The sequence below is a fragment of the Bradyrhizobium glycinis genome, from assembly GCF_016031655.1.
Classification (GTDB): domain Bacteria; phylum Pseudomonadota; class Alphaproteobacteria; order Rhizobiales; family Xanthobacteraceae; genus Bradyrhizobium; species Bradyrhizobium glycinis.
In genome coordinates this window covers 1-87,460 of sequence record NZ_JACCHQ010000030.1, presented here as the reverse complement: position 1 = coordinate 87,460, position 87,460 = coordinate 1, and the positions used below count along the sequence as shown (strand labels likewise).

Below are 87,460 nucleotides of genomic sequence, written 5' to 3'. Positions count from 1 at the left end.
TGTCATGGCTCGGCAATCCATGCTTAAGCACCAGCACGTCCTGCCAAAGATAAGCCTTCAGCCGCGCAAACAGCGCCATGTCGGTGCAACTCGTCGCTCCGCACAACGTGGCCATCAGGGCGATGAACAAGAGCTCCGTCAGATCGTGCAGCGCATTGTCCGCACGTGGGTCGGGCAGGTCTTCGAAGCACTCCGAAAATCGATCCATGGGTCGCTCCTTCCAACTCCAGGAGCCACCTTCAGAATCGATTTCTCTCCAAATCGCAATGCCTTAGGATCACATGCGATTCCCCTGCCCCTCCAGGGGAGGGTAAGCGAAGAATCCTCACGCCGCCGCCACGGTCAGATTCGCGCCGTCCACCTGCACCACCTTCACCCGCGTGCCCGCGGGTGTATCGGGACCCGCCACGCGCCACACCGTGTCGCCGATGCGCACGGTGCCGGTGCCGTCGATGATCGGCTTCTCCAGCGTGAATTCACGACCGAGCAAGGCTTCGCTGCGCTTGTTGAGGAACGGGCTGGCGCTGGCATTCGGCATCGGCTTGGCGAGACGGCGCCAGACCGGCACGGCCGCGGCGGCAAAGATCGCGAACATCACGAGCTGGATCTGCCAGGAGATCGCAGCCACGAACGAGATCAGGCCGACCAGCAGCGCAGCGAGCCCGAGCCAGAACAGGAAGATGCCCGGCGCCAGCACCTCCAGCACCATCAGGATGAAACCGAGGATCAGCCAATTCCAGTTGCCGAGCGATACGAACATGTCGGTCATGACACGACCTCTGTGAGACAGCCCCGTTACTGTGGCGGCACCGCGGGCGGCGTCGGGCCCGACGACGGGACCGATCCGCCGCGGCGCGCAGCAGCGGCTGCGGATGCGGCACTCTCGCCGAACGTCGCCTTGGCGATCTCGCCGATGCCGGCGAGCGAGCCGAGCATGCTCACGGCTTCCACCGGCAGCATGATGATCTTCTGGTTCGGAGCATCGGCGAACTGGCCGAATGCCTTGATATATTTGTCGGCGATGAAATAGTTCAACGCGGCGACATCGCCCTTGGAGATGGCCTCCGACACGGCTTGAGTCGCCTTGGCTTCGGCTTCGGCGAGACGCTCGCGCGCCTCGGCGTCGCGGAAGGCGGCCTCGCGGCGGCCTTCGGCCTGGAGGATCTGGCCCTGCTTGGCGCCCTCGGCGCGCAGAATCTCGGACTGGCGCTGGCCTTCGGCCGCGAGGATGTCGGCGCGCTTGACGCGCTCGGCCTTCATCTGCCGGCCCATGGCCTCGACCAGGTCGGCGGGCGGCACGATGTCCTTGATCTCGATGCGGTTGACCTTGACGCCCCAGGGCGAGACCGCGGCGTCGACCACGCGGAGCAGACGCTCGTTGATCTCGTCGCGGTGCGACAGCACTTGATCGAGGTCCATCGAGCCCATCACCGAGCGGATGTTGGTCATGGTCAGCACCGTGATCGCCTGGTTCAGGTTGGCAACCTCGTAGCTCGCCTTGGCGGCATCGAACACCTGGAAGAAGGCAACGCCGTCGACCGTCACGGTGGCGTTGTCCTTGGTGATCACCTCCTGCTCGGGAATGTCGATCACCTGCTCCATCATGTTGATCTTGCGTCCGACACGATCGAAATAGGGCACGATCAGGTTGAGCCCGGGGCTCAGCGTCTGGGTGTATTTGCCGAACCGCTCGATGGTCCAGTCATAGCCCTGCGGCACCGTCTTCACGCCGGCGACCAGCGTGACGATGACAAGCAACACCAGAACAATCGCGAAAATGTCGAAGCCGCTCATATCTCCTCCAAGGCGGGCAAAAGGCCCTTTCCGGCGCTGTCATTTGGTCTGGATCGATAGCCTACCGGTTCAGCGGTCACGCGTAACGTCGGCATCGGGCCAAATCCGCACAAGGCGTACAGAAAGGATGGCGGCCATTATGTATTTGGAAGGACGCTCTTGAAAGGATGCCGGCGCAGACCTAGCGGCAAAGGTTAAGATTTGCCGACAGGCGTAACGTCAGATCCAGCCCTGGAGCTCGCGCAGCACCAGGGTGCGGATCACGTCCATGCCCGGTCCGCTGTCGTTGAGGCAGGGAATCGCGGAAAACTGCTCGCCGCCATTGTGCTTGAAGATCTCGGCGTTCTCCTGCGCGATCTCCTCCAGCGTCTCCAGGCAGTCGGCGGAAAAGCCCGGCGTCACCACCGCGATGCGGCGCACGCCTTCCTTGCCAAGCCGCTCCATGGTCTTGTCGGTATAGGGCTGCAGCCACTCGTCGTTGCCGAAGCGCGACTGGAAGGTCAGCAGCAGCTTGGTCTCGTCCATGCCGAGCCGGCGGCGCAGCGCCTCCGTCGTCGCGATGCAGTGCTGCTGATAGGGATCGCCCTTGTCGACGTAGGCTTTCGGCATGCCGTGGAAGGACGCCACGATCAGCTCCGGCTCGAAGGACAGCGTCGCCAGGTGCGCCTCGATCGAAGTTGCGAGCGCCTCGATATAGGCCGCGTCCTCGTAATAAGGCGGCGTCACCCGCAGCGTCGGCTGGTTGCGCAGCTGCGCGAGCACGCGGAAGACCTCGTCGCAGACGGTCGCCGAGGTCGAGGCCGAATATTGCGGATAGAGCGGCACGGCCAGGATGCGCTCGCAGCCCTTCGCGATCAGCGCCTCGATGCCCGACTTGATCGACGGATTGCCGTAGCGCATCGCCCAATCGACGACGACATTGTCGCGGTCCGACAAAGCGGTGGCGAGCTTGTCGCGTTGCGAGCGCGTGATGGTCTTCAGCGGCGACTCGTTCCGCTCGTTGTTCCAGATCTTCTGGTAGTCGAGCGCCTTGGTGCGTGGACGGCTGCGCAGGATGATTCCGTTCAGCACCAGCTTCCAGATCAGGCCCTGGTCCTCGATGACGCGGGCGTCGCTGAGGAACTCCTTGAGGTAGATCCGCACGCCTGGAGCATCGGCCGTATCGGGCGTTCCGAGATTGATCAGGAGCACGCCGACACGCGGCAGGGCGGTTTGGGTGGCCGGTTTCGCGGTCTCGAGGGGGACGACGCTGTTCATGACTGGTTGGGTCGCGCGTTGGTCCGAACTTGTCAAGATGAGCCGGGGTTCGCTAGGGTCGCACCAAGGGGGAGGCCGATGACGCTTGCGGAATGGTGTGTATTCGGGGCGCTGTTGCTCTATCTGTCAACGATCGCCGCGGTCAAATGGATCAAGTTTCGCCGCTTCGACAATTCCCGGCCGCGCGACCCCGCCTTCTACGAGGACGCCCTCTCGCAACGCGCGCTCGGCGCGCACCAGAACGGCATCGAGACCTTTCCGTTCTTCGCTTTCGCGGTGCTGCTCGCCGAATACAGGGACTCGCCGCAGCGCCTGATCGACGAGCTGGCGGCGCTGTTCCTGATCGTGCGGATCGCCTATGTGCTGACTTATCTCGGCAACCGCCCGACGCTGCGCTCGATCCTCTGGAGCATCGGCTTTGCGATCAATCTCGGGATCTTCTTCATGCCGGCGTTGAAGCGGTTTCTGCCGGTGTGACCTTCTTCCTTCTCCCCTTGTGGGAGAAGGTGGCGCGAAGCGCCGGATGAGGGGTATTTCCTCAAACTCGGCTCAGCGTTCGCGGAGACATACCCCTCACCCGTCTCGCCGCTCTGCGGCGAGCCACCCTCTCCCACAAGGGGAGAGGGGAAGAGCACTCAAAAACACGTCGTCCGTTCGGCGGCGATGTAGCCGAACAGGAGGCCGACGCCGAACAGCAGAACCAGACCCGCGGCGCCGAACTCGATGCCGCGCATGAACAGCGCGCCACCGCCGTCGCGGCCGGCGCTGAGGCGGGCGGCGATATCCTTGGCGGAGACGGCGATGACAGCGATGGCCGCCACCGTGATCGCGGTGCCCAATCCCATCAGGAAGGTCGCGGCGATGCCGGCCCAGAACAGGCCCTGCGCCAGCGCGAACACCAGGACCAGGATCGCGCCCGAGCAGGGGCGGATGCCGACAGTCAGGATCGCAGCGAAGCCGCGCCACCAGCCGCCGGGGCCGGCGAGCTCGCTGGGCGTGGGTCCGTGGGAATGGCCGCAATGCTGGTCATGAACGTGATCGTGCCCGTGATGATGGTGAGCGTGGCCGTGGCCATGGTGATGATCATGGCGGTGATCGTGGTGATGATGATCGTGCGCATCATGATGGTGGTGATCATGGTCGTGCGGCACGCCCGCCATCGCCGGCACCGGCTGGGCAGCCTGAAGTGCGCCGATGAAGGTGCGGCCCTTGACCCAGGTAAGGCGCAGGCCGAACAGCGCGATCAGGGCGTAGCTCGCGATCTCGATCACCCCTTCGGCTTTGCACATCGTCTTGGCCGTCGCATTCAGCACCCAGGCCGAGATACCGACGATGAGGATCGCGACCAGCGACTGCATCAGGGCCGAGGCAAAGGACAGCGCGATGCCGCGCCGCGCCGTCTCGCGGTTCGCGACCAGATAGGAGGCGATCACCGCCTTGCCGTGGCCGGGACCGGCGGCGTGGAAGATGCCATAGGCGAACGAGATGAAGAGCAGCGTCCACACCGCCGAGCCGTCGGATTTTGCGGCGCGGATGGTTGCCGACATCTGGCGATAGAATTCCGACTGCTTGGCCAGGAGCCAGCCGATGAGGCCGCTCGCTTCAGGCTTGGCCGCCTGCGCCGGTCGCGGTGCGCCGAACGGGTTTTGCGCGAGAAGATCATGAAGCGCGGCGTCAGTCACAGCCATGACCAGCAGCACGGCAGCAGAGGCGAGCAGCCCGCGCGCGAGCGGAGAGAGTTGCGGCTTCAAGGGCAATCCACCGTGATCTTGTTGGCGAACATCATGCCGAAATTCGAGTTCTCGCCGTTCAGGAAGGTCTGCTCGTTCAGCTTCTGGGCGCTCGCGGTGCCGTCGTTCGGCCGCTCCAGCCTCATCTGGCACCCCGCGGGCGCACCGACCAGCTTGACCGGACTGTCCTTGGCCATCTGGAAGTCGATGAAGAAGGAGCGGTCGAACACTTCGAGCACCAGCTGCTTGGGCTTGACCGCGTTCTTCAGCGGCAAGGTGAAGTGCAGGGTCAGCACCGTGTCCTTGTAGTCGAGGAAATAGTCGACCGGCTCCTGGAATCGCTCCTTCTTGCCGTCGGCCTTGGCGAAGGTGAAGTAGGCGTATTCCTTCAGCGACTCGACGTTGGTCTGCGCCAGCGGCTTGAGCTCCTCGCTCGTGTAGGCGCCCTTGGTCTTGCTCTCGAGCCCCTGCACCGCATAGGCCGAGAACATGTCGTCGAAGGTCCAGGCATGGCGCACGCCGGTGATGCTGCCGTCGGCCGCGTAGAGCAATTCGCTGGTCGCGGTGATCCAAACATGCGGATGCGCGCTCGCCGCACCTGATACGAGCGTCATCGCGGCGGCAAGCAGGCATCCGAACAGGGCGCGCATGCTCATGAGGCCGCCTCGGCGTCTTCGAGCAGGCCGCGGCGGCGGAGCAGCGCGTCCGGCTCTGGCGGCCGGCCGCGGAACGCCTCGTAGGCGGCTTCCGGATCGACCGATCCGCCTGACGAATAGATGTCGTCGTGCAGACGCTTGGCCACCGAAGGATCGAAGATGTCGCCGGCCTCCTCGAACGCGCCGAAGGCGTCGGCGTCCATCACCTCCGACCACATGTAGCTGTAATAGCCGGCGGCGTAATGGTCGCCGGTGAAGATGTGGCCGAACTGCGTCGGACGATGACGCAGCGCGATCTCCTCGGGCATGCCGATCTTCTCCAGCTCGCGTCGCTCGAAGGCGCGGACATCCTGCGCGGCGGCTGCCGGCTGGGTGTGGAATTCCAGGTCAATGAGCGCCGAGGAGACGAACTCGACCGTGGCAAAGCCCTGGTTGAATTTTCGCGCGGCGAGGAAGCGTTGCAGCAGGTCGTCCGGCAGCGGCTCGCCGGTCTGGTAGTGGCGGGCGAACTTCTGCAGCACCTCGGGCCGCTCCTGCCAGTGCTCGTAGAGTTGCGACGGCAGCTCGACGAAGTCGGTGAACACGGAGGTGCCCGACAGTGAGGGATAGGTCACGTTGGAGAGCATGCCGTGCAGGCCGTGGCCGAATTCGTGGAACAGGGTGCGGGCATCGTCGGGCGACAGCAGCGACGGCTCGCCGCCGGCACCCTTGGCGAAATTGCAGATGTTGAGAACCAGCGGCGCGATGTCGCCGTCGAGCTTCTGCTGGTCGCGCAGCGAGGTCATCCAGGCGCCGGAGCGCTTCGACGGCCGGGCGAAGTAGTCGCCATAGAACAGCGCCTTGTGCTTGCCGCCCCTGTCCTTCATCTCCCAGACCCGGACGTCGGGATGCCAGACCGGAACGTCCTTGCGCTCCTCGAAGGTGACGCCGAACAGGCGCGTGGCGCAGTCGAAGGCGGCGGCGATCATGTTGTCGAGGCCGAGATACGGCTTGATCGCGGAATCGTCGAAATTGGCGCGCTGCAGACGCAGCTTCTCGGCGTAGAAGCGCCAGTCCCAGGGGGCGAGCTTGAAATTGCCGCCCTCTTCCGTGATCAGCGCCTGCATCTCGTCTCGGTCGGCCAGCGCCCGGGCCCGAGCGGGCTTCCAGACCCGCTCGAGCAGGCTGCGCACCGCGTCCGGCGTCTTGGCCATGGAATCTTCGAGCCGGTAGGCGGCGTAGGTCGGATAGCCCAGGAGCCTAGCGCTCTCCTCGCGCAGCTTCAGGATCTCGACAATCGTCACGTTGTTGTCGTTGGCGTTGCCGTTGTCGCCGCGCGCGATGAAGGCCTTGTAGACCTTCTCGCGGAGGTCACGCCGGGCGGAGCTTTTCAGGAACGTCTCGACCGAGGAGCGCGACAGCGTGACGATGGCCTTGCCTGCCATGCCGCGCTCTTCTGCTGCAGCCTTGGCGCTGGCGATGAAGCTCTCCGGCAGGCCGTCGCGGTCGGCCTCCCCGAGCTCCAGGAACCAGTCCTGCTCGTCGCCGAGCAGATGGTGGCTGAAGCTGGTGCCGAGCTGGGCCAGCCTCTCGTTGATTTCGGCCATCCGCGTCTTGGCCTCTTCAGAGAGGCCGGCGCCGGCGCGATGGAAGCGGGTGTAGGTGCGCTCTAAGAGGCGGAGCTGCTCGGGCGTGAGACCGAGACCTGCGCGGTTCTCGTGCAGATGGGCGATGCGGCCGAACAGCACGGCGTTCATCATGATCGGATTCCAGTGCCGCGCCATCCGCAAGGAGACCTCCTTGTCGATCTCCAAGATGGCCGGGTTGGAATGCGCCGAGACGAGGTCGTAGAAGACCGCCGCTACCTTGCTCAAGAGCTTGCCCGAGCGCTCCAGCGCCGTGATGGTGTTGGCGAAGTCGGGCGCCGCCGGATCGTTGGTGATCGCTGCGATCTCGGCGGCGTGGTCGGCGAAGGCCTGCTCGAAGGCTGGCAGGAAGTGCTCCGGCTTGATCTCGTCGAAAGGCGGGGTCGCGAACGGCGTCACCCAGGCCTTCAGCAGCGGATTGGTCTCGGCGTCCGTCATTTGGCGGGGTTCTGACATCACAAGTCCCGAATTTCGTGGCTCGATTGTTGCGGCCAGCTATAGCACGCGTGGGGCTTTTTTGGGCCGTTTGCCCTTGCCCCCGGCCGCCTTTTCGGGGAGATTGCGGCCCTCGAAGCCAGGATCCCCTGAAGCCATGAACGCGCCTTCTTCATCGTCCCGCCAGATCGTCTGGCCCAGCGTCATCACAGTCATCAGCGCCGCCATCCTGATCGGCGCTGAGGTGTTCGGCGCGGCCTTTGCCGGCGGCTGGGCGCTCGCGATCCTGTTCGGGCTCGGCGACCAGGGCGCCCATATCCTGCAGGCCGTGCTGTTCGCACTCGGCGTGCTCGTCATGACCGCCTTCATCCGCGGCGCTCAGCGCATCGAGCCCTTCACCAAGCGCGGCTGACGCTGCTCGCGCGTGGGCAACACGCGCAGCGCGGCGAAAACTTAACGCGCGTTCATCTTCCGCGTCGCTCGCGCAACAGCGCGCAAGCAGATGTTAGGCAATTCTGTCCGCAGCCTAAAAAAATTCTTGCGAAGCAGAGTCAAAACGCTTATGTGCGGACTTGCCCAATTTCGCACGTGCCTGTGGTCGTGTGTCAGTCGGTAGGTATCCGGACAAGAGGCCGGACAGCCGCCAAGGGGTGAAGAAGCCGAGGGGCTCTTCGGAAGTGCGGAAGTCGGAAGACCGAGGTCGCAAGACCAGAAGGTCGGACGACGAAGCAAACCCGAAGCGCCCAGCATCTCTCTCAAAGAGATGCCATGTCGAAGGTGACTTCGCTCTTTGCAACCGTGACTGGCAGCCGGAGGCGAACCGGCGCACCCCGCTCTCAACGGGGGACGCGACTTAAAGCAACGACGGATCGGGCTTTTTTGGTCTCTACCGGCAGTCCAACGCCGGCGCGGGCTACTGAAAAGGCTTGTCCTTCATTGCCAGGTGAGCGGGCGGGAAACTCTCCCAACCAATCCACGGCAGCACAGTCTGGTTTGAGTTTTTTGGCCTCAGCGCGCCTCCATCGCGCGATGCGGCTGAAGCACTCTCATCAGACGTCACGTTGATACGGATCCCGTCGCTGGGACCGCCGGAGAGTGCCATGACCGAACGTATCCAGGAATTCCTGCGCAACCGCCGCAAGGATGGCCTCGACACCGAGCCGTGCCTCGTCGTCGACCTCGAGGTCGTGCGCGACAACTACCAGAGCTTCGCCAAGGCGCTGCCCGACAGCCGCGTGTTCTATGCCGTCAAGGCGAACCCGGCGCCGGAAGTGCTGTCCCTGCTGGCCTCCATGGGCTCCTGCTTCGACACCGCCACGGTCGCCGAGATCGAGATGGCGCTGGCTGCGGGTGCGACGCCTGACCGCATCTCGTTCGGCAACACGATCAAGAAGGAGCGCGACATCGCGCGCGCCTTCGCGCTCGGCATTCGCCTGTTCGCGGTCGATTGCGCCGCCGAGGTCGAGAAGGTCGCCCGTGCCGCGCCGGCTGCGAAGGTGTTCTGCCGCATCCTTTATGACTGCGCCGGCGCCGAGTGGCCGCTGTCGCGCAAGTTCGGCTGCGACCCGGAAATGGCGGTCGAGGTGCTCGACCTCGCCAAGCGCCAGGGCCTGGAGCCGTGCGGCATCTCCTTCCATGTCGGCTCGCAGCAGCGCAAGGTGAAGGCGTGGGACCGTGCGCTGGCGATGGCCTCGCAGGTGTTCCGCGACTGCGCCGAGCGCGGCATCAACCTGACCATGGTCAACATGGGCGGCGGCTTCCCGACCAAGTACCTGAAGGACGTGCCGCCGGTCGTCACCTACGGCCGGTCGATCTTCCGCGCGCTGCGCAAGCACTTCGGCAACCAGATTCCGGAGACCATCATCGAGCCGGGCCGCGGTATGGTGGGCAACGCCGGCATCATCGAATCCGAGGTCGTGCTCATCTCGAAGAAGAGCGACGAGGACGAAGTGCGCTGGGTGTACCTGGACATCGGCAAGTTCGGCGGTCTCGCCGAGACCATGGACGAGTCGATCCGCTACGCCATCCGCACCCGTCACGACGGCGCGGACATGACCCCGTGCGTACTCGCTGGGCCCACCTGCGACAGCGCTGACGTGCTGTACGAGAAGAACCCGTATCCGCTTCCCGTCACGCTTGAGATCGGCGACAAGGTGCTGATCGAGGGCACCGGGGCCTATACGTCAACCTACTCGTCGGTGGCCTTCAACGGCATCCCACCGCTGAAGACGTATCATATCTGATTTGCCACATCAGATCCGCCTCTCATTTCCAGAGGCCTGACGAAACCGGGAGCCGGTCCGCCGGCTCCTCATCCAAACATCTCGATTTCTGATGACGTCTTGGACAGGCGTGCTGCGCGGACGCCGGTTCAAGCGGGGACTGACGTGCCATGACCGCTCCTCGGAAGCCGCAAGTTGCCCTCACCTCGAAAGCCGCTCCGTTCGTGATCCGTGCGGAACGTGCTGGAGACGTCGCGGTGCGCGAAGCGCTGCTCGATGCCTGCTTTGGCGAGACCCGCCATGGCCGCACCTGCCAGCGCCTGCGCGACGGACGCGCGCCCGCTGCAGGCCTTGCCCTGTCGGCGATGCGCGACGGCAAGCTCGTGGGAACCGTGCGGCTGTGGCATGTCAGCGCCGGAGGCAGGCCCGCTCTGGTCCTTGGACCGCTGGCGGTCGACCCTGCCTGCCGCGAGCTCGGGATCGGCGCCGCGCTGATGCGTCAAGCGCTGGCTGCCGCCCGGGCGCGCGGGCACGACGCCGTCGTCCTGCTCGGCGATGCCCCCTATTACGCCCGTTTCGGCTTCTCGACTGAGAAGACCGCGGAGCTGTCGCTGCCGGGCCCGTTCGAGCGCGACCGCCTGCTGGCCATCGAGTTCACCGACGGCGCGCTCGATGGCGCCGCCGGGATGATCGTCCCAACCGGCCCGGCCCTGCCCAAACGGAGGTCGGTTCGCGCGCCTGAGGCGCACGCGGCCTGACGGATCGCTGGCGTAGCGAAGATCGCATCGAGCGGCAACGTCTGGCGGCGCCTGCGCCAAGCCCGTTCCTTTGGGGTTGCGCAGGCGCCGGAAACGCCCTTTAACCCCGCGAAACACCCCTTCAGTCGAGGCCCAGACCGATGTCCCGTCGCCTGATCTCCACCGGCTCTCCGCTCGAGAAGACCGTCGGCTACAGCCGTGCCGTGATCGACGGCGAGTTCGCCTTCGTCGCGGGAACCACCGGCTATGACTACACCACGATGACGATGCCGGCCGATGTCACGAGCCAGTCACGCAACTGCTTCAAGACCATCGCAGCCGCTCTGCAGGAGGGCGGATTCGAGATGGCCGATATCGTCCGTGCGACCTATTACGTGACCGACGCCAGCTACATCGATGCCCACTTCGCCGTCTGCGGCGAGGTCCTCGGCGACATCAGGCCGGCGGCGACGCTGCTGGTCGTCAGCGCCCTCGCCAGGCCCGAGATGAAGGTCGAGATCGAAGTCACCGCCAAGCGCCGCAGCATCTGACAAGCGCCGCAGCGCCTGATCCATCCCTCACTGCCAGCACTTTCCGGAGAAACCATCCATGAGCCCTCCCTCGCAGATCTACGCGAAGATCACCGGCCCCATCGTCATGGTCGGCTTCGGCTCCATCGGCAAGGGCACGCTGCCCCTGATCGAGCGGCATCTCGACTACGACAAGTCGCGCATCACCGTGCTCGATCCCAAGGACGAGGGCCGCAAGGCGCTTTGCGAGAAGCACAATGTCCGCTTCATCCAGAAGGGCCTGACCAAGGACAATTACCGCGAGGTGCTGACGCCGCTGCTCACCGAGGGCGGCGGCCAGGGCTTTTGCGTCAATCTCTCGGTCGATACCGGCTCGACCGACATCATGGAGCTCTGCAACGAGCTCGGCGCGCTCTATATCGACACCGTCAACGAGCCTTGGCTCGGCTTCTATTTCGATTCCTCGAAGGGCCCGGAAGCGCGCTCCAACTACGCGTTGCGCGAAGTGACGCTGGCCGCCAAGAAGGCGCGGCCCAAGGGCTCAATGACGGCGGTCTCCTGCTGCGGCGCCAATCCCGGCATGGTCTCCTTCTTCGTCAAGCAGGCGCTGCTCAATGTCGCCGCCGATCTGAAGCTCAATGCCCCCAGGCCGAAGACCAAGGCCGAATGGGCAGACCTGATGCGGCAGGCCGGCATCAAGGGCATCCACATCGCCGAACGCGACACCCAGCGCTCAAAGAAGCCGAAGGAGCCGGATGTCTTCGTCAACACCTGGTCGGTGGAAGGCTTCCTGTCGGAAGGCATGCAGCCGTCCGAGCTCGGCTGGGGCACCCATGAGAAATGGATGCCCGAGAATGCGCATACCCATGAAGCCGGCTGCGGCGCTGCGATCTATCTGATGCAGCCCGGCGCCAACACGCGCGTGCGCACCTGGTGCCCGACCCGCGGCGCACAATACGGCTTCCTGGTCACCCACAACGAGTCGATCTCGATCGCCGATTACTTCACCGTGCGCGACGCCTCGGGCAAGGCGATCTACCGGCCGACCTGCCACTATGCCTATCATCCGGCGGACGACGCCGTGCTGTCGCTGCATGAAATGTTCGGCCGCGCCGGGAAGATGCAGGAGAAGCACCACATCCTCGACGAGAACGAGATCGTCGACGGCATCGACGAGCTCGGCGTGCTGCTGTTCGGCCATGACAAGAACGCCTATTGGTACGGCTCGCAGCTCTCGATCGAAGAGACCCGCGAGCTCGCGCCCTACCAGAACGCCACCGGCCTGCAGGTGACCTCCGCCGTGCTCGGCGGCATGGTCTGGGCGCTGGAGAACCCAAACGAGGGCATCGTCGAAGCCGACGAGATGGATTTCGAGCGCCTGCTCGAAATCCAGCTGCCCTATCTCGGCCCGGTGAAGGGTTTTTACACCGACTGGACCCCGCTGACGGATCGTCCGGGGCTGTTCCCGGAGGATATCGACACCAGCGATCCCTGGCAGTTCAAGAATATCCTGGTGCGGTGAGGGCAGGCTCTCTCCACCCGTCATTCCGGGGCGACGCGCAGCGTCGAGCCCGGAATCCATCGGGCGGCAATACGTGCGGATGGATGGATTCTCAGGTGCGCAATTGCGCACCATAGCTCGCGCTGCGCGCGCCCCGGAATGACGAAGCGACCTACTTCTTCTCGATCGGCGGGGCGATCTTCTCCGCCGGGGCGGGCGGCAGCGCGGGCTTGCCCGCGCCTGCCGCGCCCTGCGTCTGCGGCTCCGGCCGTGCAGGCTCGGGGGCTGGCGTCGTGGGCCGGTCGCCGCCGGGCTTGGCCTCCGCGGGCACCTTGCTCTGTTCGTCGGACGGGGTGCCCTGGAGCGGGGGTGTCGCCTGCGCGAGCTGCATCCGGCTTTCGGCGCGGATTTGCGCCAGCGACATCACCGACACCACAACGCCTGCTGCGAAAATCGCAGCGCCGATTGTCAGGTGGAGCTTCAGTCTACGCTTGTCATCTCGGCCGAGCATGTCGATCACCGCCTTTGTCCACGGGACCAACGAAGCTGGGGCGCGCCGGTTCCGGAACCGAAACGGCGGGAACCACTCGGGCACGCGCCAAAACGCCGCGCTACTCCGTCGTGCTGACTTCCCAGGTCGCATGCCGCACGCCCGGCAGATGTTGCAGATCGGTCGCGACCGCGTTCAGCTCGTTCGGGTCGACCGCACTCGCAACCAGCTTGGCGGCGATCTCCAGAATGTCCTCGCTGACCTCGGCGACTTCGATATCGGCCACCGCATATTTCGCCGCCTCGAGCTTGTCGACGAGGCGGTCGCGCATGTCGGGCAATCCGTCGGCCGCAACCGCGAGCTTGAAGTAGTAGGTCGCCTCCAGCGCCTTCTCATTCAGCGGGATGCGGTTGATGGCGTTGACCAGCGGGCGCAGCATGGTGTTGCCGGCGATGACGAACACGGTCAGCGCGGCCGCCTGCGCGACCATGTCGGCGCCGGCGCAGGAGCCGACCGCAGCCGAGGCCCACAGTGTCGCCGCGGTGTTGAGGCCGCGCACGTCCATGCCCTGTTTCATGATGACGCCAGCGCCGAGGAAGCCGATGCCGGAGACGACGTAGGAAATCACCCGCACCGCGCCATCGGCCTCGGTCAGGTGCATGGCGAGATCGACGAAGGCGGCCGCGCCCACCGCGACCAGCACATTAGTGCGCAGGCCCGCGGTGCGCTGGCGGTATTGTCGTTCGGCGCCAATCAGTGTGCCCAGCACGAAGGCCGTGATCAGGCTGACCAGGGTGTCGCCAAAGTCGGCAAGCTGGAAGGTCGTCAGAAATCGCATGGTTCCCTATACGGCGGGAACCATGACAGATTAAAGCTCGAGCAGACCGCCGTCCCCATTTTCGTCGGCAAACGCCAGTAGCGTGCCTTTGGCGTTCCAGGCGAGCGCGGCCACCGGCGGCGTGCCATTGCGGCGGACCAGGATCTCCGCGCCGTCTTCCAAACGCACCATCAGCACGGTGCCATCGCTGTAACCGGCGGCCAGGATGTCGTTCTTGGGATGACAGGCGACCACGGAGACGCGCGCCTGCAGCGGGGCGAGCATCGCGGGCTCCTTGCCCATCGGACCATCCTTGCTGCCGAACGGCCAGATGATCACCGTGTCGGCGCCCGAGGTCGCCAGCCCCTTGCCGCCGGCACTCCACGACATCGAGCGGACGCGGCCGGGATAGCCGGTCATGCGCATGTGCCTATTGTCGGCGAGCCGCCAGCCGTGCAGCGCCGGCTCGTGCATCGCGGTGACCAGGAATTTGTTGTCGGGGCTGAAGGTGACCGCGTGATGCGAGCCGGCCCAGGGCAGGAATTCGGCCGATCCCGCCATGTTCGGAAACCACAGCGTCACGCCGTTGTAATGCGCGATTGCGAGCCGCAGGCCCTTCGGCGCGAAGGCAAGGCCGCCGACGGTCGAGGGCACGTCGATCGACTTCTCCTCGGCCTTGCCGCTCTTGACTGTCGCGGCCTTGCCGGCCGACCAGGCGAAGGCACCGTCGGCGTGCAGCGCCACCGCGTCGATCCAGCGCCGCTTGGGATCGGTGGCGAGCAGCGTCACCTCGCCCTTGGCATCGAGCGAGACGACCTTGCCGTCGTCGCCGCCCATGACGAGGCGCTTGCCGTCAGAGGCGGTCGAGAGAATGCCGCCGCTATGCACGACAACCGTGGTGATCTCGCAATTGGCATCGACGAATGCGACGTTCTCCTCGCCGCCGACGAAGGCGGCGCGATCCCTCAGGAAATGCACCGAGGTCACGGCCATGCCGAGCGTAATGGGCTTGACGCGGTCGGTGACGGAGACGATCGAAGCGGACTCGGGCGCCGGCGTAAACTCTTTCATCACGAGACGATGCAGCTCTCAAAACCCTTGCGGATCGCCTCTTCGGGCAATTCGCGGCCGATGAAGACGAGGCGGCTCTCGCGCGGCTCGCCCTCCTTCCACTTCCGCTGGTGGTTGCCCTCCAGCATCATGTGGACACCCTGGAAGACGTAGCGGTCGTCGTCGTCGTGGAAGGCGAGGATGCCCTTGGAGCGCAGGATCTTGCCGCCCTCGACCTGCACCAGGTTCTGCAGCCAGGGCATGAACACGTTGGGATCGAGCGGCTTGTCGGTCTTGAGCGAGAGCGACTGCATCTCCTCGTCGTGATAATGCTTCAGGCCGTGACCGTGATCATCGTGGTGATGGTGATCGTGGCCGTGATGGTGATGATCATGGTCGTGGTCATGATCGTCGGCCTCCAAAAAAGCAGGCTCGATGTCGAGGATGCGGTCGAGGTCGAACGCGCCGCGGTCGAGCACGTCGGCCAGCGCCACCGCGCAGCGCTCGGTGCGATGGAGCTTCGCATACGGATTGATGCCGCGAATGCGGGCCTCGACCTCGGCGAGCTCGCCCTTGTTGACGAGGTCGGTCTTGTTCAGAACGATGACGTCGGCAAAGGCGATCTGGTTCTTGGCCTCAGGCGCATCCTTCAAACGGTCGGACAGCCATTTGGCGTCGGCGACCGTCACGACCGCATCGAGCCGGGCGTTTTTCTGCACGTCCTCGTCGACGAAGAAGGTCTGGGCGACGGGCGCGGGATCGGCAAGACCGGTGGTCTCGACGATGATGGCGTCGAACTTGCCCTTGCGCTTCATCAGGCCGTCCATGATGCGGACGAGGTCGCCCCGCACGGTGCAGCAGATGCAGCCGTTGTTCATCTCGAACACTTCCTCATCGGCGCCGATGATGAGGTCGTTGTCGATGCCGATCTCGCCGAATTCGTTGACAATGACGGCGTATTTCTTGCCGTGGTTCTCCGACAGGATGCGGTTGAGCAGCGTGGTCTTGCCGGCACCGAGATAGCCGGTCAGCACGGTCACGGGAATCTTCTGGGAGGTCGCGTCAGACATAACAACTCCGGACTACAAGGCTTTTTCGCGCGACGCGAGGCGGGGTGGCCCCTGCCCTAATGGTCAAGCGCGCTGGTCAGTGCCTTTATATTGTGCCTGACCATGTCAATGTAAGTGGGTGCAGGGCCCTTTTCGCCGGTCAGACCGTCCGAAATCAGGGTCCCACCGACCCTGGCGCCGGTCTCGGCCGCGATCCGCCGGATCAGGCGATCGTCGGTGATATTTTCAAGGAACACGGCCGGGATTTTCTGGGCCTTGATCTGGCCGATGATGGCTGCGATATCGCGCGCGCTCGGCTCGGTTTCCGTGGAGACGCCCAGGGGTGCGATGAACTGGATACCGTATTCGGCGGAAAAATAGCCGAAGGCGTCGTGGGTGGAGATCACCTTGCGCCGCTCCGGCGGGATTTTTGCGATCGCCTCGCGGACCTCGCGGTCCAGTGTTTCGAGCTTTTCCAGATAGGACCTGGCCTGGTCGCGGAAGAACTCCGCGTCGTCAGGAGCGGCTGCGGCCAGCGCATTGGCGATGTCCGTGACGTAGATCCTCGCGTTCGGAATGGACTGCCAGGCGTGGGGATCAGCGGCCGAACCCAATTTCAACGGCGCGATGCCGGTGCTTGCGGTGACCACCTGCGCCTTGCTCCCTGAGGATTGCACGAGGCGCGGCAGCCAGCCCTCCAGCCCGAGCCCGTTGACGATGACGAGCTTCGCCGCCGCGATCCGCTTCGCATCCGCTGGCGCCGGCGTATAGACGTGGACGTCGCTGTCGGGCCCGACCAGCGTCGTCAGGTTGATGCGATCACCACCGACATTGCGGACGAAATCGCCGAGGATCGAGAAGCTCGCGACGACGTTGAGCCGCTCCGCGGCCTCGAGCGGCGAGGTGACCAGCAACAGCGCACAAAACAGGATGAACCGCATCGTCATGCTTCCAGATGCCGGCCGGGAAACAGCTGCCGGACGATGCCGCCGACGCGGCCGAACAGGATGGAGACGATGTAGAGCACCGTCGCCACCAGAATGATCGCGGGGCCCGAGGGCACGCGGGTCTGGAATGAGAGCACGAGGCCGGCATAGCCGGAGACCCCAGCAGCAATGACGGCGATGCAGATCATCGCGGTGAGATCGCGCGACCAGAACCTTGCGATGCCCGCAGGCAGGATCATCAGACCCACCGCCAGCAGCGTGCCGAGTGCCTGAAAGCCGTTGACGAGATTGATGACGACCAGTGCGAGGAAGGCGAGATGAGCCGGGCCGCCGGCCCGGCTCACGGTGCGCAGGAACAGGGGATCGACGCTCTCGATCACCAGCGGGCGGTAGATCACTGCGAGCACCAGCAGCGTCACCGTGGCGTTGAAGGCCACCACCAGCAGCGTCTGGTCGTCCATCGCGAGGATGTTGCCGAACAGCACGTGCAGCAAGTCGATATTGGTCCCCTTGATCGAGACGATGGTGACGCCGAGCGCCAGCGAAGCGAGATAGAAGGTCGCGAGCGAGGCGTCCTCCTTCAGCCCGGTCGAGCGCGCGACGACGCCAGCGAGGATCGCGACGGCAAAGCCGGCGATCAGGCCGCCGGCGGTCATCGCGAACAGATTGAGGCCGGAGAGCAGGAAACCGATCGCCGCGCCGGGCAGGATCGCATGCGCCATGGCGTCGCCGACGAGGCTCATCCGGCGCAGCATCAGGAACACGCCGATCGGCGCGCCCGCCAGCGCCAGCGCGATCACCGCCGCGAGCGCGCGCCGCATGAACTCGAACTCGGTGAACGGACCGATCAGCGCGTCATAGAGCATCGGATATCAGGCCGCCCGCGAGCCGACATCATCGGCCGCGCAGGCCGCGGCGCTGTCGTCGAAGGCCTCGCACATCCGCATCGCGACCAGCAGGTTCTCCGGCGTCAGCACCTCCGCCGTCGGCCCCCACGCGACCGGGCCGCGCGCCAGCACCAGCGTCTCAGTGAAGTGGTTGCGCACCATCTCCATATCGTGCAGGGCGGCGAGCACGGTGCGGCCCTCGCTGTGCCAGCGCTTCACCAGCGCGAGCAGATCAGTGGTGGTCTTGCCGTCGATGGCGTTGAACGGCTCATCTAACACGATCAGGCTGGCATCCTGGAGCAGCACACGCGCGAACAGCACGCGCTGCATCTGGCCGCCGGAGAGCGTGCCGATTGGGCGGTTCTCGAAGCCGCTGAGGCCAACGGACGCGATCGCACGCAAAATCTTGTCGCGCGAGGCTTTGCCGATGCCCCCGAACAGGCCTGTGCCACGCCACAACCCGGTGCCGATGAAATCGAACACCGAAATCGGGAAGCTGCGGTCGATCTCCGCGCTTTGCGGCAGGTAGGCGATGTCGCGGGCATCGAGTCCGCCGAGATGGATCGTCCCGTCGAGCGGCTTGAGAATGCCGACGATGCCGCGCAACAGGGTCGATTTGCCGGCGCCGTTCGGGCCGATCACCGCAACCAGCGCGCCCGGCGCGACCTCGCCGCTGAGATGATGCACGGCGGGGTGGCGGTCATAGCCGAGCGTGAGATTGTGGAAGTGCAGCGCTGCCATCGTCACCTCATCGCCAGCAAGACGATGCCCCACATCACCGCACAGACGGCGAGTGCGGCCGCGAGACGGCCCGCCATGGTCATGCGCAGGATCGACCAGGGCGCGGCCTGGGCCGGATGCGGCGAGGCCGCATCGTGGGCATGGGCATGGGTGTGATCGTGCGCGTGCGGATGCCCGTGGCCGTGGGAATGGCCATGAGCATGGTCGTGCTGGTGGGCGTGGGATGCGGCGGGAGCCATTTGCGGACGTTATATTATAACATTACGCCTGTCCACGGCCGGCCTGTCATTCCGGCGGCTCAGGGCTTGCCGATCACCATGGCGATCGCCGCCGCCACGAACGGGAACGGCACCGAGACGGCGCAGCGGAACCAGACAAAACGGGCGGGCATGAACGGGATCTCCCACAAGACCACCCGCTGGAAGGCGAATAGCGCCCAGGCGACGACATAGGCGACCACCTGCGGCACCCCGCCGCCCGACTTCAGCGCGACCGTGCCGATGGAGAAGCCGACCACGGGGCCGCCGGGCGTCGCGGCGCCGGCGACCACGGCGGTGGCTACCCCGAGCCAGCCGCTATCCGGGCCGAGCCAGCCGGTGATCACCTCCTGCGGGATGATGGCGGCGATATAGCCGGAGCCGATCACGCCAAGCGCAATCCGCGGCACAATGTTGACGAAGTCCATCGTGCCTTCGCGCAAGGATGCCACGAACACCGGGCGCCCACGACGATAGGCGATCAGCCCGACGCCGAGCACCGAGCCCCACAGCAGGATGTCGATCAGGAGCGCAGCGCTCAACTCTCGTCGTCCTTCGCGCGCGGCTTCGGATAGAGCCTGATATAGACGAAGCGGCCGAGGGCGCCCGCGAGCACCGGCAGCGGCAGCGAGATCACGATCCGCCACAGCGTGAAATCGGTGCCCATGATCGGGATTTCCCAGGCGACCGCCCGGCCATAGCCGATCAACGTCCAGCTTACGACCATGGCAATGGTTGCGCCGAAATCGGCGCCGACCGCGAGCAGTGCGCTCGCCACCGGATAGGCGGTGAAGGGACCGCCGGGCAGGATCGCACCGAACGCCGTGCCGATCAGCAGGCCCATCAGGCCGGATTTCGGCCCGAGCGAGCGCGAGACTTTCTCGTGCGGCAGGATTTCCGAGATGAAGGCCCCTAACAGGCAGCCGGCGAGCACGCGCGGCAGGATGCCCGAGAACAGCGAGAGATCGTGGGTGAGGATGTCGAGAACGCCGTCAGTGCCGTCCCGCCGCCAAACCAGTGCCGCACTGACCGCCACCAGGGCTGCGATGATGATGGTCGACCAGCCGATCGGCTTGCGGACCCGGCCCGGCCGCGGCTCGGATTCCGCGTCGCCGGAAGGCGCCGGATTGTTCGGGGAAGGTTCTGACAACGGGCTGGGTCGCTCGAGGGTGATGCGCGTCCTGATTAAAGGCGCCGCCGATGCGATGCAAACGGTGTGACGACAGACCCATGCGCGCGCCGCGCAGGGCAATTCCGCACAGCAAAAAAGGCGGTCGCGCCTGCGACCGCCTTTGTTTCCGTCATTCCGGGGCGGCGCGTCAGCGCCGAGCCCGGAATCCATCGGGCATCACCCGAGCGGACAAATGGATTCCGGGCTCGCGCTTCGCGCGCCCCGGAATGACACCGTCACGCCTTCTCGAACAGGGACTCCACGTATTCCCAGTTCACGAGGTTCTCGACGAACGCCTTGAGATAATCGGGACGGCGGTTGCGATAGTCGATGTAGTAGGAGTGCTCCCAGACGTCGCAGCCGAGGATCGGGGTGGCGCCGTGCACCAGCGGATTCTCGCCGTTCGGGGTCTTGGAGATCTCGAGCTTGCCGTTCTTCACCTGGAGCCAGCACCAGCCGGAGCCGAACTGGCCGACGCCGGCCGCCTGGAAGTCGGCCTTGAACTTCTCGAAGCCGCCGAGGTCCTCGTTGATCTTCTTCTCGAGCTTGCCCGGCAGCTTGGTGCCGCCGCCATTGGGCTTCATCCAGCTCCAGAAGTGGATGTGGTTGTAGTGCTGGCCGGCGTTGTTGAACACCGCAGGGTTCTTGCCGAACGAGCCCTTGACGATCTCCTCAAGGGACTTGCCTTCCCATTCGGTCCCCTTGAGCGCGTTGTTGCCGTTGGTGACGTAGGCCTGATGATGCTTGTCGTGGTGATATTCCAGCGTCTCCTTCGACATGTACTGGCCGAGGGCGTCATAGGCGTAAGGGAGTGGGGGCAGCGTAAAGGTCATGGCTTCTTGTCCGCAACTGGTGGGGAACGAGTTCTAACGGTCACCCCTTATAGAAGGTTCCGCCGCCATTAAATACATCAGAATTTGCGAAAAGGCGTGACCGGGCGCGCCCTGCCTGAATGCACAGATTCATCGCAACCAGCCGCCGTCGATCAGACCTGCGATTTGCAGTAAAATATCATTGCCTTTGAAGCGCTTAAGACAGAACAAACGCGCCACGAAGCGGAGTTGTGAAGGACCCACGCCATGAGCATCGAGATCGACATATTGAACGGCGACGCCTCGTGGCCGATTGCTGAACCGCTGCATCAGGCGGTCTGGGGACCGCAATTGATCGCGGGCAAGCCCTGGGCTCATGTCAAATGGGCCAATGCCGATCTCCGCGTGCTGATCGAGACGCCCGAGGCTGGTCTCGTCTGCCATGTCGGAATCTACTTCCGCACCATCACCTGGAACGGACAGAAGGTTCACGTCGGCGGCATCGGCGGCGTCTGCACGCGGGAAGACCAGCGCGGCCGTGGCTATGCAACCACGGCAATCGAGGCAGCGGTGCATACGATCCGCGCCAACGAGGCGGTCCGTTTCGCGCTGCTGGTCTGCGAGCCGCACAACGCGGCCTTCTATGCGGCCCGGAGCTGGGTGCCCTTCAACGGCGAGGTCTATTGCGAGCAGCCGGAAGGGCGGATCCGGTTCACCTACATGGCACCCTATGTCTTCCACATCGTGCGCGCGCCGACCATGGGCACCATCGACCTATGCGGCCTGCCGTGGTGAGCCCTGCGTGAGCCAGGGCTGCGCCGGCTGTCTCATGCCACTATAATATGTCGATCATCATCCAATATTCCGCACCGTGGCACATGACGATCGACGCCCCTTTAGATGCCGTCCCGCCGGTTGCGCCGGTCGCCTCCCCCATCGCCAGCCTCCTGACCGCGCCGATCCTGCCGACGCTGCTGCGGCTCGCGATCCCCAACATGATCGCGATGGTCGGCAGCACGCTGGTTGCGGTGGCCGAGACCTCCTATATCGGCCGGCTCGGCACCATCCCGCTCGCCGCGATCGCGCTGGTGTTTCCGTTCGCGATGCTGACGCAGATGATGAGCGCCGGCGCGATGGGCGGCGGCGTCTCCTCTGCGATCAGCCGCGCGCTCGGCGCAGGGGATCGCGACCGCGCCGCGACGCTGGCGCTGCATGCCGCCATCATCGGCCTTTGCGGCGGGCTGTTCTTCACGGTGACGATGCTCGCCTTCGGCCGATCCTTCTTTGCGCTGCTCGGCGGACGCGAGCGCGTGCTCGAGGAAGCCTGCGGCTATTCGCAGGTGCTGTTCTCCGGCGCGGTCGCGATCTGGCTCGTCAACACGCTGGCCTCGGTGATCCGCGGCACTGGTGACATGCGCCTGCCTTCGATGATTCTGATCGGAGCGAGCGTGCTCCAGATCGTGCTCGGCGGCACGCTGGGGCTCGGCCTGTTCGGCGTGCCGCAATTCGGCATGCCGGGCGTGGCGAGCGGCCAGCTGATCGCGTTCAGCTGCGCCGCGCTGTTCTTCCTTTGGTATCTCATGTCAGGCCGCAGCCGGTTGCCACTGAATCTCCGCGCCTTTCATTTCGAGCGGGCGATGTTTCTGGACATCCTCAAGGTCGGCGCGGTGGCCTGCCTGTCGCCGCTGCAGACTGTGCTCACCATTCTAATCTTCACAAAAATCCTCGCGACCTTCGGCACCGAGATGCTGGCCGGCTACGGCATCGGCTCGCGGCTGGAGTTTCTGCTGATCCCGATCACCTTCGCCTTCGGCATCGCCTCGGTGCCGATGGTCGGCATGGCGATCGGCGCCGGACATGTGAAGCGCGCGCGGCGCGTGGCCTGGACCGCGGCTGCGGCCTCAGGATTCACGGTGGGGCTGATCGGCCTCACTGTTGCGCTCGCGCCGTCGCTGTGGGTCGGGCTCTTCACGCGCGATCCCGGCGTCACCGCCGCCGCGCACAGCTATTTCCACTGGGCAGGTCCGGCCTTCGTTTTCTTCGGCATGGGCGTGTCGCTTTACTTCTCTTCGCAAGGCGCCGCACGCGTCGGCGGCCCCGTGCTCGCTTCCACGGCACGGCTTCTGATCGTCGCGATCGGCGGCATCGGACTGATGACCGCGCAGGCTCCGGCCTGGGCCCTGTTCGCGCTGGTCGGCGGCGCCATGGTCGTGTTTGGGCTCTCGACCGCCGCCTCGGTCGGTTTCGCGCGCTGGGGCAAATGATCGCAGGCAAGTAAGCGGGCAGCTAAGCTCAGAAATGTGATTCCCGCGGGCGTTGCGCGCGCTCGATTTGCTGCTATGGAGGCGCCTCCATTCCAGGGCTCCACTCCATGACATTCAGATTCGCCGCTCTCACCGTCATTCTGGCTGCGCTAATCGGTGCGCCTTCCGCCTATGCGCAAAGCGCCGAAGGGACCTGGCTCACCCAGGCGGGCGATGCGCGCGTCAAGATCAGCAGATGCGGCGGCGGCATCTGCGGCCACATCGTCTGGCTGCGCGAGCCCATGGACACCGCGACCGGCCAGCCGGCCACCGACAGCAAGAATCCCAATCCCGCCCTCGCCAGGCGTCCGATGATCGGCCTGCCGTTGTTCAGCGGCATGGAGCCGGCGGGACCGAACAAATGGTCGGGCCAGATCTACAACGCCGACGACGGCAGCACTTATGCGAGCAACATCAGCCTGACTGGCGCGGACGCGCTGCGGGTCGAAGGCTGCGTCGGCGCGCTCTGCGGCGGTGAGACCTGGACCCGCGCGGGGCGCTAACTCGCTGCCATCATCGCCTTCAGCGCCGTCGCGGCCGAGGCATAGCCGCCGCGCGCGCCGTCGATGAAGTGGACGTGATCGCTGCGCAGCGCCGACGGCGTGAAGCAGGTCATCATCGCGGCATCCTGCCGATGCAGGCCGTAGCGCACGATGCCCTCGCGCGCCGCGGCCGCGAGACGATCGCTCAACGCACGCTCGAGCTGCGGCGTGCAGTCGAGAATCATTCGAAGGCCGTCGTCGTATTTGCGGAAGTCCGAGTTCTCGACGACCTGGCGCTTGTAGCGGCTCGGCACGAAACCGCCGATCTTGATGTCGAAGCGCATGATGAGATAGGCGAACAGCGTATAGGCCAGCACGCTGGCTCTGCGCGCGAGCAGCGGACCCCCGCGCCTGGTGCGGGTGCGGGCCTCGAATTCCACGCCCTGCGGCGGCCATTTCAGCGCCGGCCCCTGCGGCGGCACCGGGCGGCCGCCGTCCGGGCTGCGCTCGACGAGATGGATGATGTCCTCGATCACCTTGCGGAAGGCCTGCGGATCGACGCCGCGCGCCGGCATCACCAGCACCGACAGGATCAGGCCGCGCGCGGCCGGCATCACCTCGAAACGACACGACAGGCCCGAAAGGTCCGGCTGCGTGCCGGCAGGCGCCTCCTCGACGGCAAACTCGCCGCGCTTCATCGCGGCATCGGCCCAGGCGAGCCCGCCGCCCGAAAACATCGCATAGGACAGGTTGGCCGACGGCCCGAACCGGGCGACGCGCACATCGAGGCCGTGTGCGCGAATGACGCTGACCGGCACCAAGGCGACGCGCAGGGTCAGATCGAGGTCTTCGCGCACCCAAGTCGCGGTCGCGGCCAGCGCCTGGCGGGCAAGCTCGACATCATCAGGCGCCACCGCGAAGCTGGCTCCGTCGCCGCCGAACACGAAGGGGAATTCCCGCCCCTCGAGCGCATTGGTCACCGCCGCGATCACGGCGGCGCCCGCCATGTTCACGGCCTTGTAGCGCTGCGCGGCGATCGCCTTGGTCGAATCGACGATATCGGCAACACCGATGCTCCAGTCGTCCGGCAGCGGCGCGTAGAGCGCAGGGTCCATCAGGCTGGTGAAGCCTCGGAAGACGGGAATGCCGCCATAGAAGGACTCGCCTGAGCTCATCGGGATGCCGGATGGTTGGAATGCGAAACAAAATACGTGGCAGGATCGATCCGGGTTCGCTGGCCCGCGTCATTTTCGATCATTGGCCGAAACCGGCCCCGACAACAAGATGCGGCAGCGTTGCATGCCGCGGCGGGATCATTGATCGGCATCAAACGACCATCCGGGGAGAGCGGCTATCGTCGGGCGGCTCCAAGGGGTTGCATGGGAAGATCGAGGTGCCCGACGTCAGCAGCAAGGACTCCACCTCTCCGGTCCGCCGGCCCACGGGTCTCGACCCGATCAGCGCGGTGAAGATGCCGGAAAAATTGACCGAGGCCGTCGATGCCTGGGCTGAAGCTCACCGCCTGACCCGCTCGGATGCGATCTGCAAGCTGATCGAGCTGGGCCTGAAGACGGCGCTCCCGGTCTCTGCGCCACCACACCCGATCACATCGGACGCCACCAAGCTCGAAGAGATCGCAGTGCATGAGATCGAGTCGCTGCTCGACCCGGCATTGCCAGCAGACGAGCGCGAGCGCCGCATTCGCCGCCTCACCGAAGGACCGCCGGAATTTTCACACGAACGGATAGACCTGCCGAAGCAGCGGCCGTGAGCGGCTAGTGCAGTTTGTCGTCCTGGCGCTTGCGCAGCTGGGATGCAGGGACGTCGTGGCAGCCGATCAAACGCACGAATTGCTGCGGATACGCCTCGTGGCCGTGATCACCGGAATTCTGATGCGACATCGGCGGACAGCGAACCTCATCCGACCTCACGCGCACTGACTCCGTGGGGGCCCGGCTTGAAGCGGTCATGTTTGAAGTGGCCATCGACTGCTCCCCTTCGATTAGGGCAGATCGATTGACGTAACCCAATCGATTGCGGGGCATCTTACGACCAAATCCGGCTGGCTGTCATTGTGCCTGATCAAGGCAATTGTGGCAGCCGGGTTCCGCCTACGCCGTATTCCCGGCATCGATGGTGAACACGGTGCCGGTGACGTTGCGGCCGCCTTCGCCCAAAAGGTATTCCACCATGCGCGCGACGTCGTCCGTCTCCGGCAGCCGGCGCAGCGCGCTGCGGCTCGCGATGCGCTTGCGGCCTTCCTCGGAGAGATTGTGGGTGAGCTCGGTGTCGATGAAGCCCGGCGCGATCGCGTTCACGGTGATGCCGAGCTTGCCGACCTCGCGCGCGAGCGAGCGGGTGAAGCCGGTCGCGGCGGCCTTGGTCGCGCCGTACACGGACAGGCCGTTATAGCCCGTCGTCGCGATGATCGAGGAGATGTTGATGATCCGGCCGGCGCCGTCGGCCATCATTTGCCGGGCCACATATTTGGTGAGGATGATCGGCGACAGCACGTTGAGCTGCACCAGCGCCTCGATCTCGGAATTGTGCATGGTGGCGAGCAGGCCTTCGGTGCCGAGACCGGCATTGTTGACGAGGCCGTAGATCGGGCCGAATTCGTCGCGCACGAGCTTTGCGAAGGCCGGGATTGCATCGATCACGGCAAGATCGCAGGCGCGGAAATGCAGGCGCCCGTCGGCGGCAGCGATGGCCGCGTTGAGCTCGTCGCTTTCGCGCCGCGCTGCCGCGATGACGTTGAAGCCGGCAGCAACAAGGCGCTTGCCGATCGCGAGCCCGATGCCGCGGCTGCCGCCGGTGACGAGAACGTTATGCATCGGTTCGCGCCAGTTTTCCGGCCGGGGTGACGTCGAGCGCCTCGACGAAACGGAGCACCGCCGGCACTTTGTGGGATGCGAGCTGGGCGCGGCACAGCTCCAGGATCTGGTCGCGGATCTCTTTCGCCCGCGCCGGATCGGTGCTCTCAGCGAGTATCACGTCCGCGACCACGATGCCGCCGGTGATCGGACTCTTGCGCGACTTCGCGCGCGACATTCGCACATCCGGATGGCGGTTGATCACCGCCTCGATCTCCTCGGGGTGCACCTTCAGCCCGCCGATATTGATGATGCCGCCGCGACGGCCGACGAAATAATAGCGGTCGCCGCGCAGCTCGACGATGTCGCCGCTGTCGACAAAGCCGTCGTCGTCGGTGAGCGACGCCGCATCGCGACCGATATAGGCATGGGCCGTGCGCGTCGAGCGGATGCGCAGCGAGCCGTCGACGACCTTCATCTCGACGCCGTTGCGGTTGCCGAGATAATCGGCCGGAAAGCCTTCCAGCCCGTCATTGACGGCGAAACCGACGCCGGCCTCGGTCGAGGCATAGGCATGGCCAACGGACGCATTGGGGAATGCCGCCTTCAGGCCGTCGAGCACGGCTTGGTCGGCGATCTCGCCGGAGAGGCGGACGTAAGCCGGGGCGAATTGCGCGGCCGAGCCGCTCATCAGGAGCTTGCGCCAGTGCGAGGGCGTGCCGGAGATATGCGAGACACCGCGCGCCTTCAGCCGCGCGACGTGGTCGGCGAGCGCCTCATGGGGATCGGACAGCACCAACGAGCCGCCGGAAAGGATGGCGCGGAGAAAGATTTGCAGGCCGCCATAGCGGCGGATGTCGTAGAACGTCGCCCAGACCGGTACCGGACCACGCGATGGACCTTCGGCGACGATCGCCCCGGTCAAGGCTTCCAGCGTATGGCCGGCGATCTTTGGCACGCCCGAGGTGCCCGAGGTGAGCATCAGCCATTCGGTGCCGCGCTCGGTCTTGGCGGGCGCGGCGGCTTGCAGCGGCAATTGCGCGGTGACGACCAGCGACACGCCGGACGCAGCCCAGCGATCGGGCTCGTCGGTGACGACGGCATCGATGCCGGCATCCGCGATCAAGGCATCGAGATGCGCCGGATTGAGGTCCGGCGGACATAGCAGCATGCGGCGGGCGATGCCGTCGAGCTCGATCATGGCAAGGCCGGACCGGAGCTGGTCCGACAGCTTGAGCAGCACGGCGCGGCCGGACAGCTCGTGCAACCGGCCGCCCAGGACCGTGTGCGACAGGATGTCGGTCAGCGACACGACGTCATGCGCATCGGAGATGGTGCGGCCCTTCAGCTCCGCGCCGAGATGGTCGCGAAGCGCAAAGATCTCACGCGGGGACATTTTCGTAGGCCCGCACGAAATCGCCCACCGTGGTGGGGAACGCTGCGTCCTCGGAAATCGTGAAGGGATCGATGCCGGTCTCGTCTTCCAGACGTGCGACGAGGATTGCGAAGGCGAGCGAGTCAAAGCCCGTCTCGTGCAGGGACAGATCGTCCGAGAGGGCGGGAAGCGTGACGTGCTGCTCCTTGGCGATCTGCTGGATCGCTTCAATGACCTTTGACCTTACCGACATGGCTGGCTCGCTTTTGTTATCGATCTCGTTGTTACGGCGGCTCTTGATGTCCGCCTCCCCATGGCGCTCTGTTTACCCGACAGAAGTAAATGGCTTCTTGGACAATTCAGATAAAATTGGACCTATCTGGCGATTTTGGTTGCTCTACAGCCTGATCATACCGCCCGAGATGGCCGCATACGTCTCCGCGTCCAGCGCGACATAGGCGCCGACTGTCGGGTCGAGCATGAACAGCGGATCGGAGATCGCGGCCGGATCAAATCCCTCGCGGGCGAGCTCGCCCTTCTTCTGCTTGAAGGTCTCGGTGGCATCGAGCTCGCGCGAGATGCGGATGAAGAGGGGGCGGGCGTACACCGGCAGGCGTTGCGCCAGATGGGCGGGCAGCGCTCTGATGTCAAACCCCTCGTTCGCGACGATGGCGCTCATGCCGGCCCGGCCGTCGGCGCCGGGAACGCTGACGCCATAGGTGGTGGCATCGACCACGCCGGTGAAATCGCGCACAGCGTCGTTCACCTCCGAGGTCGCGACATTCTCGCCCTTCCAGCGGAACGTGTCGCCGATACGATCGACGAAATGGAAGAATCCCTTGTCGTCCATCCGCATCAGATCGCCGGTGCGGAACCAGGCATCGCCCTTGGCGAAGACGTCGCGCAGGATCTTCTTGTCGGTCTCGCCGGCATCGGTGTAGCCCTCGAAGCGCCCGCCGCCCTCGTCCGCGGTGCCGATGCGGCCGATGGCTTCGCCGGCCTCGCCGCGGCTGCAGGCGATGCAGAAGCCCTCGGCATTGCGCAGCGGCGCGCCGCTATCGGGGTCGAGCTTGACGAGACTGGCAGGAAAGCGGTGCGCGAGCAGCGGCGGGATACGGCCGATCGCGCCCGGCTGGCCCTCGACATTGAACAGCGAGAAATTGCCTTCGGTCGCGGCGTAGAATTCGAGGATGCGCGGAATGGCGAACCGCGCCTGGAAATCTTCCCAGATGTCGCCGCGTAGGCCGTTGCCGCAGGCGAGCCGCAGGCGGTGCCGGTTCTCGTATTCCGAGGGCGGCGCCTTGAGCAGGTAACGGCAGAGCTCGCCGATATATTGAAACAGCGTGCAGTCGTGCCGGACGATGTCGGACCAGAAATGCGAGGCCGAGAATTTCTCGGCGATTACCACCGAACCGCCGGCGGCCAGCATGCTGCACGGCGCGACGATGCCGCCGACCGAATGGAACAGCGGCAGACAATCGTAGAGCCGATCCTGTGGCGTCGCGCTGGTGAGGCCTGCGAACCAGAAGCCCCAATTGAGGATGCGGCGGTGGCTGATGCTGGCCGCTTTCGGCAGGCCAGTGGTGCCGGAGGTGTAGATCAGCAGCGCACGATCGTCGATCGTGACGTCGCCGTGCTCCTCGGGCGCAAGCGGGCCGTCGTCGAGAACGGCAAGTGCGACGTCGATCGCACGTTCGCTGCGGCTATCGCCATGCGTCCAGACTTTTGGGTCCGCCTTCAGATGAGGCGCCGCGCTGTCCAGGATTCCCGTCAGCTGATGCGCAACGATGACATGCGAGGGCATTGCGACGTCGAGGCAGTGCGCAAGCGATTGTCCGACGAGCTTGGTGTTGATCAGCGCGACCACGCCGCCGACACGGCTGATTCCGAGCCAGGCCGCGACATAGTCGATGCCGTTCGGCATGATCAGCGCAACGGTATCGCCCTTGGCAAGGCCGACCGAGCGCGCCCAGCGGGCGTAGCGATTGATCCTCTTCGACAGGCCTTGGTAATCGAGGCTTGCCTCCTCCGCCACCAGCGCGACGCGGTTCGGTTGGCGCTGCGCCCAATCGTCGACGACATCGGCGAACAGGCGGCCCGGCAGCGTTTCGATTCGCGCGGTGAGCTCGATCGCCCTCAACCAGATCTTGGAAGCCGACGGTGCGCGCGCGGCTTTCGGCTGCTCGATGACGCCGGTGGTCATATTGTTCACTCTTTCGGGCGATCTGCGGTTTCCGCAGTTTAGCCCGCGCGCCCTGACCTAGGCGTTAAAAGACAAGGTAAAGCCCGGTTAGGGCGCGATTAACTGTCGTCGGCGGCGCAGCCAAGCCGGCAGCGCGCCGACGGGTGTGATCAGGTCGAAAGTGCAATGAATTGCAGAAGTCCTGGGCTTTGGTCCCGCTCGCCTCAGTGTACCTTCCTGGGACGCCGGCGCGGCGGCGGCGACTCGTTGAAGGCGTAATAGGGATTGAGGTCGCAGGTCGCGGCAAGGCCCGAGGCCGTGGCGCGGCACTGCTCCAACGAGGTAAACGAGCAGTCGAAATAGTCACCGCCTCCGCCACTCGGGCCACCGACGTAGCGGTGCATGCAGACGGGAAAGGCCGGATCGTATCTCTGCGCACTGGCATCCGCTGCGCCCAGCAGCGTGAAGATCGCGGTAAGAGTGAGGAATGACAAGCGCATGGGAAATCCTCGAATTGCTGACGTCGCTTCATATGACACAACATCTCCTCGTCCGCGACTGTTCCTGAGACCTGATGACGTCAAGGTGAGCGGGACGCGCAGCGCCAGAAGCGATGCGCGCCGAGCGATCGGACACCCAGGTCAAGCGCGGTCCGAATGATGCTGCGAGGCAGCGCTAGCCGCCGAGCCCCTGCAACACGAGCCGGTTCAGCCGTGCCGCGAACGCAGCCGGGTCTTCCGGCAATTCGCCGTCCAGAATCTGCGCCTGTTCGAGCAGGAGCAGGCTGAGATCGTCGACGACCTTCGAGCCCGCTTGCGCCTTGGTGACCGCGGTGACCAGCGGATGGCGCAAATTGATCTCGAGGATCGGCTTGGTCTTCATGCCACGATTCTGCTGCGACAAGATACGCTCGAGCTCGCGGCTCGGGCCCTGACTGTCGGCGACGAGACAGGAGGCCGAGCTGGTGAGGCGCGTCGAGGCCTTGACGTCGCTGACGCGCTCGCCGAGCGCGGCCTTGATCACCGCGATGGTGGCTGCTTCGTCCGCAGCTGGCTCGTCCTTCTTCGGCTCGTCCTTATCGTCGATACGCGGGATCAAATCGAGATTGAGATCGCCCTGGCTCAGCGACTTCAGCGGCTTGCCTTCGAAATCCGAGGGCATCGAGGTCCAGAACGCGTCGACGGGATCCGACAGCAGCAGCACCTCGATGCCGCGCGCGGTCGCAGCTTCCAGCCGCGGATTGGACTTCAGCCGCTCGATGCTGTCGCCGACGAGATAATAGATCTCGGTCTGGTTCGGCTTGAAATCGGCGACAACCTGCTTCAGCGACCGCTTCTCGCCCGACGTGGTGGTGAAGCGCGACAGCGCCAGCAGCTTTTCGCGCCGTTCGAAGTCCTCGTAGATGCCTTCCTTCAGCACCGCGCCGAAGGCGTCCCAGATCTTGGCAAAGTTCTCCGGATCCTTCTCGGCAAGGCTTTCGAGCTCGGACACGACCCGGGTCGCCACGGCTTTGCGAATCTGCGCCAGCTGCGGATTGTTCTGGAGCATCTCGCGCGAAATGTTGAGCGGAAGATCCTCGCTGTCGACCACGCCGCGGATGAAGCGCAGGTACCCTGGCAAGAGGTCGGCATCGTCGGTGATGAAGACGCGGCGCACGTAGAGCTTCACGCGGCCCTTGCGGTTCGGCTCGAACAGGTCAAACGGCTTGGCCGAGGGCGCGAACAGCAGCACGGCGTATGAGTAACGTCCTTCCGCGCGGTAGTGCAGCGTCATCGCGGGATCGTCGAAAGCGGAAGCGATCTGCTGATAGGCCTTCTTGTAATCGTCAGCCGTCAGCTCGGATTTGGAGCGCTGCCACAGCGCGCTCGCCGAATTGATCTGGCGCGGCTCGCCTTGTTCGGGCAAGAGCTCGATCGGAAACAGGATGTTGTCGGAATAGGCGGTGACGATGCGCTCGATCTCGTAGGTCTCGAGATATTTCTTGGCGTCGTCCTTCAGGTGCAGGACGATCTCGGTGCCGCGCGTCACGCGCGCCGCCTCCTCGTCGCTGGCACGGGCGATCTCGAAGCCGGAGCCGCCGGAGGACGTCCAGGTCCAGACATCGCTCTCGCCGGCACGGCGGCTGACCACGACGATCTTCTCGGCGACCATGAAGGCGGAATAGAAGCCGACGCCGAACTGACCGATCAGGCCGAGCCCGTCCTTGGCCTCTTTCAGCTTGGACACGAACGCCTTGGTGCCGGAGCGGGCGATGGTGCCGAGATGGTCGATCAGCTCCTGCCGCTCCATGCCGATGCCGTTGTCGGCGATCGTGAGCGTCCTGGCCGTCTTGTTCGGGATGATGCGGATCTTGAGGGCGTCGCCCTCGGCCAGCAGAGCGGGACTGGCGATGGCCTCGTAGCGCAGCTTGTCGCAGGCATCGGAGGCGTTGGAGATGAGCTCGCGAAGGAAGATGTCGGTTTCCGAATAAACGGAGTGCACCATCAGGTGCAGCAGTTCGGAAACTTCGGCCTGGAAAGGCTGCGTATGCACAGCCGTATCTGACGTCGTCATGCGCTTACCCGGTCAAACAAAAGGGAGGGAACCCGGATATAGCGCGAGGCAACGGCGGATCAAGAGGATGTGAAGTCTGGGTCCGCCAAGTACGCTGGCGGCGCGGATCAGGTCACGCAGCGGCCGGGCTGGAGCAGCCTTGCGACCTCCGTCAGCGAGCTGACCATCGGCTCACAGGCGATCGTCGGCTTGTTGCGAGGCTTCTTCTGGTTCTGAAGCAGCACCGGGGTCTTGGCATTGCCGGTCTCGATGACCGCGGGAACCCGCAACAGAACCGACGTATCGGCAAGGTCGTTCAGCCGCATCGACACCGTGCGGGTGGGAACGGCTGCCGGCTTGATCTCGGCGAGCCGGTCTGCCTTGGCGGCGCGGTTGACGTTGTGGCCCGGGACGACGTTGGAGGTGCCGCTGGGAATGTCGGCGACCGCCTGCCAGCGGTCCGCGAGGTCGTGGCCGGAGGCCAGTTGCACGGCACCGAGCGTGGCGACGACCGCTATTGCACTCAAAAAAACCTTTTGAATCTGTGACATGGCTGCGATCCCTCGGCCCCATAGCGGTCACGGGAACAACGCCGCCGCAGGATCGGGGGTTCTCGACAGCTACGATCACTTAACCGTGTGCGAAAAATGCTGCAGACCGGCAAAATATTTCGCGAGCCGTGGAACGACTTTCGCCCACGGGAGTCGTCTCAGCAGCCGGCTATTCCCCCCTGCCCCATAAGCCGGCGACGTAGGGCGCGACTGTGGTGATGCCAGTCGCGCCTTACTTTTGTCTGGCGTCTACTTCGCCGTTCCTGCCAGCCACTCCCGGCCCTCGCCATAGAGCTTCTCGACCTCAGCGCCGGTGAGCCCCGGCATGTCGCGCTTGACCTTGTAGCCGATCAGCTCCTGCATGTAGGCGAGGTGGCGGTAGCCTTCTGGGAGTGCAGCGAGCACTTTCTGGTCGAGCCGAAGCGTCGCGGCGGGATCGACCGGGTCGATCCGGTCCTTCTCGTAGATCGGCTGGCGGCGGACGATGCCCCATTTGCCGATGCCTGATTTGTCGTGCCGCTTCTCCAGGAAATCGTAGAAGCGTCCGGTGCAAACGACGTCGCAGAGCACGTCGTGCACGAGGCCGCGCTGCGAGATGGTCATCTTGGTCTGCGCGATCGCTCGCGCACCCGCAAGATCGATGCTGGTGCCGCCGAGGAAGTGCAGGATGCGCACGCCCCTGGCAAAACCCTCCTGGCTGACGCGCATGAAATCCCGCGCCGGCCCCTGAAACCAGGTCGCCGACATCCAGCCCTCTTCGTGCCAGACCGTGGCAAAGCGCTCCCAGTCGCCGGCGTCGCGCCACACCGCCCAGTTCTCGACGAGGTCGCGGATGGCAAGACGATCGAGGAGTTGCTGGTCCATGGTCCGTATCCTCCCGGCGGCTTGAGGCTGCGATGGACGTCATCGGCCCGACGTATCAACGGGGCAATTTGGACGGCGTCAAGCGGCCGGGCTCGCGGTCGCTCCATCACCCCAAACCGGGGTGAACGCGATGCGCGCAACGAACCTTGCAATCAACCGGCCGGCGATTAGTATCCCCAATGATGCACATGAAAATCCCCTTACTGGCCGCATTTCTCGGATTCCTCGCCGCTTTCCCGGCGCACGCACAGACTGAAACGCAGAGCGAAAGTGCCCAGGCCTGGAAGACGAGGCTGTCAGCACACATCGCCAAGAGCAGATTATTACCAGCCCAGGCCCTGGGGCAAACCGGTGAGGCCAAGGTGGGCTTCGTCATCGACAGGTCCGGCAAATTGGTCTCGCGGGGACTGGCTGCGAGCAGCGGCTCGCGACTGCTCGACGATGCTGCGCTGGAAATCGTCGCCCGCGCCCAACCGTTTCCCGAGCCACCTTCGGAGCTGAAGGAAGAAACTTTCCATTTCTTGGTCCCGATTGTCTTCAAGGGCCGTCAATTCCAGGTGCCGAACAACGGTCTCGTGCTGAGCACACCGGCTTCCGGCCTCGCAGAGTCCGGGGCCATAGCCGCTTGGCGCAAGGCGATCACCGAGCATGTCTGGCGCAACAGAATATTTCCTCCCCAGGCGATCGGGCGAAGGGCTGATGCCGGCGTCACATTCGTGGTCGATCGCTCGGGCAAATTGATCTCAAGCGCTTTGGTGGAAAGCACGGGCTTCGCACCGCTGGACGCCGCGACGTTGGCGATGGTCGAGCGATCGGTGCCGTTCCCGAAACCGCCCGCCGACGCAAAGGACGACCTGCAAAGAGTAACCGTTCTCGTAGCTTTCGACGGGATGCAGCCAAACCTGGCGCCGTCGCCAGAAGGCGAGAAACTGCTTCAATCCTGGATCGAGGGCCAGGCCAGACTGAATGCGAAATCCCCTGGGCCGGATGATACAAAGCTGAACGCGATGCTTCGCCGCATCTGCCGCGGTTGCTGAGGCAGAGCAGGACGTAGCCGCCACAGACGAGAACGGCGCGCCTTGCGACGCGCCGTCCTCATGGTCGATAGGTTTCGCCTTACGCCGCAGGCGCTTTGGGCGTGCGGTTGCGCGAGTTGCGCTGGAAGAACAGCGCCTGGCTCGCCACCGCCGATACCATCGCGGGCTGGAACGGCTTTGAGATCAGGAATGCCGGCTCGGGACGCTCGCCGGTGAGGAAGCGCTCCGGATAGGCCGTGATGAACACCACCGGCACCTCGAAGGTGCGCAGCAGCTCGTTGACGGCGTCCAGGCCCGACGAGCCGTCGGCAAGCTGGATATCGGCGAGGATCAGGCCGGGCCGCTTGTTCTTGGCCAGCGCCACCGCATCGGCATGGGTGCGTGCGACGCCGACGACGTTGTGGCCGAGATTCTTCACCAGACTCTCGAGATCCATGGCGATGAAGGTCTCGTCCTCGATGATCAGCACGTCGGTGGCGATCTCGGCGGCCATTTCGCGTCCGGCTGCGTCCGCAAGACGGCGCGTCTCGGCAACATCGGTGCCGAGAATGAAGGCGACTTCCTCTTCCGAAAAGCCCTCGAGCGAGAGCAGCAGGAAGGCCTGGCGCGGCAGCGGGGTGATGTTGGACAGCCGCCTCTCCGGCGGCATCGGCAGGGTCGTCACCTCGGCATCGTCGTTGATGGAAACCGAATTCCAGATCTGGGTGAACAGCCGGAACAGGCCGGCCCGGGGCCCGTGGCTCTCGTCGAGCACCGACGGATCCCCCAGCATGGCTTCCAACATGGCCGCGACATAGGCGTCGCCGGAGGCCTGGCTGCCTGTCAGAGCCCGCGCGTACCGGCGCAACAACGGCAAGTGTTCAGCAACTACCTGTGAACGGGACATCCCCACTCCATTCGTCTTCGGGCCAACCTTGAGGTGCAATCCTGAGGTCAGGCATCACGCGGGGGGCCCAGGTTCCCCTGCTGGCCTGTCTACGCCTCACGTCAACAAAAGTTCCGCCGAGCTGGGAACTTTTTGGCGCAGCTGGAATTGTGCCTATCCAGGGAACGGCTCCCGGTTGAGAAAACTTCTCGATTTTACAGTCACTTAACTCGGGGAAACGTGGAACAGGTCATGAAAGATCTCAAGTCTCAAGCCAGCAGAAGCACGACCCCCGGCAAGGGAGGCCTCACTCCGGAGATTCAATCCCGGATCGGGCACCAGTTGCGCGCCATGTACGACGACGTCGTGCGACAGGGGGTTCCGGATCGGTTCGCAGAGCTGATCAAGAAGCTTGATGCGCCGGGAGCGTCACCCCACGTGGAAAATGAGGGCGGATCCAACGACAACAACAATGGGAGGGATTAATGCCTCTCACGGACTCCCTGCGTAACGACATCTTGGCGGCCGTGCCCAGTCTGCGCGCCTTCGCCATCTCGCTCAGCGGCAATGCGGACCGCGCCGACGATTTGGTCCAGGAGACGCTGCTGCGCGCGCTCGCCAACATCGACTCGTTCCAGCCCGGCTCCAACCTGCCGGCTTGGCTGTTCACGATCCTGCGCAACCTGTTCCGGTCCGACTATCGCAAGCGGCGGCGCGAGGTCGAGGATGCCGAGGGCAACTATGCCAAGACGCTGAAGACCCAGCCTTCGCAGAATGCGCATCTCGAATTCGAGGAGTTTCGCAGCGCGCTCGACAAGCTTCCGCAGGATCAGCGCGAAGCCTTGATCCTGGTCGGCGCGTCCGGCTTCTCCTATGAGGACGCGGCCTCGATCTGCGGCTGCGCGGTCGGCACCATCAAGAGCCGCGTGAACCGCGCCCGCTCGAAGCTCGCCGCGCTGCTCTATGTCGACGGCGCCGAGGATTTCGGACCCGACGAGACCGTGCGGGCCGTGATCGGCGGCAGCGGCGGTTGACCGCCGGCGTCAATCGCACTGGGACGAGATGAAGACGGCCGTTTCCACGGCCGTCTTCGCGCGCGCGTATGACGCCGATGGCATCGGGCTCACGGCACGCGATCACACATCCACGAAGGTCGCGGTCTCGGCCACGCTCGCCCGCGAGGTGCGGTAGCTGTTGACCTTGTGCGCATGGTCCGCGTAGCCGAACGAGATGCCGCAGACGACGCGGCGGTCATCGGCCAGAGCGAAGTGGCGGCGGATCAGGCCGGAATGCCGCGCCAGCGCGGCCTGCGGAATGGTGCCGAGCCCGAGCGCCTGCGCCGCCAGCATGAAGTTGGAGACATAGGCGCCGCAATCGATCGCACCGTAGATGCCGAGCGGCTCGTTGGTGTGGATGATGGCGACATGCGGTGCGCCGAAGAAATTGTAGTTCTCCAGCGCCTGCTTGGCGTAGGCCGCCTTGTCGCCGCGGGCGATCCCGAGCGTGTTGTAGAGCTGGAAGCCGCTCTCGCGGCGGCGATCCAGATAGACCCCGACATATTCGCGCGGTGGCGTGAAATCGTAATCGTCGCCGAGGCCCTTCGAGGCCTCCGCGTAGATCGCCTTGCGAAAGCGCTCCTTGGCCTCGCCGCTGGCGATAATGACCTGCCAGGGCTGGCTGTTGCACCAGGATGCCGTGCGCTGCGCAGTCGCCAGCACATGCTCGATGGTGGCGCGATCGACCTGCTTGGGGAGAAATGCGCGAACGGAGTAGCGCTCGTTGAGGAGCTCCTCGAGAACCCCGATGCGATCGTTCTGTTTCACTTGTGCGTCCATCACTCAGCTCGCCCTTTTTCTTTTGGTTGGGCAGAGGCGCCAAGCGCCGTCCCACCGTCATACTTACCTCGATGCACCTGCATATGGTAGGTATGCTTTGTTGTGCCCACCCAGCGCGAGCGGTGACCGTGACGACTACTTGGTCAGCAGGGCATAGGCGCCGGTCCAGCCCTCCGGCGGCGGATCGATCTGGAAATCCTTGATCCGCGCCTCGTAAAGCCTGAACAGCTTCTCCAACGTGTCGGCGTCCTCGCTTTTGCGGCCGCGCTCGATGGCATCCAGTGCACCCTGCCAGTCACGGCTGCGGTAGCAGCCGAGCATCTCGATGGTGATGTTGCGCAGGCGCTGGAACGCGGCCGAATGCATCACGTCCTCGCGGCCGGCGATGGCGTAGATCACTTCCGGCTCGGTCTTGCCCTTGACCATGATGAAGTCGAGCTCGAGGATCGCGAACTTCTCCTTGGCGGCGAGCGCGGTGCGCGATCCCACGATGATCGGAAAGCCGTATGCCTTCGACTGGCCCTCGAGGCGAGAGGCCAGGTTCACGCTGTCGCCGAGCACCGAATAGTTCTTCTTCAGGTCGGAGCCCATGTTGCCGACCACGCCGATGCCGGTGTTGAGACCGATGCCGACATTGAGCGGGATGTAGACGTGGCCGCCGTCGGCGGCCTCCTGCTCGCGCTCCTTGTTGACCTCGTCGATCTGCTCCAGCATCTGGATCGCGGCTTCGCAGGCGTTGATCTCGTGCTCGGGATCGTCGAGCGGCGCGTTCCAAAACGCCATGATGGCGTCGCCCATGTACTTGTCGATATAGCCCTTGCGCTCGATGATCACGTCGGTCAGCGGCGTCAGGAAGCGGTTCATCAGCGCGATCAGCCCTTGCGGATCGTGCTTGTAGCTCTCCGAGATCGTGGTGAAGCCGCGCACGTCGGAGAACATGATCGTCATCTCGCGCTCCTCGCCGCCGAGCACGAGCTTTTCCGGCGACTGCGCCAGCTGCTCGACCAGCACCGGCGACATGTATTGCGCGAATTGCCCGCGGATCTGCACGCGCTGGCGCTGCTCGCGCACGAAGCTCGCGAAGATCAGCGTCAGATAGACCGCGGTGGTCGACAGCAGCGGATAGGTGAAGTCGATGAGCTGGCGGTGCTGCGCGTAGAAGAACCAGGAGACGCCGATCAGGATGGCGGCGAAGGCCCCACCCGCGAGCACCAGGCGGACGGGGCCGAGATTCGGCGTGAAGATGATGACGAGCAGGCCGATCACCAGCGCCGCGATCAGCTCGAAGTCGAGCGCGTAGTTCGGCTGCGAGATCGCCGCGCCGCTGAGCACGCTCTCCAGCACCTGGGCATGGATCTCGACACCCGGCATGGTCGCGGACACCGGCGTCGTCTTGATGTCGTTGAGGCCGGCCGCGGAGGTCCCGACCAGCACCAGCTTGCCGGCGAACTTGCTCGGCGACACGCTGTTGTCGAGCACGTCGGCCGCGGAGACGTAGATCGAGGGATCTCGGCGGGCGTAGTGCACCCAGAATTGGCCGTTCTTGTCCGTGGGGATCTCGAGGCCCTTGAGGCGCACGGCTCGCACGCCGGTCTTGTCGGTCCTGACCAGCAGCGTCGGCGTGCCCGTGACGACCCGCAGGATCTCGAGGCTGAGCGACGGCATGATGTTGCCCTGGGCACGCATGACCATCGGCACGCGGCGGATGAACCCGTCTCGCTCTTTTCTGATCGAGAACAGACCGCGGCCGGCGGCCGCCATTTCGATCACCGGCACGTTGCGCAGCAGGCCCGGAAATTCGAACAGGAAGCGTTCGGCGCCTTCCTCTCCGACCGTCGCCACGCCCGTGAACGGAAGCGACTTGTCGAGCTCGGTCAGGATGCCGGGCAGACCCGTCTCGCCCAGCACCACGCGCGAGCGCTTGATCGCCTCGGCAAGTATCTGATCGTTGGTCGGCAGCTCGCGCAGCTTGGCACGGGTGGCATCGTCGAGATAGCGCATCTGGCCTGCCACCAGATCCGGATTGAGCCGGTCGGGCTCCGAAAACACCACGTCGAAGCCGATCGCCACCGCGCCGTTGTTGGTGAGGCTTTGGATCAGATCGGCGATCCGCGTCCGCGGCCACGGCCATTGCCCGAGCTTGGCGAGACTCTTGTCGTCGATGTCGACGATGGTGACCGGCCGCGCCGTCTTGTGCCTGGGATGGATCAGCTGGAACATGTCGAAGGTACGCAGCCGCAATTCCTCGATCGGCGGCGGATCCCAGAGCCGTGCGCCGGCGAACAGAACCAGCAGCGCAAGGCACATCAGCCGCGCAAAGCCAAGCTTCCGCGCAAACCACCGCCGCAGGATCTTGAGACGTTTCATGCCAGTCAGACTTCCTGTCCCGGATCATGCCGGGCGCACCGATCATGGAGCGTCGGCAAACCGTTGGCTATTCCCTGAATGCCGAGGATTATGGATTTTTTGCCGCGGTCAAGGTGCAAGCCGGGAGCGCCGCCAGCTTCCACTAGGCGACGTGAGTGCCGAAGATGAAATCGCTGGACTGAAGATTTGCGACGGCGACACCCTTGAGCAGGATCGTCTCGTGGCAATCCAGCGTGAGCAGCGTCCCGCCATCCTGCGCGGTGGTCGGGCTAAGGTCGCTCAAAGAGCTGATGCCACTGAACTGCCGCAGGTCGATCTTGTCGAGACCGAACTCGAAATCGTCGACGGTGTGCTGGACCATATCCTGCGACGATGCCGGCGCGAACACGAATTGATCCTTGGCGGCGCCGCCAATGAGCGTGTCGCTCGACCCGGTCGCGAAAATGACGTCCTTGCCGTCGGTGCCTTGCAGGGTCATGCCCTGGCTCTCGGCCCCTTCGAAGAAGATGAAGTTCACAGTGTCGGAGCGGCCGGCGGAGTCGGCAACGGTCAGCGTGATCTGATCGGTGGCGGGCAGCTCCGCCTCGGGATCGGCGCCGGTCGGATCGTAGACAATGCCGCCACCGCTCGCGAGACCGGCGTTGATCTGCTCGAGCGTACCGGTCGTCGGATAAACACTGGCGAGGCTGACGTCCGGATTCGCGGTCGACAGCGTGACCGTGAAAGTGTCCGTCGCGACGCCGGGATCGGTGTCGGTAATCATGAGATCGGTGATGATCTCGTTGCTGTTCTCGATGATGTGCTCGACCTGGAAGCTCTCGGTGTTGATGACCGGGCCTGCACCGTCGTCCGCACCGGTCACGTTCACCTCGAGCGTTGCCGTGTCGGTCGCACCATGGATGTCCGTGGTCTGGACCGTGAACGTATCGACATACGATCCGTCCGCCAACGCATTGATAGCAGCATCATTTGGAACGTAGCTGTAGCTGCCGTCGGAATTGACCGTCAGCGAGCCGTAGAGTCCCGCGACCGTCGTCGCCGTGTGGTGATCTGAATTGAGGACGGCATAGGTCAGCGTCGCCGTCTCACCGCTGTCGGCGTCGGTCCCGGACAATTGGCCAGTGAGATTAGAGAAGGTGTCGGCCGCGGCGGTATCCGTGAGTGGGCCGATCTGGAGATCGGATAGCGTCGGTGCGTCGTTCGTGCCGGTGATGTTGATGGTGACGACAGCACTGGTGCCGGTCCCTTCGGCATCCGACGGAACGATGGTGTATTGCAGCGACAGCGTCTGGCCGGCGGCGAGGAAGTCGAAGGCCTGGCCGGCCGAATTGAACTCCCAGGCGAACTGGGTGTGGGTAGCCGTGCCGTCGAGGATGTCGCCGGACGGCACGGTCAGATAGTTCAGGAGGTCGGCATGCGACAGCCCGCCGACGCTGCCGGTTTGCGGCACGCCACCGAGCGAGACCTGCACGTCGGCGACCGCCACCGTGACATGGTCGCTCGCGTCGACGTCGGAGACCGCCAGCACGCCATGCGAGAGCTGGCCGCCATTGGTCTCCATCAGATCGGCAAATGCGCCGCCCGGCCCGGAGGTCCCGCTGGCCCAATCTGCATCACCTTCGATGGCGAGGCTCTTGGCGGGGTTGACCGTATTGGAGGCCGTGCTCCCGCTGCCGTCGCCAAGCTGGTAATAGGCGGCCAGATTTGCCTCGCCGCCGGTGAGTGCGGTGAAGTCGATCGACTGGATTTGTGCCTGCGTGAGTGCGGTGGTCCAGACGCTGACATCGGCGATCGAGCCGGTGAAGCCTTGCGTGCCGAAGCCCGGAGCGTACCTGCCGCTCGCCGCTCCGATCATCATGTAGGACGGTTCCTGAGCGCCAGCGATCGCGTTGACGCCTCCACTGTGGGAATAGACGGCGTTGCCATCGACATAAAACGTGAAGATGCCGTTGTCGCGCGTCAAGGCGAGGTTATGCCATTGCCCTGCAGTGAGCGCGAAGCCGGTGTCCTGGATTTCGACACCGCCCTCGAGGATCGCGATCTCCAGCTTGCCGCTGATGACGGTGCCCATGAGACCGAAACCAGTGGTCGAGGTATTGCCATTGTAGAACAGGACCTGGCTGGTGGACGCAGCGTCTCCGTTCCAGTTCACCCAGCCGTCCAGCGTCACGTCGTCGGTGGCGACCGTCGGCACGTCGCCGACCGCGATGGTCCCACCGTCGAAGTTCATGTAGTTCGACGTGACATAGGAGACGGCCGGCGCATCGTTGGTGCCGGTGATCGTGACGGTGACGTCTTGCGTGACCGTCGCGTTGTGATTGTCCTTGAAAGTGACGGTGTAGACCTGAGTGATGGTCTGCCCTTCCGCCAGCGACTGCAGCACAGGATCGCTGTTGTCGAGCGTGAAGTGCCAGTCGAGCGTCGCGCCGTTATCGGTGTCGTCGCCGGATTCGGACACCGTGCCGATGGAGAAGGTGCCGATATGCGAGCCGGTCCCGAAGCCCGGCAGAGCCGAGCTGATCGACGACGACTGGAACGTCCACTCCGCCGTGTGGGAGTCGATCAGATCGACGTCCTGGATCGCCAGCGTGCCGCCGGTCGTCAGCGAGGTGCCCTCATCCTCGATGACCTCGCCTTTTGCCGCGCAGGGATCGCTCGTGATCGTCGGCGCGTCATTGACGCCGTTGATCGTGACGGTGACGTCCTGCGAGACCTGCGCGTCGTGATTGTCGGTAAAGGTGACGGTGTAGACCTGGGTGATGGTCTGGCCTTCGGCCAGCGATTGCAGCACCGCGTTGTTGTTGGCGAGGCTGAAGTGCCAGCGCAGCGTCGCGCCGTTGTTGGTATCGGTGCTGGATTCGAGCACCGACGGATCGATCGTGAACGTGCCAATGTTCGCGTTGGCGCCGAACCCCGACAGAGCTGAACTGACGGACGACGAGGTGAACACCGCCTGCGCGGTGAGGGTGTCGATCAGGTCGAGATCCTGGATCGCTAGCGTGCCCTCGATGGACAACGTGGCGTCGGTATTCTCGGTGACGCTCCCCTTTGCAGCGTCGGCATCGCTCGTGATGGTCGGCGCGTCATTGGTGCCGGTGATGGTGACCGTCACGTCCCGGGTGACCGTCCCGCCGTGATGGTCGTCGACCTTGACGGTGTAGACCTGGGTGATGGTCTGGCCCTCGGCCAGCGACTGCAGCACGGGGTCGTTATCGTTGAGCGTGAAGGTCCAGCCCACCGATCCGCGCGTGCTGACACCCGGACTCTCGCTCACCGCCGCCAGCGCGAAGGTACCGATATGCGAGGTGCCGTTGCCAAAACCGGGCAGATGCGCGTTCGACGTCGTCGACTTCAGGACGAAGCTCGCGCCGTGCGTATCCGTGAGATCGGGATCGTTAAAGGCGATGGTGCCGCTGGCCAGCAGGGTCGGCGCGGCGTCCTCTGTCACGGCGCCGGTGGGCGTCGTCGAGTCGTCAACGATCGTCGGCACGTCGTTGGTGCCCTCGACATTGACGTCCGCACCGTCGATGGACACGGTAATCGGCGTGCTCACGACGCCGCCGTGCCCATCATCGACCTGTACCACGTAGTTGAGGATCAGCTTCTCGTCCTCGGCCAGGAAGTCGAAGAGATGGTCGGGAACGCTGTAGGTCCAGGTGGCCGTGCCGTTGTTGCTGTTTCCGGCACCCTGAACCACGGTCAGCGGCACTTTGACGGCAGCGATCGCCGCGAGTTGCTCCGGCGTCAGCGACGCGGTGATATCGTTGCCTTCGGCATCGAGATATTTGAACGGCTCGACGGACGAGAGCGCCGCGCTCACGATCGGCCGGTCCGTCAGATCGACGTCGGTGAAGGTGACCGTGCCCGTGATGATGTCCAGCGCCTCGTTGCCGGTCCCGACCTGCTCGATGATGGTGCCGCCTGACGTCGCAACGGTAGGCTTGTCGTTCGTTCCCGTGATCGTGATGGTGATCGGGATGAACCTGGACTCGGGGTTCACCGCGAAATTGGTGTCGACGCGGACCATGTAGGTCAGCGTCAGGGTTTCGCCGGCCGCGAGGAAATCGAAGACATGGTCGGGGATCGTGTAGGTCCAGACCGCCGAGCCGTTGTTGTTGTTGCCGGGGTCGGGCACGACACTGATCTGGATCTGCGTCGCCGCGATGTCCTGCTTCTGCAGCGCGGTGAGCGAACCAGTGACGTCCTGCTGGCCAGCATTCTTGTAGACGTAGTTCGGCGCCTCGGCGAGGCTCACGCTCACCGTCGGCAGATCGCCGAGGTTTTGATCGAGGAATCTGATCAAGCCGGAAATCGTGTCGGCGTGCGTATCGCCGGTGGTGTCCGCCAGTTCGGTCAGCGCGAACGCCGTCTTCAGGTTGCCGCCGAGGTCGAAACTTTGCGCGATCGGCTGACCGGGAATGCGGCCGGGCGTCGGCGTCGAGGTCGTAGGGTTTTCCTGCGTGTGCGGCGTGAGATTGACGAATGTCGCGGTGACGGCGGAGCCGGACGCCGACTTGAGCAACATCTCATGGCCGAACGGCGTGATCGTGTCGGTGAAGTTCGTGGTCAGCTTGGTGTTGGTGCTGTTGTCGGTGAACTTCAGCGTGAACACGTCGGTGATCAGCTTCTGCACCTCCGGCGACATCAGTGCATTGCTGATCGAGACGTTGCCGCCGCTGATCTGGATCATCTGGCCGGCCTGGTTGACCGTCGCGATCGGCAGCAGCGTGACCTTGTCGAACAGGATGTAGGAGCCGGTCGTGCCGTTCGGCTCGACCAGCACCTGGAAGCTCGCCTGCGGCTGCGGATCGCCGCCGCCGGCGGGAACGACGAAGTTGATCTGGGTGAGCACCGCCGTGCCGCGGATGCCCATGGTGGCGACCGGCGTGTCGACCTTCATGTCGCCGCGCTTGGCGGTTTCGCCGGCGACGAAGGTGATGGTGCCCGCGACCAGGCTGAGCAGCGAGGAATTGTTCGACCCGTTGGGGTCGTAGACCATCTCGTTCAGCACCATCCGCGCGTTGGAGGACAGGCCGAACACGGTGCCGTCGATGAAGGTGATGCCGAGCGTCGAATCGGCGCCAGTCGAAACCACGTCGCCCTTTTCGACGTTGTCGCCATTGTTCAGGATGACCGAGACGCCGTTGCGGATCGCGGTCGCGCTGCCCACGAGCTTGGTGACGTGACCGATGACCTGGGCCGCACCGGCACCGGGAGCGGCCTGGGCAACCTGGACATGGCCGGTGAGGGCGTTGACGACGTCCCCGCTGAGATGGGCGCCGTCGGGCGAAGCGAGCGCGGCGCGCTTGTCGCCCCTGAAATAATCATGAACGACGAACTCGTGACCGTCGTGGGACAGCACGAGGTCGAGCCCGGCACGCTTGAACTCGCCGTTGAAGATCAGATTGGGGTCCGGAACGACGAATGCGCCGTCAGGCAAATGGCCGTGCGCCTTTGCGATGAACGGCTTGGCGGTCAAGGAATCGACGTGGACAGAGGCGGGCGAACTGGAACCCTGGCCGTCCAAGGACGTAGCGGCGTCAAATTTGCCAGCGTAATTCAACCGGGCACCGTAAAAGGGTTAAAATCTAAATAAGTATCGCCTGCTTAAGCTTGCTTAGCATTACCAAGTCCTTAGCGAAACCATCTATTGCTTGTGATTTCGCGTCACTTGGCCGTAAGAGCCTGCGCGGGGCGCCGCCTTGCCAGAGGAGCGGAAGTCATATTCGAAGAAATCGGAAGTCGAAACAAGGTTAGATGCACGCATTTCCCGTCGCCCTAAGTCATCCAAAGTAAAGCTGGCAGAGTAGATACTTTGCGTCATCTTTTGTTCATGCTGCCCTGCAACATCCTGCGGCAAATACGGGGTAAATTCTGTGACCTAAGTAACAGAACCGGTGAAATAGCGGCTGTTAGCCATAGGCGCCAGAATCGGCGGCGATCGCAACTTCTGCCTGCAATTGACTCCGTTTCGCGGCATCGAGGCCCCTCCTAGCCCCCGAATCGTAAAATTTTACACGATTCGGGCGGGTCTGGTTCAGCCTGTCGCCCGCTTTTGGAACTCCTGCCGGGCGCATTAAGCAGAACAAAACGGCCCGTCTCGCACTATCTCCGCGAAAGCAACAAAGCCCGGCACATTGAGATCGAGGGGGATCTCGTGAAGCCTGGGAAGGGGATGTCAGATGGAGACCGCTGCTCGCGCGCGCGCCTGGCGCGCAACCCTTGTCATGTGCGGCTTGATCCTGCTCGGATCGACCGCCGAGCTTCGCGCCGGCACGCTGCTGTCGCCGGGCGCCGGCGTCCTCGTGCGCAAATCCGCCGAACCGTTCGGCCTGTTCGCCTTCGCCATCTCGTCCGGTGGCCTGCAGCAGAGATGGTCCGCGCTGAAGGACAAGCTCGACGACGACATGGTGCAGCTCGCGCTGTGCGACGGCGACCGGGACAATTGCGCTTCACCGGCGGCGCTCGAGCTGCTCGCCATCGTCGACCACGCCCGCGCCCGCGACGGCCGCGCGCGGCTCGGCGAGGTCAACCGGGCCATCAATCTCGCCATCCATGCCGCCAGCGATGGCACCGACGACGTCTGGAGCTCGCCGCTTTCGACCTTCGCGCGCGGGACCGGCGATTGCGAGGACTATGCCATCGCCAAGCTGGCCGCGCTGCGGCTGGCGGGAATTGCCTCTGAAGACCTCCGCATCGTCGTGGTGCGAGACGTCAGGGGCGGCGAGGCGCACGCAATTGCCGCAGCAAAGCTCGACGGCCAATGGCTGATGCTGGACAATCGCCGCATGGCGATGGTCAGGGACGACGCAACGCGGAGCTATCAGCCACTGTTCGTGCTCCATCAGTCGGCCGTGCTGAAATATGTCGACGAGCCGGTGCAGGTCTCGATGGCGGCCGCCGAGGCGCGTTGATCGCTCGTAGCGGGCTTCTCGCACGGCGCTCGTCCACAAACCCATTTCACCGCGCATGACCAGAGGCTAGCATGGCGCCTTCCGTGCGGGGGCGACTGGAATGCGATTCATCGTGCTGTCTGTGCTTGCGCTGCTGGCATTGCCGGCGGGGTCCGCGTTCGCGCAATCCGAGCGCGCGATCGCCGACAGGCTGCCGCTGTTTGCCAAGAACAACTGCCAGCAGATTCGCGACCCCGGCAATCAATTGTTCTGCGGTGATCCGACGCTGGCCGCCGCCGCCGAGAAGCTGAACACCGCGATCGAGGCGCGGCTTGCTCGCCTGCCGGATCGCCTGCCGGCGATCGAGGAGAATGCGATCTGGGTCCGCCAACGCAATCTCAGTTGCGGCATCGTCGGCCAGACCCCGATCCGCCCCGACCAATTCGAGGCGGTCAAGGCGTGCCTGCTCAAGGTCACCGAGGAGCGCGCCGCGATCGTTCGCGATCCGGATTTCGACTGCCTTGCGGCCAACAGCGCTGCGGCCGCGGTGATCTGCGCAGACCCCTCGCTGGCGCTTGCCGAAGCCGAGCTCAATGGCCAGGTGCTCGGCCTGATCGGCAAATTGGACCCGACCGCGGCACGCTTTGCCTTCGCCGAATATGGACGGTGGACGCGCGAGCGCGACCGCAAATGCAATCTGGTCGGCAAGGAGAACGTGCCGGTGCAGGAGCTGGAATCCGCGGAGGACTGTCTCGCCGAGCATTTAAAGCGCAAGACCGACGAAATCCGCGCCGCGAAAGGCGATGCCAAAAAGGTGTTCGGCCGGCAGGTCGCGTCCCGCATCCCCGACACTGACGCCGTCGATTTCTGCGCCGCGCGGATTCATGCGGCCAATTCCTGCGGCAGTTTCCTGCGCATCAATCGCGTCTATGCGCTCGACAGCCAGGTGACCGAGCAGGAGGCACAGGTCACCGGCGAAATCGAGATGGCCGTGCTCGCTCCCTTCACCGTGTGCAGCAAGGTCGCCTCCACCTGCACTGGCACCTGCTGGGACGCCACGACGGGGCGGCCGCAGCAGGGGGCCGGCAACAAGGCGCGCTCCGCAGAGGCCTTCAACGTCACGCGCCGGCTGAGGATCCAGCGAACCTTCGCCTTCGTCAAAGCCGCCGACGGCTGGCGCTGCCGGGAAGACGAGCTCGCCCCGGTGAGCTCGGGCACCGCAGGCGGAGGGTCGTAGGGTTTCTCTCCGCCGCGCGCTTTCTTCCTTCTCCCCTTGTGGGAGAAGGTGGCGCGAAGCGCCGGATGAGGGGTTCTCACCGCGCACAAGTCTGTTCGTGAGGATGGAAACCCCTCACCCGGCTTCGCTCACGCGAAGCGACCCTCTCCCGCAAGGGGAGAGGGTGCACCGTTCGCGCCGCGAGAAATCAGAACATCAGATTGTCCTTCACCAGCACCCAGCGGCCGCCCTTGACCTGCTGCACCTGGGTGATGGTGTTGGCGAGGTGGTCAGTCTTGGAGAACTTGGTGGGCGGCGAGTTGAAGATGTCGAGGAATTTCTCGCCCGATTCGAGCGCGTCGAGCATCTTCTGCCCGGTGAGATCCTTGCCGGCCTTGTTGGCGTAGAACGCAAACGTCATCATGGCATTGTAGCCGATGATGGCCTGCGTGTTGGCATCGGCGTTGAACATCTTCTTGTAGTTGACGAGCCAATCCTTCACCTTGCCCTTGGCGGTGTCCTCATAAGGAATCTCGAAGCCGCTGGCGGCATAGAGACCCTCGACGGCGTCCTTGCCCAGCGCAGGAACCTCCATCACGTTCGTGGGGGTGGCCCCGAGGAAGGTCACGTCCCAGCCGAGCTTCTTGGCTTCGGTCATCGCCCCGATGGTCTCGCGCAGCACGGTGCCAAGCACGACGAGGTCGCAGCCGTCTGACTTCATCTTGGCGATCTGCGCGCTGAAATCGGAGGCACCGCGCTTGTAGCTCGTGATCGAGGCCGGCTGCGTCTTCATGGCGGTGAGCTGCTGATTGAAGCCATCGAGCACGTTCTTACCGTACTCGTCGTCCTGATGCATGATGCAGGGCTTCTTGAAGCCCTTCCACTCCATCATGTATTTCAGCGCGGCCCGCGTGCTCTCGACGTAGGGCAGCAGGTTGTTGAACTTCAGGCGCTCCTGCGGCTTGGCCGGGTCGAACTTGAAGGTGAATTCGGCCGCCGTCAGCGGGAACAGCTGCAGCACGCCGGCGTCGAACAGGATGTCCTGCGCCGCGAGCACCGTCGGCGATCCCATCGGCCCCACCATCGCGAAGATCTTGTCGCGCTCGATCAGCTTTTGCGACGCCAGCACGGCCTTCTTCGGATCGTAGCCGCTGTCCTCGACCACCAGCCGGATCTTGCGGCCGTGAATTCCGCCGGCCGCATTGATCTCCTCGGCCGCCATCTTCATCCCGTTTGCGACCGGGACGCCCCACCCCTTGATCGGACCCGACAGATCCTGGTGGGTGCCGATGACGATCTCGGTTGCCGAGATGCCCTCATTGGTGACCTTGGTTTGCGCTGCGGCCGGCAGACAGGTGAGCACCACGGCACTCACAGCAAGGCCGAATGCGCTGAACGATTTCGACATTGACGTCTCCTCTCCTAAAGGCCCGTATTGCACGAAGGGCGGGGCCACAGCTCCTTCGCTTTCTCGAAATGGAACGAACCGTCACGCCACCGCGCGTTCGCGATACATCGCTTCGATCTCGGCGGCATAGCGCTTGTTCACGAAGCCGCGCTTCAGCTTCATGGTCGGCGTCAGCTCCTCGTCCTCCGGAGTGAGCTGGCGCTCGATCAGGTAGAACCTCTTGATGGTTTCGACGCGGGCAAAATTACCGTTGACCTGTTCGATCTCGCGCCCGATCAGATCCTGGATCTCCCTCGCCCGGCACAGGCTGGCATAATTGGTGAAGGGGATGTCGTGATCCTGGGCGAACTTCTCGACATTCTCCTGGTCGATCATCACGAGGCAGGTGAGATAGGGCCGCTTGTCGCCGATCACGACCGCGTCCGAGATGTACGGCGAGAACTTGAGCTGGTTCTCGATCTCGGACGGCGTGATGTTCTTGCCGCCGGAGGTGATGATGATGTCCTTCATCCGGTCGGTGATGCGGACGAAGCCCTCATTGTCGATGGTGCCGACGTCGCCGGTGTGCAGCCAGCCGCGGGAATCGATCGTCTCTGCGGTCTTCTCCGGCTGGTTCAGATAGCCCATGAACAGGAAGTCGCCCTTGATCAGGATCTCGCCGTCGGGCGACAGCGCGACCTCGCCCCAGGGCACCGCGGTGCCGACCGAGCCGAGCTTGATCTTGTCCGCGGGCATCATGGTTGCGACCCCGCAATTCTCGGTCTGACCGTAGACCTCGTGCATGTCGATGCCGAGCGCCAGATACCAGCGAATCAGCTCCGGTGCGATCGGCGCTGCGCCGGTGAATGCGATGCGGCAACGGTCGAGCCCGATCATGCGGCGGATGTTGCGAAACGCGACCAGGTAGGCGATGCGGTTGGCGATGCGCAGCGACAGCGGCGGCGCTCTGCCCTCGAGCCGGCAATCGACCATGCGGTAGCCGATGCCGATGGCGCGGCGATAGACCCATTGCTGCAGCGGCGTCGCATCCTTCAGCGCGATGGTGATGGCGGAATAGAACTTCTCCCAGACGCGCGGCACCGCCAGAAAGGCGGTCGGCTGCACCTCGCGTAGATTGTCCGGCACGGTTTCCGGGCTTTCGGCAAAATTCATCACCGAGCCGAGCGCAACCGAGATGTAATAGCCGCCGACACGCTCTGCGACGTGGCAGAGCGGCAGGAACACCAGCCGGTCCTCGTCGTCCTGCGCCGGGATGAAGTCGTTGGCGTGCCGCATCTGGTGGGTGACACTGCGATTGGCGTGCATCGCGCCCTTGGGCGGGCCGGTGGTGCCGGACGTATAGACGAGGATCGCGAGATCGCCGGCGCTGCGGCTGTTGATCATCTCCTGCCACAGCGCCTCGCGGCCGACCATGTGGTTCCGGCCGAGCGCGCGAAACTCGTCGAGCGACATCACCATGTCGTCGGAGAAGCCGCTGAGGCCCTCCATGTCGAACACGATGATCTTCTGCAAGCTCGGGCAACGCGCGCGGCAGGTGAGAATCTTGTCGAGCTGCTCCTCGTCCTCGGCGAAGATCACCCGGGTGGCGGAGTCATTGACGAGATACTCGACCTGGGACGCAGAATCGGTCGGATAGATCCCGGAGGAGACGCCGCCGGCGCACAATATGCCCATATCGGCGTAGACCCATTCGGGCACGGCATTTGCGATGATGGAGGCGACGTCGCCGGGCATGAAGCCGACGGCGCGAAGCGCGTAGGCGATCTCCTTGGAGATCTCCAGCCACTCTCGCCAGCTCGTCGGTTGCCAGATGCCGAACTTCTTCTCGCGGATCGCCGGCCTGTCGCCCCGCGTCTCGGCGGCACGCAAGAAGCTCTTCGCGATCGTATCAGCGACCGTCAGCACCGCCGGTCGGACCATGCGTCTCTCCTCCTTGTCGCCTGCCCTCCGCTGCCTGCCTTGCCGGCGGTCTTTGCTTAAGGTTGGGCAAGCTCATCTTACTGCCAGCTCGTTCTCACCGCCACGTCTTCTTCTTTTTCCAGCGCCGCTCGCCGCGCGCGCCCGCTTCCTTGGCACCAAGGTAGAATTCCTGGATGTCCTGGGAATGCATCAAGCGGTCGCAGGTATCGTTCATCACGATACGACCGATCTCCAGCACATAGCCGTAATGGGCGGTTTCCAGCGCCACCTTGGCGTTCTGCTCGACCAGCAGGATCGACATGCCCTGCTCCTCGTTGACCCGGCGGATGATGGTGAAGATCTCCTTCACCAGCAGTGGCGACAGGCCGAGCGATGGCTCGTCGAGCAAGAGCAGCGTCGGCCGGTTCATCAGCGCGCGCCCGATCGCGAGCATCTGCTGCTCGCCGCCGGAGAGCTGGCCCGCCGGCTGGTTGATGCGCTCCTTCAGGCGCGGGAAATAGCCGTAGACGCGCTCCATATCCTCCGCGACGCCGTCCCGATCCTTGCGCGGATAGGCGCCCATCATCAGGTTCTCGCGCACCGAGAGGAACGGGAACACCTCGCGCCCCTCCGGCACGTGGCTGAGGCCGAGCCGCACGATCCGGTCGGCCTCCATGCGCTGGATCGGCTTGCCCATGAACTCGATCGCGCCCTTCTGCGGATCGAGGATGCCGGAGATGGTCTTCAGCACCGTGGTTTTGCCGGCGCCGTTGGCGCCGAGCAACGTGACGATACGGCCGCGCGGCACCTCCAGCGAGATGCCGCGGATCGCCATGATCGGCCCGTAATAGCTCTCGATGTTGGAGAGCTTGAGGATGATGTCCCGGGTCGCAGCGGCATCCATCGGCTCAAGCTCCCAGATATGCTGCGACGACGTCGGGGTGCTGCTGCACTTCGGCGGGCGAGCCCATCGCCAGCACGCGGCCATAGTTCAGCGCGATGACGCGATCGGAGACGCGGTTGACCAGCGACATGTCGTGCTCGACCATCAGCACGGTGACACCGAGCTCGCTCTTCATGTCGCGGATCCAGAACGACATGTCGTCCGTCTCCTCGACATTGAGGCCGGAGGACGGCTCGTCGAGCAGGATCAATTTCGGCTCCGAGCACAGCGCGCGCGCCAGCTCGATCACCTTGCGCACGCCGTAAGGCAGCCCCGAAATCAGCTTGTCGCGGTAGGGTTCGAGGTCGAGGAATTCGATGACCTGCTCGACCCGGCGGCGGTGCACCTTCTCGTTAGCCCGCACGCTCGGCAGGAACAAGAGCTCCTGCCAGAGCTGCGTCGTCGAATGGCGATGGCGGCCGACCAGAAGGTTCGACAGCACGGTCGCGTTCTCGAACAGCTCGATGTTCTGGAAGGTGCGGGCGATGCCGAGCTTGGCGATGTCGTAGGGCGGCTGCTCCGTGATGTCCTGGTCCTCGAAGAAGATGCGGCCCGAGGTCGGCCGGTAGATCCGCGAGATCAGGTTGAAGATCGAGCTCTTGCCGGCGCCGTTCGGCCCGATGATCGAGAGGATCTCGCCCTTCTCCACCGCGAACGAAACCGCATCGACCGCCTTGAGGCCGCCGAAGTGCAGCGACAGGTTCTCGGCGCGGAAATAGCTCATCGATTGCGCTCCGACTTCACGTAGATCTTCTGCCGCTTGAAGGTGGCGCGCTTATAGAGCGGGAACAGCTGGAAGAAGAGCTTGATCTTGAGCCAGCGGCCGTAGAGCCCGAGCGGTTCGAACAGCACGAACAGCACGATGATGATGCCGTAGATCGCGCCCTTCAGGCCGTTGAGCGAGGCGAAGGCCGCAACCTTCGCCTCGATATTGCCCGCAGTCGCCGTGCCGGCGCCGAATGCCGCGGCGACGCCGGCGATGATGCCGGGCATGTCGTCCTTCAGATAGGTGAGGAACGGGTCGATCATCACGATGAAGATCGCGCCGAGCACGGCGCCGTGCAGGCTGAAGGTGCCGCCGATCAGAATCACGATGATGAACTCGATCGAGAGCTGAAGCGTGAACATCTCCGGCGAGATGAAGGAGAGCTTGTGCGCGAACAGGACGCCGGCAAAGCCGGTGATCGCGGCCGAGATCGCGAACGACTTCACCTTGTAGAGCGCGACATTGACGCCCATGCTGCGCGCCGCCGTCTCGGAATCGCGGATCGCGACGAAGGCGCGGCCCGTCGGCGAACGCAGCAAATTGAGTGTGCCGACGATGGTCAGCACCAGCACGGCAAGGCAGAGGTAATAGAAGGTCGGGCTGTCGCGCGGCACCGCGACGCCGAGCAGCGACAGCGTCTTGACCCGCATGCCCTCGTTGCCGTGGGTGACGCTCTCCCACCGCGCCAGGATCTCCTCCACGATCAATGCGAACGATATCGTGGCGATGACGAGATAGATGCCGGTGAGGCGCAGCGCCGGGAAGCCGACCATCGCGCCGATGATGCCGGTCAACAGCCCGGCGGCGAGGAAGTAGACCGGGAACGGCACGTTGTACTTCTGCAAGTACGCGGCCGTGTAGGCGCCGATGGCGAGGAACGCCGCGTGCCCGAGCGAGGCCTGGCCGGTGAAGCCGGTCAGGATCAAGAGCGCCACGCCGACGGTCGCATAGATGCAGACGAAGACGAGCTGGCTCATCAGATAACTGGAGAGCACGTAAGGCGCGATCAGCAGCAGCGCGAGCAGGACGCCGTAGGTGACGACGTAGCCCGAATGCGGGAACAGCTTGATGTCGTCCTCGTAGTCGGTCTTGAACAGGAAGCGCATGGCGTTCAGACCTTCTTGCGGACGTGGAGGCCAAACAGGCCCTCGGGCTTCAGCAGCAGCACGGTCAGCAGTACGATGTAGGGCGCGACATCCTTCCAGCCCTCGGGCAGGTAAAAGCCGGCCATGCTCTCGATCACGCCGATCAGGACGCCGCCGACCACGGCGCCGGGGATCGAGCCGAAGCCGCCGAGCACGGCGGCGGGAAACGCCTTGAGGCCGAGCACGAGGCCGACGTTCGAGTGGATGAAGGTGATCGGCGCCAGCAGCACGCCGGCGCAGGTCGCGACCGCCGCGCTGATCGCCCAGACGACGGATACGACGCGCTTGACCGGAATGCCCATGTAATAGGCTGCCAGCATGTTCTCGGAGCTGGCGCGCATCGCGGTGCCGAGCGTGGTCTTGTTGAAGAACAGCCAGAGCAGCGTGCACAGGATCATCGTCGCCGCGATCACGGAGAGCTTGTCGTAGGCGAGCACCAGCGAGCCCACGCGCAGCACGCCCTGGCTGAACGGCGTCTCGATCTTCAGGTCGTCGGTGCCCCAGATCATGCCGGCGACCGAACGCAGGAAATAGCCGAGACCGATCGTAACCATGATGATGGAGAACTGGGGATAGCCGAGGATCGGCCGCACGACCACGCGCTCGGCGAGCATGCCGAACAGCGCCATGGCAGCGACCGCACCGGCGAAGCCGATCCAGTAGTTTAGGCCCATCATGCCGATGAAGGTGAAGGCGAAGAAGCCGCCCAGCATCATCAGATCGCCCTGGGCAAAATTGACGACTTCGGTGGCCTTGTAGACGAGCACGAAGCCGAGCGCGATCAGGCCGTAGACGCAGCCGAGCGCAACACCGCTGACCAGCTGCTGAACGAAATCCAGCATTGACGCGCGTCCTCCCGATGCAACCGGCGTTCTTCTAGGCCGCCTTGCCGCATCTTGTGTCCAGTCGCTACGCAGTCGTTTCGCCGCGTTCGCGCCATTTGTCCGGAATCAATTCAGCCTGAACGCCCGCGCGCTGTCAACAAACGGTGACTTGTCGGGATGCCTTGCCTTTAGTCCAATCCGGTTGGCGGAATTTGCAGCAGTGCGATTCACGGTGCCGAAACATCTTCAGGTCATGGTCGCGGGCGATGCAAACCGGATGGTGTGGCCGTCATGAAGCCGGATAACTCGGCCCTGGAAGTCCGAGGGTTAACGAAGCGTTTTGACCGTTTGGCGGTCGACAGCCTCGATCTCAGCATTCACGCCGGCGAATTCTATGCGCTGGTCGGCCCAAACGGCGCCGGCAAGACCACCACTTTGCGCATGGTTGCGGGCCTGCTCAGGCCCGATGCCGGCGCCGTCTCGATCTTCGGCATCGATGCGCTCCAGGATCCCGTCGCCGCCAAGCAGGTGATGGCCTGGGTCTCCGACGAGCCCATGATCTACGACAAGCTCACCCCGCTCGAATATCTCGAATTCGTCGCCGGCCTCTGGGGCATCGCGCCGCCGATCGCGCAACCGGCCGCCGAGGAACTGCTCGATTCGCTCGGGCTCGAGGCGCACCGCCACGAGCGCTGCGAGGGCTTTTCCAAGGGCATGCGCCAGAAGGTCGCTCTCGCAGGGGCGCTGGTGCACGATCCCCGCCTCATCATCCTCGATGAGCCGCTGACGGGGCTCGATGCGGTCTCCGCCCGTCATGTGAAGGGCCTGCTCAGCGCGCGTGTCCGCGCCGGCTGCACCGTCATCATGACCACGCATATCCTCGAGGTCGCCGAGCGGATGGCCGACCGCATCGGCGTGATCGCCTCAGGCCGCCTGGTCGCGGAAGGTACGCTCACCGAGCTGCGCCAGCAGAACGGCCATGCCGACACCAGCCTGGAAGATCTCTTCATCGCGCTGGTGACGCTCCAGGCCGCGGCATGAGCTCGGCAACCGCGCTGTCCTGGTTTGCTCGCCACGAGCTGCGGCTCGCCTGGCGCGAATGGCTCGCCATGATGACGGGCGGGCGCCGCAAACGGGCGCGCGCGGCAATGATCGGCCTGTTATGCTTCGCCGCGCTGCTCCACCTGCCGGCCTGGACGGTGATCGGCCGCTTCGCCGACCTGCAGCTGCCGCTCGACAAAACCTCGCTGATCGTCATTTCGGCGACGATCTTTCTCGCCTGGACCTTGATGCTGTCGCAGGCGATCGAATCCGTGACACGGGTATTCTACGCCCGCGCCGATCTCGACCTGATCATGTCCTCGCCGGCGAGGCTCGCCAATCTTTTCTCGGTCCGCATCGCCGCGATCGCGCTGACCATCACCGCGCTGGCGCTGCTGTTCTCGACACCCTTCATCGACGTTCTGGTGATCGGCGGCGGCGCGCGGTGGCTCGCAGCCTTCGGCGTCGTCATTGCGATGGGCCTGTCGGCGGCGGCGATCGCGATCGCCGTCACCATTCTCCTGTTCCGGCTGATTGGCCCGGCGCGGACGCGCCTGATCGCCCAGATCCTCGCCGCCATCATCGGCGCGGGCTTCGTGATTGCGCTTCAGGTCGCGGCGATCATGTCCTACGGCACGCTGTCGCGCTTCACCATCCTGACCTCGGGGAGCCTTGCCGCCTACGCGCCCGACGTCGACAGCACCTGGTGGTGGCCGGCGCGGGCGGCGATGGGCGGCAACGAGGCGCTGGCGCTGCTTCTCGCGCTCGCGCTGGTCATGCTCGGCGGGGTGATGGCGATCTTCTCGCACCGCTTTGCCGACACCGCGATCGATGCGGCGGCCTACGCCACGTCCGGCCGCGTCCGTGCCAAGGACCGCGCGTTCCGCGGCGGATCGCGCCAGCAGGCGCTGCGTCGCAAGGAATTCATGCTGCTGTGGCGCGATCCATGGCTGATCTCGCAAACCTTGATGCAGCTGCTTTATCTGGTGCCGCCGGCGCTGCTGCTCTGGCGCAATTTTGCCGACAGCTCGGCGGCGCTGACGCTGATCACACCCGTCATCGTGATGGCGGCCGGACAGCTCGCGGGCGGGCTCGCCTGGCTGACGATCTCGGGCGAGGACGCGCCCGACTTGGTCGCGACCGCGCCCTTGATGCCGTCCGGCATCATCCGGGCCAAGATCGAGGTGGTGCTGATCGCGATCGCCGCAATCTTCGCTCCGCTGCTGGCGGCGCTGGCGTTCGCCTCGCCCAATCAGGCCGCAATCAGCGCCGGCGCGATCATCGTCAGCGCCGCCTCGGCAACCGCGATCCAGCTTTGGTTCCGAGTGCAGGCAAGACGCAGCCAATTCCGACGCCGCCAGACGTCCTCGCGGCTGGCGACCTTCGCCGAGGCCTTCTCCTCGATCGGCTGGGCCGCCACCGCCGCACTGTTGCTCGCTTTGCCGCTGGCCGGCCTCATCAGCGGCCTGATCACCGCAGGCCTTGTCGCGGTCACCTGGAAGTTCAGCCCGAAGCGCGAGCAATAGGTGCGACACTGACGCGCTGTTGATCGCACCCCATTGGCGAGCCTCCGCATTGCACGCTAGACTTCGCCGCGAAGTCATCGGGGACGGATCCATGCGGCGACTGGTTTTGGCGGCTATCGCGCTGTTTGGCGCATTCCTAACCCCTGCCCTCGCCCAACAGCTGCAGCGCAGCGAATGCCTCGCGATGGCCAATGCGGCGCCGCGGGTCATGCCGGTGGTCTTCAGGCAGGCGGCAGCTGCGGCCGAGGTCGAGATCACCTATGCCGGCCATTCCACCTATTTCATCGACACGCCCGCCGGCTTGCGCATCGCGACCGATTATAGTGGCGCTTATCAGGTGGGGCGACTGCCCGATGTCGTCACCATGAACCGCGCGCACAGCACGCACTATTCCTTGTATCCGGACAAACGAATTCCCCATGTGCTGCATGGCTGGAGCGACGACGGCAAGCCGGCGATCGTGTCGCAGCGCATCAGCGACACCTTCATCCGCAACGTCACGACCGACATTCGACGTTATTACAGCGACGATGCCGGCAGTGACATGATCCGCGACGGCAATTCCATCTTCATCTTCGAGGCGGCCGGCCTCTGCATCGGCCATCTCGGCCATCTTCACCATAAGCTCGACGACAGCCATTTTGCCCAGATTGGGCGGCTCGACATCGTGATGGTACCGATTGACGGTACCTATACCATGTCGCTCGACGGCATCTCCGAGATCACCAGGCGGCTGCGCGCCTCGGTGGTGCTGCCGATGCACCGCTTCGCCACCCCGCTCGACGACTTCATGCGCCGGATCGGCCAGCAGTTCGAGATCGACCGCCGCCTCGAGCGCTCGTTCCGGATGTCGCGGGATACGCTGCCGACGAAGCCGACGGTGATCATCCTCGACGGGGTCTGAAGCGTCTGAACCGGAACGCATCAACCGGTAACGACTTGGTTGCTCCGATATCCATCTCAGTCGGAGCAATCATGAGCAGACGGTTCCTGGTTATCGGCTCGTTTGCGGCCATCTATCTCCTGTGGGGTTCCACCTATTTCGCGATCACGCTGGGATTGACATCGATACCGCCGTTTCTGCTGATGGCAGTTCGATCGTTCTGCGGCGGCATGATCTTGCTTGCCTTGAGCGGCAGACATGTCGCGAGCGCCCCGGGGCGGACATGGTTGCAGGCAGGCCTTTGCGGGCTGCTTTTCTTCGTCGGCTGCCACGGCGTTCTCGCCTTCGCACAACAATCGGTTCCGTCCGGCGTGGCCGCCATCGTCCTCGCCACGATTCCGTTCTGGATCCTTCTGGCGGACACCCTATTCCCGGGCGATCAGCGCCCGCGGCTGATCGCGCTGCTCGCGCTCGTCCCCGGCTTCGTGGGCGTCGGGCTCGTGGCATTGCAGAATGCCGAGCAGGCCGGCATCAGCATGCTTCCGATCGTGTGGCTGCTCGCTGCGGCGCTGTCGTGGTCGATCGGCACCGTGCTGTCGCGCAGCATGTCACATCAGGAATCCGCGATCGCGCTCTCTGGCATGCAGCTATCGATTGGAGGCGCCGTGTTGTTCGCGATCAGCTGGCTGACGGGCGAGCTGGAGAGTTTTAGACCGAGCGAGGTCTCGATGACCTCAGTTGCAGCAGCTCTTTGGCTGATCGTCTCCGGCAGCGTGATCGGATTCGTCGCCTACAATTGGCTGCTCGAGAATGTCTCGACCTCCCTGGTCTCGACCTACACTTTCGTCAATCCGGTCATCGCGGTGCTGCTCGGCACCCTCGTGCTCGGAGAGCCATTCTCTCGCATGATGCTGGTGGGCGCGGGTCTCGTCATTGTCGCCGTTGTCGCCATCTGGCGTGCTGAGAGCTCGAGCAATCGGTCGACGCAGGCGGAGGCCGATCGTCCCATGAGACATCTGTCGCTGCACAAGACCTGACGATCGACGGCAATTTTCTCCAAGTCCCCCGCGGCTCATCCGTGCTGAATCCTCGGCAACAGGAGAGCAACATGAACGACTTTGCGAGACTTCTTCACGCCAGCGCACCGCATCCCGAACATGCGGCCGCGCTCCAGCTCTACGGCCGTTTCGTCGGCGATTGGGACGCCGAGATCACCGCCCATGGACCGGACGGCAGGAGCCACACCGCGCCGGGCGAAATCCATTTCGGCTGGGTGCTGGAGGGCCGTGCCGTGCAGGACGTCTGGATCATTCCCCGGCCGGCGGGCAGCGCGGCCTTTCCGATCGCCGGCAATTGGTACGGCACCACGATGCGCGTCTACGATCCGGCCATGGATGCGTGGCGGATTTCCTGGTTCGATCCGGGCCGCCGCGTGTTCCGGCAGCAGATCGGCCGCCCCCGTGGCGAGGACATCGTGCAGGAAGGCACGACCGAATCCGGCGAACTGACGCGCTGGAGCTTTACCGATATCACCGACGACTCTTTCCTTTGGCTCGGTGAGGCAAAGTCGGCAGCAGCGCAGGATTGGCGGCTGATGGTGGAGGTCAGAGCGCGACGGCGTAGGCCATGAAGGTCGTCATGGAAACGAAAAGAGGGGCCGGGACCTTGATCCCGACCCTCTTCGTCGTGGCCGCTGGGAAGCGTCCTTGAGACCTTGATGTCCGCTTAGCCGGCGCCCATCAGCGAGGCCGGACGGCGCTCGCCGGTGGAGGCGAACATCTTCTTCAGCTTGTTAACGACGCGGATCAGGAAACCGATCATCACCGGATTGGTCTTGCGGCAGAAGGCGATCTTCTTGACGTGGCCTTCGACATGCCATTTGGCATGCGCGCCGTCGCGGAAGAAAATGACGTCGCCGGGGCCGTAGCGCTTAGGGGGCATACCATCGCTCTCGAGCACGATCGAGCCTTCCATAATCATGATCGTCTCGTCGATGTCGTAGTACCAGTTGAAGCGGCCTTCCGTGCAGTGCCAGATGATGGTCTGGGCGGTGCGGTCGGCGCTGGTGGACAGGACGCGCGAGCGCGACACCGGGTTTCCCTCGATTATCCAGGACGGCTCGATCGGGCTCGGCTCGAGGTCAACATTGCAACTACCGACTTCAATCAATGACATCTGCTTCCTCGGGAAATGATATTTGCGGCCGAATCCCGGCCGGGATTGTCTCGAAAGATGTTCGGACGCTAGTGGCCCGTTTCTAATTCTTTCTTACATCGATTTCGAGAATCAGCCGGAAGCGACACGTGCAAACGGTTAACGCCGCAATTTTCTTGCAAATCCACGGACATGACCCGGTCCTTCCGGGGTGCGACAAAGTGCGCGACGGCACTGGTATGGGCTCTGGCCGCCGGCCGCGCGGCGGCTCAGCTGGTCCGCGATCAAGCCGAGTGACGCAGGGCTACTTCGCCCATTCGCCCTTGCGGAAGACGGGCACTTTGCTGCCGTCGGCCAAGATGCCGTCGATGTCGGTCTCGGCCGAGCCGATCATCCAGTCGATATGGATCAGGCTCTGATTGCCACCTTGGGCCGCGATCTGCTGCGGCGTGAGCTGGGCACCATTGACGAAGCACTTCGAATAGCACTGGCCGAGCGCGATGTGCGAGGCCGCGTTCTCGTCGAACAGTGTGTTGTAGAACAACAGTCCGCTCTGCGAGATCGGCGAGGAATGCGGCACCAAAGCCACCTCGCCGAGGCGCCGCGCGCCCTCGTCGGTGTCGAGCACCTTGTTCAGCACCTCGGCGCCGCGCGAGGCCTTTGCATCGACGATCTTGCCGTCCTCGAAGCGCACCGCGATGTTGTCGATCAGCGTGCCCTGATAGGACAGCGGCTTGGAGCTCACGACATGGCCGTAGACGCGACGGCAATGCGGCGTGGTGAAGACCTCTTCGGTTGGGATATTGGCGTTGCAGCTGATGCCGTTCTTGGAGAGCGAGGCGCCGCCTTCCCATTCGTGGCCGTCGGCAAGTCCGATGGTGAGATCGGTGCCGGGACCCGAGTATTGCAGCGCGCGGAAACGCTGGCCGTTGAGCCAGTTGGTGCGCTCGCGCAGCACGGCATTGTGGCTCGCCCAATTGCTGATCGCGTCCTCGCGATCGACACGGGACGCGGCGAAAATCGCGTCTGCGAGCTTGCCGACCGCGACATCCTCAGGATCGTCAGGAAACACCAGCTTTGCCCAGGACGGGCTCGGATAAGCGATGATATTCCAGTTGGTGTCGAAATTGACGATCTTCTCCAGCGCAGGCTGATAGGCCATCGAATTGGCCTTGCTGGCGCGCGCCACCTTGGAAGGATCCTCGCCCGACAGCAACATCGGATTATCGCCGACGATGGCGAGCCGGGCGGTGTTGTCGGAGAACGCCTTGGCCATGCCCTCGTAGAGCCAGCCGGCGGCACGATCGAAGCTGTTGTCATGGCCGTGGCGGTAGCGCGCCAGCGTCATCTCCTCGTCCGAAAGGATCGGCGTCACGAGGCCGGCGCCGGCCTTGTAGGCGTGCACGGCGATCCGCCGCACCAGGGGCAGCGCGATCGCGGGCGCCGTCAGAAGCAGATCCTGTCCCGGCCGCAAACCCAGGCCCACTTTCACCGCCACCTCGGCCAGCCGGTCGAGCTTCGCCGGGTCGATGGGAGTGGAAGTATTGCGTTGATCAGTCATGCCGGGCCCTCTGCCGAAAGTCGCTCACTCAATTTAAGCCTAGCACCGCGAGACACAAGTGTGCGAGCGCCTTGCGGCCTTGGAAAGATACGCGGTTTCACGCATCTTGGTTTTCAACGCGTTGCCGATGCCAGCACCCGGTCGACCATGGCGGGCGCGAGCCCGAGGTAATTTCTCGGTGAGGTGAGCGCCTCGATTGTGGCACGATCGATGCGGCTCGATATCCGTGAATCCGCGGATAGCGCATCAGCGAGGCTCATCCCCTTCTCGTTGGCCTGACGACAGGCATCGTAGACCACGTCATGCGCCTCCTGCCGGCCGATCTGCGGGGCGAGGCCCATCATGACCGCTTCGGCCACAATCAGGCCGCGGCTGATGGCCAGATTGTCGTTCATCTTCGCCTCGTACACGATGAGACCTGCGAGCGCGAACTTCGCCTGGTGCAGCGCGCCGGCGGTCAGCACGAAACTTTCGGGGATCGCCATCCATTCCGCGTGCCAGGGGCCGGTGGCGCGCTCGAAATCCTGCACCATGGCGTCGAGCATGAGGCCGGCGTGCTGTCGCACGGCCTTGGACGCTGCAAGCATCAGCTCCGAGGAGATCGGGTTGCGCTTCTGCGGCATGGTCGAGGAGGCGCCGCGCCCCTTGACGAAAGGCTCATAGACCTCGGCGAACTCGGTCGAGGCCATGATCATGATGTCGAGCGCGACCTTGCCGAGAGAGCCGGTGACGAGAGCAAGGAAGTTCACGGCTTCGGCGAAGCCATCGCGCGCGACGTGCCAGGTCGAGGCGGGAACGCCGAGCTTCAGCTCGGTGCAGAGCGCCTTCTGCACCTCGAACCCCTTGTCGCCGAGCGAAGCCAGCGTACCGGCCGCACCGGCGAACTGGCCGACCAGCACGCGCGGCTTCAGCTGCGCCAGCCGCTCGGCGTGGCGGTCGAACATCGCGAGCCAGATCGCGGTCTTGTAGCCGAACGTCACCGGCAGCGCCTGTTGCAGATGGGTGCGGCCCGCCATCGCAGTGTCGCGATGGCGCTTCGACAGATCTGCGAGGATCTTGCGCAGCTCGTCGATGTCGCGTTCGACGATCTCGAGCGCGGCGCGCAGTTGCAGCACCACGGCGGTGTCCATGATGTCCTGCGTGGTGGCGCCCCAATGCACGTAGCGGCCCGCCTCACCGCATTGCTTCACCATCTGATGCACCAAAGGCAGGATCGGGTAGCCGACGACATCGGTCTCCTGCCTGAGCAGATCGAAATCCAGCGCGCCGATGTCGGTCCGCGCCGCGATCGCTGCGGCCGCCTCCTGTGGGATCACACCACACTTCGCCTCCGCCTTCGCCAGCGCCACCTCGACCTCGGCATAGCGTGCGACCGTCGCGACGTCCGAGAACACCTCGCGCATCTCAGGCGTGCCGAAGGCGTCGCGAAACAACAGGGAGTCGAGCACAGTGGTGGCGGCGGGGAAAGCAGGCATGGCGCTTCTTTGGGATTGGTGTTTTGTGTGGGCGACAGCTTACGCAGGCCGCGCAGCTCGGCAATGGACATTCGCAGTTTCGCCACACATTCGTCCCTGCCTCGCAAGCGCGCGCCATTGCCCGTGATCCTGAAGCGGAGGCCTAGAAGGCTGCTTCACAGCCTGCCTCTCGCACCTCAACATGGCGGGCTGATTGCGGTGGGAGATCTCGGCGGCCCCGACCGCAACATTCCAGCTGGGGATGTATTCCCCTCGGAAAACCACATGGCTGCGATCACGCGATTGCGATGAACCAAATGCCCCCGTCGGCAGACACATGGTTTTTCGACCCAAATTTCATTTTGTTTGCTTGCCCGATTTCGCAATGAGGCCCGAGTTTTCGACGTGCAGTTTCTGTTCCGGGACCACCTTCTCGATACCGACCGGCGCGAGCTGAGCCGCGAGCAGGTTCCCATTGCCGTGGAGCCGCAGGTTTTTGACCTCGTCGTCCACCTCATGCAGAACCGCGACCGGGTTGTCAGCAAGGACGAGCTGATCGACAAGATCTGGCACGGGCGCAGCGTCTCCGAATCCACCCTGACCAGCCGGATCAACGCGGCGCGCAAGGCGATCGGCGACGATGGCGCGAGCCAGTCGCTGATCCGCACCATCACCCGCAAGGGTTTTCGCTTCGTCGGCGATGTCCAGACACAAATCGGCGCGGTCGCGCCGGAGCCGGTCCGGATCGCCCCGTCCCAGGCAACCTTCGCGCTGCCGGAGCGACCCGCGATCGCCGTGCTGCCCTTCACCAATATGAGCGGCGAGGTCCAGCAGGATTATTTCTCCGATGGTATCAGCGAGGACATCATCACGGCGCTGTCGAAGCTGCGCTGGTTCTTCGTCATCGCGCGCAACTCCTCCTTCGTCTACAAGGGCCGCGCCGTTCACATTCACGAAGTCGCGCGGGAGCTCGGGGTACGCTACGTGGTCGAAGGCAGCGTGCGGCGGAGCGGCGAGCGCGTGCGCATCTCGGCCCAGCTCAACGACGTCTCGACCGGCAGCCATCTCTGGGCCGAACGCTACGACCGCGAGCTCGCCGACATCTTCGCCGTGCAGGACGAGATCACGGACGCGATCGTCGCCGCCATCGAGCCGCAGCTCTATGCTGCCGAAAGCTTCCGGGCCCAGCAGAAGCCGCCGGGCAGCCTAGATGCATGGGACCTCGTGATGCGCGCGCTGTCGCATTATTGGCGCATCACCCGCGAGGACAATGCCGCCGCGCAAAAGCTGCTGGAAGAAGCGGTGACGGTCGACCCGGCCTATGGCAAGGCGCTGGGCCTGCTCGCCACCAGCCATATCTTCGGCGCGCATATGGGCTGGGCCGACATGGCTGCCACCGTGCCGGTCGCCCAGCGTGCGGCGCTCGCGGCGGTGGAGGCCGATCGCGAGGATGCCTGGGCCCATCACGGCCTTGCTTACACCTACTTGTTCCGCCGCCGCTTCGACGACGCGCTGGCCGAATTCGAGCTGGCCTTGAGGCTCAATCCGAATTTCGCGATGGCGCATGCCTTCCACGGCGTGACACTGTGCTATGCCGGACGTTGGCAGGACGGCGAAGCCGCCGCCCGCCGCGCCCTGCGGCTGAGCCCGCGCGACCCGCTCGCGGCGATCTATTGCGGGGTTGCGGCCTATGCCCGGTTCGTCGGCCGCGACTACGTGGGCGCCGTGCAGATGGCTCGGGAATCGATACGCCAGCGCGGAGATTTCGTCGGCGCGCACCGCGTGCTGACGGCCGCGGCCGGCATGCTCGGCGATCCGGCCCTCGCGGCATCCGCCCTGGAAGGCCTGCGCCGCGCCCAGCCCGAGGTCTCGCTTGCCTGGATCACGCGCGAGCTGCCGATGCTGCGGGAAGAAGATCGTGCCCACTATCTCGAAGGGCTGCGGCGCGCCGGAATGACGTGACGGTCGCTGGGGCGACTGCTCCGCTTGATCCCCGCGTCAGGTGCTAGTCGTCGTCAGGCCCGAACAGCTTGATCTGCGGGAACCCGCCGCGCGCACGGCCCGCGTAATCGCGCGCATCGGAATCTTCGCGGATGTTGCGGGCGATGTCATCCCAATCGGTGCGGTCGCGCATGCCGCGCGGCTCGCGGGACTCGTAATAATAGCGGCGCTCGGCCCAGCGCTCGCGACGCTCGGCTCGGCGCCGTTCGGACGCGGCGCGCTTCACATCGGAATCCCTCGCCTTGGCATAGGCGTTGTTCGGTGAGGACGACGGCTCGGTCAACGCCTGCTGCTCGGCAGGCTTCGCCGCCTGTGGCGCAGCGGCGGGCTTGGACGGCTCGACTGCAGCGGCTTGCGAGGGCTGCGACGCCGGTGCGGCATTCGCCTGCGTCGTTAGCGTGTCGGCCTTTGCGGCTTCAGGCTTTGCTTCGGCCTGCGCGGGCGCGGCGAACATCGCGCCAAAGGCTTGCGAGCCGGTGAGATAGTTCACGCGCTCGGAGGGAGCGTTGGTGCTCGCCGGCGTGGGAATTACCGTGCGCTGCGCCACCTTGCTGGTATCAGGCCCCTGCTTGGACGCAACCGGATTCATGATGTTGCCGGCAACGATGCCGCCACCGAGACCAATGGCGATGGCCGCGATGATGGTTCCTGCACCGACAAAATAGGCTGTCGAGGCGCGCATTCATCCACTCCGTCTTTGGAGCGGGCAACGCGTGGGGATTGCCAGATGTTCCTGATAAGCCGCGGCTCCTCGACGAGGAACCGCGTGCGTCAGATCTGCTGCGCGACCTTCTCGAGCCCGATGAGGCGGGCGAGCTTACGCACTTCTTCCTTCTGATCGTCGCGAAGCTGGAACAACAGCGGCATCGCGGCCGACTTCAGCTGCTGCACCTCATCGCAATTCGGATCGATCTGCGCGCTGGGCGGCGCATTCGGATTCGACAGCCTGTTCGCCTGGATCTTGCGGGCGACGTTGCGCAGCGCGGTCTCGACCGAGGGCCAGTAATATTCCTGAGACGAGGAGAGTTTCAGGCGATCCCTGATGCCTGCGATCTGCACGTCGGACAGCAGCGAGTAGGATTTTTGCGGCGGCGGCTTGGCGACGACTTTCGGCTTGGCCGGAACTTCGACGGCCGGAACCTCGGTCGCGGCGGGCGCCTCGTGCGCGCTCGGCTTCGGCATCGGGAAGTCGGATGGCGTGGCGGCGGCGAAGGCCTGACGGAGCGGCTCGGTCAGGACCGGTGCCTGCGCCAGCTTGTCGGCGGCGACCTGGACCGGCTCGATCGCGGCCGAGGCCAGTGCGAGCGTCGGAACTAGGCGGTCGGCCTTTGCGGCGCGGTTGGTTGCGAGCGGCTTGGCCGGGGGCGTCTCGGTGATCATCTCGGCGCTGACGCTGGGAACGCTGTCGCGGCCGAGGATGGCAGTGGTTGCGGCGCCGAGGACGAGGAAACAGGTCAGCGCGACGATGGTGATGGCTTTGGACAAACGTCTCTCCGCGTCCGACTTCAAGTCCACGTGATCACTGCCCGGAAACTGGGCGATAATTAAGGCTGAACCGTGCCATTGCGGCGGCAATCGCGCGGACTACAGCGACATCGCCTGGAAACTCCAAGGAAATCAGGCGGCCGCCGCGAGGTCATAGGCATCCTGGATGTCGGCGACGATCTCCGAGGCTTCCCAGACCGCGCGCGGCTCGACCGATTGCAGCGTCACCGTCCAATTGCCGCCGCGGCGGGTTCGGGGGACGCTGACGATGTCGAAACGGACGTTGCGGCACAGCGGGTGGCGGGCCAGCGCATGAGCGACGCGGACGCGGATCTCGTCCATGGTCGCAGCCGTTTTGCCGTTGAGATAATTGAAGTCCATCGCCTGTCCCTCTCGTCCTGATTGGCGGCCACGAGGGGGATTCTTGGCTGGTGATGGTTAATCCGCCGTTAAGTGGGGCGGGCCGGAGGCATACGGGATTAACCGTGCCTGATGCACCGCCGGTCTGTTGTTGGAGAGGCGAAGACCTACCGCCCTCCGGCCCGGCGATATTCCGCGATGGTCTGCGCAACGAGATCGTCGGCCGCGAGCACATCGGTGACACCCGACGTCGAATGCCCGCCGCTCCAGATGTCGCGCCAGCGTTTGGGACGGCTTTCGCGCACGGCGACGTCGATATCCTCAGTGATATCGATTGCGCCGCGCGCCGGCAAATCGTCGGGATCGAGCCCGGCGGCCACGATCGATGGCCTCAGCATGCTGGTCTGCAAGCCCGTGAACGCGGTGGTGAGCAAAATATCGTCGGCGCTGCTCTCGACCAGCATCTGCTTGTGACGCTCGTCCGCCATGCTCTCGCGCGTCGCGATGAACTTCGTGCCCATATAGGCGAGATCGCAGCCGAGCACTTCGGCGGCATGCAGCGCGCGACCGTCGCTGATGCCGCCTGCGAGCACGATGATGCCGTCGTAGAACGCGCGCACCGCGCGGACGAAGGCGAACGGGTTGAGCCAGCCGGTCTGGCCGCCGGCACCGGCGGTGAGCAGCACCAGCCCGTCCGCCCCCGCTTCCGCGGCGCGTTCGGCATGGCGGATGGAGGCCACGTCCGCCAGCACCAGCGCGCCGGCATCGTGCAGCGGCTTCAAGACGGGCGCCGGCGAGCCGACCGACGTGATGACGAGCTCCGGCTTGTGCCGCAGCAGCACGGCGAGATCCTGCTCTAGCCGCGCATTGGAGCGGTGAACGATCAGATTCGGGCAAAGTGGCGCTGCCTTTCGCCCGGTTTGATCTTCATGCTGCCGCAGCCGCAGCTTGATTTCAGTGAGCCATGCATCGAGCTGTTCCGCGCCACGGCAATTCGCGCTTGGGAAGCTGCCGATCACCCCGTTCCGGCAGGCTGCGACCATGAGCTCGACGCCCGATACCAGAAACATCGGCGCCGCGATCAGCGGCAGGGCGAGTCGATCGCGGAAGCGTTGCAGTCGATCCGATGGCATGCATGCCTCCCTCGCGCGGGCCTTGTGGTTTCCTCCCGCAGTCTCTGTGCTAGCGTCGTCAGCAACATTGGCACGCCACAAGCCGGTGAGGAAACTTATGTCTGATCCGCTTCACGCATCATCCCCGGCTTGTGCGCAGACGCTACGGGCGCTGTCGCGCTATCCCGACCGCATTGCTTTCGCCTGGCCCGGGGGATCGTTGAGCTATCGCGGTGCCATCGACCTGATCGGCCGCATCCAGGGCGTGTTCATGCGGCTCGGCTTGCAGCCCGGCGCCCGCGTCGCCTTCCTCACCGCGAACCGCGCCGACAGCTGGTGCGCAGGCGTTGCCGCCCAATTGGCCCGCCTCTGCATCACCTGGCTGCATCCTCTGGGATCGCTGGAGGACCAGTTGTTTCAGCTCGAGGATTCCGAAGCCGAGTTGCTGGTGGTGGATGCGGCCGCCTTCCGCGACCGCGGCGGCGAACTCGCCGCGAAGGCCGGCCGGCTCAAGGCGGTCTTCACCATGGGACCGGCCGGCTACGGCGTCGATCTGCTGGCGGCGATCGAGAGTGCGGGGCACGCCAGCGCACAGTGCCTCGCCGGCCCCGACGATCTCGCCACGCTGAACTACACTGGCGGCACCACCGGAAAATCCAAGGGCGCGCTGCGCTACCATCGCGAGAACAGCGGAGCTGCCGGCGCGATCCTTGCCGATTTCGAGATCCCCGAGGCTGCGCGCTACCTCACGGTCGCGCCGATCAGCCATGTCGCGGGCACGAAGGTGCTGCCGACCCTGATGCGCGGCGGCACCGTGCACATGCTGAAAGGCTTCGATCCCGAAGCCGTGCTGGCCACGATCGCAAGCGAGCGCATCAACTTCACGCTGTTCGTTCCGACCATGATCTATGTGCTGCTCGATCAGCCTGCGCTCGGCAAGACCGACCTCTCCTCGCTCGAGCTCGTGCTCTATGGTGCCTCCGCGATGTCGCCGAGCCGGCTGCTGGAGGGCATCGAACGCATCGGCCCTGTGTTCTCGCAGCTCTACGGACAGACCGAATGCTATCCGGTCTCGGTGCTGCGCAAGGCCGACCACGATCCCAAGCGGCCGGAGCAGTTCCTGTCCTGCGGCTTCCCGATCGCGGCCTGCGAGGTCAAGATCCTCGACGACAACGACCAGGAGGTGAAGACGGGCGAGGCCGGCGAGATCTGCGTGCGCGCGCCGCATGTGATGGCGGAGTATTGGAAGCGGCCCGACATCACCGCCGAGACGCTGAAGAACGGCTGGGTCCACACCGGCGACATCGCGCGACAGGACGAGCGCGGCTACATGTTCATCCTCGACCGCAAGAAGGACATGATCGTCACCGGCGGCTTCAATATCTTTCCGCGCGAAGTGGAGGACGTGCTGTCGCAGCACGCGGACGTGGCGATGGTCGCGGTCGTCGGCATTCCCGACGAGAAATGGGGCGAGGCCGTCACCGCCATCGTCGTCCCGCGCGAAGGGACGAAGCCCGATCCGGACGAGCTGATCAACCTGGTGAAGACGCGGAAGGGCCCGGCGCATGCGCCCAAGCAGATCCAGTTCGTCAAGCAATTGCCGATGACCGGCGTCGGCAAGGTCGACAAGAAGGTGCTGCGCGCGGGCTTCTGGAGCGGGCGGGACCGGATGGTAGGGTAAATACTCCGGAATTCTACGGTGTCGTTGTTGCTTCGGCACCACAGCCCGCAACGGAGTCGACGACGGCGATGCCCGCGCAATTGCCGGCGAATCAGGGAATCAACTAGACCGCTGATGGGGCTGGGAAGCGGAGAGTGAAATGAGAGTCGCTTCCCTGGAAAGTGCGGTCGCCGCGATCACGTTGATCACGGCCATCATCGTGGTGCTGTGGGGGATCAAGATCTTCTACGGTGTGTGAACTGGCAGGATGCCGAGCATCCCTTCCGCGGCGGCGGAAGCCTGCCGTTCAATCACGCGATGCGCGAGGTGGCTCTCACATGATCGGTGTCACGGACTTCGCGCCTCTCACCGCTTCTCGATCACGAGGCTCTGCACCGCGCGGCCGAAATAGCCCTGGCAGTCGGCGAGGCGTGACATCGCAAGTCCCGCGCCCTCGGGGCCGATCCAGGAATCGCCGTCGAGCAGGATCCACTCGCCGACCGGCTGGCGCGCAAAGCTCACGGTGAGGTCGGCGTTGATGTAGGTCCAGGCGCGGAAGTCGAGCGTCGAGGCGGTGCCGTTGGAGAAATCGGCGGCGACCACGGCGCGCATCGCCTGCGAGACGGCCTCGCCTTCGATCAGCGGATGGTCGACGCGAAACCAGATCGCGCCGGCACCGGCCTGGCCGAAGCGGCCGCGCGCGGCGCGCATCGAGACCGATCGCACGAACGGGCTGGTGGCGGCATGACCGTCCTCGACCAACGAGTCCTCCGGCGAAGGCAACGTGACCGGCAGCTCCTCGATCTCGTCGGGCAGCGTCAGCTCCTGGCGCCTGATCTTCAGCACGGTGGCGCCGACCACCTGCACGCCGTCGGCGAGCAGCTTGATCCCGCAGAGCTGGATCTTGCGGCCCTCGCGCAGGACCTCGGTCGCGATCGTGAGCGGCGCCACCGGCACCGGGCGCATCAGATCGATGGTCACGCGCGCGACATCCATCGGCGCCGGCGTCGGGATGCGCTCAGCCGCCCACGTCACCAGCGACGCCGGTGCCGAGCCATGCTGCATGCGCCGGTCCCAGGGGCCGGCTGCATCGGGGCTGGTGACGACGTTATTTCCGTCGACGCGGTAGATGGCCGTCATGCTGCACTCGATCTGGGAGCGATCACAACGGCGGATCGATCGCTTCGTCGTATTCCTGCTTGAAGCGCGCGATCAGCTCGGCCGCCGGCACGACCTTGTCGATGCTGCCGATGCCCTGGCCGCTTCCCCAGATCTCCTTCCAGGCCTTCGGCTTGGCGCGCTCGCCGGAAGCGTCGGTGCCGAAGTTCATCTTGGAGGGATCGGACGTCGGCAGATTGTCGGGATCCATGCCTGCGGCCAGGATCGAGGGCTTCAGATAATTGCCGTGCACGCCGGTGAAGAGATTGGAATAGACGATGTCGTCGGCGCTCGAGCCCGCGATCATCTCCTTGTACTTCTCGACCGCATTGGCCTCCTTGGTCGCGATGAAGGCCGAACCGATATAGGCGAAGTCGGCCCCCAAGATGCGCGCGGCGCGGATCGCCTTGCCGTTGCCGATCGCACCCGACAGCGCGATCGGACCGTCAAACCATTTTCGTGTCTCGGCCACGAAGGCCAGCGGCGAGATGGTGCCGGCATGCCCGCCGGCGCCGGCCGCGACCAGGATCAGGCCGTCGGCGCCCTTCTCGATCGCCTTGTGCGCGAATTTCTGGTTGATCACGTCGTGGAAGACGATACCGCCCCAGCCGTGCACGGCCTGGTTCAGCTCCTCGCGGGCGCCGAGCGAGGAGATGATCATCGGCACCTTGTACTTGGCGCAGAGTTGCATGTCGTGATCGAGCCGGTTGTTCGACTTGTGCACGATCTGGTTCACCGCGAACGGCGCCGACGGCCTGTCGGGATGAGCGCGGTCATAGGCCGCGAGTTCTTCGGTGATCCGCGCCAGCCATTCGTCGAGCAGCGCCGGCGGCCGCGCATTCAGCGCCGGAAACGAGCCGACCACACCCGCCTTGCACTGCGCGATCACGAGATCGGGCACGGAGATGATGAAGAGCGGCGAGCCGATCACAGGGATCGACAGGCGCCCCTTGAACAAGGCAGGCATGGACATTGCGGAACGATCCTCTTCTGGCGGTCAAATTGAAGCTGGGAGCCATACCAACAAGGCAATCTTTCCACTGTCAAGTATTGCGTTTGGGCGCCGCAGCGGAGGCGTTTGCCGCAATTCCAAGCAGCGGAATTCCTTCTGCCGTCATTCCGGGGCGAGCCCGGAATCCATTTCACTATTTGCGCTGAGGCCCGATGGATTCCGGATTCGACGTTGCGCGAGACCGGCGCCTACCCGATCAAATCCGGATTGATCAGCCGCTCGAACGAGAACATCTCGTCCCACTTCTCCTGCGTCAGCAGCTTGCGTTCGAGCACGACGATCTGGTGCAGCGACTTGCCGCTCTTGTAGCCTTCGCGCGCGATCTCGGCGCATTGCTTGTAGCCGAGCAGCGGCTTCAGCACCGTGACGATGCCCAGCGAGTTCAGCACCATGTTGCGGGTGTGCTCCTCGTTGGCGGTGATGCCGACGACACAGTTCTCGCGCAGGCTGTTGACCGCACGCTCCATGGTGCGGATGGAGAAGAACAGCGCGAATGAGATCACCGGCTCCATCACGTTGAGCTGGAGCTGGCCGGCGCTTGCCGCCAGCGTCACCGTGGTATCGAGGCCGATGACGAGGAAGCTGGTCTGGTTGACGACTTCGGGAATGACCGGATTGACCTTGCCGGGCATGATCGAGGAGCCCGGCTGAAGCTGCGGCAGATTGATCTCGTTCAAGCCCGCGCGCGGACCGGAGGCAAGCAGGCGGATGTCGTTGCAGATTTTCGTCAGCTTGCTGGCCGTGCGCTTGAGGACGCCGGAGAGCTGCACATAGGCACCGGTGTCGGAGGTCGCCTCGACGAGATCGCCGGCCAGGATGAAATCGACGCCGGTGAGCGCGCTGAGGTGCCGGACGGCGAGCTTGGGATAACCGACCGCCGCCGTGACGGAGGTGCCGATCGCGGTAGCCCCGAGATTGATCTCGCGCAGCAGCGCGCGCGCTTCGGAGATGCGGTCGACCTCCTCGCCGATCGTGGTGCCCCAGCCCCGGAATTCGGCGCCAAGCGACATCGGCACCGCGTCCTGCAGATGCGTGCGGCCCATCTTCAGCACCCGGTCGAACTCGCGCCCCTTGGCGAAGAAGGCTTCCTGGAGCTGGCGCAACGCGGTCATGTAGCTCTCGAGCCGCAGGATCAGGGCCAGTCGAAAGGCGGTCGGATAGGTGTCGTTGGTGGACTGGCCGTAATTGACGTGATCGTTCGGACTGACGTGCTGGTAGTCGCCCTTGGCGAAGCCGAGCGATTCCAGCGCGAGGTTCGCGATCACCTCGTTGGCGTTCATGTTGGTCGACGTGCCGGCACCGCCCTGGATGAAATCGGTGACGAACTGATCCATCATGTCGCCGGCGATGACGCGGTCACAGCCGAGGATGATGGCATCCGCGACCTTGGCATCGATCGCGCCGAGGTCGCGATTGGCCATCGCGGCGGCCTTCTTGACGTAACCGAGCGCCTTCACGAAGTAAGGCTCCTGGTTCATCGGAATGCCGGTGATGTGGAAGTTCTCCTTACCCCGGATGGTCTGGACGCCGTAATAGATGTCGTCGGCGATCTCACGCTGTCCGAGGAAATCCTGCTCCGTACGGCTCATGGGCGCTCCTTGGTTCTCGCGCGCCGGCCTTCAGTTCTGGCACAGCGCGCTGGTCACGAAAGTGTCGGTGCGGCAGTCGTCGGGTTTACGTTGCCGGCCCGGGATCAGGACCTTGGCCGAGCATTTTTCCGCGGAGTCGGCGTTCAGGCTCTTGCCTTCCTTGTAGCCCCTGCCCTGGCAGAGCTGGTCGGCCGCCTGCTTGCAGTCGGGTGCGCCGTTCGCAGAGACCGGGCAGATCACGCGCCCCGACACCATGGTCGAAGGCGTGGCCAGCCGCGACAGGTCGTCCATGGTTTCACTGGGGCTTTTGATCGGCGGCAGGATCGAAGGCAGCTTGTCGAACAGCTTGCCCATTTCGTTGATCAGCCCGGGATTCTCCTCGCGCGCCGGCGGCACCGATGGAGCGGAGGTCGATGGCGGCGGGACGGCCTGCGCCCCCTGCTGCTGAAGGCCGAGCGCCGGCGGGGCGGATTGCGGCCAGGCTGTCCCGCCGGCAGCGAGCAGGAGCAGCAGCGCTGCCGACATCAACGTCCCAGGCCGTGCGGCCGGATTGCCCGATCGAACCATCATGACGGCAACCGTAGCCGAAGCCGGCGCGGCGGCAAAGCTGCCGGCCCTAGATCAGCTTGACCGCGATGACGAAGCCGAGCACCAGCACCACGGCTCCGATCGCGACCCAGAGGCCGAGATGCTTCTCGATGCGGATCCGGATCCAGTCACCATAGCGGTTGAGCAGGATCGCGACGACGAAGAAACGCCCGCCGCGCGCGATGATCGAGCACAGGATGAACAGGATGATGTTGTAGCCGGCAAAGCCCGAGGTGATGGTGACGAGCTTGTAGGGGATCGGCGTCAATCCCTTGAGCAGGATGATCACCGCACCCCATTCGGCATAGGAGGCGCGGAAGGCCTCGACCTTGTCGGCAAGACCGTAGACCTGGATCAGCCATTGGCCGACCGAGTCGAACAGCAGCGCGCCGATGGCATAGCCGACGACGCCGCCGAGGACCGAGGTCACGGTGCAGACCGCGGCATAAAGCCAGGCGCGCTGCGGACGCGCCAGTGACATGGGAATCAGCATCACATCCGGCGGGACCGGAAAGAAGGAGCTTTCGGCGAAGGAGACGATGCCCATGATCCAGAGCGCGTAGGGCTTGTGGGCGGCGTCGATGCACCAGTCGTAGATACGTTTCAGCATGGCGCCGCGATGAAGCACCATGGGACGGATTTGTCCATCGCCAGTTTTTGAGCGATTTGTGACGTTTCTAGTGGCGTTTGCGTGCGGCGCGGCCATCAAGCGCGACAATAGGCCGCCGCGAGGCCATGCGCGGTGACGCGACTTTGGGCAATTTCGCCGGCGACTTCGGCAGTTTCTCGGCAATTCCGAGCATGTCCTCCCGCCGCGTCATTTCCCGCCAGACGTCCTCGGGGCGTACTCCGGCCGAAGCCCACAGCACGGTGAGATTGTAGAGCAGGTCGGCGCTTTCCCGGATCACGGCCTCGCTATCGCCATTGACCGCATCGATGACGACTTCGATGGCCTCCTCGGCCAGCTTCTTTGCCATTTTTGAGGGCCCACGCTGAAACAGCCGGGCCGTGCGCGATGTTGCCGGATCAAGGTCTTTGGCCGCGAGCACAGCCAGATATAGCCGCTCAAGCGAATCACTCATGGTACGCGAAACTACTCTAAACAAATGGCCGGCGTGTTAACACGCGACAAGATAAGCAAAAAACAAGCCGCCGCGGCAAGCGCGGCGGCTTGTTCGCCGATGAGTATCGCCGATCGGTCAATAGCAGCTGTAGCCGGAATAGCCGTGGGCGCAGGGGTTTTTGTAGCCCCCATATGTGTAGCGGCGGCCCGAGTCGTAATAATAGGGACCATAGCCGGGGCCGCTGTAATAGGCCGGGCCGCCCTCGTAATAGTAAACCGGACCCGGATCATAGGCGTAGGCATCGCGGCTGGCTGCGATCGCGAGGCCGGTCGCGGCCAGGCCGAACATCGCGGCAGCAGCGGCGGCGCCGCCACCACCACCATGCCAATGGCGACCGCCCGCGTAGGAGGCGCTGGGTGCAGCGGCAGTCAGGGCCACCACGGCGGCCGTGGCAAGAACGGCCTTGCGGCCGACGAACTTCGACAAGCTGTCAAACATGATCTGGACCCTCCTTGGGACCTCGGTGCCTGACGTCAGGCTGATGTCTGTCAAACACTCACCCCGTAAGTAGGTTCCCCAACCCCAACACAAGCTGAACGGGGTTGCGTAACGATGCCGCAAGCCCGCTCATCCGCCGTTCATGTTGGCGCGCGCACGCTCATCGCGGGCCGGCGCTGCAAGCGTCACGAAACCATAACCATGCGGGGCCGGCGCGACCGATGTCCGGATTCAAGACAATCGCCCTTCAGTGCCTGCTGGCTCTTGCAATTTGGTTCACCGCACCGACTGTGCGCGAAGCCATTGCGGCCGGGAGCGGCACTCCCTCGACTGCCATCCACTTCACCTTCGACCGTCCCATCGATGCGAGCATGGCGCCGTTCTTCCTTGCGGCAAAGGACGGCAGGTTCGGCGCCGAGCATCTCAACGTGTCCTTCAACAGCGCGAGCGGATCGCCGGAGGCGCTCGCACGCGTAGCCAAAGGCGACAGTGAGCTTGCGCTGGTCGACATCAACGAGCTGATACGTTTTCGTGACAAGGACGACGCCGCGCCGGTCAAGGCCGTGTTCGTACTGTTCGACCGCGCGCCTTACGCGGTCGTCGCGCGCAGGAGCCGCGGTATCCGTGTCCTGCCCGACCTCGACGGCAAGACCGTCGGCGTTGCCGACGGCGATCTGTCGATGCGGCTGTGGCCGGCGCTGGCGCAGCAGAACGGCATCAAGGCATCGCATGTCAAATTCCACAAGATTAGTGCCGCGGTGCGCGAACCGATCCTGTCCGCGGGACAGGTCGATGCAGTCGCGGGCTTCAGCTACCTCTCGGCGGTGAACCTGCGCGATCGCGGCGTGCCCGAAGCCGATCTCGTCGTGCTGCGCTATGCGGACTACGGCTGTGAGGCCTACGGCTTTGCCGTGGTGGCCAACACCGCCTTCGCCGCAGCGAAGCCGGATGCCGTGAAAGGCTTCGTCCGCGCCTTGATCGCGGGCATCACAGCGACGGCCAGAGAGCCGGCGCGTGCGGCGGAGGAGGCCGCGAGCTGCATCGACGACGGCGACCGCAATTTGGAGCTGAAGCGCCTGCACGCGGTCCTTGCCGACAACATCCTGACCGACGAGGTGAAGCGCAGCGGCCTCGGCGGCGTCGACCCGGCGCGCCTGGAACGTTCAATCGATCAGATCGCGCAGGATTTCAAATTCCGCAAACGGCCGACGCCTCGCGACGTCTTCGACGGCGAGTTCCTGCCGCCGCTGGCAGAGCGGCTGATCAATTGAGCAAAACCGAAAGCTTGCGCTGTATCTTGCGGCGGTCCCTGCTTAGAATGTGGGCTCCGTCGTCACCGAGTCCCCCGTCCGCATGTCCATCCTCCGTCTCTACACCCGCGTTCTCGAGCTGCTCGGCAAGGAGGCGCGGCTGGGCTGGCTGCTCGCGGTCGCCAATCTCCTGCTGGCGGGATCGCAGTTCGCCGAGCCCGTGCTGTTCGGCCGGATCGTCGACGTGCTCTCGGGCAAGACCGTGGCCGGCTCGAGCTCGGCCTGGCCGTTCCTGGCCGCCTGGGTCGCGTTCGGGCTGTTCACCATCGTCTGCAGCGCGCTGGTGGCCTTGCAGGCCGACCGGCTCTCGCATCGCCAGCGCCAGGCGGTGCTGACCGATTATTTCGAGCACATCCTGCAGCTGCCCTTGACCTTCCACTCCGGCACCCATTCCGGCCGGCTGATGAAGGTCATGCTCAACGGCACGGACGCGTTGTGGCGGCTGTGGCTCGGCTTCTTCCGCGAGCACTTTGCCGCGATCCTTTCGGTCCTGGTGCTGCTGCCGCTGTCGCTCTACCTGAACTGGCGGCTGGCGATCCTCTTGTTCGTGCTCTGCATCGTCTTCACCGCACTGACGACCTTCGTGGTGCGCAAGACCTTCGGCATGCAGATGGAAGTCGAGGAGCACTACAGCGAGCTTTCCGCCCGCGCCTCCGATGCGCTCGGCAATGTCGCGCTGGTGCAGAGTTTCGTCCGCGTCGAATCCGAGGTGAAGGGACTGCGCTCCGTCGCCGATGAGCTGCTGGCCGCACAGATGCCGGTGCTGTCGTGGTGGGCGCTGGTCACGGTGATCACGCGCGCCTCCACCACCATCACGGTGCTCACGATCTTCACCGTAGGTATCGCGCTGCACGACAAGGGGCTGACATCAGTCGGCGAGATCGTGATGTTCGTGAGCTTCGCGACGATGCTGATCCAGAGGCTCGAACAAGTCGTGAGCTTCATCAACAACGTGTTCATGGAGGCGCCGCGCCTGCGCGAGTTCTTCAATGTGCTCGACGCCGTGCCCGCGGTGCACGACCGGCCCGACGCAATCGATGCCGGCAGGCTGTCGGGCCTCGTCGAGTTCAACGACGTCACGTTCTCTTATGACGGCAAGCGGCCGGCGATCGAGGACCTCACCTTCACCGCGCTGCCCGGCCAGACCATTGCGCTGGTCGGCCCGACCGGGGCCGGCAAGTCGACCGCGATTGCGCTCTTGCATCGCGCCTTCGATCCGCAATCCGGCGTCATCAAGATCGACGGCATGGACGTGCGCGGCGTCACGCTGACCTCGCTGCGGCGGAACATCGGCGTGGTGTTCCAGGAAGCGCTGCTGTTCAACCGCTCGATCGAGGAGAACTTACGCGTCGGCAAGCCGGATGCGACCGAAGCCGAGATGCGCAAGGCTGCCGAGCGCGCCCAGGCGCTCGACTTCATCGAACGCAGCGGCGGCTTCGGGACCAATGCCGGCGAGCGCGGCCGCATGCTCTCCGGCGGCGAGCGGCAGCGGCTGTCGATCGCCCGCGCCCTGCTGAAGGACCCGCCGATCCTGATCCTGGACGAGGCGACCTCTGCGCTCGACGCCGTCACCGAGGTCAAGCTGAATGCTGCTCTCGATGAAGTGATGAGGGGCCGCACCACCTTCGTGATCGCCCATCGCCTCTCCACCATCCGCAACGCCACGCGGATCCTGGTGTTCGAGAATGGACGCGTGATCGAAACCGGAACTTTCGATGAACTCGTGGCCAAAGGCGGCCATTTTGCCGAGATGGCCAAGGCCCAGTTCATGGTGCAGGAGAACGCACGGGCCAGCGTGACGGCTGCCGAGGCTGCAGCGACAGCTGCCAAATCCCCCTAGCAAGTCTCGAGAGGACCGTCGAAATTCGGCCTACTTCGTTGCGGAATACCGCGCCGATCCCCCTATTCTCGACGCAACAGCCGGTATAGGTTTGCGACGCCGCAAGCGGCGGCGCTGGATTTCAGAACCGACAATCAGATCACGAGAACCGGCCATATCAGGCTGATCTCCAAGGACCGGAATCGGATAGTGCACGCCCTTCGCCCGCTGCTTCGCAAATCCCTGTTCAACCTGTTCGCTGCGATGCTCGCCTGTGCCGCGTTGCTCGCGCCGCGCGCGGCGAGTGCCGAAGCGCTCCTGCTGATCGAGGCCGACAGCGGCAAGGTATTGCAAGCCGAAAACGCGACCATTCCCTGGTACCCGGCCTCCGTCACCAAGATCATGACCGCCTATGTGACGCTGAAGGCGGTCAAGGACGGCAGGCTGACGCTCGACACACTGCTCACGGTGTCGCCGACCGCGGCCTCGCAATCGCCCTCGAAGATGGGGTTCCGCCCGGGAACGCAGGTCACGGTCGACAACGCGCTGAAGATGATGATGGTCAAGTCGGCGAACGACATGGCCGTGGTGCTCGCCGAAGGCGTCGGCGGCTCGGTCGACGGCTTCTCCGCAGTGATGAACGACACCGCGAGGAAGCTCGGCATGACGCAGACGAGCTACGTCAATCCGAACGGCCTGCCCGCCGAAGGCCAGATCACCTCGGCGCGCGACCTCGGCATCTTGGCGCGCTCGTTCCTGCGCGATCTGCCGGAATACGAGTACTTCGTGCACATCCCGGCGATCCGCTTCGGCAAGCGCGTCACCGGCAATTTCAACAAGTTGATCGGCCGCTATCCCGGCGCCGACGGGTTCAAGACCGGCTTCATCTGCGCCTCCGGCTACAACCTCGTCGCCTCGGCCACGCGCAACGGCCGTCGGCTGATCGCGGTGGTGCTCGGTGCGAACTCAGGCACCGCGCGCGCGGTGAAAGCGGCGCAGCTGCTGGAGCGCGGCTTCGCTCAGGACAATCTCACCTGGCTGCGCCCCTCGCTCGGCACCGTCGACAATCTCGTGCCGGTCGACGCCACGCCGCCGAACCTGCGCGACGAGATGTGCGGACCCAACCGCAAGCGGCCGGCCAGCGACGACGACGATGCGCTGATTGCGGCCAATGGCGGCGCGACCGGATCGGCCTCCGCCACCGGCGGCGAGGCCCAGTTCACCTTCTTCACAGCAGGCTTGCAGCCGCCGCTGATGAAGGCTTCCGAGCTGATGGCCTTGGCCCCAGCGCCCGCCGATCCCGTGCCGGTCTATACCGGTCCGACCCGCACCGGCACGGCCCTCATCGCCGCGGTGGCGGCGGATGCCGACCAGCAGGCCGCGTCCAAGCCGCGTGGCAAGAAGTCGCGCGTCGCCAAGAAGCCCGATGCCGCCGACAAGCCCAAGGAGGGAAACAAGGAGGCTGGCACGAAGACCGCGGCGGCGAAGCCCGATGCCAAACAGGCTGACGGCAAGGGCGACGGCAAGACCGCCGCCAAACCGGCCGCTGCCAAGCTGGCCGGCGCCAAGCATGCTGCCGCCAAGCCCGATGCGGCCAAACCTGCCGAGAAGCCTGCAAGCGGCGATCAGGCGGCCAAGCCCGCCAAGCCCAAGGCTGCGACCAAACCGGCCGCGGCCACCAAGCCGGCGAACAACAGTTAACACCTTCCGGAATTGAGCCAGGCGGCGCTTCGCGCCTGCAGCAGCGCGGTTTTGCGACGATTCCAGTAGCGACGCCCCGACCTTTGCCCTAAGCCACCATGGCTTGCCACCCGTTCCGGCAAGCTGGATACTGGCGGCAACGAGGCAAGCCCGAGAACAACGGGCCCTGGTCAATGAGGGGAGTCTTCCATGGAGCGCATCTGGCTCAAGCAATATCCGCCCGGCGTGCCCGCCGATATCGAGCCGACGCAATACGCATCGCTGGTCGACCTGCTGGAGGAGAGCTTCACCAAGTTCGCCGACCGCAAGGCGTTCATCTGCATGGACAAGTCGATCAGCTATCGCGACCTCGACCAGATGTCGGTCGCGCTCGCCGCTTACTTGCAGGGCCGCGGGCTGCAGCGCGGCGCGCGTATCGCCATCATGATGCCGAACGTGCTGCAATATCCGGTCGCGACGGCCGCCGTGCTGCGCGCCGGTTTCGCGGTGGTCAACGTCAACCCGCTCTATACGCCGCGCGAGCTCGAGCACCAGCTGAAGGATTCCGGCGCCGAAGCGATCATCGTGCTGGAGAACTTCGCCCACACCGTCGAACAGGTGATCGCGAAGACGCAGGTGAAGCACGTCATCGTCGCCAGCATGGGCGACCTGCTCGGCTTCAAGGGCGTGATCGTCAACCTCGTCGTCCGCCGGGTCAAGAAGATGGTACCGGCCTGGTCGCTGCCAGGCTCGGTCTCCTTCAACGACGCGCTATCCGCCGGCCGTGGCATGACGTTCAACAAGCCGAAGCTGTCGCCGGGCGACGTCGCCTTCTTGCAATATACCGGCGGCACCACCGGCGTCTCCAAGGGAGCCACCCTGCTCCACCGCAACATCGTCGCCAACGTCTTGCAGAACGATGCCTGGCTGCAGCCGGCGCTCGCCGCGCCGCCGCATGTCGAGCAGCTCATGATCGTCTGCGCGCTGCCGCTCTATCACATCTTTGCGCTGACGGCCTGTTATCTGCTTGCCGTGCGCGCCGGCGGCTGCAACCTGCTGATCCCGAACCCGCGCGACATTCCCGGCTTCATCAAGGAGCTGGCGAAGTATCAAGTCAACAGCTTCCCGGCCGTGAACACGCTCTACAACGGCTTGATGCACCATCCCGACTTCAAGAAGCTCGACTTCTCCAAGCTGAAGATCTCCAACGGCGGCGGCATGGCGGTGCAGCGCACCGTGGCCGATCAATGGAAGGCGATCACCGGCTGCTTCATTGCCGAAGGCTACGGCCTATCGGAGACTTCGCCGACGCTGACCTGCAATCCGGCAACCGCAACCGAGTTCACGGGAACGATCGGCATCCCCGTGCCGTCGACCTACATCTCGATCCGCGACGACGACGGCAACGAGGTCCCGCTTGGCCAGGCCGGCGAGATCTGCGCCAAGGGCCCGCAGGTGATGTCCGGCTACTGGAACAGACCGGAGGAGACCGCCAAGGTGATGACCGCGGACGGCTTTTTCCGCACCGGCGACATCGGCATCATGGACGAGAAGGGCTACACCAAGATCGTCGATCGCAAGAAGGACATGATCCTGGTCTCCGGCTTCAACGTCTATCCGAACGAGGTCGAGGAAGTCATCGCGAGCCATCCGGGCGTGCTCGAATGCGCGGTGATCGGCATTCCCGATTCCAAGTCGGGCGAAGCGGTGAAGGCCTTCGTGGTCAAGAAGGACCCGAACCTCACTGCCGACGCGGTGATCAAGTTCTGTCACGAGCAGCTCACCGGTTACAAGGTGCCCAAGCACGTCGAATTCCGCAACGATCTGCCGAAGACCAATGTCGGCAAGATCCTGCGCCGGCAGCTCCGCGACGAGAAGAAGGCGGAGGCGGCGTAAAGGCGGGCCTCTCGGCTCGATGGGCCGCGCCCACGCGCCCCATCGTCATGCGAGCGTAGCGAAGCAATCCAGAAACATGTCCGCAGAGGCAGTCTGGATTGCTTGGTCGCAAGAGCTCCTCGCAATGACGAGAAAATTGCGACCGCGGTCTCATCACAGCGCGGTGAAGCCGTTTCCCTCCGGCGGTAAAATGCTCTAGAACAGCGCCGGCCCATTTTCCATGGAGATACGACGATGGCGATCCAGATTGGTGACAAGCTGCCCGAGGCGAAATTCCGCGTAATGACGGCGGAAGGCCCGCAGGTGAAGACCACCGACGACATCTTCAAGGGCAAGAAGGTGGCGCTGTTCGCGGTGCCCGGCGCCTATACCGGCACCTGCCACAAGATGCATCTGCCGAGCATCTTCCTCAACGCCTATGCCATGAAGGACAAGGGCGTCGACACCATCGCCATCGTCTCCGTCAACGACGCCTTCGTCATGAACGCCTGGAAGCGCGACACCGACCAGCGCGACGAGGCCGTCTTCCTCGCCGACGGCAATGCCGACTTCACCAAGGCGATCGGCATGGAGCTGGACGCCTCCGCCAACGGCCTCGGCATCCGCTCCAAGCGCTATTCGATGCTGATCGAGGACGGCGTGGTCAAGAAGCTGAACCTCGAGGCGATGCCCGGCAAGGTCGAGGTCTCCGGCGGCGATACGCTGCTCGGGCAGCTGTAAACTTAAGGTCATTCCGGGGCGCCTCGAAGAGGCGAACTATGGTGCGCAATTGCGCACCTGAGAATCTCGAGATTCCGGGTTCGGTGCTACGCACCGCCCCGGAATGACATGCTAACTACTCCCTCACCCGCTGCTGCAACCGCGCCATGGCGATGCCGTCGCGCGCCAGCTGATCGGCGCGCTCGTTCTCGGGGTGGCCGGCGTGGCCCTTGACCCAGTGCCAGCGGACCTCGTGCTGCTTCAGCGCGGCGTCGAGGCGCTGCCATAGCTCGACATTCTTCACCGGCTTCTTGTCGGCGGTACGCCAGCCGTTGCGCTTCCAGCCGAAGATCCAGCCGGTGATGCCTTGCCGGACATACTGGCTGTCGGTGTAGAGATCGACCGTGCACGGCCTCTTCAGCGCTTCGAGCGCCGAGATCGCCGCCATCAATTCCATCTGGTTGTTGGTGGTGTGCGGCTGGCCGCCGTTCAGCTCTTTCTCCTTGTCGCCGAACTTCAGGATCGCGCCCCAGCCGCCCGGCCCGGGATTTCCGGAGCAGGCGCCGTCGGTATAGATCGTGACATTGGGAAGCGCGCTCACGCCACCAGCCCCGATGGCATCAGCCCGTAATCGCGCACGCTCGTCACGGTCTGATGGAAGCGCAGCTTGCGGACATATTCGAGCGGATCCTTCGGCTTGACCAGCGCGCCTGCGGGCACGTTGAGCCAGTCGACCAGCCGCGTCAGCAGGAAGCGGATCGCCGCGCCGCGCGCCAGCAGCGGCAGCGCCGCCTCTTCGGCTTCGGAGAGCTTGCGCACCCGGCCATAGGCGTTGAGGAAGGCACGCGCCTTGGTGACGTTGAAGGAATGATCCGGCTCGAAGCACCAGGCGTTGAGGCAGATCGCGACGTCATAGGCCAGCATGTCGTTGCAGGCGAAGGTAAAGTCGATGATCCCCGAGAGCTTGTCGCCGAGGAAGAAGGCGTTGTCGTTGAAAAGGTCGGCGTGGATCACGCCCTCGGGCAGATCGCTGGGCCAGACCCCGCTCGAGAGATAATCGAGCTCGGCGGCGAGGAAGGCGCGCAGCCCCGGCTGCACCTCGTCTGCACGATCCGACGCCGCATCGAACAGCGGCCGCCAGCCGGCGACCGAGAGTGCATTGGCGCGCCGGAGCGCGAAATTGGCGCCGGCCAGATGCATCCGGGCCAGCCCATCGCCGACCCCGGCGCAATGCGTCGCGTTCGGCTTGCGCGGCCAGATGCCTTCGAGAAAGGTGATGATCGCGGCGGGTCGGCCTGCGAGCTCACGCAACGCCTCGCCGTCGCGTCCCCTGACGGGCAGCGGACAATTGACGCCGTGCTCGGCGAGGTGCGTCATCAGTCCGAGGAAGAACGGCAGATCGTCCTTCGCCACGCGCTTTTCGTACAGCGTGAGGATGAACGAGCCTTTGCTCGTGTGCAGCAGGAAGTTGGAGTTTTCGACGCCCTCGGCGATGCCCTTGTAGGAGAGCAATTCGCCGAGATCGTATTGCTTCAGGAAATCCGCAAGCTCGTCGGCGGCGACGTCGGTGTAGACCGCCATAAAGGTCTACTCGGCGGCAGCTTCGGGGCGCACCTGACGCGGCAACGGGAAGAACTCGTTCTCTTCCGCGGCCGAGACCGTCTCCACATGCAGCGTGTAGCGCTCCGCGAAGGCGTCCATGATCTCCTCGACGATCACCTCGGGCGCGGACGCGCCCGCGGTGATGCCGAGGCTCTTGATGTTGCCGAACCTGCCCCAGTCGAGGTCGGTGGCGCGCTGCGCCAGCACCGCGATCTTGCAGCCCTCGCGCTCGGCAACCTCGCGCAGGCGCTGCGAGTTCGACGAATTGGGGGCTCCGACCACGATGAGCGCGTCCACCACCGGCGCCACCTTCTTCACCGCGAGCTGGCGATTGGTGGTGGCGTAGCAGATGTCTTCCTTGTGCGGCCCGTTGATGTTCGGGAAGCGTTCCTTGAGCAGCGCGACGATCTCCGCGGTGTCGTCGATCGACAGCGTGGTCTGGGTCACGAAGGCGAGGTTGTTGGGGTCCTTCGGCGTGATGGTTTTGGCGTCCTCGGCGGTCTCGATCAGGGTCACGGCGCCGGGCGGCAGCTGGCCGAGCGTGCCGACCACCTCGGGATGGTGTGAATGGCCGATCAGGAAGATCTCGCGGCCGCGCTTGAAGTGGATCGCCGCCTCGCGATGCACCTTGGTCACCAGCGGGCAGGTCGCATCCAGCGAGAACAGATTGCGGGACTGGGCGTCGGCCGGAACCGATTTCGGCACACCGTGGGCCGAGAACACCACAGGGGCGGTGGTATTCTCGGGGATTTCGGCGAGCTCCTCGACGAAGATGGCCCCCTTCTTCTTCAACCCATCGACGACGTACTTGTTGTGCACAATCTCGTGGCGAACATAGACGGGGGCGCCGTACTTATCGAGCGCCCGTTCCACGGTGTCGATCGCCCGGACCACCCCGGCACAAAAGCCGCGAGGAGAACAAAGCACGATCTTGAGGTCTGGTTTGGCTGACATTGAGCGATCTCGGGACCGAATCACCCGTTGGCCTTCTGGCGGGGGCGGTCGATGGATGGAATTGGGCTTAAAACTGTCGGCTTGAACCTTACAGCGGTTCAAAGGGAATTGGGCCCCCTTTCGGGCGGTGTCAAGGCACTATCTATAGCAGAACCATTGCATGGCTACCCCCTCCGGGCTTATATAGCGCGAATTCCCTGTCATCGCTGATGACCACCGGTTTCGCCTCCAGAGGGGTGGGCGAAGCACAAAGGAGATTTGCCATGAGCAACGCACCTCTGATGCCCAAGGCGACCGCCGTTTGGCTGCTCGACAACACCGCGCTGACCTTCGACCAGGTCGCCGATTTCACCAAAATGCATCCCCTCGAGGTGCGTGCCATCGCCGACGGCGACGCGGCCCAGGGCATCAAGGGCATGGATCCCCTCTCCAACGGCCAGCTGACCCGCGAGGAGATCGAGAAGGGCGAGAAGAACCCGGACTACCGGCTCCGCCTCCAGGAGAGCAAGGTGGTGCTGCCGCCCCAGCCCAAGCGCAAGGGGCCGCGTTACACCCCGGTCTCGCGCCGCCATGAGCGCCCGAGCGCCATCCTCTGGCTGCTGCGCAACCATCCGGAGCTCAAGGACGCCCAGATCATGCGTCTGGTCGGCACCACCAAGAGCACGATCGCGAGCGTGCGCGATCGTACCCACTGGAACACGTCGGCGCTGACCCCGATCGACCCGGTCACGCTCGGCCTGTGCTCGCAGATCGAGCTCGATTTCGAGGTGCAGCGCGCGGCGAAGGAGAAGCCGATCGACGCAGCCTACGGCGGCGCCACCCTGCTGCCGGCCTCCGAGACCACCCGCAAGGACGAGTACGAGCCCGCGGAGAAGTCCAGCGACGACCTCAACGTCGACGCCGTGTTCGCCAAGCTGAAGACGCTCGGCGGCAAGAAGCACGAGAACGAGGAAGAGTAATTCCTCGCTCGTTCATTCACTTCAAACGCAAAGCGCGGCAGGGGAAACCTGCCGCGCTTTTGTTTGTTGTGCCGAGCCTCAGAACTTGTACGTCACGCCCGCGCCGACCAGCCAGGGATCGATATGCGCGGTGCCGGTGACCGGGATCGCGCCGTTGACCGTGGCCGAGTAGTTGGGCTGGAGCCATAGCTTCTTCACGTCGACGTTGAGGCCCCGATCAAACCGGGACTATCGCGACGCGATTTGGCCCCAGCGTTGCAGATGTGTCACGGAAAGCGCGAATGCGAAGCGGGTGGCGCGGCAGCATAGTGCCGCCGCTCACATCACGGGCGCACGGGGTTGTTCAGCATGTACTCGCCGAGATCGCGCTGGCGGCGGTCGGCGCGC

82 protein-coding genes and 2 pseudogenes are annotated in these 87,460 nt (G+C 64.6%); 28 read left to right on the top strand and 56 right to left on the bottom strand.

The features are described 5' to 3' along the window. The 4 genes from HZZ16_RS31365 to hemH form a co-directional block, all read right to left on the bottom strand. On the bottom strand, window positions 1-208 hold a 208-nt coding region (locus tag HZZ16_RS31365; RefSeq protein ID WP_197951663.1), incomplete at its 3' end, for a transposase family protein. 117 nt (window positions 209-325) lie between these two features. Continuing rightward, window positions 326-769, bottom strand: a complete 444-nt coding sequence (locus HZZ16_RS31360; protein WP_197953898.1) for an NfeD family protein — start codon at window positions 767-769, stop codon at window positions 326-328. 26 nt (window positions 770-795) lie between these two features. Further along, on the bottom strand, window positions 796-1,794 hold the full coding sequence (locus HZZ16_RS31355; protein WP_197953897.1) for an SPFH domain-containing protein: 999 nt from the start codon (window positions 1,792-1,794) through the stop codon (window positions 796-798). 219 nt (window positions 1,795-2,013) lie between these two features. Then, entirely contained in the window at window positions 2,014-3,051 is a 1,038-nt protein-coding gene (gene hemH, locus HZZ16_RS31350; protein WP_197953896.1) for a ferrochelatase, read from the bottom strand. 78 nt (window positions 3,052-3,129) lie between these two features. Between hemH and HZZ16_RS31345 the strand changes: the two genes are divergently transcribed. Next, a complete protein-coding gene (locus HZZ16_RS31345) occupies window positions 3,130-3,528 on the top strand; it encodes an MAPEG family protein (protein ID WP_197953894.1) in 399 nt (132 codons plus the stop codon). Window positions 3,529-3,686: 158 nt separating this feature from the next. Here the strand turns inward: HZZ16_RS31345 and HZZ16_RS31340 are convergent, their stop codons facing one another. The 3 genes from HZZ16_RS31340 to HZZ16_RS31330 are packed head-to-tail and all read right to left on the bottom strand — an operon-like array spanning window position 3,687 to window position 7,518. Further along, a complete protein-coding gene (locus HZZ16_RS31340; protein ID WP_197953888.1) occupies window positions 3,687-4,802 on the bottom strand; it encodes a nickel/cobalt transporter in 1,116 nt (371 codons plus the stop codon). Next, entirely contained in the window at window positions 4,799-5,437 is a 639-nt protein-coding gene (locus HZZ16_RS31335; RefSeq protein WP_197953886.1) for a DUF1007 family protein, read from the bottom strand. The genes HZZ16_RS31340 and HZZ16_RS31335 overlap by 4 nt, the downstream gene beginning before the upstream one ends. Then, on the bottom strand, window positions 5,434-7,518 hold the full coding sequence (locus tag HZZ16_RS31330; RefSeq protein ID WP_197953883.1) for a M3 family metallopeptidase: 2,085 nt from the start codon (window positions 7,516-7,518) through the stop codon (window positions 5,434-5,436). The genes HZZ16_RS31335 and HZZ16_RS31330 overlap by 4 nt, the downstream gene beginning before the upstream one ends. Window positions 7,519-7,654: 136 nt before the next feature. On the opposite strand from HZZ16_RS31330, the gene HZZ16_RS31325 reads away from it, so the two are divergent. The 5 genes from HZZ16_RS31325 (at window position 7,655) to HZZ16_RS31305 (ending at window position 12,508) form a co-directional block, all read left to right on the top strand. Beyond that, window positions 7,655-7,909 carry a hypothetical protein gene (locus HZZ16_RS31325; RefSeq protein WP_197953880.1) on the top strand — a complete coding sequence of 85 codons (255 nt, stop codon included), beginning with the start codon at window positions 7,655-7,657 and terminating at the stop codon, window positions 7,907-7,909. Between the two features lie 688 nt (window positions 7,910-8,597). After that, window positions 8,598-9,740, top strand: coding sequence for a type III PLP-dependent enzyme (locus HZZ16_RS31320; RefSeq protein ID WP_197953878.1), 1,143 nt, complete (start codon window positions 8,598-8,600; stop codon window positions 9,738-9,740). Between the two features lie 149 nt (window positions 9,741-9,889). Continuing rightward, entirely contained in the window at window positions 9,890-10,477 is a 588-nt protein-coding gene (locus tag HZZ16_RS31315) for a GNAT family N-acetyltransferase (protein ID WP_197953876.1), read from the top strand. 140 nt (window positions 10,478-10,617) lie between these two features. Continuing rightward, the gene (locus HZZ16_RS31310) at window positions 10,618-11,007 is read left to right on the top strand and encodes a RidA family protein (RefSeq protein WP_197953875.1); all 390 of its coding nucleotides are present in this window, start codon (window positions 10,618-10,620) and stop codon (window positions 11,005-11,007) included. A gap of 58 nt (window positions 11,008-11,065) precedes the next feature. Beyond that, the gene (locus tag HZZ16_RS31305; RefSeq protein WP_197953874.1) at window positions 11,066-12,508 is read left to right on the top strand and encodes a homospermidine synthase; all 1,443 of its coding nucleotides are present in this window, start codon (window positions 11,066-11,068) and stop codon (window positions 12,506-12,508) included. Between the two features lie 151 nt (window positions 12,509-12,659). Here HZZ16_RS31305 and HZZ16_RS31300 read toward each other — a convergent pair whose 3' ends face one another. From HZZ16_RS31300 to HZZ16_RS31250, 11 genes are all read right to left on the bottom strand, one after another. Beyond that, window positions 12,660-12,998 carry a hypothetical protein gene (locus tag HZZ16_RS31300; protein ID WP_197953873.1) on the bottom strand — a complete coding sequence of 113 codons (339 nt, stop codon included), beginning with the start codon at window positions 12,996-12,998 and terminating at the stop codon, window positions 12,660-12,662. 100 nt (window positions 12,999-13,098) lie between these two features. Continuing rightward, a complete protein-coding gene (locus HZZ16_RS31295) occupies window positions 13,099-13,815 on the bottom strand; it encodes an MgtC/SapB family protein (RefSeq protein ID WP_197953872.1) in 717 nt (238 codons plus the stop codon). Window positions 13,816-13,845: 30 nt separating this feature from the next. Next, window positions 13,846-14,865, bottom strand: coding sequence for a WD40 repeat domain-containing protein (locus tag HZZ16_RS31290; protein ID WP_197953871.1), 1,020 nt, complete (start codon window positions 14,863-14,865; stop codon window positions 13,846-13,848). Beyond that, the gene (locus HZZ16_RS31285; RefSeq protein WP_197953870.1) at window positions 14,865-15,914 is read right to left on the bottom strand and encodes a CobW family GTP-binding protein; all 1,050 of its coding nucleotides are present in this window, start codon (window positions 15,912-15,914) and stop codon (window positions 14,865-14,867) included. Before HZZ16_RS31285 ends, HZZ16_RS31290 begins: the two co-directional genes overlap by 1 nt. Before the next feature lie 56 nt (window positions 15,915-15,970). After that, window positions 15,971-16,834 (bottom strand): metal ABC transporter solute-binding protein, Zn/Mn family, encoded by an 864-nt coding sequence (locus HZZ16_RS31280; RefSeq protein ID WP_197953909.1) that lies wholly within the window; start codon window positions 16,832-16,834, stop codon window positions 15,971-15,973. Window positions 16,835-16,836: 2 nt separating this feature from the next. After that, on the bottom strand, window positions 16,837-17,706 hold the full coding sequence (locus HZZ16_RS31275) for a metal ABC transporter permease (RefSeq protein WP_197953869.1): 870 nt from the start codon (window positions 17,704-17,706) through the stop codon (window positions 16,837-16,839). A 6-nt stretch (window positions 17,707-17,712) separates the two neighbouring features. Continuing rightward, the gene (locus HZZ16_RS31270) at window positions 17,713-18,468 is read right to left on the bottom strand and encodes a metal ABC transporter ATP-binding protein (RefSeq protein ID WP_197953867.1); all 756 of its coding nucleotides are present in this window, start codon (window positions 18,466-18,468) and stop codon (window positions 17,713-17,715) included. A gap of 2 nt (window positions 18,469-18,470) precedes the next feature. Then, a complete protein-coding gene (locus tag HZZ16_RS31265; protein WP_197953864.1) occupies window positions 18,471-18,707 on the bottom strand; it encodes a hypothetical protein in 237 nt (78 codons plus the stop codon). A 59-nt stretch (window positions 18,708-18,766) separates the two neighbouring features. Further along, window positions 18,767-19,267: a hypothetical protein gene (locus HZZ16_RS31260; RefSeq protein ID WP_197953862.1), complete on the bottom strand. Its 501-nt coding sequence runs from the start codon at window positions 19,265-19,267 to the stop codon at window positions 18,767-18,769. Next, window positions 19,264-19,875, bottom strand: a complete 612-nt coding sequence (locus HZZ16_RS31255) for a permease (RefSeq protein WP_197953861.1) — start codon at window positions 19,873-19,875, stop codon at window positions 19,264-19,266. Before HZZ16_RS31255 ends, HZZ16_RS31260 begins: the two co-directional genes overlap by 4 nt. Window positions 19,876-20,132: 257 nt before the next feature. After that, entirely contained in the window at window positions 20,133-20,729 is a 597-nt protein-coding gene (locus tag HZZ16_RS31250) for a superoxide dismutase (RefSeq protein ID WP_061024641.1), read from the bottom strand. A gap of 246 nt (window positions 20,730-20,975) precedes the next feature. Here HZZ16_RS31250 and HZZ16_RS31245 point away from each other — a divergent pair, with 246 nt between their 5' ends. The 3 genes from HZZ16_RS31245 (at window position 20,976) to HZZ16_RS31235 (ending at window position 23,514) form a co-directional block, all read left to right on the top strand. Then, the gene (locus HZZ16_RS31245) at window positions 20,976-21,503 is read left to right on the top strand and encodes a GNAT family N-acetyltransferase (RefSeq protein ID WP_197953859.1); all 528 of its coding nucleotides are present in this window, start codon (window positions 20,976-20,978) and stop codon (window positions 21,501-21,503) included. Window positions 21,504-21,586: 83 nt separating this feature from the next. Then, window positions 21,587-22,972: an MATE family efflux transporter gene (locus HZZ16_RS31240; RefSeq protein WP_197953901.1), complete on the top strand. Its 1,386-nt coding sequence runs from the start codon at window positions 21,587-21,589 to the stop codon at window positions 22,970-22,972. 107 nt (window positions 22,973-23,079) lie between these two features. Next, window positions 23,080-23,514 carry a DUF2147 domain-containing protein gene (locus HZZ16_RS31235; protein WP_197953857.1) on the top strand — a complete coding sequence of 145 codons (435 nt, stop codon included), beginning with the start codon at window positions 23,080-23,082 and terminating at the stop codon, window positions 23,512-23,514. Here HZZ16_RS31235 and HZZ16_RS31230 read toward each other — a convergent pair. Beyond that, entirely contained in the window at window positions 23,511-24,668 is a 1,158-nt protein-coding gene (locus tag HZZ16_RS31230; protein WP_197953855.1) for a DUF3095 domain-containing protein, read from the bottom strand. The genes HZZ16_RS31235 and HZZ16_RS31230 overlap by 4 nt on opposite strands. Window positions 24,669-24,809: 141 nt before the next feature. Between HZZ16_RS31230 and HZZ16_RS31225 the strand changes: the two are divergent. After that, window positions 24,810-25,264: pseudogene (locus HZZ16_RS31225) on the top strand (hypothetical protein). 4 nt (window positions 25,265-25,268) lie between these two features. Here the strand turns inward: HZZ16_RS31225 and HZZ16_RS31220 are convergent. The 9 genes from HZZ16_RS31220 to HZZ16_RS31180 all read right to left on the bottom strand — a co-directional run bounded on the left by HZZ16_RS31220 (window position 25,269) and on the right by HZZ16_RS31180 (window position 33,810). Then, window positions 25,269-25,478, bottom strand: coding sequence for a hypothetical protein (locus tag HZZ16_RS31220; RefSeq protein WP_197953853.1), 210 nt, complete (start codon window positions 25,476-25,478; stop codon window positions 25,269-25,271). A 126-nt stretch (window positions 25,479-25,604) separates the two neighbouring features. Beyond that, entirely contained in the window at window positions 25,605-26,327 is a 723-nt protein-coding gene (locus HZZ16_RS31215; protein WP_197953851.1) for an SDR family NAD(P)-dependent oxidoreductase, read from the bottom strand. Next, window positions 26,320-27,702: a class I adenylate-forming enzyme family protein gene (locus tag HZZ16_RS31210; RefSeq protein WP_197953849.1), complete on the bottom strand. Its 1,383-nt coding sequence runs from the start codon at window positions 27,700-27,702 to the stop codon at window positions 26,320-26,322. The genes HZZ16_RS31215 and HZZ16_RS31210 overlap by 8 nt, the downstream gene beginning before the upstream one ends. Then, window positions 27,689-27,934 (bottom strand): acyl carrier protein, encoded by a 246-nt coding sequence (locus HZZ16_RS31205; RefSeq protein WP_197953847.1) that lies wholly within the window; start codon window positions 27,932-27,934, stop codon window positions 27,689-27,691. Before HZZ16_RS31205 ends, HZZ16_RS31210 begins: the two co-directional genes overlap by 14 nt. A 144-nt stretch (window positions 27,935-28,078) precedes the next feature. Next, entirely contained in the window at window positions 28,079-29,893 is a 1,815-nt protein-coding gene (locus HZZ16_RS31200) for a long-chain-acyl-CoA synthetase (RefSeq protein ID WP_197953842.1), read from the bottom strand. 194 nt (window positions 29,894-30,087) lie between these two features. Next, a complete protein-coding gene (locus HZZ16_RS31195) occupies window positions 30,088-30,363 on the bottom strand; it encodes a DUF3551 domain-containing protein (RefSeq protein WP_197953841.1) in 276 nt (91 codons plus the stop codon). 175 nt (window positions 30,364-30,538) lie between these two features. Continuing rightward, the gene (gene htpG / locus HZZ16_RS31190) at window positions 30,539-32,416 is read right to left on the bottom strand and encodes a molecular chaperone HtpG (RefSeq protein ID WP_197953840.1); all 1,878 of its coding nucleotides are present in this window, start codon (window positions 32,414-32,416) and stop codon (window positions 30,539-30,541) included. A gap of 107 nt (window positions 32,417-32,523) precedes the next feature. Next, entirely contained in the window at window positions 32,524-32,946 is a 423-nt protein-coding gene (locus HZZ16_RS31185) for a hypothetical protein (RefSeq protein ID WP_197953839.1), read from the bottom strand. 249 nt (window positions 32,947-33,195) lie between these two features. After that, window positions 33,196-33,810: a nuclear transport factor 2 family protein gene (locus tag HZZ16_RS31180; protein ID WP_197953838.1), complete on the bottom strand. Its 615-nt coding sequence runs from the start codon at window positions 33,808-33,810 to the stop codon at window positions 33,196-33,198. Between the two features lie 179 nt (window positions 33,811-33,989). On the opposite strand from HZZ16_RS31180, the gene HZZ16_RS31175 reads away from it, so the two are divergent. Next, on the top strand, window positions 33,990-34,847 hold the full coding sequence (locus HZZ16_RS31175) for a TonB family protein (protein ID WP_246510561.1): 858 nt from the start codon (window positions 33,990-33,992) through the stop codon (window positions 34,845-34,847). A 79-nt stretch (window positions 34,848-34,926) separates the two neighbouring features. On the opposite strand, the gene HZZ16_RS31170 is transcribed toward HZZ16_RS31175, so the two are convergent. After that, window positions 34,927-35,733, bottom strand: a complete 807-nt coding sequence (locus HZZ16_RS31170) for a response regulator (protein WP_197953837.1) — start codon at window positions 35,731-35,733, stop codon at window positions 34,927-34,929. A gap of 231 nt (window positions 35,734-35,964) precedes the next feature. Between HZZ16_RS31170 and HZZ16_RS31165 the strand changes: the two genes are divergently transcribed. After that, window positions 35,965-36,198, top strand: a complete 234-nt coding sequence (locus HZZ16_RS31165) for a NepR family anti-sigma factor (RefSeq protein ID WP_025032292.1) — start codon at window positions 35,965-35,967, stop codon at window positions 36,196-36,198. Further along, window positions 36,198-36,746, top strand: a complete 549-nt coding sequence (locus HZZ16_RS31160) for a sigma-70 family RNA polymerase sigma factor (protein WP_197953835.1) — start codon at window positions 36,198-36,200, stop codon at window positions 36,744-36,746. Before HZZ16_RS31165 ends, HZZ16_RS31160 begins: the two co-directional genes overlap by 1 nt. A 102-nt stretch (window positions 36,747-36,848) precedes the next feature. On the opposite strand, the gene HZZ16_RS31155 is transcribed toward HZZ16_RS31160, so the two are convergent. The 3 genes from HZZ16_RS31155 to HZZ16_RS31145 form a co-directional block, all read right to left on the bottom strand. After that, window positions 36,849-37,547, bottom strand: a complete 699-nt coding sequence (locus HZZ16_RS31155) for a nitroreductase (protein WP_197953833.1) — start codon at window positions 37,545-37,547, stop codon at window positions 36,849-36,851. A gap of 135 nt (window positions 37,548-37,682) precedes the next feature. Then, window positions 37,683-39,914 carry a CHASE2 domain-containing protein gene (locus HZZ16_RS31150; protein ID WP_197953831.1) on the bottom strand — a complete coding sequence of 744 codons (2,232 nt, stop codon included), beginning with the start codon at window positions 39,912-39,914 and terminating at the stop codon, window positions 37,683-37,685. A 142-nt stretch (window positions 39,915-40,056) separates the two neighbouring features. Then, the gene (locus HZZ16_RS31145) at window positions 40,057-45,393 is read right to left on the bottom strand and encodes a VCBS domain-containing protein (RefSeq protein WP_246510559.1); all 5,337 of its coding nucleotides are present in this window, start codon (window positions 45,391-45,393) and stop codon (window positions 40,057-40,059) included. A 703-nt stretch (window positions 45,394-46,096) separates the two neighbouring features. Here HZZ16_RS31145 and HZZ16_RS31140 point away from each other — a divergent pair. Then, entirely contained in the window at window positions 46,097-46,828 is a 732-nt protein-coding gene (locus HZZ16_RS31140) for a transglutaminase-like cysteine peptidase (protein ID WP_197953829.1), read from the top strand. Window positions 46,829-46,928: 100 nt separating this feature from the next. Then, window positions 46,929-48,044 (top strand): lysozyme inhibitor LprI family protein, encoded by a 1,116-nt coding sequence (locus tag HZZ16_RS31135; protein WP_197953828.1) that lies wholly within the window; start codon window positions 46,929-46,931, stop codon window positions 48,042-48,044. A 187-nt stretch (window positions 48,045-48,231) separates the two neighbouring features. On the opposite strand, the gene HZZ16_RS31130 is transcribed toward HZZ16_RS31135, so the two are convergent. The 6 genes from HZZ16_RS31130 to HZZ16_RS31105 all read right to left on the bottom strand — a co-directional run bounded on the left by HZZ16_RS31130 (window position 48,232) and on the right by HZZ16_RS31105 (window position 55,026). Next, the gene (locus HZZ16_RS31130; RefSeq protein WP_197953827.1) at window positions 48,232-49,431 is read right to left on the bottom strand and encodes an ABC transporter substrate-binding protein; all 1,200 of its coding nucleotides are present in this window, start codon (window positions 49,429-49,431) and stop codon (window positions 48,232-48,234) included. Window positions 49,432-49,512: 81 nt separating this feature from the next. After that, complete coding sequence (locus tag HZZ16_RS31125; RefSeq protein ID WP_197953826.1) at window positions 49,513-51,351, bottom strand: AMP-dependent synthetase/ligase; 1,839 nt, start codon at window positions 51,349-51,351, stop codon at window positions 49,513-49,515. Window positions 51,352-51,445: 94 nt separating this feature from the next. Further along, window positions 51,446-52,234: an ABC transporter ATP-binding protein gene (locus HZZ16_RS31120; RefSeq protein WP_197953825.1), complete on the bottom strand. Its 789-nt coding sequence runs from the start codon at window positions 52,232-52,234 to the stop codon at window positions 51,446-51,448. A gap of 4 nt (window positions 52,235-52,238) precedes the next feature. Further along, window positions 52,239-52,997 (bottom strand): ABC transporter ATP-binding protein, encoded by a 759-nt coding sequence (locus tag HZZ16_RS31115; RefSeq protein WP_197953824.1) that lies wholly within the window; start codon window positions 52,995-52,997, stop codon window positions 52,239-52,241. Continuing rightward, window positions 52,994-54,145, bottom strand: a complete 1,152-nt coding sequence (locus tag HZZ16_RS31110) for a branched-chain amino acid ABC transporter permease (protein WP_197953823.1) — start codon at window positions 54,143-54,145, stop codon at window positions 52,994-52,996. Before HZZ16_RS31110 ends, HZZ16_RS31115 begins: the two co-directional genes overlap by 4 nt. A gap of 5 nt (window positions 54,146-54,150) precedes the next feature. Beyond that, window positions 54,151-55,026: a branched-chain amino acid ABC transporter permease gene (locus HZZ16_RS31105; RefSeq protein WP_197953822.1), complete on the bottom strand. Its 876-nt coding sequence runs from the start codon at window positions 55,024-55,026 to the stop codon at window positions 54,151-54,153. A gap of 273 nt (window positions 55,027-55,299) precedes the next feature. Between HZZ16_RS31105 and HZZ16_RS31100 the strand changes: the two genes are divergently transcribed. The 5 genes from HZZ16_RS31100 to HZZ16_RS31080 all read left to right on the top strand — a co-directional run bounded on the left by HZZ16_RS31100 (window position 55,300) and on the right by HZZ16_RS31080 (window position 60,088). Further along, on the top strand, window positions 55,300-56,049 hold the full coding sequence (locus HZZ16_RS31100; RefSeq protein WP_197953820.1) for an ABC transporter ATP-binding protein: 750 nt from the start codon (window positions 55,300-55,302) through the stop codon (window positions 56,047-56,049). After that, window positions 56,046-57,575, top strand: a complete 1,530-nt coding sequence (locus HZZ16_RS31095) for a permease (protein ID WP_197953818.1) — start codon at window positions 56,046-56,048, stop codon at window positions 57,573-57,575. Before HZZ16_RS31100 ends, HZZ16_RS31095 begins: the two co-directional genes overlap by 4 nt. Before the next feature lie 91 nt (window positions 57,576-57,666). Continuing rightward, on the top strand, window positions 57,667-58,479 hold the full coding sequence (locus HZZ16_RS31090; protein ID WP_197953815.1) for an MBL fold metallo-hydrolase: 813 nt from the start codon (window positions 57,667-57,669) through the stop codon (window positions 58,477-58,479). 71 nt (window positions 58,480-58,550) lie between these two features. After that, on the top strand, window positions 58,551-59,495 hold the full coding sequence (locus tag HZZ16_RS31085; protein ID WP_197953813.1) for an EamA family transporter: 945 nt from the start codon (window positions 58,551-58,553) through the stop codon (window positions 59,493-59,495). Window positions 59,496-59,566: 71 nt separating this feature from the next. Next, window positions 59,567-60,088, top strand: a complete 522-nt coding sequence (locus tag HZZ16_RS31080; protein WP_197953811.1) for a hypothetical protein — start codon at window positions 59,567-59,569, stop codon at window positions 60,086-60,088. Between the two features lie 95 nt (window positions 60,089-60,183). Here the strand turns inward: HZZ16_RS31080 and HZZ16_RS31075 are convergent, their stop codons facing one another. From HZZ16_RS31075 to pcaB, 3 genes are all read right to left on the bottom strand, one after another. Continuing rightward, window positions 60,184-60,633 carry a cupin domain-containing protein gene (locus HZZ16_RS31075; RefSeq protein ID WP_197953809.1) on the bottom strand — a complete coding sequence of 150 codons (450 nt, stop codon included), beginning with the start codon at window positions 60,631-60,633 and terminating at the stop codon, window positions 60,184-60,186. Between the two features lie 283 nt (window positions 60,634-60,916). After that, window positions 60,917-62,173, bottom strand: coding sequence for an aminopeptidase (locus HZZ16_RS31070; protein ID WP_197953807.1), 1,257 nt, complete (start codon window positions 62,171-62,173; stop codon window positions 60,917-60,919). Window positions 62,174-62,286: 113 nt separating this feature from the next. Continuing rightward, window positions 62,287-63,648, bottom strand: a complete 1,362-nt coding sequence (gene pcaB, locus HZZ16_RS31065; protein WP_197953805.1) for a 3-carboxy-cis,cis-muconate cycloisomerase — start codon at window positions 63,646-63,648, stop codon at window positions 62,287-62,289. Between the two features lie 384 nt (window positions 63,649-64,032). Here pcaB and HZZ16_RS31060 point away from each other — a divergent pair, with 384 nt between their 5' ends. Next, complete coding sequence (locus HZZ16_RS31060) at window positions 64,033-65,589, top strand: winged helix-turn-helix domain-containing tetratricopeptide repeat protein (RefSeq protein ID WP_197953803.1); 1,557 nt, start codon at window positions 64,033-64,035, stop codon at window positions 65,587-65,589. A 43-nt stretch (window positions 65,590-65,632) separates the two neighbouring features. On the opposite strand, the gene HZZ16_RS31055 is transcribed toward HZZ16_RS31060, so the two are convergent. From HZZ16_RS31055 to HZZ16_RS31040, 4 genes are all read right to left on the bottom strand, one after another. Next, on the bottom strand, window positions 65,633-66,310 hold the full coding sequence (locus HZZ16_RS31055) for a hypothetical protein (RefSeq protein ID WP_197953802.1): 678 nt from the start codon (window positions 66,308-66,310) through the stop codon (window positions 65,633-65,635). Between the two features lie 89 nt (window positions 66,311-66,399). Continuing rightward, window positions 66,400-67,113 (bottom strand): hypothetical protein, encoded by a 714-nt coding sequence (locus tag HZZ16_RS31050; protein ID WP_197953800.1) that lies wholly within the window; start codon window positions 67,111-67,113, stop codon window positions 66,400-66,402. A 132-nt stretch (window positions 67,114-67,245) separates the two neighbouring features. Next, on the bottom strand, window positions 67,246-67,494 hold the full coding sequence (locus HZZ16_RS31045) for a hypothetical protein (protein ID WP_197953799.1): 249 nt from the start codon (window positions 67,492-67,494) through the stop codon (window positions 67,246-67,248). A 146-nt stretch (window positions 67,495-67,640) separates the two neighbouring features. Beyond that, window positions 67,641-68,606, bottom strand: coding sequence for an NAD(P)H-dependent flavin oxidoreductase (locus tag HZZ16_RS31040; protein ID WP_197953798.1), 966 nt, complete (start codon window positions 68,604-68,606; stop codon window positions 67,641-67,643). Between the two features lie 97 nt (window positions 68,607-68,703). Between HZZ16_RS31040 and HZZ16_RS31035 the strand changes: the two genes are divergently transcribed. Continuing rightward, the gene (locus HZZ16_RS31035) at window positions 68,704-70,266 is read left to right on the top strand and encodes an AMP-binding protein (RefSeq protein WP_197953797.1); all 1,563 of its coding nucleotides are present in this window, start codon (window positions 68,704-68,706) and stop codon (window positions 70,264-70,266) included. Between the two features lie 345 nt (window positions 70,267-70,611). Here the strand turns inward: HZZ16_RS31035 and HZZ16_RS31030 are convergent, their stop codons facing one another. The 7 genes from HZZ16_RS31030 to HZZ16_RS31000 form a co-directional block, all read right to left on the bottom strand. After that, window positions 70,612-71,385: a thioesterase family protein gene (locus HZZ16_RS31030; RefSeq protein WP_197953796.1), complete on the bottom strand. Its 774-nt coding sequence runs from the start codon at window positions 71,383-71,385 to the stop codon at window positions 70,612-70,614. 22 nt (window positions 71,386-71,407) lie between these two features. Then, complete coding sequence (locus HZZ16_RS31025) at window positions 71,408-72,376, bottom strand: NAD(P)H-dependent flavin oxidoreductase (RefSeq protein ID WP_197953795.1); 969 nt, start codon at window positions 72,374-72,376, stop codon at window positions 71,408-71,410. 227 nt (window positions 72,377-72,603) lie between these two features. Then, window positions 72,604-74,004 carry an aspartate ammonia-lyase gene (locus HZZ16_RS31020; protein WP_197953794.1) on the bottom strand — a complete coding sequence of 467 codons (1,401 nt, stop codon included), beginning with the start codon at window positions 74,002-74,004 and terminating at the stop codon, window positions 72,604-72,606. Between the two features lie 30 nt (window positions 74,005-74,034). Then, the gene (locus HZZ16_RS31015; protein ID WP_197953792.1) at window positions 74,035-74,574 is read right to left on the bottom strand and encodes a hypothetical protein; all 540 of its coding nucleotides are present in this window, start codon (window positions 74,572-74,574) and stop codon (window positions 74,035-74,037) included. Window positions 74,575-74,620: 46 nt separating this feature from the next. Beyond that, a complete protein-coding gene (locus HZZ16_RS31010; protein WP_197953790.1) occupies window positions 74,621-75,223 on the bottom strand; it encodes a YqaA family protein in 603 nt (200 codons plus the stop codon). A gap of 46 nt (window positions 75,224-75,269) precedes the next feature. After that, window positions 75,270-75,674 (bottom strand): phosphoribosyl-ATP diphosphatase, encoded by a 405-nt coding sequence (hisE, locus tag HZZ16_RS31005; protein ID WP_197953788.1) that lies wholly within the window; start codon window positions 75,672-75,674, stop codon window positions 75,270-75,272. 117 nt (window positions 75,675-75,791) lie between these two features. Next, entirely contained in the window at window positions 75,792-76,154 is a 363-nt protein-coding gene (locus HZZ16_RS31000) for a hypothetical protein (RefSeq protein WP_197953786.1), read from the bottom strand. A gap of 221 nt (window positions 76,155-76,375) precedes the next feature. Here HZZ16_RS31000 and HZZ16_RS30995 point away from each other — a divergent pair, with 221 nt between their 5' ends. The 5 genes from HZZ16_RS30995 (at window position 76,376) to HZZ16_RS30975 (ending at window position 83,579) form a co-directional block, all read left to right on the top strand. Further along, the gene (locus HZZ16_RS30995) at window positions 76,376-77,425 is read left to right on the top strand and encodes an ABC transporter substrate-binding protein (protein WP_197953784.1); all 1,050 of its coding nucleotides are present in this window, start codon (window positions 76,376-76,378) and stop codon (window positions 77,423-77,425) included. Window positions 77,426-77,507: 82 nt separating this feature from the next. Beyond that, window positions 77,508-79,304: a glucan ABC transporter ATP-binding protein/ permease gene (locus HZZ16_RS30990; RefSeq protein ID WP_197953782.1), complete on the top strand. Its 1,797-nt coding sequence runs from the start codon at window positions 77,508-77,510 to the stop codon at window positions 79,302-79,304. 189 nt (window positions 79,305-79,493) lie between these two features. After that, window positions 79,494-80,984, top strand: coding sequence for a D-alanyl-D-alanine carboxypeptidase family protein (locus HZZ16_RS30985; RefSeq protein WP_197953781.1), 1,491 nt, complete (start codon window positions 79,494-79,496; stop codon window positions 80,982-80,984). 189 nt (window positions 80,985-81,173) lie between these two features. Next, window positions 81,174-82,859: a long-chain fatty acid--CoA ligase gene (locus tag HZZ16_RS30980; protein ID WP_197953780.1), complete on the top strand. Its 1,686-nt coding sequence runs from the start codon at window positions 81,174-81,176 to the stop codon at window positions 82,857-82,859. A gap of 234 nt (window positions 82,860-83,093) precedes the next feature. Next, window positions 83,094-83,579 (top strand): peroxiredoxin, encoded by a 486-nt coding sequence (locus HZZ16_RS30975; protein WP_028180275.1) that lies wholly within the window; start codon window positions 83,094-83,096, stop codon window positions 83,577-83,579. Window positions 83,580-83,694: 115 nt separating this feature from the next. Here HZZ16_RS30975 and rnhA read toward each other — a convergent pair whose 3' ends face one another. From rnhA to ispH, 3 genes are read right to left on the bottom strand one after another with little or no spacing between them, the layout of a single operon-like run. Further along, window positions 83,695-84,159 (bottom strand): ribonuclease HI, encoded by a 465-nt coding sequence (gene rnhA, locus HZZ16_RS30970; RefSeq protein ID WP_197953779.1) that lies wholly within the window; start codon window positions 84,157-84,159, stop codon window positions 83,695-83,697. Next, window positions 84,156-85,139 (bottom strand): homoserine kinase, encoded by a 984-nt coding sequence (locus tag HZZ16_RS30965; protein ID WP_197953778.1) that lies wholly within the window; start codon window positions 85,137-85,139, stop codon window positions 84,156-84,158. The genes rnhA and HZZ16_RS30965 overlap by 4 nt, the downstream gene beginning before the upstream one ends. 6 nt (window positions 85,140-85,145) lie before the next feature. Further along, window positions 85,146-86,114 carry a 4-hydroxy-3-methylbut-2-enyl diphosphate reductase gene (gene ispH, locus HZZ16_RS30960; protein WP_197953777.1) on the bottom strand — a complete coding sequence of 323 codons (969 nt, stop codon included), beginning with the start codon at window positions 86,112-86,114 and terminating at the stop codon, window positions 85,146-85,148. 263 nt (window positions 86,115-86,377) lie between these two features. On the opposite strand from ispH, the gene HZZ16_RS30955 reads away from it, so the two are divergent. After that, on the top strand, window positions 86,378-87,073 hold the full coding sequence (locus HZZ16_RS30955) for a DUF1013 domain-containing protein (RefSeq protein ID WP_197953770.1): 696 nt from the start codon (window positions 86,378-86,380) through the stop codon (window positions 87,071-87,073). A 78-nt stretch (window positions 87,074-87,151) separates the two neighbouring features. Here HZZ16_RS30955 and HZZ16_RS30950 read toward each other — a convergent pair. Then, window positions 87,152-87,286, bottom strand: a pseudogene (locus tag HZZ16_RS30950) (OmpW/AlkL family protein); the annotation flags it as partial. Between the last annotated feature and the right edge of the window lie 174 nt (window positions 87,287-87,460).

Coding starts and splice junctions, on each gene's coding strand:
- HZZ16_RS31275 (WP_197953869.1), bottom strand. CDS start 17,706: ATGCTCTATGACGCGCTGATCGGTCCGTTCACCGAGTTCGAGTTCATG.
- HZZ16_RS31290 (WP_197953871.1), bottom strand. CDS start 14,865: ATGAAAGAGTTTACGCCGGCGCCCGAGTCCGCTTCGATCGTCTCCGTC.
- HZZ16_RS31220 (WP_197953853.1), bottom strand. CDS start 25,478: ATGGCCACTTCAAACATGACCGCTTCAAGCCGGGCCCCCACGGAGTCA.
- HZZ16_RS31330 (WP_197953883.1), bottom strand. CDS start 7,518: ATGTCAGAACCCCGCCAAATGACGGACGCCGAGACCAATCCGCTGCTG.
- HZZ16_RS31230 (WP_197953855.1), bottom strand. CDS start 24,668: ATGAGCTCAGGCGAGTCCTTCTATGGCGGCATTCCCGTCTTCCGAGGC.
- HZZ16_RS31010 (WP_197953790.1), bottom strand. CDS start 75,223: ATGGTGCTTCATCGCGGCGCCATGCTGAAACGTATCTACGACTGGTGC.
- HZZ16_RS31055 (WP_197953802.1), bottom strand. CDS start 66,310: ATGCGCGCCTCGACAGCCTATTTTGTCGGTGCAGGAACCATCATCGCG.
- HZZ16_RS31195 (WP_197953841.1), bottom strand. CDS start 30,363: ATGCGCTTGTCATTCCTCACTCTTACCGCGATCTTCACGCTGCTGGGC.
- HZZ16_RS31185 (WP_197953839.1), bottom strand. CDS start 32,946: ATGTCACAGATTCAAAAGGTTTTTTTGAGTGCAATAGCGGTCGTCGCC.
- HZZ16_RS31170 (WP_197953837.1), bottom strand. CDS start 35,733: ATGTCCCGTTCACAGGTAGTTGCTGAACACTTGCCGTTGTTGCGCCGG.
- HZZ16_RS31150 (WP_197953831.1), bottom strand. CDS start 39,914: ATGAAACGTCTCAAGATCCTGCGGCGGTGGTTTGCGCGGAAGCTTGGC.
- HZZ16_RS31125 (WP_197953826.1), bottom strand. CDS start 51,351: ATGGTCCGACCGGCGGTGCTGACGGTCGCTGATACGATCGCGAAGAGC.
- HZZ16_RS31140 (WP_197953829.1), top strand. CDS start 46,097: ATGGAGACCGCTGCTCGCGCGCGCGCCTGGCGCGCAACCCTTGTCATG.
- HZZ16_RS30980 (WP_197953780.1), top strand. CDS start 81,174: ATGGAGCGCATCTGGCTCAAGCAATATCCGCCCGGCGTGCCCGCCGAT.
- HZZ16_RS31300 (WP_197953873.1), bottom strand. CDS start 12,998: ATGCTCGGCCGAGATGACAAGCGTAGACTGAAGCTCCACCTGACAATC.
- HZZ16_RS31085 (WP_197953813.1), top strand. CDS start 58,551: ATGAGCAGACGGTTCCTGGTTATCGGCTCGTTTGCGGCCATCTATCTC.
- HZZ16_RS31120 (WP_197953825.1), bottom strand. CDS start 52,234: ATGGATGCCGCTGCGACCCGGGACATCATCCTCAAGCTCTCCAACATC.
- HZZ16_RS31015 (WP_197953792.1), bottom strand. CDS start 74,574: ATGATGGTTCGATCGGGCAATCCGGCCGCACGGCCTGGGACGTTGATG.
- HZZ16_RS31160 (WP_197953835.1), top strand. CDS start 36,198: ATGCCTCTCACGGACTCCCTGCGTAACGACATCTTGGCGGCCGTGCCC.
- HZZ16_RS30990 (WP_197953782.1), top strand. CDS start 77,508: ATGTCCATCCTCCGTCTCTACACCCGCGTTCTCGAGCTGCTCGGCAAG.
- HZZ16_RS31155 (WP_197953833.1), bottom strand. CDS start 37,547: ATGGACGCACAAGTGAAACAGAACGATCGCATCGGGGTTCTCGAGGAG.
- HZZ16_RS31135 (WP_197953828.1), top strand. CDS start 46,929: ATGCGATTCATCGTGCTGTCTGTGCTTGCGCTGCTGGCATTGCCGGCG.
- HZZ16_RS30975 (WP_028180275.1), top strand. CDS start 83,094: ATGGCGATCCAGATTGGTGACAAGCTGCCCGAGGCGAAATTCCGCGTA.
- HZZ16_RS31020 (WP_197953794.1), bottom strand. CDS start 74,004: ATGAGCCGTACGGAGCAGGATTTCCTCGGACAGCGTGAGATCGCCGAC.
- HZZ16_RS31040 (WP_197953798.1), bottom strand. CDS start 68,606: ATGCCATCGGATCGACTGCAACGCTTCCGCGATCGACTCGCCCTGCCG.
- HZZ16_RS31205 (WP_197953847.1), bottom strand. CDS start 27,934: ATGTCGGTAAGGTCAAAGGTCATTGAAGCGATCCAGCAGATCGCCAAG.
- HZZ16_RS31025 (WP_197953795.1), bottom strand. CDS start 72,376: ATGTCCATGCCTGCCTTGTTCAAGGGGCGCCTGTCGATCCCTGTGATC.
- ispH (WP_197953777.1), bottom strand. CDS start 86,114: ATGTCAGCCAAACCAGACCTCAAGATCGTGCTTTGTTCTCCTCGCGGC.
- HZZ16_RS31240 (WP_197953901.1), top strand. CDS start 21,587: ATGACGATCGACGCCCCTTTAGATGCCGTCCCGCCGGTTGCGCCGGTC.
- HZZ16_RS31075 (WP_197953809.1), bottom strand. CDS start 60,633: ATGTCATTGATTGAAGTCGGTAGTTGCAATGTTGACCTCGAGCCGAGC.
- hemH (WP_197953896.1), bottom strand. CDS start 3,051: ATGAACAGCGTCGTCCCCCTCGAGACCGCGAAACCGGCCACCCAAACC.
- HZZ16_RS31090 (WP_197953815.1), top strand. CDS start 57,667: ATGCGGCGACTGGTTTTGGCGGCTATCGCGCTGTTTGGCGCATTCCTA.
- HZZ16_RS31000 (WP_197953786.1), bottom strand. CDS start 76,154: ATGTTTGACAGCTTGTCGAAGTTCGTCGGCCGCAAGGCCGTTCTTGCC.
- HZZ16_RS31315 (WP_197953876.1), top strand. CDS start 9,890: ATGACCGCTCCTCGGAAGCCGCAAGTTGCCCTCACCTCGAAAGCCGCT.
- HZZ16_RS31250 (WP_061024641.1), bottom strand. CDS start 20,729: ATGACCTTTACGCTGCCCCCACTCCCTTACGCCTATGACGCCCTCGGC.
- HZZ16_RS30995 (WP_197953784.1), top strand. CDS start 76,376: ATGTCCGGATTCAAGACAATCGCCCTTCAGTGCCTGCTGGCTCTTGCA.
- HZZ16_RS31320 (WP_197953878.1), top strand. CDS start 8,598: ATGACCGAACGTATCCAGGAATTCCTGCGCAACCGCCGCAAGGATGGC.
- HZZ16_RS31280 (WP_197953909.1), bottom strand. CDS start 16,834: ATGCGGTTCATCCTGTTTTGTGCGCTGTTGCTGGTCACCTCGCCGCTC.
- HZZ16_RS31035 (WP_197953797.1), top strand. CDS start 68,704: ATGTCTGATCCGCTTCACGCATCATCCCCGGCTTGTGCGCAGACGCTA.
- HZZ16_RS31175 (WP_246510561.1), top strand. CDS start 33,990: ATGATGCACATGAAAATCCCCTTACTGGCCGCATTTCTCGGATTCCTC.
- pcaB (WP_197953805.1), bottom strand. CDS start 63,648: ATGCCTGCTTTCCCCGCCGCCACCACTGTGCTCGACTCCCTGTTGTTT.
- HZZ16_RS31095 (WP_197953818.1), top strand. CDS start 56,046: ATGAGCTCGGCAACCGCGCTGTCCTGGTTTGCTCGCCACGAGCTGCGG.
- HZZ16_RS31335 (WP_197953886.1), bottom strand. CDS start 5,437: ATGAGCATGCGCGCCCTGTTCGGATGCCTGCTTGCCGCCGCGATGACG.
- hisE (WP_197953788.1), bottom strand. CDS start 75,674: ATGAGTGATTCGCTTGAGCGGCTATATCTGGCTGTGCTCGCGGCCAAA.
- HZZ16_RS31310 (WP_197953875.1), top strand. CDS start 10,618: ATGTCCCGTCGCCTGATCTCCACCGGCTCTCCGCTCGAGAAGACCGTC.
- HZZ16_RS31285 (WP_197953870.1), bottom strand. CDS start 15,914: ATGTCTGACGCGACCTCCCAGAAGATTCCCGTGACCGTGCTGACCGGC.
- HZZ16_RS31210 (WP_197953849.1), bottom strand. CDS start 27,702: ATGTCCCCGCGTGAGATCTTTGCGCTTCGCGACCATCTCGGCGCGGAG.
- HZZ16_RS30965 (WP_197953778.1), bottom strand. CDS start 85,139: ATGGCGGTCTACACCGACGTCGCCGCCGACGAGCTTGCGGATTTCCTG.
- HZZ16_RS31110 (WP_197953823.1), bottom strand. CDS start 54,145: ATGCGCTTCCTGTTCAAGACCGACTACGAGGACGACATCAAGCTGTTC.
- HZZ16_RS31345 (WP_197953894.1), top strand. CDS start 3,130: ATGACGCTTGCGGAATGGTGTGTATTCGGGGCGCTGTTGCTCTATCTG.
- HZZ16_RS31115 (WP_197953824.1), bottom strand. CDS start 52,997: ATGAGCTATTTCCGCGCCGAGAACCTGTCGCTGCACTTCGGCGGCCTC.
- HZZ16_RS31070 (WP_197953807.1), bottom strand. CDS start 62,173: ATGACTGATCAACGCAATACTTCCACTCCCATCGACCCGGCGAAGCTC.
- HZZ16_RS31235 (WP_197953857.1), top strand. CDS start 23,080: ATGACATTCAGATTCGCCGCTCTCACCGTCATTCTGGCTGCGCTAATC.
- HZZ16_RS31265 (WP_197953864.1), bottom strand. CDS start 18,707: ATGGCTCCCGCCGCATCCCACGCCCACCAGCACGACCATGCTCATGGC.
- HZZ16_RS31080 (WP_197953811.1), top strand. CDS start 59,567: ATGAACGACTTTGCGAGACTTCTTCACGCCAGCGCACCGCATCCCGAA.
- HZZ16_RS31305 (WP_197953874.1), top strand. CDS start 11,066: ATGAGCCCTCCCTCGCAGATCTACGCGAAGATCACCGGCCCCATCGTC.
- HZZ16_RS31215 (WP_197953851.1), bottom strand. CDS start 26,327: ATGCATAACGTTCTCGTCACCGGCGGCAGCCGCGGCATCGGGCTCGCG.
- HZZ16_RS31045 (WP_197953799.1), bottom strand. CDS start 67,494: ATGGACTTCAATTATCTCAACGGCAAAACGGCTGCGACCATGGACGAG.
- htpG (WP_197953840.1), bottom strand. CDS start 32,416: ATGACGACGTCAGATACGGCTGTGCATACGCAGCCTTTCCAGGCCGAA.
- HZZ16_RS31360 (WP_197953898.1), bottom strand. CDS start 769: ATGACCGACATGTTCGTATCGCTCGGCAACTGGAATTGGCTGATCCTC.
- HZZ16_RS31355 (WP_197953897.1), bottom strand. CDS start 1,794: ATGAGCGGCTTCGACATTTTCGCGATTGTTCTGGTGTTGCTTGTCATC.
- HZZ16_RS31130 (WP_197953827.1), bottom strand. CDS start 49,431: ATGTCGAAATCGTTCAGCGCATTCGGCCTTGCTGTGAGTGCCGTGGTG.
- HZZ16_RS31105 (WP_197953822.1), bottom strand. CDS start 55,026: ATGCTGGATTTCGTTCAGCAGCTGGTCAGCGGTGTTGCGCTCGGCTGC.
- HZZ16_RS30955 (WP_197953770.1), top strand. CDS start 86,378: ATGAGCAACGCACCTCTGATGCCCAAGGCGACCGCCGTTTGGCTGCTC.
- HZZ16_RS31245 (WP_197953859.1), top strand. CDS start 20,976: ATGAGCATCGAGATCGACATATTGAACGGCGACGCCTCGTGGCCGATT.
- HZZ16_RS31165 (WP_025032292.1), top strand. CDS start 35,965: ATGAAAGATCTCAAGTCTCAAGCCAGCAGAAGCACGACCCCCGGCAAG.
- HZZ16_RS31100 (WP_197953820.1), top strand. CDS start 55,300: ATGAAGCCGGATAACTCGGCCCTGGAAGTCCGAGGGTTAACGAAGCGT.
- HZZ16_RS31030 (WP_197953796.1), bottom strand. CDS start 71,385: ATGACGGCCATCTACCGCGTCGACGGAAATAACGTCGTCACCAGCCCC.
- HZZ16_RS31295 (WP_197953872.1), bottom strand. CDS start 13,815: ATGCGATTTCTGACGACCTTCCAGCTTGCCGACTTTGGCGACACCCTG.
- HZZ16_RS31325 (WP_197953880.1), top strand. CDS start 7,655: ATGAACGCGCCTTCTTCATCGTCCCGCCAGATCGTCTGGCCCAGCGTC.
- HZZ16_RS31270 (WP_197953867.1), bottom strand. CDS start 18,468: ATGGCAGCGCTGCACTTCCACAATCTCACGCTCGGCTATGACCGCCAC.
- HZZ16_RS31180 (WP_197953838.1), bottom strand. CDS start 33,810: ATGGACCAGCAACTCCTCGATCGTCTTGCCATCCGCGACCTCGTCGAG.